The organism is Streptomyces tailanensis (assembly GCF_008386495.1).
GTDB lineage: Bacteria > Actinomycetota > Actinomycetes > Streptomycetales > Streptomycetaceae > Streptomyces > Streptomyces tailanensis.
In genome coordinates, this window is the sequence record NZ_VTHJ01000001.1 from 230305 (window position 1) to 345647 (window position 115343).

Consider the following 115343-nt stretch of genomic DNA (forward strand, 5'->3'; position numbering starts at 1 on the left):
CTCCGCCGGGCCAGAGGCGCGATCGTGATGATCGGCAGCGTCAGCGGCAGCCGCCCGTCGCCCGGCTCGGCGGCGTACGGCGCGGCCAAGGCCGGCCTGGAGCATCTCGCGCGCTCGATGGCCGTGGAATGGGCCCCGGAGATACGCGTCAACACCCTCGTCCTCGGCATGGTCCGCACGGAGCTCTCCCACCTCCACTACGGCGACGCGGACGGCATTGCGGCAGTCGCCCGCACGGTCCCCCTGGGCCGCCTCGCCGAACCGTCCGACGTGGGCGAGGCCGCCGTCTTCCTCGCCTCCGACGCGGCGGCCTACATCACCGGCGCCTCGCTCCACGTCCACGGCGGCGGAGAACGCCCGGCCTTCCTCGACGCGGCCACGGCCAACAAACAGAGAGGAGAAACCACGTGAACGCACCACGACTCTGCGAGGGGCGCGTCGTCGTGATCACCGGCGCGGGGCGCGGACTCGGACGCGCCCACGCGCTCGCCTACGCCGCCGAGGGCGCCCGAGTCGTCGTCAACGACCTCGGCGTAGGACTGGACGGCACACCGGACGACGCCCCGGCCCCCGACAGCCCGGCCGCCCGGGTCGCCGACGAGATCCGCACGGCAGGAGGGGAGGCGATCGCCCACGGCGGCGACATCGCGACCACCGAGGGCGCCACGTCTCTGATACGCACCGCACTGGACACGTACGGCCGCCTCGACACCCTCGTCAACAACGCCGGCTTCCTGCGCGACCGGATGCTCGTCAACCTCGACGAGGACGACTGGGACGCCGTCGTCCGGGTCCACCTCAAGGGCCACTTCCTCCCGCTGAAGCACGCCGCCGCACACTGGCGGGCCGAGGCCAAGGCGGGACGGACGCCGGTGGCACGAGTCGTCAACACCAGCAGCGGCGCCGGCCTGCTCGGCTCCGTCGGCCAGGGCAACTACAGCGCCGCCAAGGCGGGCATAGTCGCCCTGACCCTCGTCGCCGCCGCCGAACTCCAGCGCTACGGCATCCAGGTCAACGCCATCGCCCCCGCCGCGCGGACCAGGATGACGGAGAGCACCTTTGCCGAGACGATGGCCGCGCCCGGCGTCGGCTTCGACGCCATGGCTCCGGAGAACGTGTCTCCCCTGGTGGTGTGGCTGGGCTCAGCCGCGAGCACCGGCGTCACCGGCCGAGTCTTCGAAACGGAGGCCGGCCGCATCACCGTCATGCAGGGCTGGCACCCCGGCCCCACCACAGACAAGGGCACCCGCTGGACCCCAACAGAAGCAGGCGAGGCAGCCCTGAAACTCCTGGCAGAGGCAAAGGAGCCACGACCGGTGTACGGCACCTGAGGATTGGGGCCGCGCCCCGAACCGAACCCCCACCCCCTCGTGCGTCTACGTGTCACACTCCAAAACCGTCCGACACAACCCACACCGAGCCCGAACCCGCCCCCGAACCGGCACCCTGATTTTCTGATGACAGGTAGGACAAGGAAACGACACCCTCAACGGCCCCCGCCCATCCGGCGTGAACGCATACGACACCCCCCCCCCCCCCCCACCCCCCGGCCCAGCCGACCGCAGGTCAAGCGCATGGCGCCGATCCCGGGCGTACCGCCGCCGCCCCACCCACCCCGCCCCGGTCAACGGCGGCTGCTGCTCGTCCCGCCGAGCCCGCCCCCGCCCCTCCGCATACGCGGAATACGCCTGCGGACTCGTGAACCACACCGAAGGATCCTCCCCGAACACCTGCGCCCGCTTGGCCAGCACATATCCGAACTCCTCCGGCGTCAGATACCCGAGCTTCTGCGACGACGCGGCGTCCTCCCGAAACGCGTCGAGCAGCAGCCAGCCCGCCCCCAGATACGTCGCCGCCGTATCCGTGAGGATCTCGTTCTCCCGGGTGCCGGAGAACGACAGCCCGAGCCGGTGCAGATAGACGTGCATCACCTCGTGGGCGAGGGCCGCGCCGATGTCCCGGCGGTGGGTGCGGAAGCGGTCGTTGAGCTCGATGAAGTACTCGGGACCGGCGGCCAGTTCGACGCTCGCCGCGTGCGTCATCTCACGGAAGCTGATGACCATCCGAGCATCCGGTAGCCGATAGTGCCGGACCAGCTCGCGGGCCACCCGCTGGGCACCGAGATAAAGATCGTCGGTGTCGCAGAACGCCACGTCGACGGGGGCCACGCTGGTGTCGAAGGTGTGGATCGTGTCGTACGAGAGCCGCTTGTACAGCGCGGTGATCGACTCCCGCACGAGGTCCAGGTGCGGGTAGCCGTGCTCGACCGGTCCGCCGTTCGCCACGTCCGCACCCCCAGAGACGTCTCGATACGTTCCACTCTAAGCCGGTACGGACGCTCCACACCGGTGCGAACGGATGCTCGCCCGCCCGCAGCGACAGCGGCCGGAGCCATACGCCTCGCGCCCCGGCCACGGCCGCCCCGTAGGGTGACGACCATGACCACCAGCAACACCAACGAGGCGAACAGCGGGACGCCGGCCAAAGAGGTCGACGCGGACGTGCGCGAGGAGCTCACGCGCCTGCGGGACAGCATCGACAACATCGACGCCGCCGTCGTCCACATGCTCGCCGAGCGCTTCAAGTGCACCCAGCGGGTCGGCCACCTCAAGGCCGCGCACCAGCTGCCCCCCGCCGACCCGGCCCGCGAGGCGCAGCAGATCAACCGGCTGCGCGGACTCGCCGAAAGTGCCAAGCTGGACCCGGCGTTCGCCGAGAAGCTGCTGAACTTCATCATCGCCGAGGTCATCCGGCACCACGAACGCATCGCGGACGACGCACTGAACGGCGGCACAGGGGAGTGACATCGCGCCCTCCACAGGCCGCGTCCTGCGTGAACACTCTTTGTCAGACAACGACCCCACGCAGTGAGTGGCTACGGGACCGATAGACACCACAAGACCGGCGAAGCCACCGACACCAAGGACCGGGCACACACCGCATACGACCTGGCGCAGGCCGCACGCGACCGGGCGCAGGCCACACACGACCGGACATAGGTCGCCTACCCGGCCCGCCCCTGTCCCGTGCCAAGGGCATCAGGCAGCATGTCCCCCATGTCCGTACTGACGCGCGACGAAGCGCAGACCCGTGCCAAGCTCCTCGACGTCCACCGCTACGAGATCACCCTCGACCTCACGCGCGGCGACGAGACCTTCGACTCCCGTACCGTCATCCACTTCACCGTACGGGGGAAGAAAAAGGCCACGGACACCTTCGTCGAGCTCAAGCCCGCCGAACTGCTCTCCGTCACCCTCGACGGAGAGCCCCTCGACCCGAGCACCCTCGACGGCAACCGGCTGCCCCTCAAGGGCCTCACCGCGGGCAGCCACGAACTGCGCGTCGACGCCGCCATGCGCTACTCCCGCACCGGCGAGGGCATGCACCGCTTCACCGACCCCGCAGACGGCGAGACATACGTCTACTCCAACCTGTTCCTCGACGACGTCCAACGCGTCTTCACCGCCTTCGACCAGCCCGACCTCAAGGCCGTCTTCGACCTCACCGTCACCGCCCCCGAAGGCTGGACCGTCCTCGCCAACGGCATCACCGAACAGCACGACGACGGCAGCTGGCACGCCGCCACCACCCCGCTGATCTCCACCTACCTCGTCGCCGTCGCCGCCGGCCCCTGGCACTCCGTACGCACCGAACACCGCGGCCTGCCCTTCGGCATCCACTGCCGCCGCTCACTGGCCCCCCACCTGGACACCGACGCCGACGAGATCCTCGACGTCACCCGCGCCTGCTTCGACCGCTACCACGAGAAGTTCGAGGAGCCGTACCCCTTCGACTCCTACGACCAGGCCTTCGTCCCCGAGTTCAACGCCGGCGCCATGGAGAACCCCGGACTCGTCACCTTCCGAGACGAATTCGTCTACCGCTCCGCCGTCACCGAAACCGAACGCCAGACCCGCGCCATGGTCATCGCCCACGAAATGGCCCACATGTGGTTCGGCGACCTCGTCACCCTGCGCTGGTGGGACGACATCTGGCTCAACGAGTCCTTCGCCGAGTACATGGGCTACCAGACCCTCACCGAAGCCACCCGCTTCACCAACACCTGGGTCGACTTCGGCATCGCCCGCAAAGCCTGGGGATACGACGCCGACCAGCGCCCCTCCACCCACCCCGTCGCCCCCGAAGCCGTCGACGACACCGCCGCCGCCCTCCTCAACTTCGACGGCATCTCCTACGCCAAGGGCGCCTCCGCCCTACGCCAACTCGTCGCCTGGCTCGGCGAAAAGGACTTCCTCGCCGGCATCAACGCCCACTTCACCCGCCACCGCTTCGGCAACGCCACCCTCGCCGACTTCATCGACAACCTCGCCGGCGCCACCGAACGCGACGTCCACGCCTGGGCCGACGCCTGGCTGCGCACCACCGGCGTCGACACCTTCACCCCCAAGGTCACCCGCGGCGCCGACAGCACCTACACCCTCACCATCGACCACGCCGGCAGCCGCCCCCACCGCATCGCCGTCGGCCTCTACGACCAGGACCTCGGCGACGAACAGGGCCACCTCACCCTCCGCGACCGCATCGAACTCGACATCCCCCAGACCACCGAACAGCCCATCGGCAAACGCCCCGCCCTGCTCCTCCTCAACGACGGCGACCTCACCTACGCCAAGGTCCGCTTCGACCCCGACTCCTTCACCACCCTCACCGCCGGCCTCTCCGGACTCCCCGACCCCCTCACCCGCGCCGTCGTCTGGAACGCCCTGCGCGACGCCGTACGCGACGCCGAACTCCCGCCCACCGCCTACCTGGAAGCCGCCCGCACCCACCTCCCACGCGAAACCGACCTCGCCATCGTCCAAGGCGTCCTCGCCTTCGCCACCACCCAGGTCACCGACCGCTTCCTCACCCCCACCCAGCGCCCCGCCGGGCTCGCCACCCTCACCGCCCTGTGCCGCGACCTCATCCGCCGCACCGAGGACGGCGACAACCCCGGCCTGCGCCTGACCGCCGTACGCCACCACATCGACGTCGCCGCCCACCCCGACACCATCGCCGCCTGGCTCGCCGACGGCACGGTTCCCGGCGGCCCCGAACTCGACCCCGAACTGCGCTGGCGCCTCCTCGGCCGCCTCGCCGTCCTCGGCGCGGTCGACGCCGCCGCGATCGCCGAGGAACTGGAGCGGGACCCGAGCGCAACCGGCCAGGAGGGCGCCGCCCGCTGCCGGGCCGCCCTGCCCGACCCGGAGGCCAAGCGCGCCGCCTGGGAGGCCATGTTCGCCTCCGACGACCTCTCCAACTACCTCTTCACCGCCACGGCCCAGGGCTTCTGGCAGCCGGAACAAGCGGACATCCTCCAGGAATACGTGGAGCGCTACTGGACCGACGCGGTGTCACTCGCCGCTAGGCGAGGGCCGGCGATTGCGGATGCCGCTGGGCGGTGGGCGTTCCCGGTGTATGCGGTGGACGCCGAGACGCTTCGTTTGGGGGAGCGGTGCCTGAGGGAGGCCGAGCCGATTCCGGCTCTGCGGCGCAAGTTGGTGGATCAACTGGATGATCTGGGGCGGGCATTGAAGGTGCGGGAAGGGTAGACGTTTGCGGGGTGCGCCGTTGGGGCCAGGGGCGTCTGCGGGCTGAAGGCCGTATGTGGCTGGTCGCGCCCACGCGGCGGAGCCGCAAATTGACACAGCCCCGCGCCCCTCGAGGCCCGCTGCCGTTGAGCGGCGTCCTCTCGTACCCTCTTTTGGTTGTAATGAACGGCCTTTTCGGGCTCAGCACCCGATTGGCGTACAAGATGGGACTCCCCGTGCTCCGGAGGAGTCCATGCCCATCCCGCCCCTCGCCTCAGGCCCCCAAGGTCCAGGCGCGCTCCGCCCGTTGCTCGATACGGTGCTCGACGCCTTGCGCGAAGGGGCGGACGGGCGGGGCGGGCCCCTTCCCGCCGGGGGCCCGGAGGCGGTCGCGGCGATGGTGCGGGACGCGCTTGGTGAGGTGCTGCCTGCCGAAGGTGACCCGGACGCCCTCCACCGGCTGGTCCGCGCCCTCGCGGCCGGCACCGCCGACCCCGCCGACCCCCTCTGCGCGGCCCACCTCCACACCCCGCCCCTGGCCGTCGCCACCGCCGCCGACCTCGCCGCGTCCGCGCTGAACCCCTCGCTCGACTCCTGGGACCAGGCCCCGGCCGCCACCGCTCTCGAAGCCCTGGTGACGCGGGCCCTGGCCACCGAGGTGCACGCCGCCGACGCCCTGGTCACCACCGGCGGCACCGAGTCCAACCAACTCGCGCTCCTCCTGGCCCGAGAGGCACAACGAGAGGCACAAGGGGGCCACGGAGCGACGCGGCTGGTCTGCGGGGTCAACGCCCATCACTCCCTACCGCGCGCCGCCTGGCTGCTCGGGCTGCCCGAACCCGTCACCATCCCCACCCCGGCGGGCACCCTCGACCCCGCCGCCCTGGACGACGCGCTCACCCGGCTGCAAGGGCCCCTCCTGGTCGCCGCCACCGCCGGTACGACCGACGCCGGTCTCATCGACCCGCTCCCCGAGATCGCCGACCTGTGCGAGACCCACGGCGCCCGGCTCCACATCGACGCCGCGTACGGCGGAGGCCTCCTCTTCAGCGACCGGCACCGTGCCAAGCTCGAAGGCCTGACCCGCGCCCACACCATCACCCTCGACCTGCACAAACTCGGCTGGCAACCCGTCGCCGCAGGCCTCATCGCCGTACGCGACCGAGCCGACCTCGCCGCGCTGCGGCACCAGGCCGACTACCTCAACGCCGACGACGACACCGAAGCCGGCCTGCCCGACCTCCTCGGCCGCTCACTGCGAACGACCCGCCGCCCCGACATCCTCAAAATCGCCGCCACCCTGAAAACCCTGGGCCGAACGGGACTCGGCGCGCTCGTCGACCAAGTCTGCGACCTCGCCCAGGAGTTCGCCGCCCTCATCGAGACACACCCCGGCTTCGAGCTCTACGACCGGCCCACCCTCAGCACGGTCCTGTTCCGGCCGGCCGGGGCCTCCAACGACGCCGTCGCCGCCGTACGCCGAAAACTCCTCCACGACGGCCGGGCCGTCATAGGCCGCGCCGCCCTCGACGGCCGCCGCTGGCTCAAGGCCACCCTCCTCAACCCCCACACCCGACCGGCCGACCTCACCGCCCTGCTGAAACTCGTAGAACTCGCGCAGCACCCGCACCCGTAGACAGCGCCGCGCAGACCGCACCCGCACGCAGCACTCGTAGAAAGAAACACCCTCCTCCATGAGCACGCCCCCGGGCCAGGCGCCCGAAGCCCCCCGCGACCTCGTCGGCATCGGCATCGGGCCCGCCAACCTCTCCCTCGCCGCCCTCGCCCACCCGCTCGCCGAACTCGACACGGTCTTCTACGAGCAACGCCCCGGCTTCGACTGGCACCCCGGCCTGCTCATCGAGGGCGCCACGGTCCAGGTGCCGTTCCTGGCCGACCTGGTGACACTCGCCGACCCGGTCAGCCCCTGGTCGTTCCTCAACTACCTCCGCACCCGCGACCGGCTCTTCCCGTTCTACTTCGCCGAGCGCTTCCACATCCAGCGCACCGAGTACGACGCCTACTGCCGCTGGGTCAGCGAGAGCCTGCCCGGGCTGCGCTTCGGCCACCGGGTCGACTCCGTGCGCTGGAACCCCGAACGCGACCTGTTCGAAGTCGACTTCACCCGACCCGACACCGAAGGGGAAGAGGGCGAGCTGCTCGGTCGTACATACGCGCGGAACGTCGTCCTCGGCGTCGGCACCGAACCGTACGTACCCGAACCCCTCAAACCACTCGCCGAGGCACCCGGCGTACCCGTCATCCACGCCGCCGACTACCTCCACGAACGCGACCGCCTCCTCACCGCCGGACACGTCACCGTCATCGGCGTCGGACAGTCCGGCGCCGAAGTCTTCCTCGACCTGCTGCGCCACCGGCTCACCGGACACGAGCAGCTGCACTGGCTGGGCCGTACGGAGGCGTTCGCGCCCATGGAGTACTCCAAGCTGGGCCTGGAGCACTTCACACCCGACTACACCCACTACTTCCATGCCCTCGCCGAGCCCACCCGGGACAAGCTCGTCACCGCCCAGTGGCAGCTCCACAAGGGCATCGGCGCCCCCACCATCGCCGCCATCCACGACGAGCTCTACCGCCGCACCCAGGACGGCGGCTGGCCCGACACCGTCCTCACCCCCGGCGTCCTCGTCCGCACCGCGGGCCGCCTGGCCACCACCAAGATCGAACTCCACCTCGAACACCTCCAGCAGGGCACCCGCTCCCGCCTCACCACCGACGCCGTCGTCCTCGCCACCGGCTACCGCGAACGCCCCCTCGACCGCATCCTCGCCGGACTCGACCCCTACATCCGCCGCGACAACCGCGAACGCCCCCGCATCGACGAACGGTTCCGCATGATCCTCGACCCCTCGGTCACCGCCGCCGGCTGCCACGTCTACGTCCAGAACGCCGACCTCCACACCCACGGCGTCGGCACCCCCGACCTCGGCCTCACCGCCTGGCGCAGCGCCACCATCCTCAACACCCTCACCGGCAAGGAGCCCTACCCGCTCCCCACCCGCACCGCCTTCACCACCTTCGGCCTCCCACCACAGCCCACCCGCGCCAGGTAATCGAAGAGCAAAGAAGCGCGGCAGGAGTGATGACGGCTGTGAAAAAAGTGCCTACCTTTCGGCCATGACCAGCACCCGCGCAGGCACCGCAGGCACCACCTGGATCCCCGCTCACCGCTCCGCCGTGATCGACCCCCACGAAGCCTTCAAACTCTTCGAGGTCCGAAGCTTCACCGACCAGACCGTACGACAGCCCCTGCGCCCCGCCGGCAGCGGCGACGCCCTCCGCGTCCGGCTCGGCAACCGCTACGGCAAAGCCCCCCTCGACATCGGCGGCGCCCACCTCGCCTGCCGCACCGAAGGCAGCGGAATCGACCCCGAAACCGACACCACCTTGCTCTTCAACGGCGCCGAAACCGTCACCATCCCGGTCGGCGCCGACATCGTCAGCGACCCCGTCGAAGGCACCGTCACCGCAGGCGAGGAACTCACCCTCAGCCTCTACCTCCCCGGCGACACCGGCCTCACCACGTACTCCGCCACCCCGTACGACATCGGCCACACCGTCCCCGGCAACCAGCTCACCGCCGAAACCCTCGACGAATCAGAGGAACTGATCACCGGACACTTCATCACCGGCATCGACGTCCTCGCCCCCGCCGACACCCGCATCGCCGTCGCCTTCGGAGACTCCTGGATCGAAGGCATGGCCACCACCCCCGGCACCGGCAGCAGCTTCCCCGCCCAACTCGACCGCCGCCTCACCAGCGGCTGGATCGTCGCCCCCGGCATCTCCGGCAACCGACTCCTCACCGACGAGATCGGCGCCCACCTGCTCTCCCGCATCGAACGCGACGTCCTCGACATCCCCGGCGCCAGCCACGTCATCATCCACACCGGCCTCAACGACCTCGGCCTGCCCGGCGCCATCGCCTTCCCCGAACCCGGCAAACTCCCCACCGCCGCCGACCTCATCACCGGCCTGACCACCCTCGCCGACCGCCTCCACACCGCCGGACTCACCGTCATCGGCTCCACCATCGGCCCCTACGCCGGCACCGTCTACCCCGGCTACGACACCGAGGAAGGCCAAGCCATACGCGCCGAGGTCAACACCTGGCTCCTCGGCACCGACCACCCCTTCGACGCCATCATCGACATCGCCGCCGCCGTCGCGGACCCCGACCAACCCACCAGAATCCGCGACGACTACAACAGCGGCGACGGCCTCCACGTCAACGACGCCGGCGCGAAAGCCATCGCCGACGCCGTAGACCTGAGCCTGCTGGCTCTATGAGCGACTAGAAGACCGGCGTACCGTTCCGCGTCAACTTCCAGTCCACCGACGCGAACGCCGCCGGATCGATCGACCCCTTCGCCTTCACCCAGGCGATCATCGTGTTACGGATCTCGTCCGAGTTCGACCACAACAGCTGGGCCGCGGCGACATGCGGGAAGTTACCGCCGCCGTTGGCCCGGTAGTTGTTCACCGCGAACACGAACTGCTTGTCGTCCGCCAGCGGCGCACCCTCGAACCGCACATTCGTCACCCGCGACCCGACCGGCTTCGCGATGTCGATCTCGTACGTCAGACCGCTCACCGCGTCGTAGTTGTAGTCCGGCGTACCGTTCGCGTTCGTCAGCTTCGCCGGATCGATCACCGCGTCCGCCGCCGTCTGCACGAAGTAGTTCGCCGAATACTCCAGATACGCCTTCATCTGCGCACCCGTCATCAGACGCGCCTCCAGCGTGTTCTCGAAGACATACAGACCGGCCACATCCCGAATGGTGACGTTCCCCGCCGGAATCACCGCACTCCGCGAGAACGCCGCCGCCTGCGACAGCACCGGCAGCGACGCGTACTCCGTGGAGGAGAGGGCCTGCTTCACCGTGTCGGCCTGGATGTGGTTGATCAGGTCGATGATCGGAACGTCCTTGTACGGCCCCTCCACCGACGTCATCTCCGCGGCGTTCGTACCGATCACCTGGTTGACGTACGCCACGACCTTCTCGTGCTCGTCACCGAGCATCTTCACGATCTCCGGGTCCTCCTCCACCGTGTTGGAGTTGAGAACCTGCGCCGCCACCTTCTCGACCTTCCAGCAGCCCTTGCTCCACACCATCTCGAAGTCGAACAGCGTCAACCGCTGCCCCCACTTGAGCGGCTCGGACAGCACAACCTGCTTGCCCGTCTCCTTGTTGGTGACGAAGTACTCCGGAATCTCCGTGTGCGCGTGCCCCACCAGAATCGCGTCGATACCGGGAACCTGCTCGGCCACCAACCCCGCCGCGTTCTCGATGTACGGCAACTGATCACCGTACGACGACGTCCCCGACGAACCACTGTGCGCCGACACGATCACGACATCCGCACCCATCGACCGCAGCTTCGGCACCCACTTCGCCGCCTGCTCCTCCAACCCCGGGAACGTCATCTTCCCCTGCACATTCGCCTTGTCCCAGATCGCGATACCCGGGTTCGTCAGCCCCAGCACCGCCACCTTCACATCACGACCGTGCGGCGTACGCAGCCGGTGCATGCTGTACGGCGGGAAAGCCGGACGCAGCGTCTTCGCATCCAGCGCGTTCGCACCCAGCAGCGGGAAACGGCACTGCTCCTGGAACTTCCGCAGCACCGGAATGCCGTAGTTGAACTCGTGATTGCCCAGCGCCGCCGCGTCATAGTCGATCGCGTTCATCGCCTGCGCCATCGGGTGCACCGGACCACCCTTGGCCGTGATCGGGTCGACCTTCGCGTAGTAGTACGACAACTGCGTGCCCTGGATCGTGTCGCCCGCGTCGATCAGCAGCGTGTTCCGGCGACCCTTCTCCTTACGGACCTGGTTCACCAGCGTCGAGATCTTCGCCAGACCGACGTCGTTGTGCGCCCTGTCGTCGAACTCCTTGTCCGTGAAGTAGTCCCAGTTGAAGACATTGCCGTGCAGGTCCGTCGTCCCCATCACGGTGAACTTGTACCGCTTCGGAGCCTTCTTCCCGCCACCCTTCACCTCCACGGCCTGCGCACTCGGCGCCACCGCCGCACCGGCGATGGCCACCCCCGCACCGGTCACAGCGGACTTCTTCAGAAACTTCCGGCGGTTCAAGGGCATATCGGGGCACTCCTTGGGGAAATGGATCTCAACGCGCGTAGATAGAGAAAGCATGCGCGCTAACGCGCGTAGATTCTGACCCGTACATTCCCAACGGCAACAGACCCCCCAGGTTTCGATCTGATGACCTGCCACATCCCTAACCGGGCCACTGCTGACAGAGTGGGACGTATGACCACCAGCCCAGAGGAAGCCCAACCCCCCGCCGTCCCCTACGGCACCCCCGACGCACCCCGCATCGCCGTCCGCGGCGAAGCCCACCTCGAAGTCGACCCCGAAATCGCCCGCATCGCAGTCACCGTCCTCGCCCGAGGCAAAGACCGCCGGGCAGCACTGGACGACCTCACCCGCCGCAACACCACCGTCCTCGACCTCATCAAAACCTACGGCGAAGCAGTCGAACGCCTCGAAACCGGTGCCTTCTCCATCACCCCCCAACTCAAGGACAAAAGCCGCGGCGAACGCATCCACGCCTACCACGGCCGCGTCCACATCACCGCCGAACTCACCGACTTCACCGCCCTCGGCGAACTCACCACCCGCCTCGCCGACCTCGACCTCACCCGAGTCGACGGCCCCTGGTGGTCCCTCCGCCCCGACTCACCCGCCCACAAGCGGGCACGGCAGCAGGCGGTACGCGAAGCCGTACAGCGGGCGAGGGAGTACGCGGAGGCGCTGGGCACCACCCTGGCCGCCCTCGTCGAACTCGCCGACATCGGCGCCGAGGACAACAACCGATCCCGCTATGCCGCCGCCCCCGCAGGCCGCGCACGCACCATGGCCGCCGTCGAGGACACCCCCGCCCCCCTCGACCTCGAACCCCAACGCCAACGCGTCTACGCCCAGGTCAACGCCCGCTTCACCATGCTCCCGCCCCAACTCTGACCCACCACCGACCCACCACCGCACGGTGCTCCGATACGCTCATCGGAGCACCTGCGCGCACACTTCAATACTTGTCAACTACCCTTCACCAAAAGGCCGTTGAGTGGTCACGCACCACCAAACCCCTACCAGCGGGTAAGCCATAGGCTCGAAACATGCGCCGAGCAAAGATCGTCTGCACCCTCGGGCCCGCCACCGACTCGTACGACCAGATCAAAGCCCTGGTCGAAGCCGGAATGGACATCGCCCGCTTCAACCTCAGCCACGGCGACCACGCCGAACACGAGGAGCGCTACCACCACGTCCGCAAGGCCGCCGACGAAACCGGACGCAGCGTCGGCATACTGGCCGACCTTCAAGGCCCGAAGATCCGCCTCGGCCGATTCCTCGAAGGCCCCGTACTCCTTGAACGCGACGACACCTTCACCATCAGCGTGGAGGCCGGCGTCGAGGGCAACGGCGAAGTGTGCGGCACGACGCACCGGGGTCTGGCAGCCGATGTCACGACCGGGGAACGCATCCTCGTCGACGACGGCAAGGTCACGCTGGAAGTCACGGCGGTGGACGGACCCCGCGTCCACACGAAGGTGGTCGAAGGCGGCGTCATCTCCGACAACAAGGGCCTGAACCTGCCGGGCGTCGCCGTTTCCGTGCCGGCGCTGTCGGAGAAGGACGAAGAGGACCTCCGCTGGGCCCTGCGCACGGGCTTCGACGTCATCGCGTTGTCGTTCGTCCGGTCCGGCCGGGACATCGAGGACGTCCACCGGATCATGGGCGAGGAGGGGCGCCGACTGCCCGTCATCGCCAAGGTGGAGAAGCCGCAAGCGGTGGAGAACATCGACGAGATCGTCGCCGCCTTCGACGGCATCATGGTCGCGCGCGGCGACCTGGGCGTGGAGATGCCGTTGGAACAGGTCCCACTCGTCCAGAAGCGCGCCATCAAACTGGCCAAGCGCAACGCCAAGCCGGTCATCGTCGCCACGCAGATGCTCGAATCGATGATCAAGAACTCCCGCCCGACGAGGGCGGAGGCGAGCGACGTCGCCAACGCGGTGCTCGACGGCACGGACGCGGTGATGCTGTCGGGCGAGACGAGTGTGGGCAAGTACGCGGTGGAGACGGTCCGCACGATGTCGAAGATCGTCGCGGCGGCGGAAGAGGACATGCTGGCCAAGGGTCTGCCCCCTCTGACCGAACACAACAAGCCCCGCACCCAGGGCGGCGCGGTCGCCCGCGCGGCCGCGGAGATCGGCGACTTCCTGAGCGCGAAGTTCCTGGTCGCGTTCAGCCAGAGCGGCGACACGGCCCGCCGCCTCTCCCGCTACCGCTCACCCATCCCTTTGCTGGCCTTCACCCCCGACGCTGGGACCCGTTCCCAACTCAGCCTTACGTGGGGCGTGGAGACCTTCCTGGGGCCGCGTGTCGATTCGACGGACGCGATGGTCGACCAGGTGGATGAGCTGTTGTTGAAGTACGGCCGCTGCAAGAAGGGTGACGTCGTGGTGATCACGGCGGGCTCACCTCCGGGGGTGGCCGGCTCGACGAACATGGTGCGGGTGCATCACATCGGGGAGGACGACAGTCCCAAGTAGGGGGTGGGGGTCAGTACTTGGGGCCTACGTGGGCGTCCATGAGGGCGACTGAGGCTTTGCGGGCGACGGAAATGTTGAACGGGTTTCCGTTCCGGGCGCACTGGGTCCATTCGACACCGAGCTTGTCGAGGGTGTCCGTGTAAAGCAGTCGGATGTCGTCGGAGACGTTGGTGAAGAAGTAGCGCGGGTACTCGTACCGCTTGCGTTCGCCAGCGACGAGGCGGGTCGTCCAGTTGGTGATACGGCAGCCGTCGGAGTGGATGAGGCCCCGGATGAACTCCCAGGGGTGGGCGTCGACGATCTCCTGCTGCCAGGGTTCGAGGACGATCTGGCGGTTGTGCTTCACGCCGGGCCCGTGCTGAGGGAAGAGGCATGGCCAGCGCTTGCTGGAGCCAGTGACCGCGACACAACCCTGCTTCTTGACGCGGCACACACTGTTGTCTGGGCGCACAGAGCGCATCGTGGCTTCGCAAGCATCGATGATGCCCGGCCATGCAGTGTCGAGCACGATGCGCATGAAGTAGACGCCTCTTCGGTGAGCGTTGATGCAGCCGTCACCGAGGTAGAGGCCCAGCAGGTAGGCATACGCGGCCGGGTCCTCGGGTGGTCCAGGGGCATCTCGGCAGCGGGGGCAGGGGAGGCCAGAGCGCATCAGCGGTTCGATGCGCACTTGCCAGGAGCGGATTGCAGCCCGCGAGATGCCGGTCTCTTTGCTCACAGAGTTGAGGCTGCGCCCTTGGGCGACCAGCGCCAGTGCTCGCTTGCGTGTGCTGATGTCGTACATGCGGCCACTCTGCGCAACTGATCGCGACCGTGCGCAGCAAAAAGCGGAGATCCACGCGAACGTGGCACTCCGCTTTACTGGTGACCTTGGAATCTAAGGAAAAGTGCCCCGGGTGGGATTCGAACCCACGCTGTCGGTGGTTTGAGCACCGTGTCTCTCCCGCTGGACTACCGGGGCTTCCTCTAAAACGAAGGATGGCGGTCACCCGCCGTGCCCCCACCTTACCGCAGCTAGGTACCCTCTTGTCAGCAGTACCCCTGCCCTGCAACAAGGAGCCCCCGTGACCGCCCCCGAGTCGCCCCAGCCCGTAGACGCGCCCGACGACGACAAGTCGCACGTGCCTCCGCTGACGACCCGTGTCGTCATCGCCGAGGACGAGGCGTTGATCCGCCTCGACCTGAAGGAGATGCTCGAAGAGGAGGGCTACAGCGTCGTAGGCGAGGCCGGTGACGGCGAGCAGGCCGTCGAGCTGGCCCGGGAGCACCAGCCGGATCTCGTGATCCTCGATGTGAAGATGCCCAAGATGGATGGCATCTCCGCCGCCGAGAAGATCGCCGAGGAGCGGATCGCGCCCGTGCTGATGCTGACGGCGTTCTCGCAGCGCGACCTCGTCGAGCGGGCTCGCGACGCCGGTGCGATGGCGTACCTCGTGAAGCCGTTCAGCAAGAGTGATGTGGTGCCGGCGATCGAGATGGCGGTGTCTCGGTTCACGGAGTTGAAGGAGTTGGAGAAGGAGGTCGCCGACCTCACCCTCCGCCTGGAGACCCGCAAGCTGGTGGACCGGGCGAAGTCGATCCTTCAGACCGAGTACGGGCTGACCGAGCCGGCGGCGTTCCGGTGGATTCAGAAGACCTCCATGGACCGCCGTATGTCGATGCAGCAGGTCGCGGAGGCTGTCATTCAGGACGCCGAGGAGAAGAAGGCCGCGAAGGGCTGACCCGCCCGCGTACGTGTACATACGACGAGGCCCGCACCCCCAGTAGGGGGTGCGGGCCTCGTCGTATGTGGGCCGGAGGCTAGTCCTCGCCGAGGTACGCCTTGCGGACCGACTCGTCGACCAGCAGGTCGGAGCCCGTGCCGGACAGGACGATCTTGCCGATTTCCATGACGTGGCCCTGGTCGGCGAGCGACAGGGCGGCCTGGGCGTTCTGCTCGACGAGCAGGATGGTGGTGCCCTGGGACTTCAGTTCGGCGATGGTGGCCATGATCTTCTGCATCATGATCGGGGAGAGGCCCATGGAGGGCTCGTCGAGCATGAGGAGCTTCGGCTGGGACATGAGCGCGCGGCCCATGGCCAGCATCTGCTGCTCACCACCCGAGAGGGTTCCCGCGGCCTGCTTGCGGCGCTCTCCCAGGATGGGGAAGAGGTCGTAGGCGCGCTGGATGTCCTTCTCGATGCCGGGCTTGTCGCTGCGCAGGAAGGCGCCGAGGCGGAGGTTGTCCTCGATGGTCATGCGCGGGAAGATGTGCCGCCCCTCGGGGGAGTGGGCGAGTCCGAGCGAGACGATGTTGTGCGCGGGGATCTTCTTGAGCGACTTGCCGTTGAACTTGATCTGGCCGCCGGCGGCCTTCAGGAGGCCCGACAGGGTGCGCAGGGTTGTGGTCTTGCCGGCGCCGTTGGTGCCGATGAGGGTGACGACTTCGCCGGCGTTGACCTTGAAGGAGATGCCTTTGACGGCTTCGATCTTGCCGTAGGCGACCCGGAGGTCTTCGACTTCGAGCAGTGCGGTCATCGGTCGTTCTCCTTGCCGGGCGCGGCGTCGGTGGGGGCGTCGGCGTTGGCTTCGGCGGCTTCGACCTCCGCGATCTCCTCCTTGCCGGGTGCGTCTTCGAAGGGTTCGCCGAGGTAGGCGGCGACGACGCGTTCGTCGCCCTGGACGGTGGCGCTGTCGCCTTCGACGAGTTTTTCGCCCTGGACGAGGACGGCGACGCGGTCGCAGAGGTTGAAGATGAACCGCATGTCGTGCTCGATGACGAGGACGGCGATGCCCTTGTCGCGGATGGCGAAGACGAGTTCCTCGGTGGCTCGTGTCTCCTGGGGGTTCATGCCTGCCGTGGGCTCGTCGAGCAGGAGCAGGCCGGGCTCGCTCGCCAGCGCTCGTGCGATCTCCAGCTTGCGCTGTTCGCCGTAGGGCAGATTCCGCGCCAGGTGTTCGGCTTTGGCGTCGAGGCCGACGAACTCCAGGAGTTCCATGGCCCGTTCGCGGGAGGCTGCCTCGGCCTTGTGGAAGCCCGGTCCGCGCAGCAGCGCGGACCACAGGCCCTCCTTGGTCCTCGTGTGGCGTCCCACCAGCACGTTTTCCAGGACTGTCATGTTGGCGAACAGTCGGATGTTCTGGAACGTACGCGCGATGCCGGCGGCGGTGACCTTGAAGGACTTGGGTGGGAGGACCTGGTCCTTGTAGCGGACTTCGCCTTCGGTGGGGATGTAGAGGCCGGTGAGGCAGTTGAAGAAGGTCGTCTTGCCGGCGCCGTTGGGGCCGATGAGACCGACGATCTCGCCGCTGTTGACGGTGAGGTTGACGTTGCGTACGGCGGTGAGGCCACCGAAGCGCATGGTGACGCCGCGGGCGTCGAGCACGGTCTCACCGGTGGCGGTGGTGCCCTTGGTGGTGGTGTCGGTGGTCATGGGTCAGGCCCCTGCCTTGCTGAGGACTGTGGGTGCTTCGGCTTCTTCGTGGAATTCGAGCTGGCGGCGCCGGTTGGGGATGAGGCCCTCGGGGCGGAAGCGCATGAGGATCACGAGTGCCATGCCGAATGCGAAGAGCTGGTAGTCGCCGAGGAACTGGAGCTTGGCGGGGATGAGGTAGAGCAGTGCGGCGCCGACGAGGGGGCCGCTGATGGTGCCCATGCCGCCGAGGACGACCGCTGCCAGGAGGAACGCCGAGTTGGGCGGGACCACGTGGGCGAACTGGTACTGCTCGGGGGTGACCGTGTACGTCACGTGGGCCTGAACCGTGCCGGCGAGGCCGGCGAGCGCGGCACCCAGTGCGAACGCGATGAGTTTGACGCGGAAGCCGTTGATGCCCATGGCGAGTGCGGCTGTCTCGTCCTCGCGGATGGCGATCCAGGCGCGGCCGATGCGGGAGTCGCTGCTGCGTCGGAAGACCACCACGACGACGAGCGTGATGAGGAGCATCAGGAAGAAGTAGTTGGCGAATCGCGCGATGGTGAATCCGGCGATGGTGTGTTCCTGGCCGAAGTCGAATCCGAAGATGTTGAGGTTCGGGATCGACGAGATGCCGTTGGAGCCGTTGGTGATGTCGGGGCCGGAGGTGCCGTCCATGTTGAGGACGGAGATGCGGAAGATCTCACCGAATCCGAGGGTGACGATGGCGAGGTAGTCGCCGCGCAGTCGGAGGGTGGGGGCGCCGATGATGACGCCGAAGATCATGGCGACGACGGCGCCGAGGATGGCGGAGGCCCAGAACGGCAGGTGGATGTCGAAGGGGGAGGAGGGGGAGCCGGAGACCATGGCCGCGGTGTAGGCGCCGACGCCGAGGAAGGCGACGTATCCGAGGTCGAGGAGGCCGGCGAGGCCGACGACGATGTTGAGGCCGAGGGCGACGGTGGCGAAGATCAGGATGTAGACGCCGATGGTCGCGTACTGGTCGTCGGTCTGGGTGAAGGGGAACGCGGCGGCTGCGACGAAGGCGCCGATCATGGTGACGTTGCGGTGCTTGCCGGTGATGGCGGAGACGCGGCCGACGAGGCCTGCCTTGGCGAGTGCGGCGAAGCCGAAGCCGGCGGTGATGAGGAAGCCGACGAAGAGCTCGTCGTACTCGGTGCCGATGCCGTAGGTGAAGACGGTCAGGCCGAGGGCCATGGCCGCGACGATGACGAGGATCTCGGCGTAGGCGGGGATTGTGCGGGCCGGGGTCGCGGTGCCGCTGGCGAAGCAGGCCTTGACGAGGGAGCGTGAGTTGCGTCCGGCGAGGAGGAACTCTTCCCAGGGGGTGTCCTCGGGGTCGGCGATCTCGGGTACCGGTCGTTCGAACGGCAGGGCGAGTGCGCCGAGGAGGGCGACGAGGGTGGCGACGGCGACGATGTAGCCGCCGGGTTCGAGGTTGACGAGGCCGCCGAGCTGGATGCTGATCGCGAGGATCGTGTACCAGGCGGTGACGAAGGTGCCGAGTGCGGCGAGCTTGATGGCGCTGTCGGAGCCGGCGGGGGTGAGCCAGCCCAGGCCCTTGATGCCGTAGGAGGCGAGGCCGAAGAGGGTGGTGAGGGCGCCGCCGATGAGGACGAGGACCTGGAGGCCGCCGGGGTAGCCGTAGACGGTGAGGTTGCCGGGGAATGCGGCGGTCCAGGTCCAGGCGAGGAAGGTGGAGATGACGGCGAGGGCGCCGCCGCCGGTGGCGAGGGCGCGGCCGATGTTCTCGGGGATGTTGATGGCGCCGCGGGGGGTGGTGTCGTGCTTGGCGGCGGCGGCGGTGGAGGTGGTGGTCTGTGTGGTCATCGGTGTCACGCCCTGTCCGCCACGCGCTCGCCGAGCAGGCCTTGTGGTCTGACGAGGAGTACGAGGATGAGGAGTACGAACGCCCAGACGTTGGCCCAGGACTGGCTGCCGAACTGGTCCATGCCGGGGATGTCGGCGATGTAGGCGGTGGAGAGGGCTTCGGCGAGGCCGAGGGCGACGCCGCCGAGCATGGCGCCGTAGATGTTGCCGATGCCGCCGAGGACGGCTGCGGTGAAGGCCTTGAGGCCGAGGATGAAGCCCATGCGGAACTGGACCTGGCCGTACTTGAGGCCGTAGGCGACGGCTCCGACGGCGGCGAACGCGGCGCCGAGGGCGAAGGCGATCACGATGATGCGGTCGGTGTTGATGCCCATGAGTTTGGCGGTGTCGGGGTCCTGGGCGGTGGCCTGCATGCCGCGCCCGGTGCGGGTCTTCATGACGAAGTACGCGAGGATCGCCATGCTGATCGGGGCGGCGATCAGCAGGAAGATGTCACCGGTCTGGATGGTGACGTTGCCGATCTCGAAGGGGCCGCCGTCGATCTGCGGGAAGTTGATGGACTCCTTGGCGTCGGGGTACCAGGCCCACACTGCCTGCTGGAGGGCCAGGGAGAGGCCGATGGCGGTGATGAGGGGGGCCAGGCGTGGCGCGGTGCGCAGGGGGCGGTAGGCGAGCCGTTCGGCTCCTACGGCGGCGAGTACGGCGACGATGATGCCGCCGACGAGCATCAGCGGGAGTGCCATCCACAGGGATGTGCCGTCGGGCAGCACGTAGAGGTAGACCGTGATGGCGCCGAAGCCGCCCAGCATGAAGATCTCACCGTGGGCGAAGTTGATGAGCTGGACGATGCCATAGACCATCGTGTAGCCGATGGCGACCAGCCCGTACATGGATCCTAGTAGCAGGCCGTTGACCAGCTGCTGCGGCAGTTCGTTCACCGCATGTCCTCCGAGATTCGGATGTTCGACGAATGTGACCGGAATGCGAGTCCGCGCGGGGCGCTTTGGTGCAGCGCCCCGCGCGGCTCATGAATGTGCGGGTTGGGTCAGCCGGTGTAGGTGCCGGACTTGACCGCCTTCCACTCCCCGCCCTCGACCTTGTAGACGGTGAGCTGCTTGTTGGTCGTGTCGCCGTATTCGTCGAAGGAGACCTTGCCGGTCACGCCGTCGAAGGAGACGTTCTGCATGGCGGCGGTGATCTGGGCGCGGGCGTCGTCGGGAAGCTTGCCGTCGTTGTCCTCGACGACCTTCTTCACGGCCTCGATGATGGCCCAGGTGGAGTCGTAGGAGTAGCCGCCGTAGGCCGCGTAGGGCTCCTTGTAGCCTGCGGCCTCGTAGTTGGCGACGAAGTCCTTGGCGGAGGGGAGTTCCTCGACGGGGGCGCCGACGGAGGTGGAGAAGTCGCCGGTGGAGGCGCTGCCGCCGAGGTCCATGTAGGCCGGGTTGTTGATGCCGTCGCCGCCGGCGACGGGGATGTTGGCGCCGGCTGCCTTGATCTGCTTGGTCAGGGGGCCGGCCTGCGGGTATTCGCCGCCGTAGTAGACGACGTCGGCGCCGGAGGACTTGACCTTGGTGGCGACCGCGGAGAAGTCCTTGGTCTCGGGGTCGATGTGCTCGGTGCCGACGACCTCGCCGCCGAGCTTCTCGAACTCCTTGGTGAAGGTGCCGGCCAGGCCGGCGCCGTAGGTCTTCTTGTCGTCGATGACGAAGACCTTCTTCTTCTTGGCGTCGTTGTACAGGTACTGCGCGGCGAACGGGCCCTGGATGGCGTCCGTGGTCGCGGTGCGGAAGTACGACTTGTACGGGCGGACCTTCTCGGTCTCCCATTTGGCGCCCTGGGTCAGGGTGGGGCCGGTGTTGGCCGGGGAGACCTGGACGAGTTTGGCGTCGTCGAAGACCTTCTGCATCGACTCGGCGACCGAGGAGTTCAGGGGGCCGACGGCGCCGAGGACGTCCTTGTTGGCGACGAAGGTGACCGCGTTCTGCTGGCCGGAGGAGGGCTGGGCCTGGTCGTCGAGGGCTTCGATCTTGAAGGTTATGCCGTCGACGTACTTCTCCTTGTTGGCCGTCTTGGCGGCGAGGTCGGCGGAGTTCTTGATGCCGAGGCCCATGGCGGAGAGGTCACCGGTCAGCGGGGCGTCGACGCCGATGACGACGGTGGTGCCGCTGCCCGCGTCCGAGCTGCCGTTTCCCTCGTCGCGCGAGCCGCAGGCGGTGAGTGTGAGTGCTCCCGCCGCCAGCGCGGCGGTGATGGCGATGAGCGAACGTTGACGCACGATCAGTCCTTTCCCTGGCACGGCCCTCCCTGTTTGGAAGCGGCCGAGTCGAGCGCTGGGCCGAAGACGTGACTTCGATTCCGTTGGCGCGGTGACTGGGCGTGACTCTAAGCGTGTGTGGGGAACGTGGAGGAGAGTCTGACCAAGGCTGTGACGCTCTTGTTATGACACGAGGTAATGCAGAGCGGTACTCAGTGGGTGGATGCGCGGAATTCAGGCCGATTCGCCCTGTCCACATGTTGAGAACGCGCAGGACCCGCCCAGGTGGGTTCAGGAGTGTTCATGTTTTTGGTGATGACGCGGAGTCGTTGCTACAGGCGACCTGGAGAGCGTCGGAGAGGTCCCGCGCATAGCGCTCACCCAAGATGAAACTGTGCACTTGTATTGCGCGCACATTACGTAGAGTTACGTCCAGGAAAGGCAGTCCGGCGTTCTCCGGCACCTTCCCGCATTCTGTGACGCTCATGGTGATGACGATCTTGCGCGGGTGACCGCTCTCCGTCCGGAACGGAGGGCGCGGATCCGAGGTCAGGGCGAGGCCCGCGTACGGCTGGGTCATCCGCTCGACCGTGACCGGGGGACCGGACTCCACGACCAGTTCCATCTCAAAACCGAAACTCCCGCTCGGCGCGCCCGCGGACAGGCTCCCCGGGCCCAGATAGACGACCTCGACGACCTGGGAGGGGTACGGCTGGGCGGGTGGCGTCGGCGGCTCGGGCCGGGTGGCGTACAGGTAGCCGCCGCCCGCGAGGACGACGACGGCCGCCGTCGAGGCGAGGACGGTACGGCGGTGCCGCGCGTACAAGCCCGCGAGCGGGCCGGGAGGGGGTGGAGGCACGCTGCTGGCCTCCGGGGCGCTCGCTTCCGGGGTGTCCCACGCGCGCGTGCCCTCGCCGGGCTCGACGGGGCCGACCCCGCTCACTGCCAGGGCCCGTTGCTCGGACCGCCCTCGCGGTACCACTCCTCGCAGCCCGCGCGCGCCCGCCGGTCGATCAGCCGCTCGGCCGCCTCCGTGCCCGCCCGTTTCTGCTCGACCCGGGCGGCGTCGACGACCTTCCGCAGGATCTCGTACTGCCCGTTCGACAGCCCCATCGACTGGTAGTCCCCGTAGGTGTCGCCGTCCAGCGTCTTCCGCGACCAGTACGCGACGACCTTCGTACACAGTTCCTCGGGCGGGGTGGCGGCGGTCGACGGTGAAACGGTCGCGCCCGCGTTCCCCGACCCGTCCGTGGATCCAGCCCCGTCCGCCGATCCAGATCCGTCCGTCGAACCCGGTTGTCCGCATCCGGTGAGCAGAGCGCCGATCAGCAGAGCGCCGATCAGCAGAGCGCCGATCAGCAGCGCCGGCCCGAGCGCGGCCGCCGGTCCGCGCACTCCTCCCGTTCCCATGCCTCGACGCTAGAGCCTGCCCGCGGGGCGTGCCAGCCTGCGGTGGGCGGGCTCGGCGGTCCGGGCCCCGCGTCTTCCGCCTCGTGTCGGTGGAGGTGTCTCGTGTCAGTTGGCCTGACCGTTCGCCGCCGCCTGCTGTGCGTCGACCGGGGTGACGTCGCGCAGCAGACAGGTCAGCCGGGCCGTGCACACCCGCTTGCCGCTCTCGTCGCTGATGGCGATCTCGTACGTGGCCGTCGAGCGCCCCCGGTGCAGCGGTGTGGCGACGCCGGTCACCAGCCCGGAGCGGACGCCACGGTGGTGCGTGCAGTTCAGGTCGACGCCCACGGCGATCTTGGAGCTGCCCGCGTGCAGCATGGAGCCGACCGACCCCAGGGTCTCGGCGAGCACGGCGGACGCGCCGCCGTGCAGCAGCCCGTACGGCTGGGTGTTGCCCTCCACCGGCATCGTGCCGACGACGCGGTCGGACGAGGCCTCCACGATCTGCACGCCCATACGGGTGCCGAGGTGCCCCGCGGAGAACATCGCGACCAGGTCGATGCCCAGGGCCGCGTACTCGTCTATGACCTCTTGCGGGAACTTCACGTGGTGCTGCTCGCCCATGGGGCTCCGTTCTTCGTCGTTCAGTGGGCCGTCGGCGGCCTTCGTCGATCATCGGCCGCCGGCGGTCGCACACCGGCCCTGCTGAGCAAACGCTCAGTCGGTCGACGATTGTTCCAGACGGACCACCACGGACTTGCTGGCCGGGGTGTTGCTGGTGTCGGCGGTGGAGTCCAGCGGGACCAGGACGTTCGTCTCGGGGTAGTAGGCGGCCGCGCAGCCGCGGGCTGTCGGGTAGTGCACGACACGGAAGCCGGGGGCGCGGCGCTCCACGCCGTCCTTCCATTCGCCGACGAGGTCGACGTAGGAGCCGTCGGCGATGTTCAGCTCCTGGGCGTCCTCGGGGTTGACCAGCACGACCCGGCGGCCGTTCTTGATGCCCCGGTAGCGGTCGTCCAGGCCGTAGATCGTGGTGTTGTACTGGTCGTGCGAGCGCAGTGTCTGCAGCAGGAGCCGGCCTTCGGGCAGTCGCGGGTACTCCACGGGGGCGGCCGTGAAGTTGGCCTTGCCGGTGGCTGTGGGGAAGCGGCGTTCGTCGCGCGGGGCGTGGGGGAGCGCGAAGCCGGCCGGGTCGGCCACGCGCGCGTTGAAGTCCTCGAAACCGGGGACCACGCGCGCGATACGGTCGCGGATCGTCGCGTAGTCCTTCTCGAACTCCTCCCACGGTGTACGGCTGTTCTCGCCGAGGACGCGGCGGGCGAGCCGGCACACGATGGCCGGCTCGGACAGCAGCTGCCCGCTGGCGGGTTCCAGACGGCCGCGTGAGGCGTGCACCATGCCCATCGAGTCCTCGACGGTCACGAACTGCTCGCCGCTGCCCTGGAGGTCGCGCTCCGTGCGGCCCAGGGTGGGCAGGATCAGCGCCCGCGCGCCCGTGACGGCGTGCGAGCGGTTCAGCTTCGTCGACACGTGCACGGTGAGCCGGGCGCGGCGCATCGCCGCCTCTGTCACCTCCGTGTCGGGGGACGCCGACACGAAGTTGCCGCCCATGGCGAAGAACACCTTCGCCTTGTCGTCCCGCATGGCCTTGATGGCCCGTACGACGTCGTAGCCGTGCTCCCGGGGCGGCGCGAAGCCGAACTCCCTCTCCAGGGCGTCCAGGAAGGCCGGGGCGGGCCGCTCGAAGATGCCCATCGTGCGGTCGCCCTGCACGTTCGAGTGACCGCGCACCGGGCACACGCCCGCGCCCGGGCGGCCGATGTCGCCGCGCAGCAGCAGGAAGTTGACGACCTCGCGGATGGTCGGCACGGAGTGCTTGTGCTGGGTGAGGCCCATGGCCCAGCAGACGATGGTGCGCTTGGAGGCGACGACCATGCGCAGGGCCTCTTGGATCTGTTCCTGGGTGAGCCCGGTCGCGGTGAGCGTCTCGTCCCAGTCGGCGGCGCGGGCGGCTTCGGCGAACTCCTCGAAGCCGTAGGTGTGTTCGCGGACGAACGCCTCGTCGACGGCGCCTTCTGTGTCGAGGATCAGCTTGTTGAGGAGGCGGAACAGAGCCTGGTCGCCGCCGATCCGGATCTGCAGGAACAGGTCGGTGAGGGCGGCGCCCTTGAACATGCCCTGCGGGGTCTGCGGGTTCTTGAACCGCTCCAGACCGGCCTCGGGCAGCGGATTCACGGTGATGATCTTCGCCCCGTTGGCCTTGGCCTTCTCCAGGGCGGAGAGCATGCGGGGGTGATTGGTCCCCGGGTTCTGCCCGGCGACGACGATCAGATCCGCCTTGTACAGGTCCTCCAGCAGAACGCTGCCCTTGCCGATGCCGATCGTCTCGGAGAGCGCGGAGCCCGACGACTCGTGGCACATGTTGGAGCAGTCCGGCAGGTTGTTCGTACCGAACTCGCGGGCGAACAGCTGGTACAGGAACGCGGCCTCGTTGCTCGTCCGCCCGGAGGTGTAGAAGAGGGCCTCGTCGGGGCTCTTCAGGGCCGCGAGCTCCTCGGCGACGATGTCGAAGGCACGCTCCCAGGAGACGGGCTCGTACCGGTCGCCCCCTTCGGGGAGATACATGGGGTGCGTGAGCCGCCCCTGCTGACCCAGCCAGTAGCCACTTCGTGTAGCCAGATCGGCCACCGTATGGGCGGCGAAGAACTCCGGGGTGACCCGGCGCAGGGTGGCCTCCTCGGCGACCGCCTTCGCCCCGTTCTCACAGAACTCCGCGGTGTGCCGGTGCTCCGGCTCCGGCCAGGCGCACCCCGGGCAGTCGAACCCGTCCTTCTGATTGACCCGCAACAACGTCAGCGCGGTCCGCCTGACCCCCATCTGCTGCTGCGAGATCCGCAAGGTGTGCCCGATCGCCGGCAACCCCGCCGCCGCATGCTTCGGCCCCGCGACCTGCGGCGCATCCTGAACCGGATCACTCTTCGGCGCCTTCCCGGCCATCGCTGCTCCCCATTCGCGTGACGTGTGCTTCGAACATGAGGTACGCAACCGATCCTCGCACGGAGGAGGCGGTGGGTGCGGGGTGGGAAGCGCTCGGTCCGGCCCAGGATCCCTGCTCCGGCCGCCGGAGGCGATGGGCGTGGGTGGGCTGTCAGTGGTACGTGGCAGGATCGGGGTCGTGGCAGAGACAGCATCGAAGAAGACCGAAAGCACCCCCGGCGGCAGCCGTCCCCGGCTCATGCTCATGGACGGGCACTCGCTGGCCTACCGCGCGTTCTTCGCGCTGCCCGCGGAGAACTTCACGACCGCGACGGGCCAGCCGACGAACGCGATCTACGGCTTCGCGTCGATGCTGGCGAACACGCTGCGCGACGAGGCGCCCACCCACTTCGCGGTGGCGTTCGACGTCTCCCGCAAGACCTGGCGCTCGGAGGAGTTCACCGAGTACAAGGCGAACCGTTCGAAGACCCCGGACGAGTTCAAGGGCCAGGTCGAGCTGATCGGCGAGCTGCTGGACGCGATGCACGCGGTCCGCTTCGCGGTCGACGGCTACGAGGCGGACGACATCATCGCCACCCTCGCCACCCAGGCCGAGGCCGAGGGCTTCGAGGTCCTCATCGTCACCGGCGACCGCGACTCCTTCCAGCTGGTGTCCGAGCACACCACCGTGCTGTACCCGACGAAGGGTGTCTCGGAGCTGACCCGCTTCACCCCGGAGAAGGTGTTCGAGAAGTACGGCCTCACCCCGGCCCAGTACCCGGACTTCGCGGCGCTGCGCGGCGACCCGTCCGACAACCTGCCCGGCATCCCCGGCGTCGGCGAGAAGACCGCCGCGAAGTGGATCAACCAGTTCGGTTCGTTCGCGGAGCTGGTCGAGCGTGTCGAGGAGGTCAAGGGCAAGGTTGGGCAGAACCTCCGCGACCACCTGGAGGCGGTCAAGCTCAACCGCCGCCTCACGGAAATGGTGCGCACGGTCGAACTCCCCAAGGTTGTCGCCGACTTGGAGCGTGCCCCGTACGACCGCAAGTCCGTCGCGATGGTCCTGGACACCCTGGAGATCCGCAACCCGTCGCTGCGTGAGCGCCTGCTGGCCGTCGACCCGGGGGCCGAGGAGGCCGACGCCGGACAGCCGGTCGCCGCCGGCGTCGAGGTGGACGGCACGGTGCTCGGCTCCGGCGAGCTCGCCCCGTGGCTCACCGAGCACGGCACGGCGCCCCTCGGCGTCGCCACGGTCGACGCCTGGGCGCTCGGCACCGGCTCGGTCGCCGAGATCGCGCTCGCCGCCGCCGACGGAACGGCCGCCTGGTTCGATCCGACCCAGCTCGACGAGGCGGACGAGACCGCGTGGGCCGCCTGGCTCGCCGACACCGCCAGGCCGAAGGTGTTCCACAACGCCAAGGGCGCGATGAGGGTCTTCGCCGAGCACGGCTGGACCATAGAGGGCATCACCATGGACACCGCCCTCGCCGCCTACCTGGTCAAGCCGGGCCGCCGCTCCTTCGACCTGGACGCCCTGTCCCTGGAATACCTGGGCCGCGAGCTGGCCCCGGCCGCCACCGCCGACGGGCAGCTGGCCTTCGGCGCCGACGAGGGCGCCGAGGCCGACGCGCTGATGGTGCAGGCCCGCGCGATCCTCGACCTGGGCGAGGCCTTCGAGGCCCGCCTGACGGAGGTCGGCGCGGCGGACCTCCTGCGTGACGTGGAGCTGCCCACCTCCGCGCTGCTGGCCCGTATGGAGCGCCACGGCATCGCGGCGGACCGGGCCCATCTGGAGGCCATGGAGCAGATGTTCGCGGGCGCCGTGCAGCAGGCGGTGAAGGAGGCGCACGCGGCGGCCGGGCACGAGTTCAACCTGGGCTCGCCCAAGCAGCTCCAGGAGGTCCTCTTCGGCGAGCTGGCCCTGCCGAAGACGAAGCGCACGAAGACCGGATACACCACGGACGCCGACGCCCTGGCCTGGCTCGCCACCCAGACCGACAACGAACTGCCGGTCATCATGCTCCGCCACCGCGAGCAGGCGAAGCTCCGCGTCACCGTCGAGGGCCTGATCAAGACGATCGCCGCGGACGGCCGCATCCACACGAGCTTCAGCCAGACCGTCGCCGCCACGGGCCGTCTGTCGTCCACGGACCCCAACCTCCAGAACGTCCCGGTCCGCACCGACGAGGGCCGCGCCATCCGCCGCGGCTTCGTCGTCGGTGAGGGCTACGAGTCCCTGATGACGGCGGACTACAGCCAGATCGAGCTCCGCGTCATGGCCCACCTCTCCGAGGACGCGGGCCTGATCGAGGCGTTCACCTCGGGCGAGGACCTGCACACCACGGCCGCCGCCCAGGTGTTCGGGGTCGAGCCCGCCGCCGTGGACGCCGAGATGCGCCGCAAGATCAAGGCGATGTCGTACGGCCTGGCCTACGGCCTGTCGGCGTTCGGCCTCTCCCAGCAGTTGAACATCGACGCGGGCGAGGCCCGCACCCTGATCGACGCGTACTTCGAGCGCTACGGCGGCGTTCGCGACTATCTGCGCCGCGTCGTGGACGAGGCGAGGGCGACGGGCTACACGGCGACGCTCTTCGGCCGCCGCCGCTACCTCCCCGACCTCAACAGCGACAACCGTCAACGCCGCGAGGCCGCCGAGCGGATGGCCCTCAACGCGCCCATCCAGGGCACCGCCGCCGACATCGTCAAGATCGCCATGCTGAACGTCGGCCGCGCCCTGGACGAAGCGGGCCTCACGTCCCGCATGCTCCTCCAGGTCCATGACGAAATCGTCCTGGAAATCGCCCCCGGCGAACGCGCCCGCGCCGAGGAACTGGTCCGCCGAGAAATGGCCGACGCCGTACACCTCAGGGCCCCCCTCGACGTCTCCATCGGCGTCGGCCCGGACTGGGAATCAGCAGCGCACTAGCCTCCGGCGAACGGGCAAGGTGTCCTCCGGCATTCGGAAGACCCGGAGCACAGCGAAGGGGCCCGGCACAGCAAGACGCCGGGCCCCTTCGCACGGTCTCTGCCGGGCCGGCACGGCAGCTCGTGCGCTGGGCGGCGCCCGGCACCTACCAACACGGGCTGCACGGAGCCGACCCGGGAGGACCGCCCCACCCACAACAGCAGCGTTGATCTTGTCTGCCGCCCACAACAATCCGCCGTAACGGCGAGCACCCGGTACGGCGCTGTCCGGCGGTGCCGAACCGGCCTCGCCCCGGCGGTGGCAGACAGCCAAGGTCCACCACACGTCCCCGGCCCCCGCGGAGCGGCGCGTCACCCGCCTGGCCCTCATCAAGGCGCCCCCGGCGGAGGGACGGCGTAAGGATGCCCGCATGGGTATACGCACGCTCCGCCGCCGTACCGCGACAGGTGCCACCCGACTTCCCCGGGTGCGAACACGTCTTCCCTGGCGGCGCACCCGCCTCCCGTGGACGCCCTGTCTCCGCCGGGCGCGCACCCGGATCCCCTGGGCGCTCACCCACCCCCTACCGGCGCTGCTCGGCCACGTCCCGCCGTTCGCCCCGCGCGCCGCCAAGCCCCGCATCCCCAGCGGAGCGGGCCCGCGTCGCCGGGTGGTCAGCGGCGGACCGAGTTGTCCGCCTCCGCGTCGACTGCGGTCGCCGCGGCGGGAGCGGGGCGCCAGACCCTGACCCCCACGCCGTACAGCACCACCCCGACCACCAGCCCCGCGCCCGCCCCGAAGCACACGGTCGGGATCACCTCGTACGGCTTGGCGATCGAACCCCAGTACGCCCACCAGCGGCTCACCCGCTGCACCGCCGCCACCAGCGCGCACCCCCCGATGACCAGGCCCGCCACCCACCGGTCGGCCGAGGAGAGCACCGGCACCCCCACGGGCTCCACCTCCGGCTGCCGGCGCAGCGCGCGGACGACGAACACCACGATCACGACCGCCGCGACCGCCGAGCCGCCGTACTGCAGGTACCAGTACAGCGGCGAGCCCGCGATCTCCTCGCCCAGGACGGGAAACAGCCGCATCCCCCACCGGTCGAGATGCGTGAACGCGTCCCAGACGACATGCGTCAGCGCGCCGAGCGCGGCGGAGACGTACCACCACAGGGCTAGTGAGGGACTGAACGGTCGCGTTCCCGCCCCGCAGCGCACCAGCGAGGCCACCCGCGCCCGCCGCCCGCGCGGCAGCAACGCGACGAGCGGCTCACGGAGCATCAGCCACAACCCCACCAGCGCCCAGGTGATGAGGACGTCCACGGTGAAGACCCCGGTGAAGGAGTGCGTGACATCGCCGAATTCCATGGCCTCGGGCAGCACGCTCGCCGCGTAGTAGGTCAGGTCGGGCGCGAGCGAACCGGCGACGAGCACCGACGGCACCAGTGGTCCGAGCCCGGTCCCGTCCCCGCGCAGGGCGGGCAGCACGGCGGCCGCATGGCTGAGCGTGAAGGGCAAGTCGTCCCCCTGTGACGGATTTTGACCGGGCCGGCGGGCCCGGCGATCACCGGCCGTCAGTATGCGCGACCGGTTCCGCGTACGTGCGCGTACGTGAAGGACGCCCCACCGACAGGAAACCGATAAGGCCAATAGCCGAAAATCGGGCACGAACGGGTGCCCGGGCGACGGAAGTTGTCGTAGGGTCGCCTGGGTCGCCGCGCCGGTGAGGTGCGGGGGCCGCCGGACATCCGGAAAACGGAGAGCCGGATCGGGGCAACCAAAAGCGGAAGCCCGGAGTCGGTGTATCAGAGCAGGAAAGCGGTTCCGGACAAAACGGAAAAGCACCTGAGACGGCACCAAAAGGGAAGAACGCCAAGGCGATCGACCACCGGGGAGGGTTCACTCAATGGCGGCGCAGTTCGGTTTGAGGCTCCGCAAGGGGGCGGCGACCACCGCTCTGGCCGCGGCCACGGTCGCGGCACTGGCCGCCTCCCAGGCTCCGGGAGTGACCACCGACAGCGCAGGCAGACAGACCACCGGGTCGCCCTCGCCCGACGCGAGCCCTCAGGCCGAAGACACCGCGTCGGGCAACTCGCGCTACTACACGGACCTACCGCCCCTCGACAGCCCCACCTCGACGCCCGGCACGGGCGACTCCTCGGGCACGACCGGCGGCAACGAGAGCGGCATACCCGCGACCGTCCTCGACGCCTACAAGAAGGCGGAGGCGTCCCTGCGCGAGTCCAAGCCCGGCTGCAACCTGCCCTGGCAGCTCCTCGCCGCCATCGGCAAGGTCGAGTCCGGCCAGGCCAGTGGCGGCAAGGTGGACGCCGACGGCACAACGTACGACAAGATCCTCGGGCCGGTCCTCAACGGCAACGGGTTCGCCAACATCAGCGACACCGACAACGGCGCGTACGACGGCAACACCACGTACGACCAGGCGGTCGGCCCCATGCAGTTCATCCCCTCCACCTGGGAGTGGGCGGGCCGCGACGGCAACAGCGACGGCGCCGAGGACCCCAACAACATCTACGACGCCGCCCTCGCCGCCGGCCACTACCTGTGCCGTTTCGACTGGGACCTGTCCAACGACGGCAACCTCCGCAGCGCGATCCTCAGCTACAACAACTCGACGGCGTACTACAACACCGTCATCTCGTGGCTGGAGCACTACCGCAAGGGCACCCACGAGATCCCGGACGGCACCGGCTCGCTGCCCGAGACGCCGAGCGACAACGGCAACAACAGCGGCAATAACGGCAACAACAACGGCAACAACAACGGCAACAACAACGGCAACAACAACGGCAACAACAACGGCAACGGCAGTGACGACTCCACGCCCAGCCCTCGCCCGACGCCGCCGAAGACGGAGAAGCCGGAAACTGAAAAGCCGGGCGGCGGTTCCACCAATCCGCCGACGAACCCGCCCACCACGCCGCCCACGCCGCCCCCGACGCCGCCGGGCACGCCCACCGACACGGTGCACCACCTGGAGGGCGCCGGCACGGCGAACCTCACCGCGACGGCCGGCGACACCTTCACCGGGAAGATCACCGCCCGCACCGAGACCGAGGCGGGCAAGGCCGTCGCGAAGGTCCGGGTCCGCTTCACCATCGTCGGTGACACGGACACCACCTTCACCGGCGGCGAGAGCGTCGCCACCATGGTCACCAACAGCTCCGGCACGGCCACCGCCCCGGCGCTCGTGGCCGGCGAGAAGACCGGCGACGTCAAGATCCGCGTGACGGTCGTGGGCCGCTCGGTGGCCGCCCTCGACTACACGGCGACCGTCACCGCCCGCCAGGCCGACGCCCTCACCCGCACCACCACCACAGCGCTGACCTGCGTCCCGGGCGGCGAGTTCGCCGAACAGGTAGAGGTGAAGGCCACCCACAACGGCGAGGTCGCCGACAAGGTCGCGGTCAAGGCGACGCTCATCAAGTCGGTCCTCGACCCGACCGCCAACGACAAAGGCCCCTACTTCAAGGACGCCGACGGCAAGCCAGTACGCGCCCTCACGGCCCTCGAAACCGACGAGAACGGCCTGCTCAAGCTGCCGAAGCTGTACGCGGACGACACCGTCGGCACGTTCATGCTCCGCATCGAAGCCGAGGGTGGCGGGATCATCACGGTCGAACTGAAGGTGGAGGCGGCGGCCGAGTCGGCGTCGGCGAGCCCCAGCGCGTAGGCCTGCCTTCGCGGTCCTTCATGCATACGACCCCTGCGGCGCCCCTCTTTCGCAGAGGGGCGCCGCAGGTGTGTGCGACCTGTTCTCATCTCACCCGGCCGTTGCTACGGTGCCGGACCTGACGAAGTATCAGTTCCGGTCCGCCGGGAGACCGGGAGACCGAGGCCGTAGTCGGGAGGTCCTATGCGTGCCCTCATCGCCGCCGCGACCGGTCTCGCCCTGGCGTTCGCCCTGGCCTTCGCGATCACGCTGTTGGGCTCGACGACGGGCGAGACGTCACCGAAGCCGCTGCTGACGACCGTGCCCGCACATCCGTGACCACCCCGGGAGATCCGGGAGATCCGGGAGGGAGGCCGAGATGCGCCATAGGACAGGTCTGATCCTGCTCGCGCTCGCCGTGTTCTTCGCGGCGCTGTCCCCACTGCTGCGCTGGTACGTCTTCCCGAGCGTGGCGAAGATCCCCGCCGGTCAGTACCAGGACATGGTCCTGGAGGCGAAGGACGCGACCCTCCTCGACTACGGCACCTTCACCGAACGCAAGGTCTCCAAGGTCACCATCGTGCAGACCCTCAAAGGCAACGTGGAGGCCTCCGAGAAGATCGAGAAGACGGCCGGCCGGGACATCGTCGTCTGGGACGGCCTCTCCTACGTCCAGGGCCCCGACGGCGAGATGGTCTCCAAGATCCCCGAACGTTACATCTTCGACGCCCACACCCAGGAACCCGTCCACGCCACCGGCGAGATGGTCGACGGCGACCCCATCCGGCGTGAGGGCCTGGAATTCAAATGGCCCTTCCTGACGGAGAAGAGGGACTACGAGTACTTCGACGCCCAGGCAAGGGTGACCGCCCCGATCCACTACAAAGGCACCCAGGACTTCCGGGGCGTGGAGGTCTACTACTTCGAACAGACCATCCCCTGGACCGAGGTCCCCTTCCCCCGGACCATGCCCGTCGAGGGCATCACCCGGGAGACGGTCGCCGAGACGGGCACGACCCGCTGGTACACCACGGTCCGCAAGTTCTGGGTGGAGCCCGTCACCGGGGCTCCCGTGTACGGCGAGGAGATCCACAAGGAGGAACTGCGCGGCGGCACACTCCTCGGCGACCGCGAGAAGGTGACCGCCTTCGCCGGCCACGTGAAGATGCGCGAGGACTACATCGAGCACACCGTCGACATGGTCAAGTCCCAGCGCCTCCTCGTCCTCCTGATGACCTCGTACCTGCCCTGGGGCTTCCTGGGCCTGGGCGTCCTCCTCCTGGCCCTCGCCCTCTACGTCGAGGCCCGCGGCCGCAGGCCCGGCGACCCCGAGTCCAGCAGGGCGTCGGCGCCCGAGCCGGTCAGCGCCTGAGCCGGTCAGCGCCTGAGCCGCGCGTTCGTGTGCCGCGTCGGCTCGGCCGTGGCCGGATCCTCCGGCCACGGATGCTTGGGATACCGGCCGCGCAACTCCGCCCGTACGGCCCTGTACCCGTCCCGCCAGAACGAGGCCAGATCGGCGGTGACGGCGGCCGGCCGGCCCGCAGGGGACAGCAGGTGCACGAGCACGGGAACCCCCGCCAGCACGGGCGACTCCTGAAGCCCGAACATCTCCTGCAACTTCACCGCCAGTACGGGCTGCTCGGGCCGCGCGTAGTCGACCCGCACCCGTGACCCGCTCGGCACCTCGATCCGCTCGGGCGCCAGCTCGTCGAGCCGTACGGCATCCCCGGAGGCCCACGGCAACAACCGGTTCAGCGACTCCCCGGCGTCGATCCGCCCGAGATCGGCCCGCCGCCGGGCCCGGCTCAACTCCGGCTCCAACCAGTCGTCCACGCGCGCGTGCAGAGCATCGTCGGAAACATCGGGCCAGGGCTCGCCGAGACGCGCGTGGAGAAAGGCGAGCCTCTCCCGCAACCGCTCCGCATCCCGCGACCACCGCAACAGCCCGAGCCCTTCGACACGCAACCCCTCGACCAACGCCTCCCGTACGAGCCCGGCCGCGACGCCCGTCAACGGCCGCACCGCCAACTCCACGGCCCCGAGCCGCTCGACCTGCCGAGCCACGACATCCCCGTCACGCCACCGAACCTCGTCCCCCCGGCCGAGCAACCCCCCGGCAGCCTCCCGCGCGATCCCCTCGTCGATAACAGCCCCAAGCCGCACACGCGCGTGCCCAGCCCCCACAGGCCGATCAGCCACAGCCACGGCCAGCCACTGGACCCCCCGCAACCCGGACCCCTCCCCAACCTCGGCCCGCGTCCCGGAGGCCATCAGATACGACCCCTTGTCCCCTTTGGCCACCCGCTCAGGAAACGCGAGCGCGACAACAAGCCCCACAACCCGCTCGTCGCCGGCCCTTGCCCACCCGCCCGGCCCACTCTCGACCGAGGCGAGCGAGAACCCTCCGGCGTCCGCCGCCCCTGAGGCCCCCGCGACACTCCGACGGCCGGCCCCAACGCCCACAGCCCCAGCCGTGACCCCCGAATCCCTCCCGGTGTCGCCCTCGCCCCGCGGAGCGTCGGCGCTCGGTTCGCCCGGGAGAGAGTCATGGACGGGTTCTGGGCGGGAAAGGAGCCGCGCCGGAGGTGCGGGCGCCGACGCGGCCCGCAGGCGCCGTACCTCTGTACGCCAGCGACCCGCGTAGGCGTCACCCCCGCGCCGGACGCCCCGCAAGACCGCCGCAAGGTCGTCGCCGTACTCCCGCGGGGGCTCCTCGCTCAACAGTGCGACGATCTCCGCCGCCCGGTCCGCTCCCACCAGCGGCGCCGCGTCCAGGAGGGCGCGGGCCAGCCGGGGGTGCAGGCCCAGCCGCGACATGCGTACACCCCGCTCCGTGGCTCGCCCGGCAGGGCCCACCGCACCCACGGCCGACAGAACCTCCCGAGCCGTCGCCATCGCCCCGCTCGGCGGCGGGTCCAGCAGGGCGAGCCCCGAGGCCTCGGGATCGCCCCAGCAGGCCGCCTGAAGGGCGAACGCCGTCAGGTCGGCCACTTCGATCTCCGGCGCCGGGAAACGTGGCAGGCGGCCGTTCTCGGCCTCCGCCCAGCACCGGTACACCGCCCCGGGCGCCTCACGCCCGGCCCGCCCCGCCCTCTGCGACCCGGCCGCCTGCGAGGCCCGTACGGTCGTCAGGGCGCTCAACCCGCGCGCGTGGTCGACGCGCGGCTCCCGGGCCAGCCCGGAATCCACGACCACGCGAACCCCCGGCACCGTCAGCGACGACTCCGCCACCGAGGTCGCCAGCACCACCCGCCGCCGCTCCGCCCCGGTCAGCACCGCGTCCTGCACGGCCGCCGGCGCCCGCCCGTGCACCTGGAGCACCTCCACGTCACCGAGCCCCGACAACTGCCCGGCGACCCGCGCGATCTCACCCACCCCGGGCAGGAAACACAGCACGTCCCCCGACCGCTCGGCCAGCGCACGCCGCACCACCGACGCGACATGCGTCAGCAGCGCCGGATCCACCCGCATCCCGTGCGGCGGCCGTACGGGGCGGGCCGGCGGCGCCCACACCACCTCGACCGGGTACGACACCCCCTCCGCCGCGACCACCGGCGCCCCGCCCAGCAACCGCGCCCAGCCCTCCGCGTCCGTCGTCGCCGACGCCGCCACCAGCCGCAGCTCGGGCCGCAGCGCCTCGCGCACGTCGATCAGGAACGCCGCCACCGTGTCCGCGTCCAGATGCCGCTCATGGCACTCATCGAGCACGACCACGTCGACGCCCGGCAACTCCTGGTCCCGCTGCAACCGCTGCAGCAGCACACCGGTCGTGACGACCTCCACGCGCGCGTGCCGCCCGACGACCCGCTCCCCGCGCACCGTGTAGCCGACGCTCTCGCCGACCTTCTCGCCCAGCAGCCACGCCATCCGCCGGGCCGCCGCCCGAGCCGCGATCCGCCGCGGCTCGGCGACGACCACCCGCCGCGCCGGCCCACCGTCCAGCAGCCCCGCCAGCGCCAGCGGCACCAGCGTCGTTTTGCCGGTGCCGGGCGGGGCGACGAGGACGGCGGTGCCGTGCGTCTCCAGGGCGTCGTTCAGACCGGGCAGGGCGCCGCGTACGGGCAGCGCGTCCAGGGCGTCGTAACGGATCACGCCCTTCAGTGTCGTACGTGCGTGAGCTCGACCGACACGCGCGCGTGCCTCACTCCCGCTCGCACACGAAGATCGCCGTCCCCGGGATCAGCCCGCCGCGCAGCGGTGACCAGCCGCCCCACTGGGCGGAGTTCCAGGCGGGCCACTCCGGCTCGACCAGGTCGACGAGCCGGAAGTCCGCCGCGACGACGTCACGGACGCGGTCGCCGATCGTGCGGTGGTGCTCGACGTACACGGCCCGCCCCGCCTCGTCCTGCTCGACGTACGGCGTGCGGTCGAAGTAGGAACCGGACACGGACAGGCCCTCCGGGCCGGGCTCGTCGGGAAACGCCCAGCGGATCGGGTGGGTCACCGAGAAGACGAAGCGGCCCCCGGGACGCAGGACACGGCGCACCTCCCGCAGCACCCGCACCGGGTCGGCCACGAACGGCAGCGCCCCGTAGGCCGAGCACGCCAGGTCGAAGGAGGCGTCCGCGAAGGGCAGGTCGCCCGCGTCGGCGCACACCAGGGGGAACGATCCGCCGATCCGCAGGGCGTGCTGGAGCTGACGGTGGGAGAGGTCGAGGGCGACCGGACGGGCGCCCTGCGCGGCGAGCCAGCGCGAGCACTGCGCGGCACCGGCGCCGATCTCCAGGACGTCCTTGCCCTTCAGGTCCTCGGGCGGCCCCAGCAGCTCCGCCTCGATCTCGTCGAGCCCTTCCGGGCCCCACACGAAACGGTCGTCCCCGAGGAACGTGCCGTGCTCGATCTGGTACTCGTCCGCGTTGCGGTCCCACCAGCCCCGGTTGGCCCGGGAACTCTCCGTGACCCCGGCCTCGCGCCGGGTGGCCTCCGGTTCGGCGGACTCGACAGCAACGTCGGCCCCGGGGGCCTCGACGGCTTGGTGGACATCGGGCTCTTGGATGATCGGCTCCCTCGTCGTACTCTTCCGTAACCTGCGTGGCGTGACCCCGCTCCGGCGGTGTCACGGAAGAGGTGTCTCAGGTCTGCGTGGCCTCATGGGACAGGTTTTGTGCCGGGTATGCGGCGTTCCGCCCCGGGTGTGCGCCTTCGCGCATTGACCCTGCCTGGCTGCCCCCGTATGCTACAAGTTGCGCTGCGGGCCTGCGCACCTCAGACGTAGCAGGCTGCGCTCGCATCTGTTGTATGTCCCCTCGGTTTTCGAGGTGCCATTCGGAATGTCCTGGTGATTTTCCTGGTGTGGCGCTTCCTTGGCTGTCCGGCTTCTTCAGAGCGATACGGGCTCCCGGCGTAGCAGTACCTACGACTTCAATGTCCGTACCGGAGCCCTTTCCCACATGACGAGCAGCACCGAGACCACCGCCACCACCCCGCAGGTAGCGGTCAACGACATCGGTAACGAGGAAGCCTTCCTCGCCGCGATCGACGAGACGATCAAGTACTTCAACGACGGCGACATCGTCGACGGCGTCATCGTGAAGGTCGACCGGGACGAGGTCCTGCTCGACATCGGTTACAAGACCGAAGGCGTTATCCCGAGCCGCGAGCTCTCGATCAAGCACGACGTCGACCCCAACGAGGTCGTCGCCGTCGGTGACGAGATCGAAGCCCTTGTTCTCCAGAAGGAGGACAAGGAAGGCCGCCTGATCCTCTCGAAGAAGCGCGCCCAGTACGAGCGTGCCTGGGGCACCATCGAGAAGATCAAGGAAGAGGACGGAATCGTCACCGGTACCGTCATCGAGGTCGTCAAGGGTGGTCTCATCCTCGACATCGGCCTCCGTGGCTTCCTCCCGGCCTCCCTGGTCGAGATGCGCCGCGTTCGCGACCTCCAGCCCTACGTGGGCAAGGAGCTCGAGGCCAAGATCATCGAGCTGGACAAGAACCGCAACAACGTGGTTCTGTCCCGCCGTGCCTGGCTGGAGCAGACCCAGTCCGAGGTCCGCCAGACGTTCCTCACGACCCTCCAGAAGGGTCAGGTCCGTTCCGGTGTGGTCTCCTCGATCGTCAACTTCGGTGCCTTCGTGGACCTGGGTGGCGTCGACGGTCTGGTCCACGTCTCCGAGCTGTCCTGGAAGCACATCGACCACCCCTCCGAGGTCGTCGAGGTCGGCCAGGAGGTCACGGTCGAGGTCCTCGATGTCGACATGGACCGCGAGCGCGTCTCCCTGTCGCTGAAGGCGACCCAGGAAGACCCGTGGCAGCAGTTCGCCCGCACCCACCAGATCGGCCAGGTCGTGCCCGGCAAGGTCACGAAGCTGGTTCCGTTCGGTGCGTTCGTCCGCGTGGACGAGGGCATCGAGGGTCTGGTCCACATCTCCGAGCTGGCCGAGCGCCACGTGGAGATCCCGGAGCAGGTCGTCCAGGTCAACGACGAGATCTTCGTCAAGGTCATCGACATCGACCTCGAGCGCCGTCGCATCAGCCTCTCGCTGAAGCAGGCCAACGAGTCCTTCGGTGCCGACCCGGCTTCGGTCGAGTTCGACCCGACCCTGTACGGCATGGCCGCGTCCTACGACGACCAGGGCAACTACATCTACCCCGAGGGCTTCGACCCCGAGACCAACGACTGGCTCGAGGGCTACGAGAAGCAGCGCGAGGAGTGGGAGCGCCAGTACGCCGAGGCGCAGTCCCGCTTCGAGCAGCACCAGCAGCAGGTCATCAAGTCCCGCGAGGCCGACGCCGCTGCCGCGGCCGAGGGCGGCGACACCGCGGGTGCGGCTCCGGCCGCGGGCGGTGGCTCGTACTCCTCCGAGGGCGCGGACACCTCTGGTGCTCTCGCCTCGGACGAGGCGCTGGCCGCGCTCCGCGAGAAGCTGGCCGGCGGCCAGAGCTGAACGCTCACCGCTGAGGCTTAGCCGATAACACTTCGGGCCCGCATCTTTCTTGGATGCGGGCCCGAAGTGCGTGTGCGTGTGTACGAACTGGGCGTCTACATGCGTGTGTACGAACTGGGCGTCTATAGAGGTGTTCACCAACTGCGGCGCCACCGCCGACTCGTACGCGGGAATGCCGGGCCCCCGCGGCGCGTTGTGAAGTACGGACACGAGGAGGAGCGGTCACAGTGCTTGATCCGCAGGGTTTGTACGCATGGGAGCCGAAGGGCCTGGCAGTCGTCGACATGGCGCTCGCCCAGGAGTCGGCGGGACTTGTCATGCTCTACCACTTCGACGGATACATCGACGCGGGTGAGACGGGCGACCAGATCGTCGAACGGCTGCTCGGCTCGCTGCCCCACCAGGTCGTCGCCCGCTTCGACCACGACCGGCTGGTGGACTACCGGGCACGGCGCCCGCTGCTGACGTTCAAGCGCGACCGCTGGACCGAGTACGAGGAGCCGACGCTCGACGTGCGGCTCGTCCAGGACGCCACCGGGGCGCCCTTCCTGCTGCTGTCCGGGCCGGAGCCGGACGTGGAGTGGGAACGCTTCGCGGCGGCCGTCCAGCAGATCGTGGAGCGGCTCGGCGTCCGCCTCTCGGTGAACTTCCACGGCATCCCCATGGGCGTGCCGCACACCCGCCCGGTGGGCCTCACCCCGCACGGCAACCGCGCCGAGCTGGTCCCCGGCCACCGCAGCCCCTTCGAGGAGGCCCAGGTACCCGGCAGCGCCGAGTCCCTGCTCGAATACCGCCTCATGCAGGCCGGACACGACGTGCTGGGCGTCGCCGCGCACGTACCGCACTACATCGCCCGCTCGCCCTACCCGGACGCCGCGCTGACCGTGCTGGAGGCGGTCACGGGAGCCACCGGCCTGGTCCTGCCCGCCGCCGCGCACGCCCTGCGCACGGAGGCGCACCGCACGCAGACCGAGATCGACCGGCAGATCCGGGAGGGCGACGACGAACTCGTCGCCCTCGTACAGGGGCTCGAGCACCAGTACGACGCCGCCGCGGGCGCCGAGACGCGCGGCAACATGCTCGCCGAGCCCGTCGAGATCCCGTCCGCCGACGAGATCGGGCGCGAGTTCGAGAAGTTCCTGGCGGAGCGGGAGGGCGAGGGCTGAGCCCTTCGCGTTCCTCCTCCAGAGCCGTGGGAGGCCCTGATGTTCAGGGTCTCCCACGGCTCTGCCAGTGGCAGGGCATAGGCTTCCGGGCATGCTGAGAGTGGGTCTCACCGGCGGTATCGGCGCCGGCAAGAGCGAGGTGTCGCGGCTGCTCGTGGAGTGCGGCGCCGTGCTGATCGACGCGGACCGGATCGCCCGCGAGGTCGTCGAACCCGGCACCCCCGGGCTCGCGGCGGTCGTCGAGGCATTCGGCAAGGACGTACTCGCGCCGGACGGCAGCCTGGACCGGCCCAAGCTGGGCTCCATCGTGTTCGCGGACCCCGCCAAGCTCGCCACGCTGAACGCGATCGTGCACCCCCTGGTCGGCGCCCGCTCCAGAGAGCTGGAGAACGCCGCCGCACCGGACGCCGTCGTCGTCCACGACGTCCCCCTGCTCGCCGAGAACGGCCTCGCCCCGCTCTACGACCTCGTGGTCGTCGTCGACGCCGCCCCCGAGACCCAGCTCGACCGCCTCGTACGCCTGCGCGGTATGACGGAGGAGGACGCACGCGCGCGCATGGCCGCCCAGGCGACCCGCGAGAAGCGCCTGGAGATCGCGGACATCGTCATCGACAACGACGTACCCCTGGACGACCTGCGCCGACGCGTACGGGACGTATGGGCGGACCTCATACACCGGGCACAGTGGACCCAGGAGCCCCGGGAGCGGTCCGAACACTCACAGGAATAGCGGGCCCTCAGCGGGCGTTGAACCGTCGCAGCGAGGGAAGGACTCAGCCGTGCCCGAGATCAGCGGTTCCACCGGACGTACCCCGGAGACGCATGTCATCGACTTCCGCGCCGCCGAGCAACTCCTCGCCGCGAGCGACCCGCGAGGCGCGGTGAAACTGCTCGACCGAGTCATCGCCGAGCACCCCGAGAACACGGCTGCCCGGCTGCTGCGCGCGCGAGCCTTCTTCGCGGCCGCCCAACTGCGGCCCGCCGAGCTGGAGTTCACGATCGTCCTGGAGCGCGAGCCGGACAACGCGTTCGCGCACTTCGCCCTTGCCCGCACCTACCAGCGCCAGGCCCGCCCCGACCAGGCGAAGCGCCACTTCAGGCTCGCCGCCGCGCTCGACCCGAACCCGCAGTACCTGGAAGCGGCGCGGTTCGACTCCTGACAGGGGTCAAGGCCGCCAGGGCCTTACGGGTGGTGGGGTCCCGGTGGTGAGTACGGCGGGACGTCGCGGCCCGGCTGGTAATGCGGGCCCTGGCGGATGTGGCGGAGGATCATCACCAGATCCACAGTGACGATCACCGACAGCACACCACAGGCGACGGCCCAGCCGGTGCGGTCGGCGACGGCGAAGGCCGCCGTTCCGGCGATCGCCCAGATCAGACCCCATACGCTCAACCAGAGCCGCATCCGCAGGGCACTGCGTGCTGTCCTCGGTTCACTGCCGGTACGCATCAGGATCACTGCTCCGTCCTAAGGGAAACGTACTCTTCGGCTCGTGCGTTCTCCAGGAGACGGGGTGGGGTGACGGGGGAGGCGGCCGTGCTGCTGGATGCGCTGCGAACGGACGAGAGACTCGCCGAGTGGCTGAAGCGACTCGAGGAGAGCGGGGACGCCGCGACGGCGGAGGAGGCTCGGCTTCCGGGGCCCGACGAGCTGCCCGATGCCCTGGTGGACCTTGCCGTGCCGTACGAGGACGTCAACGACCTGGTCGCGCTGCGCCGCGCACTGGCGGACGACGAGGAGACGACCCGGCTCCTCGAGCGGTGCGTCGGCGGCCTCGCGCGGGACATGGGGAAGATCGGCAAAGGGCTGAGACTCCCGCCATTCCCGCTGGAATCGGGTCCGCTGGGCCGCTACTTCCCCGTGTACGTCTTCGTCGCCGCCCTGCCGTACGTACGCGCGTACCACCGCGAGCGCGGCATCCCCGACGACGTGTCCCGCCGAACCCTGGCCGACCTCGGCCGCGGGCTGGCGCTGCACCGCCGGCGGTACGGAGTGGGCGGGTTGGTCGCGCCGACCTGGTTCTCGCTGCACTTCCACGGGGAGTTGTTCCAGCTGGGGCGGCTGCAGTTCCAACGAGCGCGGCTCGGCGGTCGTGAAGGCGTCGCGCTCGCGGCCGCGGGACTGCAACTGCGGCCCGGGGAGCTGTGCCTGGACCTGCACATACCCGACTGCGCGGGACCCCTGACCCCGGAGACGTGCGACCGGTCCCTGGCACTGGCCCGGGAGTTCTTCGCGCTTCACTTCCCGGAGGAGCGGTACGAGGCGGCCTGTTGTCACTCCTGGCTCCTCGATCCGCAGCTGAAGCGATACCTGTCGGCGGGCTCCAACATCGTCTGCTTCCAGGAGCGGTTCCGGATCAGCTGCGGGAACCGCGAACCGGAGGACGACCTGCCCGTCCGGTTCGTGTTCGGAGACCCTGACCTGCCGGTGGAGGCACTGCAGCGCCGGACGAGCCTCGAACGGGCCGTCGGGGACCATCTGCGGGCGGGCGGCCACTGGTACAGCGGGCATGGGTGGTTCGTGTGGTGAGACGCCGGCGTGCCACGGCCGTGCACGTTCACCCCATCGGGTGGCGGATGGGTGGAACGCCCAAGCACCGGCGGGCCGTTGGACGGATATGAGCATTCAGATGCGTGAGGGCTACAAGGGGACCGGACCCGGTGCGATCACCCCGGACGGCTGCGCGGTCGAGCTGTACTCGCGGCTGCCGGTGGGGGACGAGCCGGAGGTGATCGCGGGCGTCGCGCCCGCGGGCGCGCGCATTCTCGAACTGGGGAGTGGGGTGGGGCGTATGACCCATCCACTGATCGAGCGGGGGTTCACCGTCACGGCCGTCGACGAGTCGGCGGAGATGCTGGAGCGGGTGCGCGGCGCCCGGACGATATGCAGCCCGATCGAAGGGCTCGCCCTGGACGAGAAGTTCGACGTCGTGCTCCTTGCGTCGTTCCTCGTCCATACCGGAGACCCCGAGGTACGCCGCGGGATGCTCGCCACCTGCCTGCGGCACGTCGCGGACGACGGCTTCGTACTGATCCAGCGGGAAGGGGAGGACTACCACACCAACGTGCCCCGCGAGCGGGTCGACCCCCGTGGCTTCACCGTCCGCATAGCCTCGACCGAACCGATCGGAGACGGGGTCGACTCCGTCTTCGTCGAGTACTTCTTCCCGGACGGGGAGTGGACCCAGACGTTCCGTTCACGGCCGCTCACCAGGGAACAGTTCGAGGAGGCGCTGGACGAGGCGGGGCTGAAGGTGGACCGGTACCTGACGGAGGACCGGATCTGGGTGAAGGCGGTGCCGGTGGGGTGAGGACGGCACGGTGAGGTGAGGACGGTACTGGTGAGGCGAGGTGCGGTACTGATGGGGTGACGGCGGCTGCCGGTGGGGGGAGAGGCGGGGAGGGGGAGGGCCCACCAAGTTCGGCGCGAATTTCCGGCGGGCACCGATGAGTTCGGCGCAGTGCCTCGGTCTACCTCTGTGACAGCAACACGGAACTGCTTCACACAGGAGAACGCCATGTCCGAGACCACCGCTCCCATCACCCGAGTCGCCGCCCCCTCCGCGACCGCTGCCTCCGCCACTGCTCCGGCCGCCGCCTCCGGCGCGAACGGCATCGCACGTAGCAGGCGTGCCCGGATCTCGTTGGGCGCTCTGCAGATCGTGCTCGCGCTCTTCTTCGCGATCGCGAGCGCGCTGCCCAAGCTGATCGCGCACCCGTCGGCCGCCGAGTCCTTCGAGACGCTGGGCTGGGGCAGCACGGGGATGTACACCATCGGCGCGCTCGAACTGGCCGGGGCGATCGGGCTGGTGATCCCCGTGCTGGCCCCCGTCGCGGCGGGGGCGTTGAGCGCGCTGATGGTGGGGGCGTTCATCACCCAGGTCGCCGTCTTCGACGGGGAGTACGCGGCGACTCCGCTCATCTTGATGGTCCCGCTCATCGTGATCGCGTGGGCGCGGCGCCAGGACGCGGCCGGGCTGGTGCGGCTGGTGCGACGGGAGGCGTGATCGCCGCTCATGTGACCGTCGCGGTGATGTCCGCGCGGAGGACAGCGCCGAGGGGCTTCCCGGTAGAGGACGGGAAGTCCCCCGGCGCTGTCCTGCGGCGGCGCGACACCTTCGCTCAGGAGCCGCCGGTTCCGCCCAAGCCATCGGTCCGGCCGAAGTCGCCGGGCGCTCCAGGACCCGCCAGGCCGCGGAGGCGCTCCAGGTCTCGGCGGTCGCGTTTGGTGGGGCGGCCGGTGCCTCGGTCGCGGATTCCTGCGGGGGCGGTGGCCTCGCGAGGCGGGGGCGGCGGCGAGTTGTCGACGTAGCACTCGGCGGCGACGGGCGCGCCCACCCGCTTACGGATCAGACGCTTGACGACGACGATCCGCTCGTGGCCCCCTGCCTGGCGCAGCCGTACCTCGTCGCCGACGCGAACCGAGTGCGCGGGCTTGACGCGTTCGCCGTTGACCTTGACGTGACCGCCCCGGCAGGCGGTGGCGCCCATCGAACGGGTCTTGACCAGACGGACCGACCAGATCCAGCTGTCGATGCGCACGGTCTCGCCGCCGACCGGGCGAGCGGCCTCGGCGGCGGCCGCCGCAGCGCCGGAGTCCCGGTTCGTGGTGCCCGGGCCGTTCGCCCGCGCGTCCGTACCTTCAGAAGCCATGCCTCGACCTTAGCTCGCCGCCGTGGCCCGGCGAGGCGAAGAAGCCGTCGGCGAATCCAGGCAGCGGGCGGCGGCCAGCGGGCAGCGATTGGCGGATTTGTCCCAGCGGTACGCCCCGAGACAGGCGTTTTGCCGAGACAAATCCGCCAATCGCCGAGCGCCCACGAGCCGCGTCCACCGCGTCGGGCGATCACCGTGCCCCCGGGAGGCGATCACCGGCCGTACCGTGGAGGCATGGGCAGCGGCGACGGCGGTGCGATCGTTCACCCTGGTCACGGTGGTGACAAGGGGCTGGCCGCGCTCGACGCCCGGATCATCGGGTGCCGTGCCTGTCCCCGGCTGGTCGGGTGGCGGGAGGAGGTGGCCCGGACCAGGCGGGCCGCGTTCGCCGACGAGGAGTACTGGGGGCGGCCGGTGCCGGGCTTCGGGCCGCCCGACGCGGCGCTGCTGATCATCGGGCTCGCTCCCGCCGCGCACGGGGCGAACCGGACCGGGCGGATGTTCACCGGCGACCGCTCGGGCGACGTGCTGTACGCGGCGCTGCACGACGTGGGCCTCGCCTCGCGCGGCACGGCGGTCGGCCTTGACGACGGCCTGGAACTGTACGGCGTACGGATCACCTCACCCGTGCACTGCGCACCGCCCGCCAACAAGCCGACCCCCGCGGAACGGGATACGTGCCGGCCGTGGCTGGTAGGTGAGCTGGAGTTGCTGCGGCCGTCGCTGCGGGCCGTGATCGTGCTCGGTGCCTTCGGCTGGCGGGCCGTGCTGCCCGCTCTCGCCGAGGCCGGCTGGGACGTGCCCCGGCCCCGGCCCGTCTTCGGCCACGGCATCCACGTACCGCTCGACGGGCTCGACCTCTTCGGCTGCTTCCATGTGAGCCAGCGCAACACCTTCACCGGCCGGCTGACCCCCGCCATGCTCCGCGAGGTTCTGCGTACGGCGGCCAGGGCGGCCGGGCTGAGCATCACGTCGTAGTCGGGCCCGGTCGGTCCTGGCCCGGACCGGCTCGGGCCCGGCGGAAAAGCGGCTGCCGACCGGGGCGTACGCCGGTTAAGGTCGCGCAATGCCTCTCTATCCCGAGATCGAACCGTACGACCACGGCATGCTCGACGTCGGTGACGGCAACCACGTGTACTGGGAGGTCAGCGGGAATCCGCGGGGCAAGCCGGCGGTCGTGCTGCACGGTGGGCCGGGTTCCCGGGCCAACGCCTGGTTCCCGTGCCTCTTCGACCCCGAGGCGTATCGGATCGTGCAGTTCGACCAGCGCGGGTGCGGGCGGTCCACGCCGCCGGCCGGCGCGTACGAGACCGACATGAGCGTCAATACGACCGCTCACCTCATCGCCGACCTGGAGTTGTTGCGGCGGCACCTGGGGATCGAGCGGTGGCTGGTGTGGGGCGTGTCGTGGGGGTCGGTGCTCGGGCTGCGGTACGCGCAGACGCATCCGGGTGCGGTGACCGAGTTGGTCCTCACCGGCGTCGCCTCCGGCAGCGACGCCGAAGTCGCCCTGCTGACCAGGGGACTTGGGCAGTTCTTCCCGGACGCCTTCGAACGGTTCCTGGCCGAACTGCCCGAGGACGAGCGCGACGGGAACCTCGCGGCCGCCTACAACCGGCTGCTCGAGTCGCCCGACGCCGACGTGCGGGCGCGGGCGGCGCGGGCCTGGACCGACTGGGAGACGGCCATCGCGGCGCAGCCGCCCCGTTCCGTGCCGCGCTACGAGGACCCGGTGTTCCGCTACTCCTTCGCCCGTACCGTCACCCACTACTGGGGCAACGACCACTTCCTCGACCAGACCGACCTCGACGGCGTCGTCCTGCGTGACGCGCCCCTGCTCAAGGGCATCCCCGGCACGCTCGTCCAGGGCAGTCTCGACCCCGGCAATCTCCTCGGTGTCGTCTGGCGCCTCCACCACGCCTGGCCCGGCAGTGAGTTGGTCCTCGTCGACGACGTGGGACACAACGCGGGCGCGCCGGACATGGCGCAGGCGTTGGTGGAGGCGACGGACAAGTACGCCAGGAGTTGAGCGTCGCGAGGACGCCGGGGGCTGAGCGTCAGACGACGCGGGCCGCCGAGATGGGCCGGTCGGCGACGGCGTACGTTTTCGCGGAGCTGGAGTTGACGCTCCAGCGGTAGCGGGAGAACTCCCCGGTGGTGTCGGAGGCGTAGAACATCATGTGGCCGATGCCGACGCCCTGGAAGTTCGTGCCGTCGACGTCGCTGACCATGCGGGTGTCCGGATACTGGGCGTAGCTGGACAGGCCGTACACGCCGTGCGGGTCGGATGTCATGTCGACGACCTCGATGGCGTACTGGGTCTCGCCGCTGAAGTTCACCGACCCGGTGAAGACGCCCTTGACCTGTCGGACCATCACGATGTGGCCGGTGTTGTCGGGGTCGCTGCCGTTGTAGTCGACGGCGATCAGGTCGCCGGGCTGCAGGTCGGTGACCTTGCGGATGCGCTTGAGGTGGGGGCCGCCGGTGCCGTCCGTGAAGGCCATGCGGTAGTCGGCGGCCTCGGGGATGCGGTCCTGGAAGTACTGCGTGAAGTAGGCGTCGGTCGCCCAGCCGTAGGTGTGCTTCAGCACCCAGGTGATGAAGGAGGAGCAGCGGGCCTTGGCGATCCAGCTGGTCAGGTCGTCGGGGGTGCCCCAGGTGACCGTGGACGCGGAGCCGACCAGGTACTGGTTGTTCAGGCCGGCGGTGCGGCCGCTGATCAGGGAGATCTCGTCGGCGCTCAGCACACGGCCGTAGGCCCGTACGTCGTCCACCGAGCCCTTGAAGCGGTTCACCGATGCGCCGTCCCACTTGGCCCGGCCTATGTTGAAGCCCTGCGTGGCGGCCCAGGACAGCGTGGTGGCGGCGCTGCCCTTCAGTTCGCCGTTCACGTACAGATGGATCTGCGTGCCGTCCCACACTCCGGTCAGATGTGTCCAGACACCGAGCGCGGCCGGGGTGGTGGCGACGGCGGAGACCTTGGTGCTCTGGTCCTCGCTGCGCACCTTGAACGCCCAGGTGCTGAAAGCGGGGTCGTACTGGAGGAGGAAGCGGCTGGCGGCGGTGCCGTCCTGGCTGACCGCGGTGTACATGTTCGCCAGGTCGGCGGGTGTGTCGCCGTCCGCCAGGCGCACCCAGGCCGACACCGTGAAGGGGGCCGTGGTGTCGAGGACGGAGGCCGTGGCCGCGTACGCGTTGGATGTGCCGTCGAAGGTCAGTTCGCCGCCGGCGCGCGAGGTCGACCAGGACGCGCCGGAGCCGAGGGTGACCGGCCGCTCGTGGCCGGACCGGTCGGCGCCCGTGCCGTCCAGAGGCCAGTGCCCGAGGAGGCCGCCCGGCAGATAACCGGAGGCCAGGAGACGCTGGTAGTGCACCATCCGGTCGGCCTCCGCCAGATGCGGGGCCGTGACGGGGGTGAACGGAGTGTTGAGCGGTGCGTCCGCCGCGGCGGTCCCCGAGCTCTGCACCACTCCCGTGAACGCGCCGACGCCCACGATCGCCGCTCCGCTCAACAACCCACGTCTGCTGACCATGCTGCCGTCCTCACTGCCTGAGTTGAAAGGTCGGCAGAGTGTAGGCAGACGGTTGGGTCGTCGGCCTCAGCATTTATCCGCTGGTGGGTGCTTACGAGTTCTGGTCCTCGCCGAACAGGTGCCGCACCGTGGAGCGGTAGTTGGTCCGGACGTGGGTGAGCGCGTGCTCCCGGGCGCGGTCGGGGTCGCCGGAGGCGATCGCCTCGTACATCTCGCGGTGTTCGGCGAGGAGTTGGGGCCACTCGGTGTTCTGGCGGGTGAGCCAGCGCAGTCGGCCGGCGACCGGTTCCATGACGGAGATGAGCAGGCTGTTGCCGGCCATGGCCAGGACGCCGTCGTGGAAACGGGTGTTGACGTCGGTGATCGTCTCGGCGTCACCGGCGTGGGTCGCGGCCGCCGCCTGGTCGAGCAGGGCCGACAGCTCCGCCAGGGTCCCCGGGGTGGCGCGGGCGGCGGCGAGCCCGGCGGCGTACACCTCCAGCGCCTCGCGCAGCTCGAAGAGTTCCGCGACGTCGGCCGGGGTGAGACGGCGGACGACGGTGCGGCGCGGGGTCTCGAAGAGGACGAAGCCCTCGGCGACCAGGGCGCGGATCGCCTCGCGGACCGGGACCCGGGAGACCCCGAAGCGGTCCGCCAGCTCGCGCTCGACGAGCCGGTCACCGGGGCGCAGGCGTCCCGCGATGATGTCCTGCCGCAGGGTCGCGAGGACGCGCTCGCGCACCGCGCCCAGGGGTTCGATCTTCGCTCCTTGCGGAGCCACGGAACTCATGGGCCAATTTTCACCGACGCCAGGGGTGTTTTACATGGCGTTAACAACAGCGACATCGGTCGGAACGGTTGACGGGAGCACCATGTCGGCAGTTTGGTATACCAAAGCCCCCCAGTGCTGGTCCGCTTTATCCTCTCCCCGTCTCCCCTCGCACCTGGAGGCCCCGTGTCTCTCGCCGACCATGCCGAAGCCACCGGCACCACAGCGTTCGTCCCCGACCCCCGCCTCACCAACGAAGACCTGGCGCCCGCCGAGAAGCGCAACTGGAAGGTCTTCGACCTCTTCGCCCTGTGGATGTCCGACGTCCACAACCTCGGCAACTACACCTTCGCCGCCGGCCTGCTCGTCCTCGGCATGAACGTCTGGCAGGTCTTCACGTCGCTGCTCGTCGGCTTCGTGATCATCTACATCGGCATGAACTGGATGGGGAAGATCGGCCAGCGCCACGGCGTGCCGTTCCCCGTGGTCAGCCGCATCAGCTTCGGCATCTGGGGCGCCAACATCCCGGCCATTATCCGGGCCGTGATCGCCATCATGTGGTACGGCATCCAGACCTATCTCGCGTCCGTCGCCGTCAACATCATGCTGCTGGCCGCCTGGCCGGGCCTGGAGTCCTGGACCCACGACTCCTTCCTCGGCCTGCACCACCTCGGCTGGATCACCTTCGTCGCCCTCTGGCTCGTCCAGGCGCTGATCATCAGTCAGGGCATGGAGTCGGTGCGCAAGTTCCAGGACTTCTGCGGCCCCGCGATCTGGATCGTCATGATCGCCCTCGCCGTGTGGATCCTCGCCGAGGCCGACTGGACGATCTCGCTCACCTCGACGCCGAACCCGGTCTCCGTGGGTGAGCAGTGGCGGCAGTGGTTCGGTGCGATCGGGCTGGTCCTCGCCACGTACGGCACGCTGATGCTCAACTTCTGCGACTTCTCGCGGTTCGCGCCCGACTACAAGACGGTCAAGCGGGGGAACTTCTGGGGGCTGCCCATCAACTCGACCGCGTTCGTCGTCGTGTCGGTCATCGTCACGGCCGGATCCATCGAGGTCTTCGGCAAGGCGATCACCGATCCGGCCTACCTCGTTGCCGAGATCGGCAATACCTGGATCCTGGTGCTCGGCGCTCTGACCTTCGCCATCGCCACCATGGGCGTCAACATCGTCGCCAACTTCGTCTCGCCGGCGTACGACCTCGCCAATGTCTGGCCGCAGAAGATCACCTTCAAGGTGGGCGGCATGATCAGCACGGTGGCGGCGCTGGTCGTGACGCCGTGGAACCTGTTCTCCAACCCCACTGTCGTGCAGTACTTCCTCGGCGGGCTCGGGGCGTTCCTCGGACCGCTGTTCGGTGTGATCATGCTCGACTACTTCTGGGTCAAGCGCGGGCGCATCGACGTCGATGAGCTCTTCAACGCCGAGCCCGGGTCCCGCTACTACTACCGGAAGGGCGTCAACCCCAAGGCCCTGTGGGCGTTCCTGCCCGCCGCGGCGGTCTCGGCGGTGCTCGCGCTGGTGTCGTACTTCAGTGCGGTCGCGCCGTATTCGTGGTTCATCGGTACGGCGCTGGCCGCCGGGCTGTACGCGGTGCTGTGCCGGGATGAGCGTGCGGGTTCGGGTTCGGCCTCGGGTGTGGGGTCGGACAAGGGTGTCGAGTCCACGGTTGTGGAGGGCTGAGCGTGCGAATCGTCGTCACCAACTGCAACACCACGCAGGAGATGACCGAGGAGATCGTGCGAGGTGCCCGGGCCGCCGCAGGCCCGGGCACCACCGTGACCGGGCTGACCCCCGCGTGGGGGCCCGAGTCGGCGGAGGGGTGGCTCGACAGTTACCTCTCGGCGGCCGCCGTCCTCGACACCCTGCGGACCTACGAGGAGCCGTACGACGCCGTCGTCATGGCCGGGTTCGGTGAGCACGGACGCGAAGGGGCGCGGGAGCTGGTGGACGTTCCCGTCGTCGACATCACCGAGGCCGCGGCCCATCTGGCGTGTCTGCTCGGGCGGCGCTACGGGGTCGTCACCACGTTGGAACGGTCGTGCGGGCAGATCGAGGACAGCCTGGAGGCGGCCGGGGTGGGGCGGAACTGCGCCGCCGTCGTCGGTACCGGGCTCGGTGTGCTCGACCTCGACGACTCCGATCGCACGACGCGGGCCTTCCTCGTTGCCGCGCAGCGGGCGCGGGATGCCGGGGCCGAGGTGCTGGTGCTCGGGTGCGCCGGGATGACCGGGCTGCAACGGGTGGTCGGGGAGAAGCTGGGGGTGCCTGTCGTCGATGGGGTGGCCGCGGCTGTGAAGCTCGCGGAGTCGTTGGTGTCGATGGGGCTGATGACCAGCCGGGCGGGGAGTTATGCGAAGCCGTTGGTGAAGAGGCGGGATTGGGGGCGGCCTGGGGTGGGCTGGGGGTCCTCTTCGTAGGGCGCGTGCTGCTTGTGGGTGGGGCGGGGCCGTGCCGGTACGTCTGCCCGTCGCTTGGTCCCCTACTTACTGCTCGGGGGTTGAGGGGCTGGGGTTCTCTGGCCGCTCTACGCGACGGGCATGACGTACCGGCACGGCTCCTTCCGCCGTCTTGCGGCTGACCCGCCGTTTCGGCTTACGCCGTCTCCCGCTGCCCGGCTACGGCTCCGGCACCACCGCCGTCGCCGTGATCTCCACCAACTGGTCTGTGTAGCCGAGGCAGGCCACGCCGAGCAGGGTGGATGAGTGCGGGCCGATGCTGAGCCCGGACGCCTCGACCACGTCCCAGACCGCGGAGAGGACCGCGGGCTCGCTGCTCACCACGTACACATCGGTCGACACGACGTGCGCGAAGTCGCTGCCCACCGCCCGCAACTGCTCCCCGAGGTTCGCCAGCACCTGCTCGGCCTGGCGTATCGGATCTCCCTCGCCGACCAGCTTTCCGTCGGCGTCCAAGGGAACGGAACCGGCGAGGAAGGCCAGCCTCGTTCCTGCCTCGACGACGGAGGCGTGGGAGTAGACGGGCGGCTGGAAGAGGGTGGAGACGGTGACGCGCTGGATCATGAGGGCTCCGGGGAATCGTCGTTCGGCAGGGTGATCTCTCGATAGTGCGCGCTCATCCCCGGACCCGCATCCGGATTTCGCGCCACCACCTGACGGTCACTCCGTGGGGACCGCGCCGCGGAGTCACGCCCGAGTCGGGTGAGTGCGGCGGCATCGATGTACGGGCTGTCCACCCGCCAGCCGTCCTCACGGGCGACGCACTCGAAGATCCCGATCTTGTACGCGAGACCCTCCGGCTCGCCGATGTCGCACCAGCGGTCGGCCCGGGCCGCCTCCGTCTCGCCTCGCACCAACGGCAGCCCCCGTACGGCGAGATACAGGGCCAACGTCGATCGAGCGTACAGACGTACGACGTCCCGCCGGTCCGGCATGCTCCGGTACTGCTCGGTCTCCCGCAGGCGCAGCCACTCGCCGTCGCGTCCGGCCAGGAGTGGGACCGACTCCGACGAGCCGGTCACCAGCAGCGTCAACTCCTCCCCATCCTCCCTGACTTCGTACCGTGGTAGATACGACAGCCGGGCCAGTCCCAGTGAGTGCTTCCACGAGGTGGTCCACAGGCCGCGGCCGAGGTAGTAACGCACGGAGCTCTGCCAGGTCCAGTGCGTGTCGAGACGGAACCCGTGCAACCCCTCGGCGCGGCAGGCACCGTAGACCGTGTCCAGCGCGGCCGAGGCGAGTCCCTGTCGCCGGGCGACGGGGTGGACGTAGAGCGAGGAGACGCGCAGGGCGCCGCCCATCGGCCAGGTGTCGACGGCGATCGTGCCGGCGGGGCCGTGACCGCTCGGTGTTCTGATCCAGTACCTCCGTCGGAATTCGTCGTCGTGCGTGCACTCCCGCCCGGTCGCACCCAGCCCGAGCCGCAACCGCTTCTCGCCGGACACCGTCAGCGAGTCCGGGTCGACGCAGCTGCCGAGGGCGCCCTCGGCGAGCGAGGCGAGATCCGGAGTCCGAACCGGCGGCCTTCACCGAAGGCGACCGGGCACAGCAGGGGAGAGGCCGCCAGGCGCTCATGCACGCGCAGGGCTTGATCGTCTTTCATGCGTCGGAACGTAGGGAGGTCACAGCCCCGATTGCCCTGCGCGGGAAGGGGATTCATAGTGCACTTCACTGACGAGATGGACCCGCTCATTGGTCGCACACTCGCTTCTCGCACTCATGCGCCAGGGCGGGATACGCCTCGGCGATGGCCGTGCAGATGCGCTGACGCAGTAGCGTGAGGGCTTCTGCGTGTCCGGAGTTCCGCCCGTGCCCGGGCAGGCCGTGGAGGAGCCGGTCGTGGTGGCTCAGCCGGTGGAGGAGGTAGTCGACCTTCCAGGGATCGAGCGACGAGCGGTCGACAGGGGTGCCGGGAGTGTCGGGAGTGTCGCCGGGAGGTCGGGCGAGCCTGTCACCGTCGCCGTAACGGCTCCATTCCGCTCCCCTCTCCTTGCGCGCCTTGTGCTCCATCGCTCGTAGTGCCAGCCTGCCCGGATCCAGGCGGGGCACCTCGATCGGCTCGCTTCTGATCCGTTCCATGGTCTCCTCCCTCCGCCGCCATACCGCGGCCCGTACCGCCTCCGACCTGCGCCCCGAGGAGTCCGCCGCCGCCCGGAACTCCGCGCTCCGCTCGGCTGCCTCGACCCGTTCCAGTCCGTACAGCCGAACCTGCGGCGCATCCCTGACCCGCGGATTCGCGCTGAGGCGGTCCGCCGCCCCGAGCAGCCGGTGCACCATCGCGCCGGTCCATCCCCGCATCCGCAGCCCGGACAACGACACGTACCGTCGGCCGTCCTCCTCGTAGCCACCCATCGCGTTGCCTCCCCCGTAGCCCCGAGCCCAGGGCGCGCCTCAGCGCATCCCGAGAGCACCTCCATCGTCACTCTCTGTGACGATGGATTCATTGAAGCGCACGCCACTGACAATCGAGACCGAGGCCGCCGGCGGCAGCGCCGCCGGTCAGCGGGCGGGGTTCAGCACGGTGGGCGGGCCCGCGAGGAGGCCGCCGTCCATGACGAACTCGCTGCCCGTCGAGAACGTGGCGTCGGTGATGATGAAGAGCACCATGCGGGCGACCTCTTCGGGCTCGCCGAATCGGGGGATGGGCTGTCCCGAGGCGTAGGAGTCGTCGAAGCCGGCCGTCATCGGGGTACGGATGGTGCCGGGATGGACGGAGCACACGCGGACCCCGTCGGGAGCCAGTTCCAGCGCGGCGGCCTTCGTCAGCCCGCGAAGCGCCCACTTGCTCGCCGCGTACGCGCCGATGCCCGCGTAGGCGGTCATTCCAGCGAGGGAGGAGATGTTCACGATCACGCCTCCACCGGCCCGGCGGAGCGAGGGAGCCACCGCCCGCATGCCCAGCCAGGCGCCCTGGAGGTTGACGTCGATGACCCGGCGGAACGATTCGAGACTCTGTTCCTCCATCGTGCCCCACGCGATCACTCCGGCGTTGTTCACCAGGACCGAGACCGGGCCCAGCTCCCGCTCCACCTCGGCCACCGCCTGCCGCCAGCCCTCCTCCTCACTGACATCCAGGCGCAGGTTCCGGGCCCGGCCGCTGAGTTCGGCCGCCAGTTCCGCCCCCTCGGCGTCACGGACATCGGCGATCACCACGGTGGCGCCCTCGGACGCGAGCAGGCGCGCCACCGCGGCGCCGATCGCGCCGGCCCCACCGGTGACGATCGCCACCCGCTCACTGAGACGTCCTGCCAGCACGGCCTCCTGGCTCCACTCCGGTGTCCCTGCCTCCCTCGCCACCAGCATCGGCTCCGGCGCGGCCGAGCGCAGTTCGGGATGACCCGGACGCGTTGTCCGGATCGAGAAGTCATGGGACGTCGTACTGAGCGCAGCGCGGGTCCGGTGAGGACCTTCGGCGGCTACGGTTGAGATCCGGTACGGCGACGAGAGTAAGGGGGCCTGATGGACGCGGAGTTGACGGCACTGGCGACGGCGGGTGCGACGGCGCTGGTTCAGCAGATGGTGGGCGACGGGTGGGCCGGGCTCCGTGACCGGGTGGTCGCGCTCTTCTCGCGAGGGCGGGACGAGGCGGACGTCCAGGAGGACTTGGAGGAGTCGCGCGCCGATCTGGTCGCCGCGCGGGACGCCGGTGACGACGAGGCCGTAGCCGACGTACGGGCCGAGTGGCGCAACCGGCTCAGGCGTACGCTCCGCGCGGACCCGGCGATGGCAGCCGAACTCCGCGCGCTGCTCGACGAGTTGGCGCCCGCGGCCGACCAGGCCAAGGGAGCCGCCTACAACACCTTCAGCGGCAGCGTCCAGCAAGGCATCGTCATCCAGGCCCACACGATCCGGGACATGACGACCGGCAAGCCGTGAGGACGAGCACGACCACGAATAACCCTTCGAGAAGATCCGCCTCGCGCTGTTACCGTCTCCCACGTGGCGAAACTCAATCAGATCATCGCAGTCGAGAAGGGCGTCAAGGCCAAGTCGCACCAGGACCTGACGGCTGCTCACCATGGGCTGCAGAAGCCGGCGTTGCTGGCCGGTATCGCGCGTACGTACCAGCCGAAGGACGAGGAGGGTGAGCAGTTGCCGCCCGAGTCGACCAGGGTGCAGGTGCGGGCCGAGGACGTGCTGCGGGAGACCGCCGGGATCCTCACACGGCTGTTCGATGTGACCGCCACCAAGGACTGGGCCAACTGCACGGCGCGGGCCGATGTGAAGGTCGAGGGGCGGGTGCTCGTCGCCGATGTGCCCGTGGCCTACCTGCTCTTCCTGGAGAAGCAGCTCGGGGAGATCAACACACTCATACGCAAGCTGCCCGTGCTCGACGCCTCCGAGGCGTGGTCGCAGGACCCTTCCACCGACGACTGGAAGACCGAGGCCGTACGGACGGTGCGTACGAAGAAAGTGCCCCGGAATCATGTGAAGGCCGAGGCCACCGACAAGCACCCCGCCCAGGTTGAGGTGTACTACGAGGACATACCGGTCGGTTACTGGACCACCGTGAAGTTCTCCGGCGCCCTGCCCGCCCGGCGCGTGAACGAAATCCTCGACCGCGTCGAGAAGTTGCAGCAAGCCGTGAAGTTCGCGCGGGAGGAAGCGAACGGCGTGGACGTCGTCGACCAGCGGGTCGGTGACGCGGTGTTCGGCTACCTGTTCGGGAAGTCTCACAGACTCCCCGGTCGGCCTGTGTGCCGAACGGGGTGCGCGAGGAGCGCAGGCTGAAGCTGAGGCTTGTCGTGACGGAGCGGTCCGTACCCGCCGAAGAAACCAGGGACGGGCCGTGATCAATCTCAGACTATTGCTCCAGACTCAGTATTCGCCGCCGATCGTCGCAACGACCGGGCCCGGGCCCCGGACGTCGAAGTGCTGGTTCAAGTCCAGCCCGCGCAGCTCGATGCGCGGTGGTCCAAAGGCAGGACGCGGCGACATGACGACTGACCTGGGTTCTCAACCGTGGCGACGTGCCGAATGGGCGGCATCTCAGGGCCCGGGGGCCGGCTACGCCCTCGGGCCCATCTCATTGCGCCCATCTCATTTCCGGCGCTTTCCCGCTGTTTCCGGGCCCGGGTCGGTTGCGTTCATTGCGGCTGCTTCCGGGTTGCGTTCATAAAGAACGTGGTCTTTCCACGCATCGTCACATCGCGGTAATACAGGCGTTCCACTTCCCCCGGACATGCGACCTACCGTGGAGGGCACCCGTACACCCCCCGGCCACCGTCGCCCGAGGACACACCCCGCCCTCGTCCGGACAGGAGCCCTGTGCCTCGCCGCGCCGCCCTCGCCCTTCCGCCCTGGCTCGCCCATGCTCTGCGTGCGCAAAGGGGGCCCGTGCCCTGGAATGCGATGCTGCGCGGGGCGCTGGCCGGTGGGCCGTTGCTGCTCGTGGCCGTGCTCGCCGGCCGGCCCACCGTCGGGGTCGTCGCCGCGCTCGGGGCCATGCTCGCCGGGATCAACGACCGGCCCGGGAGCCGACGGGTCTCCATCAAGCGACTCGGGGTGCCCGCGCTGGCCGGCGCCGTGGGACTGCTCGTCGGGACGTACGCCGGAGAGTACGCGGAGATCTACGCCGGACCGTACGAGGGGACCTACGCCGGACAGCACGTCGGAGCCGTCGCCCTCACCCTGCTGCTCACCTCGCTCGGGCTGCTCGCCGGCGGCATGAGCGCGGTCGGGCCGGTCGCCTCCGGGGCGGGTACACAGGTGCTCGTGGCCGCCGCGATCGGGGCCGGGATGCCGTTGCCGGAGACGGGGTGGGAGCGGGCGCTCGCCTATCTCGCCGGGGCCGGATGGCTGCTCCTCCTGCGTCTCCTCCTGCCCACTCCCGCGGCGTTCACCGCCGGTGACTACCGGTTCGACGGGGAACGGGACGCCGTCGCCGCCGTGTACGACGCGATCGCCACGCTCCTCGACGCCGTCGGCACCCCGCAGGCGACCGCTCGGCGGGCAGCTCTCACCGCCGCTCTCGACCACGCCCAGGACGCGCTCGCCGGGCCTCGGCTGCGCCGGTACGCCAGCTCGTCGGCCGAGCGGCGGCTGCACGCCCAGTACGCCGCCGCGCTACCGCTGGCCGAGGCGGCGACCGCGCTGGCGTGGGCCGGGGACGCCGTCGTCGGCCGGGCCTCCGAAGGACCCCGGCGGCTGGCCGCCGCCGTGCGCGACAACACGGTCACCAGGCCGCTGCCCGCGCCCTCCCGCTCCGCGCCCGCCCTGCGCGCCCTCGACGACGCGCTGCTGGCCGCGGCCGAGTCCTTCGACCGGGGCGGCGACGCCAACGACGACCTGCACACCCGGCGCCGCAGCGCCGCGTCCGTCGTACGGCTCGCCCTCGGCACCGGCGGACGCGAGTACGGGCTGCGGGTCGCCCTGTCCTTCGGGGCCAGCGCGGCCGTGGCGCAGGTACTGAACCACGAGCACTGGTACTGGCTCCCCGCGACCGCCGTGTTCCTGGTCAAGCCCGACCTCGGACCGCTCGTGTCCCGGGTGCTGTGCCGCGCCGCCGGGACCGTGCTGGGGGCCGTGGTCTTCGCCGGGCTCGCCGCCTTACTGCCCCGGCCGGAAGGGCTTGTCGCGCTCGTCGCGGTCAGCGGCGCGCTCATCCCCGTCGCCACACGGCACTTCGCCGCCCAGACCGCCGTCGTCACCGTCCTCGTCCTCGCCCTCGTCATGGTCGGCGGCGAGCCCCAGGCCTCCTGGAGCCGCATCGGCGAAACGCTGCTGGCCTGCGCCATCGTCCTGATCGTCGGACACCTGCCGATACCGAAGGGCCAGAGCGGCGGGGGCGTACGCGCCCGGCTCACCGAAGCGTGCGCGGCCGCGCACGCGTATCTGCTGCACATCCTGGACGAGGCCCACGAACCCGACCTGCCCGGAGACCGCGCGGCCCGCTGGACCCTGCGCCGCGAGGCCTACCGCACACTTGCCCAGGCCCGCACCACCATCGCCCTCTCCGGCGCCGAACTGCCCGCCCTGGCCCGGCACACCGAGGGCACCGACGAGGTCGCGGCCGTCCTCGAACGGCTTGTCGACACCACCACCGCCTGCGCCGTGGACCTCGACGACGCCGGATGCCTCACCCGCCGCCACACCGAGCAGCTCACCACACTCCTCGACGAACTCGCCCGACACCAGCGGCAGGCCGGCATCAGCCTTCCGGAGGTACCGGGCGTACGGCTGAGGACCGATCTCACGGCCTGAGGCCCGACCCCGAGGACCGCGTCCCCATGCCCGGGCCCCGCGATCGCGTCCCATATCCGGGCCCCGCGTCCTGTCCGGTTCGCCACCCCGTCCGGATGACTCCGTCGTACGGTGGCAGCGTGACCTCACCCGCCGCTGATCTCGTCATCACCGGATGCACCGCCCTCGTCCACGACGAACACGAGGGCATCGCCTTCGTCGAGGACGCCGCGATCGTCGTACGCGAGGGGGTGATCGAGAGCATCGGGCCGGCGGCGGAGACAGCCGTGGTCGCGACGGCGGAGCGCATCGACGCCCGAGGCCAGATCGCGATGCCGGGGCTGATCAACTGCCACACGCACTCCCCGATGGTCGCGCTGCGCGGCATCGCCGAGGACATGCCGGCCGAGGAGTGGTTCAACGACGTCATCTGGCCCGTCGAGTCCAACCTGACGGCGACGGACGTGGAGTTGGGGGCGCGGCTCGCCTGCGCGGAGATGATCCGGGGCGGGGTGACGTGCTTCGCCGACCACTACTTCTCGATGGAGAAGGTCGCCGACGTCGTCGCCGAGTGCGGAATGCGCGCGCACCTGGGGGAGGCCTTCTTCTCCTCCCAGGGCGCCGAAGGCCGGGAGAAATCCCTGGAGTTCGCGCTACGGCACCGGGGCGCGGCCGACGGTCGCATCACCACCGCGCTCGCCCCGCACGCCCCCTACACCGTCGAGGACGCCGACCTCGCCGCGACCGCCGAACTGGCCCGTGAGCACGGGCTTCCGGTGCATCTGCACGCCTCGGAGTCCCCCGACCAGACCGACAACAGCCTGGCCCGGCACGGTGTCACGCCCATCGAGGTCCTGGAGCGCACCGGGCTGCTCGGCCTCGAAGCGGGCGTCCTCATCGCGCACGGCACCGGCATCGTCGAGCGCGACCTGCCCGTCCTGGAGCGCGCGACGATGCCGGTGGCCGTGGCGACCGCGCCCCGCACCTACCTCAAGTTCGCCTGGCCCACCACCCCGGTGCGCGCCCTGCGCCGTATCGGCGTCCCCGTCGGGCTCGCCACGGACGGGGCCGCCTCCAACAACTCCCTCGACGTATGGGAGTCCATGGCCCTCACCGCCCTCGTGCAGAAGTCCACCGAGGGCGACCCGCGGTGGCTGACCTCCCGCCAGGCCCTGCACCACGCCACCCTGCAGAGCGCGCGGGCCGTCGGACTGGGGGAGCGGCTCGGCAGCCTCGCCCCCGGCCGGCGCGCCGACATCGTCCTCGTCGACCTCACCGGCCCGCACACCCAACCCGTGCACGACCTCGCCGCCACCCTCGTGCACAGCGCCCGCTCCGCCGACGTACGCACCACGATCGTCGACGGACGCGTCCTCATGCGCGACCGCGAGCTGCTCACCGTCGACGTGCCGGTGACCGTGCGCGCGCTGGAGGAGCGGCTGGCGGCACTCACCAACCGTAGCCACGGGGGACGCATCCATGACTACGACAAGCCACCCGAGTGACACGACTGGACACACAGAGTCACCGGAACGTGTGGTTTTAGAGAGGTATCTCACGGTCCGACGTTGACCACGTGTCAACTACGTCTCAGTACCGTCACTTCGCGAGCTGTTCACCGCATGATTGGCGTTTAACTCTATGAATCACGGGGTTATGAACGGCGTTGCATGGAGGTGCATGGTGAACGGGCGAATGGTGCTGGGGCGGTTCCCCGCCGGTGGGCCGCGCGGCTCGTGGCCGGCGGAGGAGTTCGCGCACGCGGCCCGGCTGGAGGGTCAGCAGGCCGAGGTCGTGATGGACATCGCGACGGACATGTTCCTGGTCATCGTGCGCGGCGCCGACACCGCGGCGGCCACCGCGGTCTGATCTCACCCCACCTCCGGGGCGGGCACCTTCGCCGCGAACTGTTCCGCCTGAAGGGAGTACAGCTCCGCGTACACCCCGCCCGTGGCCAGCAGCTCGTCCGGGGTGCCGGACTCCACGAGCCGGCCCTGGTCGAGGACGTGCACCAGGTCGGCGTGGCGGACCGACGCCAGCCGGTGCGTGATCAGGACGACCGTCTGGCCGGTCCCCGCCAGGGCGCGGATCTTCTCGAAGACCTCCACCTCGGCGCGGGCATCCAGCGCCGCGGTCGGCTCGTCCACGATGAGGATGCGACCCTTCCGGTACGCGGCACGCGCGATCCCCAGCCGCTGCCACTGGCCGCCCGACAGCTCGTGCCCGCCGCTGAAACCGCGGGCCAGCAGGGTGTCGAGGCCGCGCGGCAGCTCCTCGACCACGTCCTGCGCGCCGGCCTCGGCGACCGACGAGGCGAGGCGCTCCTCGGTCAGCGGCGCCGAGGGGCGGCCGATCGCCATGTTGACGCGGGCCGTGAACGGCCACCGCTTGAAGTCCTGCGCGACCATCGCGATGCGCTCGGCGAGCTGCTGCCGGTCGGCGCTCGCCACGTCGACGCCGTCCCACATGATCTTGCCCTGGTCGGGTGTGTACAGCCCGGCGAGCAGCTTGACCAGGGTCGTCTTGCCCGAGCCGTTCTCGCCGACGAGGGCCACGATCTTGCCCAGCGGCACGGTCAGCGTCACATCGCTCAGCGCGGGCCGGGCGGCTTTCCCCGGGTAGGTGAAGGTCACGTTCTCCACGCGGATCTCACGCGGGTCCTCGGGCAACGGGTCGCCGCCCACCGGGATCGCGCGCTTGGCCGCTTCCACGTACAGGCGCTGCATGTCGCCCACGAACAGGGCTTCCTCGTGCAGGGAGTTCACCTCCAGGACGAGCGTGTCGAGGCTGGCGGAGCCGGTGCGGATCGCGATGACCGCCGTACCCGCCACGGACAGCGCCATGGCGCCGGCGAGCAGCAGACCGCCCAGCGTCGCGTACGTCGCCACGGTGGCCAGCCCGGTCCACACGGCCGCGAACAGGCCCGTACGGGCGGCCAGCCCGGCCAGCCGTGCCTGCTCGGCCTCCGCCGTCTCCGACATGGAGCGGAAGTGACGCAGCAGGAACGGGCCGACGCCGTGCAGCCGGATTTCCGGGGCCGCCTCCGGCTCGATGAGCAGGGAGCTGATCAGGTACCCCGCGCGCGCGTGCTGCACCCAGGCGTGGAAGGACTCGTAGCGGCGGCGGGCGATCGTCAGGGCGCTCCAGGCGCTCGGCAGGGTCATCGTGATCAGGAGCGGCAGCAGGGCCGGGTGCAGCACGGTCAGGACGCCGGCCGCCGCGATCAGCGAGATCAGCGCGTTCACCACGCGCGCGGAGTAGCTGATCATGCGGCGGGCCGACTGGGCGCCGTACTTCGCGGTGTCCAGCAGCTTGTGGAAACCGTCGTCCTCGATCGCGGACAGCTCCACGGCCGCCGCCCGCTTCAGATACAGCTCGGTCGCCACCCGCTCCACCTTGGGCTCCAGTCGGCCGGTGGCGTACGTCGACGCGGCCCGCAGCAGCGTGGCCACCAGCGACACGGCGGCGATCGTGACCAGCGCGGGGACGGCGCCGCGTAACCGCTCCTCGACCGTGCCGTCCGTCATCAGCCGGGCCAGGACCGCGTTCACCGCGAGCAGCCCCACCGCCTGGGCGAGCCCGCGACCCGTCTCGGCGGCCAGTACGGTCCGGGCGGCCCGCCGGTCCGCCTGCCAGGCCAGCCGGAAACTCGACGCGAGCAGCGACGGCAGCCGCCGGATCATCGCGCGGAAGTTCAGCTCCAGGAACGCGTCGGAGTGCTGCGACCACCCCGTGTCGTACCGCAGCGGCCCCCCGAACAGCAGCAACTCCGACTCCGACGTCTCCGGCTTCCCCCTGTCCCGCGCCTTCCCCACCCGCGCCCTCCCCCGAGTCGTCGCCGACCGCCACTATCGCGGGGCGGGCCGACTGCTACCAGGGCGCGCGACGGGTCACATGGCCATGCACGCGGAGCACGCGGGGCGCGCGGTGACCTAAGAAAGCGCGCGTAGGCGCCTTTCAGGGGCGCGGGGAACTGCGCGACAAGCCCCCACGGCCCGGCAGCCGCAGACACGACCGTTCCACCCGAGCTATGTGGCGGGATCCAGGGGCGCAGCCCCTGGCACGAACCCCGCCCAACCGGCGGAGCCCTACGCGCTAAGGGGCCGCGACCACGCCGGCGTAGTCCCCGTGACCCGGCACAACGCGAGATACAACGGTATCGGCGGCGTATAAGGAATCGTGCCGTCCGGTCGAAGGATCAGCCCGGGAGCGGTCGAACCGTCGGAGACCAGCGCCCCCGTGGTGTAACGGGCCGGCTCGGGCCACTCCAGCGCGTAGTCGGAGTCGGCGGGCACGAGCCACCACCAGTGCGTTCGGTCGGCGTAGACACAGCCCACGCGGGGCAGCCGGGGCAGGACCAGTGGTCCGATGCGGGCCGGGGCCGCGACCGCGTCGCAGCCCATGGGGGTGGTCATGCCCTCGGGCAGAGGGAGGGGGCGGGGCGTCGCCGCGGACCGCTGGGCGCGGCGCAGACGGGTCAGGGTGTCGAGGCTCACCACGCGGGCCACTCTGCCCGCACCGGCCGCCTCGGCGAGACCGTTCGACGCGCTCACACCCTCCCCCATGGCAGGTGCGCGGCCTCGGCCTCGTCGCCGCGGTCGTCCGTGGTCGGCTTCTTCGCGCCCCAGCCCAGGTCGGACCAGGCCGCCGTGTCCGTGACCACGTTGGGGGAGGCGCCGTTTCGGGCGGCCTTACGGGGCACATCCGCCCACACCAGAAGCCCCAGCCCGGCCGGCTGTGCTCCCCAGGAGCGGCACATGGCCTCTATGAGGAGCAGTCCCCTCCCGTGCTCCTCCTCGGGGCGCTGCGGCGAGGGATGCGGCTCGCCCGGAGCGCAGCCCTCGTCCCGTACCGTTATGCGCACCAGGTCGTCGCCGTCGTGCAGCTCGCAGACGATCTGATTGCTCGCGGTGTGCACGATCGCGTTGGTCACCAGCTCGGAGACGACCAGGGCGGCCGTGTCGCAGGTGTCCTCGCAGACGGCCCAGCCGGTCAGCTGGGTACGCGTCACACGACGGGCCTGTGCCACGGCACCAGGGTGCGCGGCCAGCTCGAACCGGAACCGGCGCTCGGCTGCTGTTTCGGGGCGCGCCCCGGCGGCCGGACCGGGACCGACACGGTCTCCGGCGGCGTCTGTTCCTAACGGCGCAGGGGGCGGAATCACGTTTGCCACTATCTCCTCGCCGTGAACACTTGGCAAGTGTCACTCTGAAAATTGCAGAGTGCGTAGGACTCTCTGAACGGTCATGGCACACTGCACGCAACAGCACGTGTAGCGGCGCCAGTTGGAAATCCCTCGCACATCGTCCGTATGTACGCACAGTGGTCGTGCGTACACGCGGGACACGTACCAAACCGGGCGGGTAATCCGAAGGGCGCCGCCGGGCTGTCGGGGCCGGATGTACCGGGCTTCGTCGAAGTCAGGTGATTCAGGGTGATGTCAGGTCGGATGGAGGTGCGAGATGAGCGAACCGCGGTCAGCGCCGACGGTCGGCCAGGTCGTACTCGGCCGGCGTCTGCTGGACCTGCGTGAGCGCGCGGGCATCAAACGCGAGGAGGCCGCGCGCATCCTGCATGTCGCCCCCGCCACGGTCCGCCGTATGGAGACCGCCGAGGTCGCCCTCAAGATCCCCTACCTCCAGCTCCTGTTGCGGGCGTACGGCGTCGACGACGAGGAGGCCGAGACCTACGTCCGGCTCGCCGAGGAGGCCAACAAACCCGGCTGGTGGCAGCGCTACCACGACATCCTGCCGGGCTGGTTCTCCATGTACGTCAGCCTGGAGGGCGCGGCCTCCCTGATCCGCAGCTACGAGCCCCACTTCGTCCCCGGCCTGCTGCAGACCGAGGACTACGCGCGCCGCGTCATGTTCTCGGGCGCCCTCGGCCAGAGCAGACCCGAGGACATCGAGCGCCATGTCGCCCTGCGCATGCAACGCCAGGAACTGCTCACCCGTGAGGACGCGCCCCGGCTGTGGTTCGTGATGGACGAGACCGCCCTGCGCCGCCCCGTCGGTGGACCGGCGGTCATGCGCGCCCAGCTCGACCGACTGCTGGAGGTCGTGGCGCTGTCCCATGTGACGCTCCAGGTCACCACGTTCGACACAGGACCGCACCCTGGCACGTACGGGCCGTTCGTCCTGTTCCGATTCGCCATGCCCGAACTTCCGGACATGGTCTACAGCGAGTACCTGACCGGCGCCGTCTACCTGGACGACCGCTCCGAGGTGGCGACCCACCTCGAGGTCATGGACCGCATGGCGGCGCAGGCCGCCACGGCACAACGCACGAAGGAGATCCTCCGGGATCTCCGCAAGGAGCTCTGAAGACACCGAATGGATCGCATCAAGTCGCAGTCGCGCACGCACACGCAGTCGCACGGACATGGACTCGGACAGGGGCACGGACACGTACACGCGCGCGTGTACAACGGTATGCCCGCCCACGAGCTGGGCAGTGAGGGCTGGCACAAGCCCTGGAGCGGTGGCAACGGCGGCAACTGCCTGGAGGCGATGAAGCTCGCCGACGGCCGTATCGCCGTACGGCAGTCCACCGACCCCGACGGGCCGGCGCTGATCTACACACCCGACGAGATGAACGCGTTCATCCAGGGAGCGAAGGAGGGGGCGGCGGACTTCTTGTTGTCCTGAGACCTTGTTGTCCTGAGACCTGTTACGCACCCCTGTTGTTCTCAATCTCCCTATGCTGGCCCTGAGTTGATCACCTACTGCTGCAGAACCTTATGGAATTCGTCATGAACGGGCGTCCCCCCGTCGAGATCGACACGAGTAGACCCCATCCCGCGCGGATGTACGACTGGTACCTCGGCGGCAGGGACAACTACCCCGTCGACGAGGCGATGGGCAAGCAGATGCTGGCCCTCGACCCCCGGGTGCCGGTGATGGCGCGGGTCAACCGTGCCTTCATGCACCGGACCACGCGGTGGCTGGCCGAGAACGGGGTACGGCAGTTCCTCGACGTCGGCACCGGCATACCCACCGAGCCGAACCTCCACCAGATCGCCCAGCGGGTCGCCCCCGACGCGGCCGTCGTCTACTGCGATAACGACCCCATCGTGCTGGCCCACGCGGCGGCCCTGCTGCTTGGCACGCCCGAGGGGCGGACCGAGTATCTGCAGGCCGATGTGCGCAGCCAGGACGCGGTCATCGAGGGCGCCAGGAAGGTGCTGGACTTCGACCGGCCCGTGGCGCTCTCCTTGATCGCGCTGCTGCACTTCGTCCCCGACGAGGACGGCGCGAACGCCCTGGTCCAGCGGCTGATGTCCGAGCTGCCCTCCGGGAGCCACCTGGTCGTCAGCCACGCCACCGCCGACTTCACCCCGGAGGAGTCGAAGGCGGCGACGGAGAAGCTCAAGGCCGCGGGCGTCACCCTGGCGCTGCGCTCCCGCGACGAGTTCGCCCGCTTCTTCGACGGCCTGGAACTCGGCGAGCCCGGCGTCGAGGTGCCCCACAAGTGGCATCCCGAGCTGGGCGAGCCCGTTCCCGGCCAGGACGACGGGGTCATTCCCGGGTACGGGGCGGTGGGGCGCAAGCCGTAGGGTCGCGCCGACTCACGGTCATGGATGCGGCCCGCAGGTGAACCTGCGGGCCGCATCCATGACTTTGGTCTACAGGTACGACCAGATACGGCGGGGCGCGTCGACGAAGCGGCTCACCGCCACCACCGGGAGCGGCGGCTTCGCGCTCGCCCGCTCCTCCTCCAGGTTCAGTCCGTAGTAGATCTGCTCGATCGACGGCGGCCCGACCGAGAGGTTGCGCCAGACCGCCGCTCCCGGCTCCGCCTGTCCGGTCATTACGAGGTACGCCGCCGCCATCGTCCCCGTACGGCCGACGCCGGCGCCGCAGTGCACGAACACCGGCCTGGAGGCCTCGGCGACGGTGTCGAGCAGGCGCTGCACCTGCTCCGGCGTCGGGGTCTGCCCGTCACGGATCGGCAGTCGTACGACGTCGAGGCCCGCCTTGCGGGGCTCGGCGAGCTGGGCTTCGGACAGGTCCTCGGCGCGCAGGTCGACGACTGTGGTGAAGCCGAGGTCGGCGAGCTCCTGGTATCCGGCGGGGGAGGGTGCGGCCCCGCGCCACAGCTCGCCGGCGGTGCCGACGGGCTGGAAGTTGTGGATGCCCCGCATCGAGTGGGTTCCCGCGGGCGGCGGGTTCTCCTCACGCGCCCAGTACGACAGGGCCAGGATGCCGAGCGTCCCGGTGGCCCGCAGGGCCTCGCGCGGCGGGAGGGTGCCGACGGAGGCGCCTCGGCGGAGGGGGCTGGGGAGGGTGGCTGTGTCCGTGGGGGCGGTCGCGTTCGTCGGGGCGCGTGCCGCGTCCGTCGGGGTGGTGGAGGGTCGGGGCAGGCGTATGCCGTCCCACAGACTGGGGGCCGTCAGCGCGAGGACCACGGGTTCGGCGGCGACCAGCCGGTGATCGGGCAGGTCCTGGACCCCCGTCTCCGTGAGCATCGCGCGGGCGGTGCTCGCCGCCGTGACGCGGGGCTCCGGGAGGAGGGCGCCGGCCAGGGCCTCCTGGGCGTGGAGCGAGACGAGGGTGGCGCGGGTCCAGCGGAGGGCCGGGACCAGCTCGGCGGTCGGCAGTTCGGTGGGCGGCGGGGTCTCGATGAGCCGCCGGTCGACGTCCGCCACCAGGTCCGTCGCCAGTCCCGGCAGCGTCGAGGTCAGCCGCCCCACCCGCCAGGCCGCGCCGAGCCGCCGGGCGCCCGGCGCCGGGTTGAGCAGCGCGAGCCATCGGTTCCTCGGCGGAACGGCGCCGAGCAGCCGCAGGTCCACCGCTGCCCGGCCGCCGACCGCCGTGACGACCGGGACCGTCCGCAACAGCCGCCGGGGCGCGGTACCGCCGATGTCCAGCGCGACCGCGAGCCCCCGGGCCATCGGCGTAAGCCACAGGTCCTTCTCCAGCGGCTCCAAGTGACCCGGCAGGGTCTCCGCCACCGGCCCCGGACCCAGCAACCGGGCCCCACGCGGCGGCCGGGCCGTCATCGCCGTGATCGGCCGGCTCTGGAACAGCCACAGCCGCCCGTCCTCGTCGAAGCCGAACTCGATGTCCTGGGGCCCGCCGAAAACCCGCGCGGCGCGCCGCGCGAGACGGGCGAGACGACGCAGCTCGGAGGGGACGGCTCAACGTCGGCCGATTCCGTCTCCGACTCCGACTCTGTCTCCCTCTCCGTCGCCTCCGTCCGCAGCAATCGCCCCCACCTGCTCAGCCAGTAGCTCGTCCCCGGCTGTTCGCCGCCGACCAGTGTGTCGGGCCCGCCCCGCACCGCGCTGACCAGCAGCCGATCGGTCCGGCCCGCCACGGGGTCCGCGCCGAACAGCACCCCGCCGACCCGGGCCCTGAGCATCGGCTGGACGAGCACCGCCATGGGCGCGGTGAACCCGTCGGGCTGCCGCGCCGAGCCGACCACGGTGCCTACCGCCGCCCGGAACTCCTCCCACCCCCGCACATCGAGCACGGACTCGAACCGACCCGCCAGCGAGGACTCCTGCGTGTCCTCGTGCGGCGAGGAGGACCGTACGACGAGGGGGCGCGTGCCGTGGCACGACAGCTCGTCCCAGGCGCGCAGCACGGAGGGCTCGTCGACGCTCTCGTACGGGTCGCTCTCGTACGGGTCCGGCGAGCCGCGTGGGCTTTGCGAGCGCGTGGGCTTGGGGTGTGCGGGATCACGAAGCCGGGCAGTACCGGCAGCCCCGCGCGAGCCGCCTGCGCGAGATGGGCGGCCTTGGAGCCGGTCAGCGGGAGGAGCGAGGCCGTCGGCCGGGTCAGGGAGACGATGTGAGAGCCGAGTTTGCCGCCGCCCCGGAGCGGTTCCCCGTCGGGGGCATCTTCTCCGTGCTCTCTGTGACGTCCGTGTTCTCCGTGACGTTCGTCGAGCGTCGTCATCGCGCACCCTCCAGGACCGGCCGCCAACAGGGGGGAACGCGCCGGGAATGGCCCTACGCCTGACGACGGAACGAAGGATGGGGGCAGATCACCGCCAAGTTGTCGGTCCGCCTGGATGGCGGCGGTGACGCACCTCTTGGGCCAATGATCCCACTCAGGTTGATTTTCTGTCGACTGGGTTTTATGTCCCCATACCCAATCCCCATCCCCATCCCCCTCCGCCTCCCCGCCATGGCCATGGTCATGGCCGAGCCGTCCCTTCGGCGGCCTCCGCGGCCTTCGGCGGCAGCACCCCGCACAGTGCCTCCACGGCCGCGCCGTACGCGTGCTCCGGGGGCGTCGCGTACCCGACGACGAGCCCGTCCGGCGCCTCGGTGTCCGTCGCCTCCGGGTGCCGGAACGTGGCCAGCCCGTCGAGCGCGATGCCCTGCCATGCCGCCGCCTTCACCGCGGACCGCTCGGTTCCGGGCGGCAGCCGCAGCACCGCGTGCAGCCCGGCCGCGATCCCGGTGACCTCGATGTGCGGCGCGTGCGTGGCGAGCGCGGAGACCAGCCGGTCGCGCCGCGCCCGGTACCGCTGCCGCATCCGCCGCACATGGCGGTCGTACGACCCCGAGACGAGGAAGTCCGCGAGCGCCAGCTGATCCAGGACGCTCACCCAGCCCTCCCGTTCACCCTTCGCCTCCAGTACGGCGTCGACGTACCGCTCCGGAAGGACCATCCACCCCAGCCGTAGCGCCGGCGACAGGCTCTTGCTGACCGACCCGATGTGCACGACCCGCTCGGGATCCAGACCCTGCACGGCGCCGACGGGCTTGCGGTCGTAGCGGAACTCCCCGTCGTAGTCGTCTTCCAGAATCACTCCGCCACGCGCGCGTGCCCAGTCGACGACAGCGGCCCGCCGCGAGGGATGCAACGGACCGCCGGTGGGGAACTGGTGCGCGGGAGTGAGCAGCACGGCGTTCTCGCGCCCCAGACCGTCCACGCGCGCGCCGTCCTCGTCCAACGGCAGCGGAACGGTCCGTACGGACGCGGCGGCCAGCAGTTCACGGTGGAACCCCAGGCCGTACGACTCCACGGCCAGCGGCCCCCGCAGCACCCGGCCGTGGAAGAGCAGGCGCAGGGCGTGCGCGAAGCCGGAGCAGATCACGATCCGCGAAGGCTTGGTGCGCACTCCACGCGCGCGTGCCAGATACTCGGCGAGCGCCTCACGGAGTTCGCCCCAGCCCGCCGGATCGCCCGGCCCGAAGGCATCGTTGGGCGCCTGCGCCAAGGCCCTGCGATACGACGTCGCCCACGCCGCACGCGGGAACGACGACGAGTCCGGAGTGCCCTGCCGCAGATCGTGCCGCGGCCCACGCGAGCGCGGAGGCCCTTTTCGGGGTACGCGCGCCGAGCCGCCCAATGGTTCCGCCCGCTCGGCGACCCTGGTGCCCGACCCCTGCCGCGCGGTCAGCCACCCCTCCGCGACCAGCTCCGCGTACGCGTCGGCGACCGTGTTCCGGGCCACGCCGAGGTCCGCGGCCAGCGAGCGATACGGCGGCAGCCGCGTACCGGGAGCCAGCCGACCGCCGCGCAACGCGTCCCGCAGCGCCCGGATGAGCGCGGCGCGGCGCCCGCCGGTACCGGACAACTCAAGATGCAGATCGGCACCGATCCGCTCCGCCGAATTGACCCACGAATCCACCATAGAAATGCACCCTACGGCAGGTCTTTCCGCCCCATAGATTCATGGTCATGACGACGAACACGACGACGAACGCGACGGCCAGCATGGCGAACACGACGAACGAAATGACCCGACGGCTCGACTTCGCTAAGTCCGCGCCGAAGGTCTTCCGTGCCCTCATCGGCTTCGACGCGGCCGCCCGTGAGGGTCTCGATCCGGCACTGGTCGAACTGATCCAGATCCGCGCCTCCCACCTCAACCACTGCGCCTACTGCCTCCACATGCACACCAACGACGCCCGCAAGGCCGGCGAGAGCGAGGACCGCCTCCACATGATCCCGGTGTGGCGCGAGGCCCGGCACTTCTTCACCCCACGCGAACAAGCGGCCCTCGCCCTCACCGAGGCCGTCACCCTCGTAGCCGACAACAGCGTCCCGGACGCCGTCTACGCCGAGGCCGCCACCCACTTCGACGACACCGAACTCGCCCACGTCCTCGCCCTGATCCTCACGATCAACACCTGGAACCGCATCGCCCTGTCCACGGGCAAGCGCGCAGGCTCCGACGACCGCTGAGCGGCCCTACGCCGTCATCGGCCGGTCGTACGGGCCGATCGGCGCCGGTAGGCGCTCCGCGCCGGTCAGTTCGCGGTCGACCGCGGCGGCCACCGCCCGTCCCTCGGCGATCGCCCAGACGATGAGGGACTGCCCGCGGGCGGCGTCCCCGGCCGCGTACACGCCGAGGACGTTGGTCGCGAAGTCCGGCCCCCGGGTGATCGTCCCGCGCGGATCGAGGGCCAGCCCCAGCTGGTCGATGAGCCCGTCGTGGCGGTCCGGCCCCGTGAAGCCGAGGGCGAGCAGGACGAGGTCGACGGGGAGCGTCCGCCCGGTGCCGGGCCGGGGCTGCCGTCGCTCGTCGACCTCGACCAGGTGCAACCCCCGCACATGGCCGTCGGCGTCCCCTGTGAAGCGGAGCGTGGACGCCGCGAACAACCGCACGTCCGCGTCCGCCGCCGGCGCCGTCTCCAGGTCGCGCGCCTCCTCGTGCGCCGCCGACAGCCGGTACACCTTCGGATACGTCGGCCAGGGATCGACGTCCTCGTCGCGCTCCGCCATCGGCAGCGGATAGATGTCCAACTGCGTCACGGACGCGGCCCCTTCCCGTACCGCCGTCCCCAGACAGTCCGCCCCCGTGTCACCACCCCCGACGATCACGACATGCTTCCCGGCGGCCGACAGCGGCGAGACCTCCAGATCCCCCTCGCACACCCGGTCGGCCAGCGGCAGATACTCCATCGCCTGGTGGATGCCGTCCAACTTCCGCCCCGGCACGTCCAGTTCCCGCCAGGCCGTCGCCCCCGTCGCGATCACCACGGCGTCGTACCGGGACCGCAGCTCAGCCGCTCCGATGTCCTTCCCTATGGCGGTCGACGTACGGAACTTCGTGCCCTCCGCCCGCATCTGCTCCAACCGCCGCTCCAGATGCCGCTTCTCCATCTTGAACGCGGGTATCCCGTACCGCAGCAACCCCCCGATCCGGTCCGCCCGCTCGTACACCGCGACCGTGTGCCCGGCCCGGGTCAGCTGCTGTGCCGCCGCGAGCCCCGTGGGCCCGGAGCCGATCACGGCGACCGTCTTCCCGGTCAACCGATCCGGCGGCCGCGGCGGAGTGAAACCGTCCTCCCAGGCCCGGTCCGCGATGGCCACCTCGACGTTCTTGATGGTCACCGCGGGCTGATTGATCGCCAGGACGCACCCGGCCTCGCAGGGCGCGGGACACAACCGCCCTGTGAACTCGGGGAAGTTGTTCGTGGCGTGCAACCGATCGCTCGCCGCTCGCCAGTCCTCCCGCGACACGAGGTCGTTCCACTCGGGGATCAGATTCCCGAGCGGACACGCCTCGTGGCAGAACGGGATCCCGCAGTCCATGCAACGATCGGCCTGCTTGCTGATGATCGGCAACAGCGCTCCGGGAACGTACACCTCGTCCCAGTCCCGCACCCGCTCCTCCACGGGACGTCGGGGCCATTCCTCGCGTCGCGTGGTCAGGAAACCCTTGGGATCGGCCATTGCCGTCTCCCTCACGTATTGCGTGCGCGTACGGCGTGGCCGTACACCGGCGGACTCGGATCGGGTCGGAATCGACATGAGACGTGAGGCCGTACCCCCTCGGGCGGCACTCTCCTCCCGCCACGATACGACGCGCCCACCGCGCCCGCCTCAGGCGAGTGCCAGCAGATACGACAGCGCCGCCGCGGCCGCCGCGACCATCCGTATGTGGTTCCACGTCGTCCACTCGCTCACATACGTCCTCCAGTACGCGGCGGCCTCCGGCGTGCCCGCGTCCAGCCTGGCGAGCGCGTCGTTGCGCGGCACGTTCGCCACCATCGTGACCCCGAAGCAGCCGAACAGATACAGCACGCTGCCGAGCAGCAACTCCACCGTGCCCTCGTCCGGCCACAGCACGAACGTGACGACGGCGAGCACGGCGCACAGCACCGCCGTACCGACGAACACGAGCATGAAGGCCGGAGTCAGGGCGCTGACATTGATCGCCTGCATCGCGGCGACGCCCTGCGCGGGCGGCAGCGAGGCCAGCCCCTTCATCACGAACGTCGAGAACGCGCAGAACACCCCCGCCACCATCGCGGTCCCGAGCAAGCCCAACACCGTCAGTACGAAGTACGGCCCGTCGATCATGTCCGCTCCCACCTGCTTTCCCCCGATTCAAAGGATCCTGTACGGCGTCCACCGTCACCAACCCCACTCATCCCGTCGCCCGCCACTCCCGCAGCCGCGCCTCCACCACCCCCGCGATCCGTCGCCGTGCCTCGTACCGTCCCAAGCCGCTCATGAGGAACTGGTCGTACGGCGTGTCCACATGGCGTATGGACGCGATGACCGCCGAGGTCACCGCGAACTCCGACAGGGCGCGCCCCGCCGCGCTCCGTCCCACCCGCCCACTGCCGCGGAGGGAGGCGTGAGCGGCGATCTCCCGTGCTCGCTCGGCCGGGCAGGCGGGGAACAGCCGCCGGATCTCCGTCGCGAACGCGTCCGTGAACCGCACGTCCTCCACGGCCCGCCGCCGCGCGTCCCGGGCCCGCCGCCGCCGTCGGACCTCCGCGTCCCCCAGGCAGCGCTCCTCGGCCCGGGCGAGGGCCGCCTCCTCGACCAGGACGCCCTGTCGCTCGTACCGGCTCTTGCGCCGGTTGAACCGCACGACCACGGCCGACAGCGAGCTCTCCTCCCTGGCTCTGCGTGTGAGCGCGGTGTCGCCGCGCGGCAGGAACACCAGATGCCCGAGGTCCGCGCAGTCGAGACAGCGCGGCGCCCCCTCCGCCAGCATGAGCAGCCCCACCGGCCCGCCCCGGCACTCGGCGCAGTGCTTCTTCCTGAGTGCCTGCACGACGACAAGTCCGGTACGGGGCGGGGGAGTAGCGAGCGCGGCCATACGCGGTTCATTCCCCCTGGTGGCCGCGTGGTCACGTGGCTTTCGCGTCGGTCTCCCGACCGGCTCGGGCCCGTTTCGCCGCGCGCGGCATCATGGGCCGTGTGCGATTCGAAGCGATCACCTGGGAACGGCTCGGCGATCTCCTCGCCGACCGCCTCCTCGACCTGAAGCCGGCCGACGGCGGCCCCTGGCCGCGCATCGCCTTCGACGGCGCCCCGGCTGCCCACCCCGGCGACCTCGCCGCACGCGTGTCGGAGGCACTGCGCATACGCGGCCGCTCCTCTCTGGTCGTGGGCACCGAGGGCTTCCTCCGGCCGGCGTCGCTCCGCTTCGAGTACGGTCACGAGGACGTGGAGGCGTACTACGACGGCTGGTTCGACACCCCCGCCCTCTGGCGCGAGGTCTTCGGCCCGCTCGAACCCGGCGGCACCGGCCGAGTCCTGCCCGACCTCTGGGACCCCACCACCGACCGCGCCACCCGCAGCCCCTACGTCCAACTTCAGCCCGGTGCCATCCTGTTGATGCACGGCCCCCTCCTCCTCAAGAACTGGTTCCCCTTCGACCTGACCGTCCATGTCCTCCTCTCCCCGAACGCCCTGCGCCGCCGCACCCCCGAGAACGAGCACTGGACCCTCCCCGCCTACGAGCGCTACGAGACCGACACCGCCCCGGCCACCACAGCCGACGTCCTGGTACGCGCCGACGACCCCCGGCACCCGGCCTGGAGCGGCTGACGGCGAGGGCCCGCAAACGCCTCCTGGGCCGCGCCCCCTTGGGTCGGGACAGTCTTCCCCCGCCTGCTCCGGGTGCGGTTCCTTCCGGGCGCGGCAAGAATGTAGGGCGCCGGGACTTAGCGGTGCGTCCTGCGCCGCGCCGGCCGTCCGGCATCGGGAGGTACTACATGACCACCGCAGGAGACATCATGCACCGCGGTGCCCAGTGGATTCCCGCCCACGAGACCCTGGACCGCGCCGCCCAGCTGATGCGCCAGCTGAACGTCGGGGCGCTCCCCATCAGCGACCGGAACGAACGGCTCTGCGGCATCCTCACCGACCGCGACATCGTCGTCGGCTGCGTCGCCCTGGGCCGCGACCCGTCCAAAGTCACGGCCGGCGACCTGGCCAAGGGGACACCGCGCTGGATTGACGCCAACGCCGACATCAGCGAGGTGCTCCAGGAGATGAAGGGGCACCAGATCCGTCGGCTTCCGGTGATCGAGAACAAGCGCCTCGTCGGCATGATCAGCGAGGCCGACCTGGCCCGGAACCTGCCGGAGGACCAGATCGCCGACTGGGCCGAGAGCGTCTACGCGAAGACCGCGACGCCCTGACCCCGCCGCTGCCCCGACCGATCCCGACCGATCCCGACCGATTCTGCCGGCCCTGGGGTCAGAGCCAGCCGTTGCGCTTGAAGCCCCGGTACAGGGTGGCGCAGGCGGTGGCTATGACCCCCAGGACCAGCGGATAGCCGAGCTTCCAGTGCAGCTCGGGCATGTGCTCGAAGTTCATGCCGTAGACCCCGCACACCATGGTCGGTACGGCGATGAGCGCCGCCCATGCCGTGATCTTCCGCATGTCCTCGTTCTGCGCGACGCTGACCTGCGCGAGGTGCGCCTGCAGGATCGAGTTCAGCAGTTCGTCGAACGCGGCTATCTGCTCGGTGGCCCGCAGCAAGTGGTCGGAGACGTCCCGGAAGTAGGCCTGTATCTCCGGATCGACCACCCGGATCGGCCGTGAGGTGAGCTCGAGGAGCGGGCGGGCGAGCGGGGCCACCGCCCGCTTCAGTTCGAGCAGTTCACGCTTGAGCTGGTAGATGCGCCCGGGGTCGACGCGTGCGCCGTTCGCGGCGAACACATCCGTCTCGACCTGGTCGATGTCCGCCTGCACCTGGTCCGTGACGGTCAGATAGTCGTCCACCACGTGGTCCGCGATCGCGTGCAGCACCGCGGCCGGGCCCTTGGCGAGCTGCTCCGGGTTCGACTCCAACTCCTCGCGCAGCGGGCCGAGTGAGCCGTGCCGCCCGTGCCGTACCGTGATCACGAAGTAGGGGCCGACGAAGACCATGATCTCGCCGGTGTTCACCACTTCGCTGGTCGCGGTCAGCTCCGTGTGCTCGACGTAGCAGACTGTCTTGAACACCGCGAACAGCGTGTCGCCGTACCGCTCCAGCTTCGGGCGCTGGTGGGCCTCGACCGCGTCCTCGACCGCCAGCGGGTGCAGGTCGAAGAGCTCGGCGATGCCGGCGAACTCCCGCTCCGTCGGCTCGTGCAACCCGAGCCAGACGAAGCCGTGGTCGGTCCTGCGAACCTGCCGGACCGCCTCGATGACATCGCGGCCGCCGGGGATCCGTACCCCCTTCTGGTACGTCACGCAGTTCACCACCGCGGTGCCCAGCGGGGACCGGGCCGGATGGCTGAGGTCGACGCGGGCGCGACGCCGGGCCAGCCGTGCCACCTTGCGGAGGCCGCCGACCTTGTCGAGGCCGGTGACCTTCCGCAGATTCCCTGCCATGGACATCTGGATCTCCTTGCGTGGATCTCCTCGCACCGCACTTCGTGCCTTCTCGCGTCAGTTTGCCAGGACCGCATGAGCGGCGGGTAAGGCTGTGGGAACGGAACGCTCCGCTTCGTTTTCTTGCAGGTCCAGTGCTGTTGGCCCCCACCGGAGCGGACCTCGCGGACTGCGGGAGCGTCGTTATAAGTGATAAGTCGGTCAAGTGGGATGATCGTGGCATGACGCGCACCGATGGATATCTCTTCGACCAGCAGCAGACCGGGACAGGACAAGCCGAGACGGGGCAAGCCGAGATGGGGCAAGCCGAGACGGGGCAGCGCTCCGAGGCCTTCGCCACGCTCTTCGATCCCACGACGTTCCGGCACATGGAGGGCTTCGGACTCGGGTCCGGCTGGCGCTGCTGGGAGGTCGGAGCGGGCTGCTCCTCCGTGGTCTCCTGGCTGGCCAAGAAGGTCGGACCGACCGGGAAGGTCATGGCGACCGACACCGATCTCTCGTGGGCCGTCCCCTCGGTCACCCGCCCACCGGTCGAGGTCCGCGTCCACCATGTCGGCATCGACCAGCCGCCGGATGAGGGCTTCGACTTTGTCCACGCCCGGCTGGCCCTCGGTCAGGCACCGGACCGCGAGCGGGCGTTGCTGTCGATGATCCATGCCCTGCGTCCGGGCGGACGGATCCTGATCGAGGACGCCGATCCCGCCCTCCAGCCCCTGGCCTGCCCGGAGGAAACCGGCCCCGAGCACCAACTGGCCAACCGGCTCCGCCAAGTCGTCCGTACGCTGCTCGCCGAACGCGGTGTCGACCCGGCGCACGGCCGCAGACTCCCACGTCTGCTACGGGCGGCGGGCCTGCGAGGGGTGGGGGCCGACGCGTACTTCCCCGTCGCCTCACCCGACTGTGCCGCCCTGGAGTTGACGACGATCCAGCAGCTCCGCGCCGCCCTGGTCGCGGCGAACCTCGCCACGGACGAGGAGATCGACCGTCACCTCGCCGACGTGGCCTCCGGCACGATGGACGTCGCCGCCCCACCACTGATCTCGGCGTGGGGACGGAAGGCGTAGGGGACACACCGAGTCTCAGCCGACCCCCGGCGGCCTTCCGCCCACCTTCTCCACCGCCAGCGCCCCCGCCCGGCACCCCTCGACCGCAGCGTCCTCGGCCTCCGCGCCCGCGAGCAGGCCGGCCAGGAACGCCCCGGTGAAGGCGTCGCCCGCGCCGGTCGTGTCGCGGGGCACGGCGGGAATCGCCGGAATCCTCGACAGCACGCTGCCGCCACGGGCGACCAGGGCGCCGTCGGCCCCCTGCTTGGCGACGACAAGGGGAACGTGGCGGCTCAACTTGGCCGCGGCGTCGGCCGGATCGGGCAGCCCGGTCAGCAGACACGCCTCGTCCCGGCTGGGCAGCAACACATCGACGCCCTCGACGAGTTCGAGGAAACGGTCCACGCCCAGCCTCGTGAGGAACCCCGACGAAGCCGGATCCACGCTCACCGGCACGCCACGCGCGCGTGCCGACTCCAGCGCCGCCGCGACCAGCGCCCGGCTCGGCTCGGAGAAGAACAGATAGCCCGACAGATGCAGCCGTGCGACCCCGTCGAGCAGGGACGGCGACCAGTCGCCCGGGTCCAGCCGCAGCGAGGCGCCGCTGTCCGTGAGGAACGTACGCTCGGCCGCGTCGCCCGTGTCCACCAGACAGATCACCGTCCCCGTCGCCGCCTCCGGATCGACGACCAGGTGGGGCCGTACCCCCGAAGCCCGCAGCTCCCGCTCGTGCCAGGCGACCGCGTCCGTGCCCACCCGCCCGAGCAGCCGTACGTCCGCACAGCCCCAATGAGCCGCCCAACATGCCACGTTGGCGCCCGCCCCGCCCGGCAGCGTCCGGATCGCGGAGGCCGTGTCCGTGCCCGGCGCGAGCGGTCCGCGATGCCGGGCGACGACATCCGTGACGACGTCACCCACGACGAGCAGAGCCCCGCTCACCTCTCCGCCGGGCCCGATCACACCGCCCCCGGGCCCGTTCACGCCCCGCCGCGCCACCTCACGCCCCGGCCCAGGCCGCCGCGATCCGCGAAGCGAGCCGTACGTTCCCTCGTACCGCCGCCAGATTGGCCTTCAGGGAGGCGCCGTCGGTGTGCCGCACCAGATAGCTCAGCAGGAACGGTGTGACCGCCTGCCCGGTCACGCCCTCGGCCTCGCACGCCTCCAGCGCCTCGGCGAGCACGCGCGCGTGAAGCTCGGGATCGAGCTGCTCCTCCGCGGGTACGGGGTTGGCGACGATCAGCGCCGACTCCGGGCCACCGAGCGCGTCCTGCGCGCGCATGACCTTCGCGACCTCGCCCGGCGACCCGAGCGTCCACTCCACCGGATGACCCGAGTCGGACAGATAGAAGCCGGGGAAACGGTCCGTGCCGTAACCGGCGACGGCGACACCCAGCGTCTCCAGGCGCTGCAAGGTCGCCGGCACATCCAGGATCGACTTCACACCCGCGCACACCACCGTGATCCGGGCGCGCGCCAGCAGCCCCAGGTCGGCGGACTCGTCCTGGGTCACCGTCCATTCCCGGTGCACACCCCCGAGCCCGCCCGTCGCGAACACCCGGACGCCCGCCAGGGCCGCAAGCAGGGCGGTCGCCGACACCGTGGTCGCGCCGCACACCCCGGAGGCCACCGCGAGCGGCAGGTCCCGGTGCCCGAGCTTGCGGATGCCGTCCTCGTTGGCGACCCGCTCCAACTGCCCCTTGTCGAGGCCGATGTGCGGCCGCCCGTCGAGCACGGCGATCGTCGCCGGTACGGCGCCCTCCTGCCGTACGACGTCCTCCAGCTCCAGCGCCACCCGCAGATTGCGCGGGCGGGGCAGCCCGTGCGCGATGATCGTGGACTCCAGCGCCACCACGGGTCGACACGCGTCAACCGCTTCCCGCACCTCTTCGGACACCACCAGCACGCGCTTGCCTCCTGTCTGTCGTTCTCCCTCATCTCTGGCGGACGGCACGCCCGGCCAAACCCTTGCGAGCTGTGGTGCGGGACACCAGCCGTGTATGACGGACAACACGCACGTCTCGTATGAACGCAGAGGGCACCGCCCGCGCGAGCGGTTTCCTGCCGGCCTCAGAACAACGGCTCCGGAAGCACCCCTTCCAGTGCCAGCAGCTTCCGCTTGGCCTCCAGACCGCCGCCGAACCCTCCGATGCCACCGTCGCTCTCGACGACCCGATGGCACGGCACCACCACCGGCAGCGGATTCGACCCCATGGCCATGCCCACCGCCTGGGCGGCGCCCGGCTGCCCCACCCGCCGGGCCAGATCGCCGTAGCCCACGACCGAGCCGTACGGGACACCGGACGACAACTCGCCAAGCACCTGACGGTTGAACCCCGAGATCAGCGACCAGTCCAGCGGCAGCTCGAAGTCGTGCCGCTCGCCCGCGAAGTACGCCTCGACCTGACGTATCGCCTCGGCCAGCAGAGGGGAGTCGGGCGCCTCGACGGGCGCGGTGCCGAGGCGGGACGCGAGCCGGTCGAGCGCCTTGTCGCGCACCGCGTCCGTGGCGTGGAACACGACGTTCACCAGGCCGTCGTCCGTCGCGGCCAGCAGCAACGGACCGATGTCCGTACCGACGACGGCCCACACGACCCGCTGCTCGTACTGCCCATGGCTGTTCATGCGACCACCGTACGACCCGCCACTGACAACGCCTGTGGCGTGCGCCCCGCCCCGGAACGCACGCCACGGAAGAAGACCGCGTCAGCCCTGAATAGTCCACTCGGCCCTGAGCAGCCTCCTCAGCCCTGAGTGGCCTCCTTGATCACGTCCGGCTTGTTCGTGATGATGCCGTCCACTCCGTAACCCGCCACCCGGCGGGCGTTGGCCGCGTCGTTCACGGTCCAGGTGAGGATCTCCAAGGGCTTTCCGTGCGGCCCCTCGAACGCGTGGATCGTGGAGACGTACGCCTGGGAGATGGTCGTGTAGGAGGAGTTGATCTGGTCGGCGAAGGTCGCATACTCGGGCAGGTCGGCGATGGCCGGGGTGCCGAGGAAGCCGGTCTTCACAGCGGGGCGCAGCTCGTGCACCTTCCGTACCGTGTCCGCGCTGAAACTCTGGATCACCAGCCGTTTCCTGAGGTGCCACGGGGTGAGCCAGCCCTCGTTGCTGAGCACCTTCAGGGTCTGCCGCTCGATGCCCGGGTAGAGCTGGGGGTTCTTGATCTCCAGGACGAGCTTCTGGTGGTTGCGTGACACACGCCTCATGTACTGCTCAAGTGTCGGCACGCGCGCGCCCGCGTAGCGGCTGCCGAACCAGCTGCCCGCGTCCAGCCGGGCGATCTCCGCGGCTGTGAAGTCCCGCACGTTCCAGGGCGCGCGCCCGGGGTAGAGCTCCTCGACATTGGTGGTCCGGGCCAGCGTGGCGTCGTGAAGGACGACGAGCCTGCCGTCCTTGGTGCGCTGGACGTCGTTCTCGACCCAGGCGAAGCCCATGTCGTCGGCCTTGTCGACGGCGGCCAAAGTGTTCTCGGGCGCGTAGGCGGATGCTCCGCGGTGCGCGACGACCAGCGGATTGTCGGCGTCAGGGGCCGCATGGGCGGCGGAAGTGGGGAGCAGGAGAACTGCGGCCCCCATGAACGCGGTGGTCGAAGCGGCAACTGCGCGCACGTGCATGCGTACTCCTCGCGTCGATCGATCACGGTCAGCTCAAGCGTGACAGCAGAGGGTCAACGGAAGGAGGGTGCAGGATGGCCACGAATTGAATGGAGTTGCCCAAGTCCGCTCACGGGCACCGCACAAGTGAGGCAAGGGCGTGTTTCTTTGCCGGAAAAGCGTTCGACCATTCCGGTGGGGGTCATACTCTCTGCGACAACCCTGACCGTTGTGGCGGTCCCGGGGGCGGGGGCATGGCAGTACATCCAGGGACGCGACAGGGCGGGAAAGGCAGCCGCGAATGCAGGGCACGGTCGACGGCTTCAGCTACGGACTCGTCACACCGGTGGTGGCCTATCTCATGGCCTGCCTCGGCGGTGCGCTCGGCCTGCGCTGTACGACGAGATCGATGTTGGTCGACGGCCGCTGGCGCCTCGGCTGGCTCGCGCTGGGCTCGGCCGCCATCGGGTCCGGCATCTGGACGATGCACTTCGTCGCGATGATGGGGTTCAAGGTCGTCGAGACCCCGATCCACTACGACGCGCTCACCACCTTCGCGAGTCTCGCCGTGGCGATCGTCATGGTCGGCATCGGGATCTTCATGGTCGGCTCCAAGGGGGCGACCGGGGCCGCGCTCTTCACGGGCGGCACGATCACCGGCTTGGGCATCGCCTCCATGCATTACCTCGGCATGGCCGGAATGCGCCTCAACGGCAAGCTGGAGTACAACACGGTCACCGTGGCCGCGTCGGTCGTCATCGCCGTGGTGGCCGCGATCGCCGCGCTGTGGGCCGCCGCACAGGTCCGCGGATTCCTGTGGAGCGTGGGCGCGAGCCTCGTCATGGGAGTCGCGGTCAGCGGCATGCACTACACGGGCATGGCCGCCCTCAAAGTCCACCTGCACAGTGCCGCGAGCGCCGCCCCGGCCGGGGACTCCTCGTCCGCCGAGCTGCTCGCCCCGCTGATGATCGGCCCCCTGATCTTCCTGCTCCTCGCGGGCGTCGTGGTGATGTTCGACCCGTTCATGATCATGGGCAGGTTCCACGGGAACCCCGTCGAGCGCCGGCCCGGCATCCCCGCCCAGGCCGCCGCGCACGACTGCCGGCACCCGGAGTCCCGGGCCGGTCACGAGCACGGCGAACGTCGCTTCCGCACCCCGCAGAACCGCTGACCGGAGCCCGTTGTCAGTGCGGGGTCGTACGGTGGATTCCATGCGGCCCGTTTCCCAGATCGAACGCACGGTGGCGCCCTTCGAGGTCGTCAGCCCCTACCAGCCGAGCGGCGACCAGCCCACGGCCATCGCCGAGCTCGCCCAGCGCATCGGAGCAGGTGAGAAGGACGTCGTCCTGCTCGGCGCGACCGGCACCGGCAAATCCGCCACCACCGCGTGGATGATCGAGAAGCTCCAGCGCCCCACCCTGGTGATGGCGCCGAACAAGACGCTGGCCGCCCAGCTGGCCAACGAGTTCCGCGAGCTCCTTCCGAACAACGCGGTCGAATACTTCGTCTCGTACTACGACTACTACCAGCCAGAGGCCTACGTCCCGCAGTCGGACACCTACATCGAGAAGGACTCCTCGATCAACGAGGAGGTCGAGCGCCTGCGCCACTCCGCGACCAACTCGCTGCTCACCCGCCGCGACGTCATCGTGGTCGCCTCCGTCTCCTGCATCTACGGCCTCGGTACGCCACAGGAGTACGTGGACCGCATGGTCCCCCTCAGGGTCGGCGAGGAGACCGACCGGGACGAGCTGCTGCGCCGCTTCGTGGACATCCAGTACACGCGCAACGACCTGGCGTTCAGCCGAGGCACCTTCCGGGTGCGCGGCGACACCATCGAGATCTTCCCGGTCTACGAGGAACTCGCCGTCCGCATCGAGATGTTCGGCGACGAGATCGAGGCCCTGTCCACGCTCCACCCGCTCACCGGCGAGATCATCAGCGACGACCAGCAGCTGTACGTCTTCCCGGCCTCCCACTACGTCGCCGGCCCCGAGCGCATGGAGCGGGCCGTCAACGACATCGAGAAGGAGCTCGGGGAGCGCCTGGCGGAGCTGGAGAAGCAGGGCAAGCTCCTGGAGGCCCAGCGCCTGCGGATGCGTACTACGTACGACATCGAGATGCTCCGCCAGATCGGCTCCTGCTCCGGCGTGGAGAACTACTCGATGCACTTCGACGGCCGCGAGCCCGGCTCCCCGCCGAACACCCTCCTCGACTACTTCCCGGACGACTTCCTCCTCGTCATCGACGAGTCCCATGTCACCGTCCCCCAGATCGGGGCCATGTACGAGGGCGACGCCTCCCGCAAGCGCACCCTCGTCGACCACGGCTTCCGACTGCCGTCCGCCCTGGACAACCGGCCGCTGAAGTGGGAGGAGTTCCAGGAGCGCATCGGCCAGACGGTCTACCTCTCGGCCACCCCGGGGCAGTACGAGCTGTCCCGCTCCGACGGTCATGTCGAACAGATCATCCGCCCCACCGGCCTGGTCGACCCCGAGGTCGTCGTCAAGCCCACCGAGGGTCAGATCGACGACCTGGTGCACGAGATCCGCAAGCGCACCGAGAAGGACGAGCGCGTCCTGGTCACCACACTCACCAAGAAGATGGCCGAGGACCTCACCGACTACTTCCTGGAACTGGGCATCCAGGTCCGCTACCTCCACAGCGACGTCGACACCCTGCGCCGCGTCGAGTTGCTGCGCGAGCTGCGCGCCGGCGACTACGACGTCCTGGTCGGCATCAACCTCCTCAGGGAGGGCCTCGACCTCCCCGAGGTGTCCCTGGTGGCGATTCTGGACGCCGACAAGGAGGGTTTCCTGCGCTCCGGGACCTCACTGATCCAGACCATCGGCCGGGCGGCGCGCAATGTCTCCGGTCAGGTCCACATGTACGCAGACAAGATCACCCCGGCGATGGCGAAGGCCATCGACGAGACCAACCGCCGCCGGGAGAAGCAGGTCGCGTACAACAAGGCCAACGGCATCGACCCGCAGCCGCTCCGCAAGAAGATCAACGACATCGTCGCGCAGATCGCCCGCGAGGACGTCGACACCGAGCAGTTGCTCGGCACGGGCTACCGCAAGGGCAAGGACGGCAAGGGCGCCAAGGCCCCCGTTCCCTCCCTCGGGAGCAAGGCGGCCAAGTCCGCCAAGGGCAAGGCCAAGGAGACCGTCCCGACCGACCGGCCCGCGGCCGACCTGGCCGAGCAGATCGAGGAGATGACCGAGCGGATGCGCGCGGCCGCCGCCGACCTGCAGTTCGAGATCGCCGCCCGGCTGCGCGACGAGGTCTCCGAGATGAAGAAGGAACTGCGGCAGATGAAGGAGGCGGGCCTCGCCTGACGGCCGCCGAGGGCGCCCGGGGGAGGGGACCAGAGGGGACCTGGCCCCCGGCGCGGGCGCGCTGTGTTGCAAGACCGACACAAAGTGCGACACAGGCTGCGGCATTGTCAGTGCCGCTGCGTAAGGTGCTGCACATCCGTGGACTCCGCGGCAACAGGGGACCGCTCGAGAGGGGAATCAGCGCGTGACCGTCAACATGACCAAGGGTCAGGCCATCAGTCTGCAGAAGAACGACGGAGGCACTCTGACCGCGGTGCGTATGGGTCTCGGCTGGCAGGCTGCCCCCAGGCGCGGCCTGTTCGGGTCCCGCACCCGGGAGATCGACCTCGACGCCTCAGCCGTCCTGTTCGCCGACAAGCAGCCGGTCGACGTCGTCTTCTTCCGTCACCTGGTGAGCGACGACGGCTCGGTCCGCCACACCGGCGACAACCTGGTCGGCGGTGTCGGTCAGGGCGGCGACGACGAGGCGATCCTCGTCGACCTAGCGCGCGTCCCGGTCCACATCGACCAGATCATCTTCACCGTGAACTCCTTCACGGGCCAGACCTTCCAGGAAGTGCAGAACGCGTTCTGCCGCCTGGTCGACGAGACGAACGGCCAGGAGCTCGCCCGCTACACCCTCGCGGGCGGCGGCAACTACACGGCCCAGATCATGGCGAAGGTCCACCGCTCCGGCGCGAACTGGACCATGACCGCCATCGGCACACCGGCCAACGGCCGAACCTTCCAGGACCTGATGCCCGCGATCCTGCCGGTCCTGTAGGCAGCCGAGGCACCACGCACCGAGCGACACAGGGGGACGAAGTCGATGACGGCCGAGCTGGTCCGGGGGCAGAACCATCCGCTGCCCGAGGTCCGACTGGAGATCCGCGTCTCGGCCGGTACGCCGGTCGTGGCCGGGGCCACCCTCGGCGACGAGCAGGGCCGGGTGCGCGGAGTGGAGTGGGTGGCTCATCCGGGCGCGCCCACCCTGCCGGGCCTCGAGGTCTCCAAGCAGGCGGCCGCCGACCACCGCCTCGCCGTGGACCTGGAGGCCCTGTCGCCGTCCGTGCACCGGGTGATCGTGCTGCTCGCGCTGCCGCCCGGGACCGGCGGCCCGGTGCGCTTCGGTGCCGTCGCCGCCCCCTTCGTCGCGGTCACCGGCCTCGACGGCACCGAGGTCGCCAGTTACACGATCACCGGTCTGGACGCCGAGTCGGCCGTCGTCGCCCTGGTGTTGTACCGCAGGCAGGGCGTCTGGAAGGTCCGCGCGGTCGGCCAGGGGTACGCGGGCGGTCTCGCGGAGCTGCTCACCGACCAAGGCCTGCCCGAGGCCCGGCAGTTGGCGGGCAGCATCCATGAGGCGGTGGCCCAGGGCCTCGCCCGCTCGGTGGCCGCACCTCCGCCCCGCCTGCCGGACGCGGGCCGACCCCGGCAGACCGCATCCCCGACGCCGGGCCCGGACCAGACCCACGGCACCACACCCCAGGGCGTCTCTGGTAACACCTCGCCGACGCAGGGCCCTCAGACCACATCGCCGTACGGCACGTCCCCGTACGGGGATTCCGGGGCGCGGGACGCCTCACGGCCCGACCACGCCTCCGCCCAGCACGGCGGCCCGGCACCGGCGGACCCGCCCACCGGCACACCGCCCGCCCCGCCCACGGCCGGCGGCCCCGTCGACTACACGCACCCCGGGCGACAGACGACAGCGCCGCCACCGCCCCCGCCGACCGCGCCTCCCGCCCAGCCCGGGCAGCCCAGCCAGCCCGTCGCGGGGGACGCGACCGGCTGGTCCATGGACGAGCGGCTCTACAACCAGGTGTGGGGCATGTTCGAGGACCTGGCCCGCACCACGGCCGCGTACCGCAGTGCCGTCGACTTCGCCGAGTCGCGTATGGAACAGGAGCTGGACAAGGTCCTTTCCGACCCGCGCAGCCGCATAGGCGGGCAGGGCGACGCCGCGCGCGAGGCCGCCCGCGCCAAGCACGCCGAACTCGTCGACCAGGCCAGGGTCGCCCTCGACCGGGATCTCGCCCAGCTCCGGGCCGAGGTCGACGTCGTCGAACCCGCGCTGCCCGCGGCGTTCGCGAGCTGGGACAACCCGGTGTGGCACGGCTACCGGGTGCCGATGGAGATACCGATGGCCCTGCGCCTGGGCGACCTGCATCTGCCCGAGAGCGAGGACGTCCGCATCCCGATGCTGGTCCGGCTGCCGCTGGAGCGCGGCCTGTGGATCGACAGCGGTCCCTCCGGCTCCCACGACTCGCTCGCCGACTCCGACGAACTGCGCGGCCTCGCGCTGGACACGGCGGTGGCGCTCGCCGCGCGGCTGCTCGCGGTCTACCCGCCGGGCGACTTCGGGGTGCACGTCATCGACCCGGCCGGAGCCGGGGCCTCCGCGCTCGCGCCGCTCGTCCAGGCCGGTGTCCTCGCCGGACCGCCCGCCGCCGGAGCCGCAGGAGTCGCGGACGTCCTGGGACGGCTCACCCAGCGGGTCGACCTCGTCCACATGGCGGTGCGCGGTGGTGCGGCCGACTCCTTGCCCCCGGGCTTCGACACGGCCGAGCAGTTGCTGATCGTCAATGACTTCCCGCACGGGTTCGACGACCGTGCCGTGACCCAGCTGCGCTACCTCGCGGACGAGGGCCCGGCCGTCGGCGTCCACCTGATGATGGTCGCCGACCGGCAGGACGCCGCCGCCTACGGGCCGTTGCTCGACCCGCTGTGGCGTTCGCTGATGCGACTCACGCCCACCCCCGACGACCACCTGGCCGACCCCTGGGTCGGGCACGCGTGGACGTACGAGCCCTCGCGTGTCCCGCCCGGCAGCCGGGTCCTCCAGCAGGTGCTGACCCAGGTCGCGGAGGCCCGCCGCTCCTGGAACCGGTGACCGCCGTACCCTTCCCCAAGTCCTCGTAAAGCCGCCTGACCAGTGGTTTTGATACTTCCTTTGCCTTACCCTTTACCTTTTCTTGGTGAATGGGTATGCTCTTTTGAGCGGAGGGGAGTACTCCCTACTTGCTGCGGCGTACCCGTCAATACGGATCAGGACAGATCCCGGGGCGTCGGCCCGGCGGCACCAGGCGTTGTGGAACGCCCTGGAGGACCGGGTGGAAGAGACCTCCGGTAGCGACGACGCTGACATTTGCCGTTACGTACTGCCGGAGGCGCAGTGGATGTTTCCACGACCCTATGGGTCCTGACTGTTGTGGGCCTTGCCGCCCTCATCGCGGTCGACTTCTTCATCGGCCGCAAGCCCCATGACGTGTCCATCAAGGAAGCCGGAATCTGGACGGTCGTCTGGATCGTCCTGGCTGCCCTCTTCGGACTCGGGCTGCTCGTCTTCGCCGGCGGCCAGCCGGCCGGAGAGTTCTTCGCGGGCTTCATCACCGAGAAGTCCCTGAGCGTCGACAACCTCTTCGTCTTCGTCCTGATCATGGCGAAGTTCTCGGTGCCCTCGAAGTACCAGCAGAGGGTGCTGCTCGTCGGTGTGCTGATAGCCCTGGTGCTCCGCGCGATATTCATCGCCGCGGGCGCGGCGATCATCGCCAGCTTCTCCTGGGTCTTCTACATCTTCGGCGCGTTCCTGATCTACACCGCCTGGAAGCTGATCCAGGAGGCCAAGGCCGACGAGCCGGAAGAGGAGTACGAGGAGAACAAGCTGCTCAAGGCCGCCGAGAAGCGCTTCGGCGTGGCCGACAGGTACCACGGCACCAAGCTGTGGATCGAGCAGAACGGTAAGCGCGTCATGACGCCGATGCTGGTCGTCATGCTCGCCATCGGCACCACGGACGTGCTCTTTGCCCTGGACTCGATCCCGGCGATCTTCGGCCTGACCCAGGACCCGTACATCGTGTTCACGGCCAACGCGTTCGCGCTGATGGGCCTCAGGCAGCTGTACTTCCTGATCGGCGGCCTGCTGAAGAAGCTGGTCCACCTGTCCTACGGCCTGTCGGTCATCCTCGGCTTCATCGGCGTGAAGCTTGTGCTGCACGCGCTGCACGAGTCCGGTGTCCACGTGCCCGAGATCTCCATCCCGGTCTCGCTCGGCGTGATCTGCGCCGTCCTGATCGTCACCACGATCACCAGCCTGATCGCCTCCAAGAAGCAGGCGCAGGCCGAGGCCGAGCAGGAGAAGGCCGAAGGCGCCGAGAAGGACAGCATCGAGGCCTGACAGCGGCCGACACCACACTCCGGGTCCACCTCGTGCTGTTCGAGGCGGACCCGGAGTCGGCGGTGCATCCGTAGCAGCCGTCGCTCACCCCGCGGTGGCCTCCGCCGCCCCGGCTGTCGCCGCCGGTACCGGACGTGTCTCCGGCAGCAGCGCGAAGCAGCCCAGGCTCAGCAGCGCGATCCCGGTCAGATAGGCGCCCACGCCCCAGGGCACCCGACCGCCCTGCGCCACCGCGGTGGCCACGATCGGGGTGAGGGCGCCGCCGAGCACCCCGCCGAGGTTGTAGCCCACCGCGGCGCCCGTGCAGCGCACTCGGGGCTCGTACAGCTCCGGAAGGTACGCGGCGATGACGGCGAACATCGTGATGAAAGCGAGCATCGCCACCAGGAAGCCGAGGAACATCAGCAGGGGCTCACCGGTCGACAGCAACGCGACCATGGGGAACATCCACAGCACAGTGGCGGTACAGCCCACCAGGCACATCGGGCGCCGCCCGTAGCGGTCGCCGAGCACCGCCGCCAGCGGTGTGACGGCGCCCTTCACCACCACGGCGCCCATGATGCAGATCAGCATGACGGTACGGCTCACCCCGAGCCGCTCGGTCGCGTACGAGAGGGACCAGGTCGTCACCGTGTAGAACACCGCGTACCCGATCGAGAGCGCCCCGGCGGTCAGCAGGACGAGTCGCCAGTGGTCGCGCACCACCTCGGCGAGCGGCACGCGCGCATGGTCGTCGATCTCGAGGAACCGCGGGCTCTCCGTGAGTGACGACCGCGGCCACAGCCCCGCCACGGCCAGCACCCCCGCCGCCCAGAACGGCACTCGCCACCCCCATGTGACGAACTGTGCCTCCGTCAGGCCCGCCGACAGCGCCAGCATCACGCCGTTGGCCAACAGGAACCCCACCGCGGGCCCGACCTGCGGGAAGCTCGACCACAAGCCGCGCCGCTCGGCCGGCGCGTGCTCCGCCGTCAGCAGCACGGCGCCGCCCCACTCCCCGCCGAGTCCGAGCCCCTGCAGGAAACGCAAGCCGAGGAGGAGGAAGGGAGCGGTCACGCCGATCGAGTCGAACGTGGGGACGCAGCCCACGGCCACGGTCGCGCCGCCGGTCAGCAGCAGTGAGGCGACGAGGACCGGCCGCCGCCCGTGCCGGTCCCCGATGTGCCCGAACAGCACCGAGCCCAACGGTCTCGCCACGAACCCGACCCCGAAGGTCGCGAACGCCGCGAGGGTTCCCGCCAGCGGCGAGAACGTCGGAAAGAACAGCGGCCCCAGGACGAGGGCCGCCGCCGTCCCGTAGACGAAGAAGTCGTAGAACTCGATGGCCGTCCCCGCGAGCGAGGCGGCCGCGAGGCGCGGCATAGAGGGCGGTTTGACGGTGCGTGCGGGGTGCATGCCGCGTCAACTACCCACGGTGACCAAGGGTTACGGGGGCGTGCGGAGGCGCGTTCGACGTCAATATGTCTCAGGAGGCATCAATGTGTCTCGGGAGGCATCCGTGCGGCTCAGTAGGTCATGGTGATGCGCCGGGCGGGACCGTCCACACGGATCACACCCCCATAGGGGATGACGACTTGGGGATCGGTGTGGCCGAGATCCACATCGAAGACGATCGTGGTGTCGGGGGCGTACGCCCGCATGGCGCGCAGTACGGCCTCGCGCTGTTCCTCCGCGTAACGCGCCGCTTCCTCGGGCGTATTGCGCTGCTCGAAGGACCACGTCTTGGGGCGGCCCATCAGCAAGGCGGAGAAGCGCCGGAGCAGCCCGCGCTCACCCATGTTCCGCAGGGTGCGGAAGACCTCCTCGGCGCGCGGCAGTTCCTCCGAGGTCTCCAGGAAGAGCACCCCTCCGTCGAAGACGGACAGGTCACGCGGTATCTCGCGGTCGGCCATCAGCAGCCAGCCCAGGATCTCCAGACAACCGCCCCAACCGCGTCCCTCCACCACGCGGTCGGCGTTCACCCAGGTCCATCCGGTGCCGGGCCGGGACTCCGGCTCCGCGTCGAAGGTCGCCGGGTCGGCCCAGTCGCGCTCGATGTCGTTGAAGCGCTCGGCGGGCCGCAACTCGTACGGCCCCGAGGCGAACAGCGCCGCGCGCAGGGACTGGGCGGACACCGGGTTCATGGCCCCAGGCCTGCCCAGCGTGGTCATCACCGTCCCGCCGTGGTAGCCGACGACGCCGGCGTTGTACAGGAACGCCAGCAGGTTGGTGTTGTCGCTCACGCCGAAGAACGGCTTGGGGTTGGCTCGCAGCAACTCTCGGTCGAGCAGCGGCAGTACGGTGATCTGGTCGTCGCCGCCGATCGTGGAGAACACGGCCTTGACGTCCGGGTCGGCGAAGGCCGCGTGGACGTCGTCGGCCCGCTCCTGGGGCGTCGTGCCCATCTTCCGCGTCGTCGGGTACTCGACCGGTTCGAGGCCGTACTCCGCACCCAGCCGCTCCAGGCCCAGTTCATAGGGCCGCGGGAACAGTTCGGGCAGACCGGCCGAGGGGGAGATGACGGCTACGCGGTGGCCGGGTGAGGGCTTCGGAGGGTACGAGGGCATGGTCATGCGGGGAGGTTATGGCTTCTCGCACTGCCGTTTCACCGTGATAAACCGGGTGCGAGCAGCGGTCCCGATGGGCCGCCCACCCCGAACGGACCGGAGGAACCGTGCCCCGCACCCTCGCCAACGCCCCGATCATGATCCTCAACGGGCCCAACCTGAACCTCCTGGGCCAGCGGCAGCCCGAGATCTACGGCTCCGACACGCTCGCCGACGTCGAGGCCATGTGCGCCAAGGCGGCGGCCGCGCACGGCGGCACGGTGGACTTCCGGCAGTCCAACCACGAGGGCGAACTGGTCGACTGGATCCACGAGGCACGCCTGGGCCACTGCGGGATCGTCATCAACCCCGGTGCCTACTCGCACACCTCCGTCGCGATCCTGGACGCCCTAAACACCTGCGACGACCTGCCCGTGCTGGAGGTCCACATCTCCAACATCCACAAGCGCGAGACCTTCCGGCACCACTCCTACGTCTCGCTGCGCGCCGACGGTGTCATCGCCGGGTGCGGGGTGCAGGGTTATGTGTTCGGCGTGGAGCGGGTCGCGGCGCTGGCGGGGACGGGGAAGACGGAGGCGTAAGCCCCGTTGTCGAGGAGCGTGCCCCTTACCGGCGGCCTGCCTCTGAGTTCCCGTTCCTCACAGTCGGCCCGCCTCCACGATCCGCCGCAGGAACCGCTGTGTGCGCTCCTGCTGCGGATCGCCGAAGATCTCCTCGGCGGTCCCGCGCTCCAGCACCACCCCACCGTCCAGAAAGCACACCTGGTCGGCGACGTCACGCGCGAAGCCCATCTCGTGCGTGGCGAGCACCATGGTCATGCCCTCGTCCTTCAGATCCCGGACGACGGTGAGGACCTCGCCCACGAGCTCCGGGTCCAGCGCGGCGGTGATCTCGTCGAGGAGCAGCAGCCGGGGCCGTACGGCCAACGCGCGGACGATCGCGACCCGTTGCTGCTGGCCGCCGCTCAGCCGGTCCGGGTACGCGTCCGCCTTGGCGGCGAGCCCCAGCCGGTCGAGCAGCTCACGGGCCCGCTGCTCCGCCTCCGCGCGGCCCACCCCGTGCACGCGGCGCGGGGCGAGGGTGATGTTGTCCAGGACCGTCATGTGCGGGAAGAGGTTGTACGCCTGGAACACCACGCCGATACGGCGCCGTACCGCGTCCTGGTCGACGCGCGGATCGGTGATCTCCTCGCCGTCCAGCCAGATCGCCCCGTCGTCGATGTCCTCCAGGAGGTTGGCGCAGCGCAGCAGCGTCGACTTGCCGGACCCGGAGGCTCCGATCAGCGCCGTCACGGTGTGCGGGGCGACCTCCAGGTCGACGTCCCGCAGGACGACCGACCCGCCGAAGGTCTTGCGGACGGACTCCATCCGCAGCACCGGTGCGTCGCTCATATGGTCCCTCCCTGGGCCCGCTGACGGTCCATCCGTGCCGTCACCCAGTCCGTGAGGCGGGTCATCGGAATGGTCAGCGCCACGAACACCAGTCCCGCGACGATGTACGGCGTGTAGTTGAGGCTGCGGCCGACGATGATGTCGGCGGCCCTCACGGCGTCGATCGCGCCGCCGATCGACACGAGCCCGGTGTCCTTCTGGAGGGACACCAGGTCGTTCAACAGCGGCGGCACCTGACGGCGTACCGCCTGGGGGAGCACGACGTGCCGCAGCGCCTGTCGGTTGGTGAGGCCCAGCGAGCGTGCCGCCGCGCGCTGCGAGGGGTGCACGGACTCGATGCCGGCGCGGAACACCTCGGCGACGTACGCGGAGTACGTCAGCGTCAGCGCGGTGCCGCCGAGCAGTACCGGGTCGACGGTCACGCCCTGGAGCCTGAGCGCCGGGACACCCAGTACCACGATCATCAAGTTGATGATCAGCGGCAGCCCGCGGAAGAAGTCGGTGTACGCGGCGGCCAGCGCCCGCAGCGGGAAGAAGACCGGGCCGCGCAGGGTCCGTGCGACGGCGATCAGCATGCCGAGGACGAGCACGGCGACGCCGCACACCAGCAGCAGCCGGACGTTGAGCCAGAGCCCTTCGAGGACCTTGGGGAACGCCTCGCGCGCGTACTCCGCGCTGAAGAACGTCTCCTTGGTGCGCGGCCAGCCGGGCGCGTTGACGACGACGAGATAGAGAACGGCAGCGGTGACCAGGGTCGACAGGGCGGCGATACCGGTGGCGCGGCGGGCCCGGGCACGCTTGTAGAGCTCCCGGTCGAGGCGCCGCTGGGAGGGGACGTAACCGTCGTCCGCGCGGGGCATGTCGCCCTTGTCGTCCGCGTCCTCCGGGCCCGACTCCTGCTTCACGACCTTCACTTGAGCACCGGGGCGTCGACGGCGTCGGAGAGCCACTCCTGCTCGATCTTCGCCAGCGTGCCGTCCTCGCGCAGAGCGTCGACGGCGGCCGTCACACAGGACGTCAGGGCGCTGCCCTTGTCGAGGACGAGACCGAACTGCTCCGGCGTACCGCCCTGGTTCTCGAACTGCCCGACGATCTTCGCGTCCGTCACCTCGGCCGAGGCGATGTAGAAGGCGGTCGGCAGGTCGACGACGATCGCGTCGATCTGGCCGTTCTGGAGCGCGGACTTGGCCTGGTCGTTCTTCGCGTACGCGGCGGCCTCCTGGGTCGGCTTCACCACGTCATTGATGTAGTTCAGGCTCGTGGTGCCGACCTGGGCGCCCAGGTGCAGGCTCTTGAGGTCCGCGATGCTAGTCGCCTTCGCGGCCTTGGAGTCCTTCAGCGCGATGACGGCCTGGCGCACGTCGTAGTAGCCCGACGAGAAGTCCACGGCCTTCTTGCGCTCGTTGCTGATCGACACCTGGTTGATGTCGAAGTCGAAGGTCTTCGCACCCGGCGCGAAGGCCTTGTTGAAGGGCACGGTCTGCCAGACGACGTCCGCCTTGTCGTAGCCGAGCTCATCGGCCACGGCGTACGCGACCGCCGACTCGAAGCCCTCGCCGTTCTTGGGGTCGTCGTCCTTGAACCACGGCTCGTACGCCGGGGAGTCGGTGGCTATCGTCAGCTTCCCGGCGGCCTCCGTGCTCAACTCGCCCTTGGCGCAGGATGCCCCGGACGCGGAGCCGGAGGCAGAGCCGGAAGCGTCCCCCTCCGGCTGCGGAGCGCAGCCCACCGCGACGGAGGCGAGCAGGGCGACGGTGGCGGCGGACGCGGCACGGCGCGGACGACGTGGGGCTCGGAGGGCAAGACGCATGGCGTGAGATTGACAGCGCGACATCCCGTTTGTCGAGGTCACGTCGGCAACTGTCCGCATATTGGGAACACGTGTTGCAGTTACGTGAACGCTCGACAGGAGACCCGGAGAACGCGTGCGGCAGCAGGTGCGCAGAGTGGGCTCGCAGCGGAACACGGGCGGGGCCGCCGGCCGAGGGCGGGGATTGGGAGGCCGGCGGCCCATCCACACAGGAGCCGTCATCCCGTGCGGACCTACCACCAGTGGACTACGCCAGGGCGCACGCCGGGAGCGCGTGCGTGACACCGGCGCGTGTGTTCGATTCACACGGGGCGCGTGCGGACGACCCGCACGCCCCTCCCGTAGGCCGCACCAACTGCCGTACGAGACCGGGGAGTTCACCAGCCCCGCGCGTGCCACTCCGGCAGCTGCGGGCGCTCCGCGCCGAGTGTCGTGTCGTTGCCGTGGCCCGGGTAGACCCACGTCTCGTCGGGGAGCACGTCGAAGATCTTCGTCTCCACGTCGTGGATCAGACTCGCGAAGGCCTTCGGATCCTTACGGGTGTTGCCCACGCCGCCGGGGAAGAGGCAGTCACCGGTGAACACATGGGGATGGCCGTGCGGGTCGTCGTAGACCAGGGCGATCGAACCCGGCGTGTGTCCCACCAGATGGCGCGCGGTGAGCTCCACGCGACCCACCCGGATCGTGTCCCCGTCGTCGACCAGTACGTCGGTCGCCACCGGGATGCCCTCGGCGTCGTCCCGGCCCGCGTACGTACGGGCGCCCGTGGCCGCCACCACCTCGGCGAGCGCCTGCCAGTGGTCGCCGTGCTGATGCGTGGTGACGACGGACGCGATCCCGTCGTCCCCGATCAGCGTGAGCAGCGTGCCGGCGTCGTTCGCCGCGTCGATCAGCAGCTGCTCGTCGGTGGCCCGGCAGCGCAGCAGATAGGCGTTGTTGTCCATCGGGCCGACCGCGACCTTGGAGATCATCAGGTCCCGCAGCTCGTGCACATCCGCAGGGCCGCCGACCTTCACTGCTCCGCTGTACGTCATGGCTATCAGCCTATAGCGGGGGTAGTGCCGGGAGTGTGCCTCCGTCGACCCGCAGGGCGGAGCCGTCGCGTCGGCCGGCGAGCCAGCCGAGGAGGTCGGCCCGGCTGCCGCTGACCGTGAGGTGATGGCCGCTTTCGATCTGTTCCGGGGGGACGGACCTGACGGCTCCGGTGGGGATCAGGCGCCCGTCGTCCTGCTTGATCACCAGTGTGGGGACACCTGGGTGGTCGCGGAACCGCTCGGTCAGGAAGTTGATCTCGCGCTGCATGAACTCCTCCGGCAAATCCTCCAGCTCGTACCCGATCCCGAGGTCCACGTGATGGATCTCCACCTCGATCCAGCGCCGGAACGGCACTCGGGACGCGGAATCCGTGACCCCGTTGCGCAGCTCGACGACGCGGGACCAGTCCGCCGAGACGGACGCGGCGTCCTGGAAGCGGTTCGCGCTCTGGCGTACGTCGGCGAGCTGCACCTCCAGGGGCCTTGGCGCGTCGCGCTCGATGTCGGCGTCCCGGGCCCCCTCGGAGACGTACATGGGGCGCCCTTCGAGGACGTTCACGAGGGCGTCCGCGTTGCGGGCGAGGTGGGCGAGGACGTGGCCACGAGTCCAGCCGGGCAGCCGTGACGGCTCGGCGACGGCGGCGTTGTCCAGCTTGGCGGCTGCGGTGAGGAGCCGGTCGGTCGCTTCGCGTACAGAGGCCAGGTCACGTGCGTGATCCATCATGACGCCGACCCTAGCCCCGCCACCCCTTCGGGTGAAGGTGGCGGACCGCGGCCCAAAATCGAATGCACGTGCTATATGGTCGAGTCCTGCGTCGGGCATGCTGGAAGGCCCGGGATTGTTGTGGAACGGGGAAACAGGACCGGCGCTGTCAGTGGCTCCCCCTAGTCTGTGAAGGACCGGGGGCTCCGCTCCTGCTCACTTCACTCAAGAAAGGTGCGGACCGGCGTGGCCGACCGTCTCATCGTCCGTGGCGCGCGCGAGCACAACCTGAAGAACGTCTCGCTCGACCTGCCGCGTGATTCGCTCATCGTCTTCACGGGCCTGTCGGGGTCGGGCAAGTCCTCGCTGGCCTTCGACACCATCTTCGCCGAAGGGCAGCGCCGGTACGTCGAGTCGCTCTCCTCCTACGCCCGGCAGTTCCTCGGGCAGATGGACAAGCCGGACGTCGACTTCATCGAGGGACTGTCCCCGGCGGTCTCCATCGACCAGAAGTCGACCTCGCGCAACCCGCGCTCCACGGTCGGCACGATCACCGAGGTCTACGACTACCTGCGGCTGCTCTTCGCGCGCATCGGCAAGCCGCACTGTCCCGAGTGCTCCCGCCCGATCTCGCGCCAGTCGCCGCAGGCCATCGTCGACCGGGTGCTGGAGCTGCCGGAGGGCAGCCGCTTCCAGGTGCTCTCCCCGCTGGTGCGCGAGCGCAAGGGCGAGTTCGTCGACCTCTTCGCCGACCTCCAGACCAAGGGTTACAGCCGTGCGCGGGTCGACGGCGAGACCGTTCAGCTTTCCAATCCGCCCACGCTGAAGAAGCAGGAGAAGCACACCATCGAGGTGGTCGTCGACCGCCTCACGGTGAAGGACTCCGCGAAGCGCCGCCTGACCGACTCCGTGGAGACCGCCCTCGGCCTCTCCGGCGGCATGGTCGTGCTCGACTTCGTCGACCTCCCTGAGGACGACCCCGAGCGCGAGCGCATGTACTCGGAGCACCTGTACTGCCCGTACGACGACCTGTCCTTCGAGGAGCTGGAGCCCCGCTCCTTCTCGTTCAACTCACCCTTCGGCGCCTGCCCCGAGTGCACGGGCATCGGTACGCGCATGGAGGTCGACCCCGAGCTGATCGTCCCGGACGAGGACAAGTCGCTCGACGAGGGCGCCATCCACCCCTGGTCGCACGGACACACCAAGGACTACTTCGGCCGCCTCATCGGTGCTCTGGCCGACGCGTTGGGATTCCGGACCGACATCCCCTTCGCCGGTCTGCCGCAGCGCGCGAAGAAGGCCCTGCTGTACGGCCACAAGACGCAGATCGAGGTCCGGTACCGCAACCGGTACGGGCGCGAGCGCGTGTACACCACGGGCTTCGAGGGCGCGGTGACCTTCGTGAAGCGGAGGCACAGCGAGGCCGAGAGCGACGCCAGCCGTGAGCGCTTCGAGGGCTATATGCGCGAGGTGCCCTGTCCCACCTGCCAGGGCACGCGTCTGAAGCCGATCGTCCTCGCGGTCACGATCATGGAGAAGTCGATCGCCGAGGTCTCCGCCATGTCCATCAGCGACTGCGCGGATTTCCTGGGCGAGCTGAAACTCAACGCCCGCGACAAGAAGATCGCCGAGCGCGTCCTGAAGGAGGTCAACGAGCGGCTGCGGTTCCTCGTCGACGTCGGCCTGGACTACCTCTCGCTCAACCGCGCGGCCGGCACGCTCTCCGGCGGCGAGGCGCAGCGCATCCGCCTGGCCACCCAGATCGGCTCCGGCCTCGTCGGCGTCCTGTACGTGCTGGACGAGCCCTCCATCGGTCTGCACCAGCGCGACAACCACCGGCTCATCGAGACCCTGGTGCGGCTGCGCGACATGGGCAACACGCTCATCGTCGTCGAGCACGACGAGGACACCATCAAGATGGCCGACTGGATCGTCGACATCGGCCCCGGCGCGGGCGAGCACGGCGGCAAGGTCGTGCACAGCGGCTCCCTGAAGGAGCTGCTCGACAACGCCGAGTCACAGACCGGGCAGTACCTGTCGGGCAAGAAGGCCATCCCGCTGCCGGACATCCGCCGCCCGCTCGACCCGACCCGGCAGCTCACGGTGCACGGCGCCCGGGAGAACAACCTCCAGGACATCGACGTGTCCTTCCCGCTGGGCATCTTCACGGCCGTCACCGGCGTGTCCGGCTCTGGCAAGTCCACGCTGGTCAACGACATCCTGTACACGCACCTGGCCCGCGAGCTGAACGGCGCGAGGAACGTACCCGGGCGGCACACGCGCGTGGACGGCGACGACCTCGTCGACAAGGTCGTCCACGTCGACCAGTCGCCCATCGGCCGCACCCCCCGGTCCAACCCGGCGACGTACACCGGCGTCTTCGACCACGTCCGCAAGCTGTTCGCCGAGACCACCGAGGCGAAGGTCCGCGGCTATCTGCCCGGCCGTTTCTCCTTCAACGTCAAGGGCGGCCGCTGCGAGAACTGCGCGGGCGACGGCACCATCAAGATCGAGATGAACTTCCTCCCGGACGTCTACGTCCCGTGCGAGGTCTGCCACGGTGCCCGGTACAACCGGGAGACCCTGGAGGTCCACTACAAGGGCAAGTCCATCGCCGATGTGCTGAACATGCCGATCGAGGAGGCCACGGAGTTCTTCGAGGCCGTTCCCGCGATCGCCCGTCACCTCAACACGCTCAAGGACGTCGGTCTCGGCTACGTCCGGCTGGGCCAGGCCGCGACCACCCTGTCCGGCGGCGAGGCCCAGCGCGTGAAGCTCGCCAGCGAACTGCAGAAGCGCTCCACCGGCCGCACGGTCTACGTCCTGGACGAGCCGACCACCGGCCTGCACTTCGAGGACATCAGCAAGCTCCTCAAGGTCCTGTCCGGCCTCGTCGACAAGGGCAACACGGTCATCGTCATCGAGCACAACCTCGACGTCATCAAGACCGCCGACTGGGTCGTCGACATGGGCCCCGAGGGCGGCGCCGGCGGCGGCCTCGTCATCGCGGAGGGCACGCCGGAGCAGGTCGCCGGGGTTCCGGCCAGCCACACCGGTAAGTTCTTGCGGGAGATTCTCGCTGCCGAGCGCATCAGCGACGCGGCCCCGATGAAGGCCCCGGCCAAGAGGACGGTCGCCGCCAAGTCGACGGCCAAGAAGACGGCGACGGCCCGTACGAACAAGGCTGTCAACAACACGGCGACCAAGAAGGCGGCCACGGTCACGAAGAAGACGACCACGCGGGCTCGCAAAGCCTGACGAGGACGGAACGGTGCCCTGCGGGAACGGTGTGGGCGCATCCCGCAGGCGCTCGGCACTCGTTCGGCAATTGGCAGCTCAGTCTCACGGACCCGCCTCGTTTACGGCGTGTCGTTGCGGGACCGTGGGACGGAGCCGCCAATTGTTGCTGCGGCCCGACGCGCGGTCCCCTGGACCCGCACTTCGCAGGTCGCCGGAAAGGTTCTCCGCAGCGGCCCCACCGCGTCCAATCTCGACCGGGCCGGACCGGGACAGTTATCGCCGCTGCGGTTCCGATCGGCTGGCGATCAGCTACGACCGCTTGATCTTCACGATCGGGTGACCTGCGAAGTCCGGGCCTAGACCTCGCCCACCTCCGACGCGTACGGCGGTTCCGCGCCCGCGCGGGAGCAGGTGACCGCGGCGGCGCGGGCGGCGAAGCGCAGGAGGCGGGTCCAGTCGGCCGGGGTCAGGGCGGCGAGTGCGGTCGGGGAGAGGGCGTCGCGGGTGGAGAGGCCGTGGAGGAGGGCCGCGTTCACCGTGTCGCCGGCGCCGATGGTGTCCACGACGTCGATCTTCTCGCCCGGCACGGAGTGTTCCGCGCCGTCGCGGGTGTGGGCGGTCAGGCCGTCTGCGCCGTGGGTGATCACCACGGCCGAAGGGCCGGAGGACAGCCACTGGCTCGGGGTGCCGCCCAGCCACTCCGCGTCCTCCTCGGAGAGCTTGAGCAACGACACCGAGGGCAGCCAGCTCTTGAACCGGGCCCGGTAGGCGTCCGCGTCGGGGATCAACCCCGGCCGGATGTTCGGGTCGAGGGCGGTGAACACGCCCTGGGCGGCGGTGCGGTGCATCAGCTCCTCGTAGGCGCTCGCGCCCGGTTCCAGGACGAGCGAGCAGGTGCCGAACGACACGGCCCGGGTGCCGTCGGGGAGCCGGTCGGGGGCCTCGAACAGCCGGTCGGCGCTGCCCTCGACGTAGAAGGAGTACCGGGCCGAGCCGTCCTCGCCGATCGAGGCCAGGGCGAGGGTCGTCGGCTCGGGGCCGCGCTGCACGGACGCCACGTCGACGTTCGCCTCGCGCAACGCGTCCAGTAGGGCCTCGCCATAGACGTCGTACGACACCCGGGAGCAGAAGGCGGTGGGGGAGCCGAGGCGGCCGAGCGCGATCGCGGTGTTGTAGGGGCCGCCACCGCGGGCCGGCCGCAGGTCCACGAGCGCGCCCGCGCCCCGGGGGACCAGATCGATCAGGGCTTCACCGGCGACGACGATCACGGCACGGATCCTTTCTCAAGACTCTCGGCCGGAAGGTATCCCAAACGCTTGCGCACCGCGAGGGCCGGCCTCCACCGAGGCAGCCGCCCCGCTCCCCGGGGCCCCACCCTCAGCTGCCCCAACCCCTCACTCCCAGTCCCACCCGATCCCCACGATCCCCGTCCGTACCCGTGGCTCGACGAGGTGTACCGAGCGGTGCAGTCGGCTCAGGGTGAGGGACTGGCGGCCGCTGCGGGGGGCCGCGGGCGAGTGCTGGGTGAAGCGGTGGCAGCGGACCGGCAGGGCCCGTTCGTCGAAGCGCACCTGGAGGGCGTACTGGCCGCCGGCGGTGCGGAAGCCGCGGACGTACTCGGTGCAGACGCCGGCGGTGCCGTCGTCGAAGCCGTAGCGGAAGAGGAACGTGTCGCCGCTGTGCAGCCGTGTGTCGAAGAGGAGTTCGGCGACGAGGACCCCGGTGTCGTGGTCCCAGCGCACCCGCCCCCTGCGGCAGTTCTCCAGGGCGCGGACCGCCATCCGCTCCGGTGCGCAGCCCGGATCGCCGTGGTGGACGGCCACATAGCGGTCCACGCCGTCCTTGTGGGCGCGCACGATGTGCTGGGACTCGCGGCCCAGCAGCTCCCGGCACGCGCCGACCCGTACCCGCTCGTGATGGCCGACGGTGTGCACCCCGCTGTCGAGCGGCACCTCCAACTCGCCGAGGAGCCGTTCCAGGACACCGGAGGCCTCCACCACGGCCCGGTACGAGCGGCCGGCGGGGCGTTCCGGCCCGGCGTGCTCGTCGGCCTGGGCGAGCAGTCGGATCAGCGACTCGTCCGGGAGCTGGAGGATCTCCTCCAGGGCTCGCACCGCGCGCAGCGACTCGGGGCGCTGTGGACGCCGGGCGCCCTGCTGCCAGTAACTCAGGCTGGTGACACCGACCTTGACCCCGTAGCGCGACAAGTGGTGCTGCACGCGCTGCAGCGGCAGCCCGCGCGCGGCGATCGCGGCGCGCAGCGCGACATGGAAGGGGCCGCCCCGCAGGACCGACTCCAACTCGGCGGTCGCGACTCCTGCCGTGGCCACCTCCGCCGTGGCGACTCCCGCCGTGGCGACGTCCGTGACATCCGGGACGTCGGCGACCGCCGCGACGTCCGTGTGCTCTATGACGTGCCGCATGCAGGGGCCTTTCTGTGAGATGTGCGCGACGGCTGGTCGGACCGCGCGGGCCGATCGGGGCGTCCGGTGGACGCGCGGGGCTCCCGGGCCTCCCGGACCTGCCGGATGTCTTCACATCCGTACGACGGCGTTCCTGTCCCCGAGTTCCCCCGCATTGAAGCGTGTTGACCAAGTCCCGACAACACCTGGCGCGTGACATGGCCGGACACCACCCTCAAGATCCTCAAGTCGCCGGGGACCCGGAATCGGGCCCCAGCAGGTCGCGCAGGGCCTGTCCGGAGAGCTTCGACTTGTGGAGGAAGCCGCGGGCGGGGCTGGCGGCGACGAGTTCCTGGATGTCGTCCAGCGGGTGTGTGGAGGTCAGGATGATGACGGAGGAGGCGGTACGCGCGAGCCGCGGCGCGAGCTCCAGTCCGCTCTCGCCGCCCAGATCGATGTCCAGCAGGACGAGGTCCGGGGCCAGTTCCACGGTCCGCGCGAGCGCCTGCGCGCCCGTGGAGGCCACGCCCACGACACGGATCCCGTCGCGTTCGAGCAGCGTGCGGGCGACCTCCAGGAACCGGGCACTGTCATCGACGATGAGACAGCGCATGGACATGCTGACAGCCTCCCAACGCGCTGGTGGGCACACATTCCGGCTAGCGGGAAAGTGTCGCCCGGGCAGGATTCCCGCCAGCCGGGATGTGCTGAATGTGCTGAAGTCCTTTGCCGAATCGATCGGTTCGTGTTCACCCAGGGAATCGAATGCGCCACGAGCAGTAGCATGTCGCTGCTCTGGGGGCCGGGTCGTCCGGTCGAGTGGGGGTGCGCGATGAAGACACCGCGTGGGGGCGCCGGCAGACGCCGGTTCCGCCGTGCCCTGCTGTCGGGGATGTCGGCGGCCGCCTTGCTGCTGGCGGGGTGCAGCGCCGGTGACGAGGACGGGCGGGGCGAGGGGGAGAAGGCGGCGGGTGACACGACCTGCGACGGCCGGATCGAGGGCACCGCCCACATCACGATGTGGTTCCACGCGGGCCAGAGCGGTGAGCAGAGCACCCTGCGCGGCCAGGTCGAGGAGTTCAACAAGGCCCAGCGGCAGGTACGGGTCGAACTGGTCACCCTGCCCGAGCAGCGCCCGTACACCGAACTCGTCCTCTCCGCGGCGGCCAGCGGCGACCTGCCGGACCTCCTCGACTTCGACGGCCCGAACCTCTACAGCTACGCCTGGTCCGGCAAGCTCAGGCCGATCGACTCCTGCGTACCCGCGAAGGTCCGCGACGATCTGCTCCCCTCGATCAGGGAGCAGGGCACGTACGACCGGCGGTTGTGGGGCGTCGGCACCTTCGACTCCGGGCTCGGCCTGTACGTACGGCCGTCGGTGCTCAGGGAGGCGGGTGTCCGTATCCCCGAGGGCATCGAGGACGCCTGGACCGCCGACGAGCTGACGGACATCCTGCGCGAGCTCCGCGCCGAGGGCTACGAGGCGCCGCTGGACCTGAACTTCCACGACTCGAAGCTCGCCGACGAGTGGAACACCTACGCCTTCGCCCCGGCCGTCTGGTCGGCGGGCGGCGACCTCATCGACCCCGAGGAGTTCCGCACGGCCGACGGCTTCCTCAACGGCCCGAAGACAGTCGGCGCGCTCACCACCATGCAGAGCTGGGTGGAGGAGGGGTACGTCGACCGGGGCAAGGACGAGAGCGCGTTCGTGAAGGGCCGCAGCCCCATCTCCTGGATGGGCCACTGGAAGTACGTCGAGTACAGCGAAGCACACCGGGGCGACATCGTGCTCGTGCCGCTGCCCGACTTCGGCACCGGCACCGTCACCGGCATGGGGTCCTGGCAGTGGGGCATCCCCTCGGGCGCGGCCGACGGCGACGCGGTGTGGCGCTTCCTGGAGTACCTGTTGCAGCCGGAGCAGGTGCTCAGGATGAGCGAGGCGAACGGCGCGATCCCGGCGACCGAGAGGGCCGTGAAGAGGTCGGCACCGTACGACGAGGACGGCCCGGAGCGGTTGTTCATCGAGCAGTTGCGCGGCGTCGCCCGGCCCCGGCCGCAGACCCCCGCGTACCCGGCGGTCACCCAGGCCTTCGCCCGCGCGGTCGCCGAGGTCGTCTTCGCCGGGGCCCCCGCGAAGAAGACCCTGGACCAGGCCGTCGAGGACATCGACAAGGACCTGGCCGCCCACGACGGCTACCCGCAGAGCGAGCCGTGAACCGAGGCGCCGCCGGCGAAGACCCGCAGCGAAAACGCCTGTACTGAGGCCGCCGCGGCGAAGACGCCTTCACTGAAGACGCCTGGACCGTCCGCGAGTTCGACGGCATGCTGAAGAGGCTGCGCACACCGGTCCACGAGGGGCCGTCGGCCCTCCCGATACCGTGGGCCGACACCGCAGAGTCGGGCAAGGGCGGGACACGTGGACGCGAACGACGACCCCTCGGGAAGCCGCCTCCCGGGCCCGCGCCCCCGAAGACAGGGCACCATGCCGTTCGTGTCCCGCCTCCGCGTCGGCCCCAAGCTGATGCTGCTCGTCCTGCTGCCGGTCACCTGCCTGCTGGTGTTCACGGCCCTCGCCGCCGTGACCCAGTGGGAGGAGGCGCGGACCCTGCGCGACTTCGACGACGCGATCGAGGTGTCGTTCGCGACCGGAGAGGTCTCCGACGCCGTCGCACACGAGCGGATCGCGGCCGTACGGGCCCGGCTGCGCCCCGGACCGGGCACGTCACGCGAGCGCTCCGAAGCCCAGCAGGCCACCGACAGCGCGCTGCGACGGGCCTTCGGGCACGCCGTCGACCGGCCGGTGGCCGACGTCGCCGGTGTCCTCGACGCCAAGCGCCGACAACTGCACGCGCTGCGCGTCGAGACGGGCACCACCTCGCTGGAGGCGCCGGACGTGGCCAGGAGGTACAAGGGCATCGAGACCGATCTGATCGACACCGTCGCCACCCTGGAGTCCGGGCGCCCGACCAGGGCCGCGGGCCGTGCGGCCGACGCCCACGTCGTGCTGCTGCGGGCCATCGCCGCCGCCGAACGGGAACAGGCCGAACTCGCCATTCTGTTCGATGCCCCAGCCGGTGAACGCCCCACCGCCGCCGGCCGCTGGACCGAAGTGGAGGACTCCCAGCTGCAGGCCTTCCGGCAGACCACGTCCCCGGAGCTGCGGGCCACGCTGGATCGCGTCGTCTTCCAGGGCCCCGGACGCGCCGTACGCAAGGTCCGCGACATGCTCGCCGCCGCCGACCCCCGGCCCGCCGACTGGCCCTCGTACGACCGCTGGCTGGCCGACTCCGAGAACTACGTCGACGATCTGCGCGGCATCCAGGAGCGGGCCGAGCGTGAACTCGCCGTCACCGCCGACCGCGAGCTGAGCGCCACCCGGACGCGGGCCTCCACCGAACTGGGCGTCTCCCTGGCCGTCCTGTTCCTCGTCACCCTCCTCGCGCTCGCCCTGCGCCGCTCGATCACCCGCCCCCTCGGGCAGGTCGCCGCCGGCGCCCGGGCCCTGTCGGACGGCGACCTCTCCTACGACATCCGCTACACGGGACGCGACGAACTCGGGGACGTCGCCGACACCTTCCGTGAGCTGCGGGTGACCACCGAACGGCTGGCCGAGCAGATCCGGGCCATGAACACGGCGATCGACGCCAACCAGCTCGAACACCGGGCCGACGTCGACTCCTTCGACGGCACCTGGGCCCAGCTGCTGGGCGGCATGAACGGCACCATGGACTCCTTCGCCGCCGCCCACGGGCGCCGCAGACGGGCCGAACAGGAGCTGGAGGGCATCTTCAACCTCTCCCTGGACCTGCTGTGCATCAGCGGCCTCGACGGCTACTTCAAGCGCGTCAACCCGGCCTTCGAACGCACCCTGGGGTATGCGAGCGAGACGCTGATCGCCCGGCCGTTCATCGAGTTCGTCCACGACGACGACCGGGACCGCACCCGGGAGTCCATAGAGCGGCTGGCGGGCGGCGCCGAGGTCGCCGAGTTCGTGAACCGGTACATCCGCGCGGACGGCACGGAGTGCTGGTTGCAGTGGAGCGCACGGCCGGTCCCCGAGGAAGGCCTCATCTACGCCGCCGCCCGCGACGTCACCGAGAGCCGCCGGGCCGCCCTCGAACAGACCGCGCTGCGCCGGGTCGCCACCGCGGTCGCGCGCGGGGTGCCGCCGTCCGAGGTGTTCGCCAAGGTGGCGGAGGAAGTGGGGTCCCTGCTGAGCACGGCCGCGGCCGTACTGCGCTACGAAACCGACGGCGCCAACAAGCTCCTCGGTATCGCACACGCCGACGTCGACCCGAGCGCGGAGGACGCCCGCCTGGTACGGCGTGAAGCGGCGGCTCAGGTGATCCACGAAGTGGCCCGCACCCGGTCCGCGGCACGGCTCGGCACCGCCGTGGGCGCGCCCATCGTCGTCGAGGGCCGACTGTGGGGAGTCGTCGTCGCGGCCTCGCTCCTGGACCCGCTGCCCGAGGGCACCGAATCCCGGCTCGCCGACTTCACCGAACTGATCGCCACCGCCATCGCCAACGCCGACAGCCGCGATCAACTGAGAGCCTCACGCGCGCGTGTCGTGGCCGCCGGGGACGCCTCCCGGCGCCGTATCGAACGCGACCTGCACGACGGTGTCCAGCAGCGCCTGGTCTCCCTCCAACTGGAGCTGCGGATGGCGGAGTCCCTGGTCGAGGACCCCTCGTCGGAACTGGCCCGGCAACTGGCCCACCTGGGAAAGGGCCTCGACGACACCTTCCAGGACCTCCTCCAGGTGGCCCGGGGCATCCACCCGGCCGTGCTCTCCAAGGGCGGCCTCGGCCCCGCCCTGCGCGCCCTCGCCCGCCGCTGCGCCATACTCGTCGAACTCGACCTGCGGCTCTCCACCGCCCGCTTCCCGGAACAGGTCGAGGTGGCCGCGTACTACGTCATCTCGGAGTGCCTGACCAACGCCGTCAAGCACGCGCGCGCGAGCGTGGTGACCGTGGCGGCCGAGGACCAGCGGGGTGTCCTGGAGCTGATCGTCCGCGACGACGGCGTCGGGGGAGCGGAGCCGGACAAAGGCTCGGGGCTGATCGGGCTCATCGACCGCGTCGAGGCGATCGGTGGCCGGCTGACCGTAGCCAGCCCACCGGACAGCGGTACGACGATGACGGTACGGCTCCCGGTGACACCGCCGCCGGATGCGGAGAGTCACGCGTGACCGCCCGGCGCGTACGCGGCGAAGTCCCCTTCAAGGGGGGAGTCGGGGACTCGGCACGCGTACGGTCCGGGCGGTCGGGTCGGACGGCGGAGACTGCCGTCCGGCTTCGAGCATGGCGCTCAAACGTTCCGGTGTCCTCCCGGCCCTCCCCCAACTAGGCTTCCGGCTAGCCGTAAGTCCCCAGTCCGGGCAGGCTGTTGGGACGAACCGGACAGGCCGGGCAAGGGGGAAGGCCGAGACCATGGACGCCGATCAGCATCCAGAGCGCGGACGGGTGGTGCTCGCCGATGACGACGTGCTCCTTCGGGAGGGACTGGCGAGCCTCTGCGAGCGCGTCGGCTACGAGGTGGTGGGCCAGGCCGGGGACGCCGACGGGCTCATGGACCTGGTCGAGGCGGAGCACCCGGACATCGCGATCATCGACATCCGGATGCCGCCGACCCAGTCGACCGAGGGGCTGAAGGCGGCCTGCGAGATCCGGGAGCGGTATCCGGAGGTCGGGATCCTGGTGCTGTCGGCGTTCGTCGAGGTCGAGGACGCGTTGGAGCTGCTGGCCGGTGGGCGCAGCATCGGGTATCTGCTCAAGAGCCGGATCACTGTCGTGGACGAGTTCCTGGAGACATTGGACCGGATTCGGCGGGGTGGGTCGGTGGTCGATCCGTCGCTGGTGCAGGAGCTGGTCGCGGCGCAGCGGCGGGATGACCCGCTGTCCATGCTGAGCAATCGAGAGCGTGAGGTTCTCGGCCTCATGGCCGAGGGTCGGTCCAACGCCGGGATCGGGAAGCGGTTGTGGGTGACCGAGGGCACGGTCGAGAAGCATGTGCGGAACATTCTGGGGAAGCTGCGGTTGCCCGAGGAGCCGGATGATCATCGGCGGGTGCTTGCGGTACTGACGTTTTTGGAGACGCGCTAGGTTTCCGGGGCGCGCGCTGCCCCTCGGCTCTGTCCACAGGGCGCCCGTGTTGTCACTCCCCGCCAGTAGGGTGTGAAGCATGGCCGACCCCTCCAGCTATCGCCCCAGTCCGGGGCAGATCCCGGACTCTCCCGGGGTGTACAAGTTCCGTGACGAGCACCGTCGGGTGATCTACGTCGGGAAGGCGAAGAGCCTGCGTCAGCGCCTGGCGAACTACTTCCAGGACCTGGCCGGCCTCCACCCGCGCACCCGGACGATGGTCACCACGGCCGCCTCCGTGGAGTGGACCGTGGTGTCCACGGAGGTCGAGGCGCTGCAGCTGGAGTACTCCTGGATCAAGGAGTTCGACCCCCGGTTCAACGTCAAGTACCGCGACGACAAGAGCTACCCGTACCTCGCGGTCACCATGAACGAGCAGTACCCGCGCGTGCAGGTGATGCGCGGTCACAAGAAGAAGGGCGTGCGCTACTTCGGCCCGTACGCGCACGCGTGGGCGATCCGCGACACCGTCGACCTCCTGCTGCGCGTATTCCCCGTCCGCACTTGCTCGGCCGGTGTCTTCAAGAACGCGGCCCGCACCGGCCGCCCCTGTCTGCTCGGTTACATCGGCAAGTGCTCGGCGCCGTGCGTGGAGCGGATCTCCGCCGAGGACCACCGTGAACTGGCCGAGGAGTTCAGCGACTTCATGGCCGGGCGCACGGGCACGTACCTCCGGCGTCTCGAGAAGCAGATGATGGACGCGGCCGAGGAGATGGAGTACGAGCGGGCCGCCCGGCTGCGAGACGACATCGAGGCCCTGAAGAAGGCCATGGAGAAGAACGCGGTCGTGCTCGCCGACGCGACCGACGCCGACCTGATGGCCGTCGCCGAGGACGAGCTGGAGGCGGCCGTGCAGATCTTCCACGTACGCGGCGGACGCGTGCGCGGCCAGCGCGGCTGGGTCACCGACAAGGTCGAGGCCGTCACCACCGGTGACCTCGTCGAGCACGCGCTCCAGCAGCTCTACGGCGAGGAGACGGGCGACTCCGTGCCCAAGGAGGTCCTCGTCCCGGCGCTGCCCGACCCCGTCGGACCGGTCCAGGAGTGGCTCACCGGGCGCCGTGGGTCCAACGTCTCCCTGCGCATCCCGCAGCGGGGCGACAAGAAGGCCCTCATGGAAACCGTCGCGCGCAACGCCCAGCAGTCGCTCGTCCTGCACAAGACCAAGCGCGCCTCCGACCTCACCACCCGCTCCCGCGCCCTGGAGGAGATCGCCGAGGCCCTCGACCTGGACAGCGCCCCGCTGCGGATCGAGTGCTACGACATCTCCCACCTCCAGGGCGAGGACGTCGTGGCCTCCATGGTCGTCTTCGAGGACGGGCTGGCCCGCAAGAGCGAGTACCGGCGCTTCCAGATCAAGGGGTTCGAGGGGCAGGACGACGTCCGGTCCATGCACGAGGTCATCACCCGCCGCTTCAAGCGGTACCTCGCCGAGAAGGAGAGGACCGGCGAGTGGGTGGACGGCGACGGCCTCAAGAACGACGGCCTCAAAGACGACGGCCTCAAGGACGAGCTCAAGGACGAGCTCAAGGACGACGACGGCCGCCCCAAGCGCTTCGCCTACCCGCCCCAGCTGGTCGTCGTCGACGGCGGGCAGCCGCAGGTGGCCGCCGCCCGGCGGGCCCTCGACGAACTGGGCATCGACGACATCGCCGTGTGCGGCCTCGCCAAGCGCCTGGAGGAGGTCTGGGTGCCCGGCGAGGACGACCCGGTGGTCCTGCCCCGCACCAGCGAGGGGCTGTATCTGCTCCAGCGCGTCCGCGACGAGGCCCACCGCTTCGCCATCACCTACCAGCGCACCAAGCGGGCCAAGCGCTTCCGGGCCAGCCCCCTGGACGACGTAGCGGGGCTCGGCGACACCCGCAAGCAGGCCCTGCTCAAGCACTTCGGCTCGCTCAAGAGGCTGCGTGCCGCGACGATCGACCAGATCTGCGAGGTCCCCGGCATAGGCCGCAAGACGGCCGAGACGATCGCCGCGGCCCTGGCCCAGGCGGCGCCGGCCGCACCCGCCGTGAACACGGCCACTGGAGAGATCATGGAGGAAGAGGAGCCCGGTACGACGACGGCGGACCCCTCTGGGGAGCCCGTGGCCGCGGGCGCCCCGGACCGGCGGCGAGGGCAGGAGACATGACCCAGCACAGCGAGCGCCCAGACATCCCGGAGCGCCCGGAGGCCCCGGAGCGTCCGGAAGAACAGCACCAAGAGCACACAGCGGAGCGCGGGGAAGCCCACAGCGCGGCGGGCGACCATGCCTCCGAGCACCCAGCGCCACAGGAAGACGGAGCACACGTGAGTACGGGCATCGAAACAGCCGGGGTCCCCGAGGCGGCCATCCCCGAGCTGGTCATCATCTCCGGCATGTCCGGCGCCGGGCGGTCGACGGCCGCCAAGTGTCTGGAGGACCTCGGCTGGTTCGTCGTCGACAACCTGCCGCCCGCGCTGATCCCCACCATGGTGGAGCTCGGCGCCCGCTCCCAGGGCAACGTGGCGCGGATCGCGGTCGTCGTCGACGTACGGGGCCGCCGTTTCTTCGACAACCTCCGCGACTCCCTCGCCGACCTGGAGACCAAGCACGTCACCCGGCGGATCGTCTTCCTGGAGTCCTCCGACGACGCCCTCGTACGCCGCTTCGAGTCGGTGCGCCGCCCGCACCCCCTCCAGGGCGACGGTCGCATCACCGACGGCATCGCCGCCGAGCGGGAGCTGCTGCGCGAGCTGCGCGGCGACGCCGACCTGGTGATCGACACCTCCAGCCTCAACGTGCACGAGTTGCGCGCCAAGATGGACGCCCAGTTCGCCGGCGAGGAGGAGCCCGAGCTGCGGGCCACCGTCATGTCCTTCGGCTTCAAGTACGGCCTCCCGGTCGACGCCGACCTGGTCGTGGACATGCGCTTCCTGCCCAACCCGCACTGGGTCCCGGAGCTGCGCCCGTACACCGGCCTCAACGAGGAGGTCTCCGCGTACGTCTTCAACCAGCCCGGCGCCAAGGAGTTCCTCGACCGCTACACCGAGCTGCTCCAGATGATCGCCGCCGGATACCGCCGCGAGGGCAAGCGGTACGTGACCATCGCGGTCGGCTGCACCGGGGGCAAGCACCGCTCGGTCGCCACCTCCGAGAAACTCGCCGCCCGCCTCGCCTCCCAGGGCGTCGAGACCGTGGTCGTGCACCGGGACATGGGGCGCGAGTGACCGGACGTGCTGCGCTGCGGCTGAGCAGGCTGCGCCGGGCGACCGCGGAGGACCGCGGGGGCAGGCCCGCCGAGGCGAGGGGGGCGAGACCCCGCCGCCGGGGCACCCAGCCCAAGGTCGTCGCGCTCGGCGGCGGCATGGGCCTGTCCGCCTCGCTCGCCGCCCTGCGCCGGATCACCGGCGACCTCACCGCCGTCGTCACCGTGGCCGACGACGGCGGCTCCAGTGGACGCCTGCGCGACGAGCTGGGCGTGCTGCCACCCGGCGACCTGCGCAAGGCGCTGGCCGCGCTGTGCGGCGACGACGACTGGGGCCAGACCTGGGCACGCGTCATCCAGCACCGCTTCCAGTCCCAGGGCGACCTGCACGAACACGCGGTCGGCAATCTGCTGATCGTCGCCCTGTGGGAGCAGCTCGGCGACCACGTCCAGGCCCTCGACCTGGTCGGCAGGCTGCTCGGCGCCCAGGGCCGCGTGCTGCCCATGTCGGCCGTACCGCTGGAGCTCCAGGCCCTGGTCAAGGGCCACGACCCGGACCGCCCCGACGAGGTCGACACCGTACGGGGGCAGGCGACCGTCGCGCTCACGCCCGGCGAGGTGCAGTCCGTGCACGTCGTGCCGCACGACCCGCCCGCCGTGCCCGAGGCCGTGGCGGCGGTCCTGGACGCGGACTGGGTGGTGCTCGGCCCCGGTTCCTGGTTCTCCTCGGTGATCCCGCACCTGCTCGTGCCCGACCTGCTCGACGCCCTCACCGAGACCAAGGCCCGGCTCGTGCTGTCGCTGAACCTCGCCCCGCAGCCGGGAGAAACCGATGGCTTCTCCCCGCAGCGTCATTTGGAGGTTTTGGCACGACACGCCCCTAAACTCGCCCTGGACGTGGTGCTGGCCGACGAGGCCGCCGTGCCCGACCGCGATTCCCTGACCGATGCCGCCAAACGGTTCGGTGCCGCGGTCGAGCTGGCGCCGGTGGCCCGGCCCGATGGATCTCCGCGGCACGATCCGGAGCTGTTGGCCGCCGCGTACGACCGTATTTTTCGGATGCATGGAAGGATCGGCCCATGGCGATGACGGCAGCGGTGAAGGACGAGATCTCCCGGCTTCCCGTCACCCGGACCTGCTGCAGAAAGGCGGAGGTCTCGGCGATCCTGCGGTTCGCGGGCGGGCTGCACCTGGTGAGCGGCCGCATCGTGATCGAGGCGGAGCTGGACACCGCGATGGCGGCCCGCCGTCTGAAGCGGGACATCCTGGAGATCTTCGGCCACAGCTCCGAACTGATCGTGATGGCCCCCGGTGGACTGCGCCGGGGCTCGCGCTATGTCGTGCGCGTGGTCGCGGGCGGCGACCAGCTGGCCCGCCAGACGGGTCTGGTGGACGGCCGGGGCCGGCCCATCCGGGGCCTGCCCCCGCAGGTCGTCTCCGGTGCCACCTGTGACGCCGAGGCGGCCTGGCGTGGCGCGTTCCTGGCGCACGGCTCCCTCACAGAGCCCGGACGCTCGTCCTCCCTGGAGGTGACCTGCCCGGGCCCGGAGGCGGCCCTCGCGCTGGTCGGCGCGGCCCGGCGGCTGTCGATCGCCGCGAAGGCCCGCGAGGTACGGAGCGTGGACCGGGTCGTCGTACGGGACGGGGACGCGATCGGCGCGCTCCTCACCCGCCTCGGCGCCCACGAGTCCGTGCTGGCCTGGGAGGAGCGGCGGATGCGCCGCGAGGTCCGCGCCACCGCCAACCGGCTCGCCAACTTCGACGACGCCAACCTGCGCCGCTCGGCCCGCGCCGCCGTCGCCGCCGGTGCCCGCGTGGGCCGCGCCCTGGAGATCCTCGGCGACGACGTCCCCGAGCACCTCGCGGCCGCCGGCCGACTGCGCATGGAGCACAAGCAGGCCTCCCTGGAGGAGCTGGGCGCGCTCGCCGACCCGCCGCTCACCAAGGACGCCGTCGCGGGCCGGATCCGCCGGCTGCTGGCCATGGCCGACAAGCGCGCCTCGGACCTCGGTATCCCGGGGACCGAGGCCAGCCTCACCGAGGACATGGCCGAGAACCTCGTCGGGTGACCACCCGTCAGTAGGCCGACGAGCGGTTCGACTCGCCGGTGTCGACGCCCAGTTGGCGCGGTCGGCACCGGCTTTTCGCATACGGCGTGAAATCCTTGTGTGGCCTGTGTGACACCCTTGACTTGATCCAGAACTGACATGAGCCTGGCGTCAGTTCGCCACTGTGGCGAACCTATGCAAGGGGGGGGCTCATGAGACCAAGAGCTGGAACGATCCTTGCCGCGGGCGTGCTCCTGCTCGGCGGCGGCGCAGGACTCGCACCGCTGGCGCAGGCGGCCGACAGCGACACTTCCACCGACGCGGACGAACTCAAGGTCTTCCGCGCCGAGGTGACGAAAAAGCAGGTACCGCTGCTGCTCGCGGCCGGGCAGGACGGCCATGAACTCAGCGAGACGGTACCGGAGAAGGGCACCGCGTCGGTCGAGGTCTACCTCACCGACAAGCAGGCGGAGGCCTTGGAGGAGCAGGGCGTCGACCTCGACGAGCACCAGCTCACCAAGAAGGCCCAGGCGCGGGTGGCCGCCGCCGGTGACGGCGTCTACCGCCCGTACAGCGGCGCGGGCAACATCAAGGAGGAGATCATCCGGACGGGCCGGGAGAACCCGTCCCTGACCAAGGTGGTCTCCATCGGCAAGTCCCTCCAGGGACAGGACATCCTCGCGGTCAAGCTCACCAAGAACGCGAAGAAGACCAAGGACGGCGCCAAGCCCTCCGTCCTGTACCTGTCCAACCAGCACGCGCGTGAGTGGATCACGCCGGAGATGACCCGGCGGCTGATGCACCATTACCTGGACAACTACAAGACGGACAAGCGGATCAAGAAGATCGTCGACACCACCGAGCTGTGGTTCGTGATCACCGCCAACCCGGACGGCTACGACTTCACGCATCAGCCCGACGGCAACCGCCAGTGGCGCAAGAACCTGCGGGACATCAACGGGGACGGCTCCATAGCGATCGGCGACGGCGTCGACCTCAACCGCAACTTCGCCTACAAGTGGGGCTACGACGACGAGGGTTCGTCCCCGTTCCCCACCAACGAGACCTACCGCGGCGGCGGCCCCAACTCCGAGCCCGAGACGAAGGCCCTGGACGCCTTCGAGAAGCGCATCGGCTTCGAGTACGGCATCAACTACCACTCGGCCGCCGAGCTCATCCTCTACGGGGTCGGCTGGCAGGTGGCGAGCCCCACTCCGGACGACGTGCTCTACGAGTCGCTGGCCGGTACCCCGGAGAAGCCCGCCATCCCCGGCTACCGCCCCCAGCTCTCCTCCGAGCTGTACACCACCAACGGTGAGGCGAACGGCCACGCGTCCAACGTCAACGGCGCGGCGTTCTTCACCCCCGAGATGTCGACGTGCCAGACCGCGTCGAACATCGACCCGGACGACGCCTGGAAGCCCGAGGACTGCGCCTCGGTCTTCACGTTCCCGGACGACGAGAAGCTGATCCAGCAGGAGTTCGAGAAGAACATCCCCTTCGCGCTCTCCGTCGCCGAGTCCGCCGTCCGGCCCGACCAGCCGAAGTCCTCGGTCGGCATCGACGCCCCCGACTTCACCACGTCGCCCTTCACCACGTCGTACGCGCGCGGCGCCGACCAGGAGGTCTCCGTCGTCGTACGCAAGTCCGTGCGCGACAAGGAGATGAAGTACCGGATCAACGGCCGCGGCCGTACGTACGACCGGACGCTCAAGTCCTGGAAGGGCGGCGAGACGTTCGGCGGTGAGGACAACCTCTACTTCGACGAGTACCGGGCCAAGGTGCGGCACGGTGAACCAGGCGACAAGGTCGAGGTCTGGTTCACCGGCGAGACGAAGAGCGGCAAGCCCACCCGCAGCGAGCGCTTCACGTACACGATCGCCGAGCGGCCGGGGGCCGACACGCTCGTCGTCGCCGAGGAGGGCGCGACCGCGACCCAGGCGCAGACCTACGTGGACGCGCTGAAGGCCAACGGGAAGAAGGC

General features: G+C 70.0%; 97 protein-coding genes, 1 tRNA gene and 3 pseudogenes (2 of these 101 only partly in view). 52 read left to right on the plus strand and 49 right to left on the minus strand.

All coding sequences use genetic code 11. The features are described from left to right. A protein-coding gene (locus F3T56_RS01030; RefSeq protein ID WP_149822714.1) for an SDR family oxidoreductase crosses the window boundary here: on the plus strand, positions 1 to 411 show its 3' portion. The gene continues 342 nt to the left of window position 1, outside the view; only the last 411 of its 753 coding nucleotides appear in the window; its start codon lies off the left edge, out of view; the stop codon is at positions 409 to 411. After that, positions 408 to 1331: an SDR family oxidoreductase gene (locus F3T56_RS01035; RefSeq protein ID WP_149822715.1), complete on the plus strand. Its 924-nt coding sequence runs from the start codon at positions 408 to 410 to the stop codon at positions 1329 to 1331. The genes F3T56_RS01030 and F3T56_RS01035 overlap by 4 nt, the downstream gene beginning before the upstream one ends. Positions 1332 to 1376: 45 nt before the next feature. Here F3T56_RS01035 and F3T56_RS01040 read toward each other — a convergent pair whose 3' ends face one another. Continuing rightward, positions 1377 to 2285, minus strand: coding sequence for a hypothetical protein (locus F3T56_RS01040; RefSeq protein WP_149822716.1), 909 nt, complete (start codon positions 2283 to 2285; stop codon positions 1377 to 1379). Between the two features lie 153 nt (positions 2286 to 2438). On the opposite strand from F3T56_RS01040, the gene F3T56_RS01045 reads away from it, so the two are divergent. The 5 genes from F3T56_RS01045 (at position 2439) to F3T56_RS01065 (ending at position 9842) form a co-directional block, all read left to right on the plus strand. Continuing rightward, positions 2439 to 2804 (plus strand): chorismate mutase, encoded by a 366-nt coding sequence (locus F3T56_RS01045; protein WP_149822717.1) that lies wholly within the window; start codon positions 2439 to 2441, stop codon positions 2802 to 2804. Between the two features lie 243 nt (positions 2805 to 3047). Further along, positions 3048 to 5552, plus strand: a complete 2505-nt coding sequence (pepN, locus tag F3T56_RS01050; RefSeq protein WP_149822718.1) for an aminopeptidase N — start codon at positions 3048 to 3050, stop codon at positions 5550 to 5552. Positions 5553 to 5784: 232 nt separating this feature from the next. Next, on the plus strand, positions 5785 to 7167 hold the full coding sequence (locus tag F3T56_RS01055; protein ID WP_149822719.1) for a pyridoxal phosphate-dependent decarboxylase family protein: 1383 nt from the start codon (positions 5785 to 5787) through the stop codon (positions 7165 to 7167). A 58-nt stretch (positions 7168 to 7225) separates the two neighbouring features. Continuing rightward, on the plus strand, positions 7226 to 8605 hold the full coding sequence (locus tag F3T56_RS01060; protein WP_149822720.1) for a lysine N(6)-hydroxylase/L-ornithine N(5)-oxygenase family protein: 1380 nt from the start codon (positions 7226 to 7228) through the stop codon (positions 8603 to 8605). 64 nt (positions 8606 to 8669) lie between these two features. Then, complete coding sequence (locus F3T56_RS01065; RefSeq protein ID WP_149822721.1) at positions 8670 to 9842, plus strand: GDSL-type esterase/lipase family protein; 1173 nt, start codon at positions 8670 to 8672, stop codon at positions 9840 to 9842. Positions 9843 to 9846: 4 nt separating this feature from the next. On the opposite strand, the gene F3T56_RS01070 is transcribed toward F3T56_RS01065, so the two are convergent. Next, complete coding sequence (locus tag F3T56_RS01070; RefSeq protein ID WP_149822722.1) at positions 9847 to 11655, minus strand: bifunctional metallophosphatase/5'-nucleotidase; 1809 nt, start codon at positions 11653 to 11655, stop codon at positions 9847 to 9849. 171 nt (positions 11656 to 11826) lie between these two features. Between F3T56_RS01070 and F3T56_RS01075 the strand changes: the two genes are divergently transcribed. Both F3T56_RS01075 and pyk read left to right on the plus strand, forming a co-directional pair. Then, positions 11827 to 12540, plus strand: coding sequence for an SIMPL domain-containing protein (locus F3T56_RS01075; protein ID WP_149822723.1), 714 nt, complete (start codon positions 11827 to 11829; stop codon positions 12538 to 12540). A 155-nt stretch (positions 12541 to 12695) separates the two neighbouring features. Continuing rightward, a complete protein-coding gene (gene pyk, locus F3T56_RS01080) occupies positions 12696 to 14132 on the plus strand; it encodes a pyruvate kinase (RefSeq protein ID WP_149822724.1) in 1437 nt (478 codons plus the stop codon). A 10-nt stretch (positions 14133 to 14142) separates the two neighbouring features. On the opposite strand, the gene F3T56_RS01085 is transcribed toward pyk, so the two are convergent. Beyond that, entirely contained in the window at positions 14143 to 14916 is a 774-nt protein-coding gene (locus F3T56_RS01085) for a helix-turn-helix domain-containing protein (protein WP_149822725.1), read from the minus strand. Between the two features lie 104 nt (positions 14917 to 15020). Continuing rightward, positions 15021 to 15093, minus strand: a tRNA-Leu gene (locus tag F3T56_RS01090). A gap of 103 nt (positions 15094 to 15196) precedes the next feature. Between F3T56_RS01090 and F3T56_RS01095 the strand changes: the two genes are divergently transcribed. Further along, entirely contained in the window at positions 15197 to 15853 is a 657-nt protein-coding gene (locus tag F3T56_RS01095) for an ANTAR domain-containing response regulator (RefSeq protein ID WP_149822726.1), read from the plus strand. Positions 15854 to 15932: 79 nt separating this feature from the next. Here F3T56_RS01095 and F3T56_RS01100 read toward each other — a convergent pair whose 3' ends face one another. The 9 genes from F3T56_RS01100 to F3T56_RS01140 form a co-directional block, all read right to left on the minus strand. Continuing rightward, complete coding sequence (locus F3T56_RS01100) at positions 15933 to 16649, minus strand: ABC transporter ATP-binding protein (protein ID WP_149822727.1); 717 nt, start codon at positions 16647 to 16649, stop codon at positions 15933 to 15935. Beyond that, positions 16646 to 17545 carry an ABC transporter ATP-binding protein gene (locus F3T56_RS49205; protein ID WP_149822728.1) on the minus strand — a complete coding sequence of 300 codons (900 nt, stop codon included), beginning with the start codon at positions 17543 to 17545 and terminating at the stop codon, positions 16646 to 16648. The genes F3T56_RS01100 and F3T56_RS49205 overlap by 4 nt, the downstream gene beginning before the upstream one ends. Positions 17546 to 17548: 3 nt before the next feature. Beyond that, the gene (locus F3T56_RS01110) at positions 17549 to 19375 is read right to left on the minus strand and encodes a branched-chain amino acid ABC transporter permease (protein ID WP_172638752.1); all 1827 of its coding nucleotides are present in this window, start codon (positions 19373 to 19375) and stop codon (positions 17549 to 17551) included. 5 nt (positions 19376 to 19380) lie between these two features. Further along, a complete protein-coding gene (locus F3T56_RS01115; RefSeq protein ID WP_149822730.1) occupies positions 19381 to 20313 on the minus strand; it encodes a branched-chain amino acid ABC transporter permease in 933 nt (310 codons plus the stop codon). Between the two features lie 107 nt (positions 20314 to 20420). Next, a complete protein-coding gene (locus F3T56_RS01120; RefSeq protein ID WP_172638753.1) occupies positions 20421 to 21650 on the minus strand; it encodes a branched-chain amino acid ABC transporter substrate-binding protein in 1230 nt (409 codons plus the stop codon). 280 nt (positions 21651 to 21930) lie between these two features. Continuing rightward, a complete protein-coding gene (locus F3T56_RS01125; RefSeq protein ID WP_149822732.1) occupies positions 21931 to 22572 on the minus strand; it encodes a Tat pathway signal sequence domain protein in 642 nt (213 codons plus the stop codon). Then, positions 22569 to 23039: a hypothetical protein gene (locus F3T56_RS01130; RefSeq protein ID WP_425473530.1), complete on the minus strand. Its 471-nt coding sequence runs from the start codon at positions 23037 to 23039 to the stop codon at positions 22569 to 22571. The genes F3T56_RS01125 and F3T56_RS01130 overlap by 4 nt, the downstream gene beginning before the upstream one ends. A gap of 105 nt (positions 23040 to 23144) precedes the next feature. Then, on the minus strand, positions 23145 to 23642 hold the full coding sequence (locus F3T56_RS01135; protein ID WP_149822733.1) for a hotdog fold thioesterase: 498 nt from the start codon (positions 23640 to 23642) through the stop codon (positions 23145 to 23147). 93 nt (positions 23643 to 23735) lie between these two features. Further along, entirely contained in the window at positions 23736 to 26015 is a 2280-nt protein-coding gene (locus F3T56_RS01140) for an FdhF/YdeP family oxidoreductase (RefSeq protein ID WP_149822734.1), read from the minus strand. Between the two features lie 178 nt (positions 26016 to 26193). Here F3T56_RS01140 and polA point away from each other — a divergent pair, with 178 nt between their 5' ends. Further along, positions 26194 to 28920: a DNA polymerase I gene (polA, locus tag F3T56_RS01145; protein ID WP_149822735.1), complete on the plus strand. Its 2727-nt coding sequence runs from the start codon at positions 26194 to 26196 to the stop codon at positions 28918 to 28920. A 653-nt stretch (positions 28921 to 29573) separates the two neighbouring features. Here polA and F3T56_RS01150 read toward each other — a convergent pair. Further along, positions 29574 to 30422, minus strand: a complete 849-nt coding sequence (locus tag F3T56_RS01150) for a DUF4184 family protein (RefSeq protein ID WP_149822736.1) — start codon at positions 30420 to 30422, stop codon at positions 29574 to 29576. A 388-nt stretch (positions 30423 to 30810) separates the two neighbouring features. Between F3T56_RS01150 and F3T56_RS01155 the strand changes: the two genes are divergently transcribed. The 3 genes from F3T56_RS01155 to pgfA all read left to right on the plus strand — a co-directional run bounded on the left by F3T56_RS01155 (position 30811) and on the right by pgfA (position 33949). Then, positions 30811 to 32598, plus strand: coding sequence for a lytic murein transglycosylase (locus tag F3T56_RS01155; protein WP_149822737.1), 1788 nt, complete (start codon positions 30811 to 30813; stop codon positions 32596 to 32598). 183 nt (positions 32599 to 32781) lie between these two features. After that, a complete protein-coding gene (locus F3T56_RS01160) occupies positions 32782 to 32916 on the plus strand; it encodes an SPW_0924 family protein (protein ID WP_149822738.1) in 135 nt (44 codons plus the stop codon). A 40-nt stretch (positions 32917 to 32956) separates the two neighbouring features. After that, positions 32957 to 33949, plus strand: a complete 993-nt coding sequence (pgfA, locus tag F3T56_RS01165; protein ID WP_149822739.1) for a cell envelope lipid trafficking protein PgfA — start codon at positions 32957 to 32959, stop codon at positions 33947 to 33949. Between the two features lie 5 nt (positions 33950 to 33954). Here the strand turns inward: pgfA and F3T56_RS01170 are convergent, their stop codons facing one another. Both F3T56_RS01170 and F3T56_RS01175 read right to left on the minus strand, forming a co-directional pair. Further along, positions 33955 to 36669 carry an ATP-dependent RNA helicase gene (locus F3T56_RS01170; protein WP_149822740.1) on the minus strand — a complete coding sequence of 905 codons (2715 nt, stop codon included), beginning with the start codon at positions 36667 to 36669 and terminating at the stop codon, positions 33955 to 33957. Positions 36670 to 36718: 49 nt separating this feature from the next. Then, complete coding sequence (locus tag F3T56_RS01175) at positions 36719 to 37576, minus strand: class I SAM-dependent methyltransferase (protein WP_149822741.1); 858 nt, start codon at positions 37574 to 37576, stop codon at positions 36719 to 36721. Positions 37577 to 37967: 391 nt separating this feature from the next. Between F3T56_RS01175 and rpsA the strand changes: the two genes are divergently transcribed. From rpsA to F3T56_RS01195, 4 genes are all read left to right on the plus strand, one after another. Further along, positions 37968 to 39464: a 30S ribosomal protein S1 gene (gene rpsA / locus F3T56_RS01180; protein WP_149822742.1), complete on the plus strand. Its 1497-nt coding sequence runs from the start codon at positions 37968 to 37970 to the stop codon at positions 39462 to 39464. Positions 39465 to 39691: 227 nt separating this feature from the next. Next, positions 39692 to 40630 (plus strand): PAC2 family protein, encoded by a 939-nt coding sequence (locus tag F3T56_RS01185; protein WP_149822743.1) that lies wholly within the window; start codon positions 39692 to 39694, stop codon positions 40628 to 40630. Positions 40631 to 40721: 91 nt separating this feature from the next. Beyond that, positions 40722 to 41360 (plus strand): dephospho-CoA kinase, encoded by a 639-nt coding sequence (gene coaE / locus F3T56_RS01190; RefSeq protein ID WP_149822744.1) that lies wholly within the window; start codon positions 40722 to 40724, stop codon positions 41358 to 41360. 49 nt (positions 41361 to 41409) lie between these two features. Beyond that, positions 41410 to 41790: a tetratricopeptide repeat protein gene (locus F3T56_RS01195; protein WP_149822745.1), complete on the plus strand. Its 381-nt coding sequence runs from the start codon at positions 41410 to 41412 to the stop codon at positions 41788 to 41790. A 23-nt stretch (positions 41791 to 41813) separates the two neighbouring features. Here the strand turns inward: F3T56_RS01195 and F3T56_RS01200 are convergent, their stop codons facing one another. Continuing rightward, positions 41814 to 42080, minus strand: a complete 267-nt coding sequence (locus tag F3T56_RS01200) for a DUF6343 family protein (RefSeq protein ID WP_149822746.1) — start codon at positions 42078 to 42080, stop codon at positions 41814 to 41816. 87 nt (positions 42081 to 42167) lie between these two features. Here F3T56_RS01200 and F3T56_RS01205 point away from each other — a divergent pair, with 87 nt between their 5' ends. The 3 genes from F3T56_RS01205 (at position 42168) to F3T56_RS01215 (ending at position 44637) form a co-directional block, all read left to right on the plus strand. Next, positions 42168 to 43160: an acyltransferase domain-containing protein gene (locus F3T56_RS01205; RefSeq protein ID WP_149822878.1), complete on the plus strand. Its 993-nt coding sequence runs from the start codon at positions 42168 to 42170 to the stop codon at positions 43158 to 43160. 88 nt (positions 43161 to 43248) lie between these two features. Continuing rightward, positions 43249 to 43941, plus strand: a complete 693-nt coding sequence (locus F3T56_RS01210; RefSeq protein ID WP_172638754.1) for a class I SAM-dependent methyltransferase — start codon at positions 43249 to 43251, stop codon at positions 43939 to 43941. 207 nt (positions 43942 to 44148) lie between these two features. After that, positions 44149 to 44637, plus strand: coding sequence for a DoxX family protein (locus tag F3T56_RS01215; protein WP_149822747.1), 489 nt, complete (start codon positions 44149 to 44151; stop codon positions 44635 to 44637). A gap of 115 nt (positions 44638 to 44752) precedes the next feature. On the opposite strand, the gene F3T56_RS01220 is transcribed toward F3T56_RS01215, so the two are convergent. Then, on the minus strand, positions 44753 to 45283 hold the full coding sequence (locus F3T56_RS01220; protein WP_149822748.1) for an RNA-binding S4 domain-containing protein: 531 nt from the start codon (positions 45281 to 45283) through the stop codon (positions 44753 to 44755). Positions 45284 to 45517: 234 nt separating this feature from the next. On the opposite strand from F3T56_RS01220, the gene F3T56_RS01225 reads away from it, so the two are divergent. Continuing rightward, positions 45518 to 46261 carry a uracil-DNA glycosylase gene (locus F3T56_RS01225; RefSeq protein ID WP_149822749.1) on the plus strand — a complete coding sequence of 248 codons (744 nt, stop codon included), beginning with the start codon at positions 45518 to 45520 and terminating at the stop codon, positions 46259 to 46261. 88 nt (positions 46262 to 46349) lie between these two features. Beyond that, positions 46350 to 47312 (plus strand): prolyl aminopeptidase, encoded by a 963-nt coding sequence (gene pip, locus F3T56_RS01230; protein ID WP_149822750.1) that lies wholly within the window; start codon positions 46350 to 46352, stop codon positions 47310 to 47312. A gap of 28 nt (positions 47313 to 47340) precedes the next feature. Here the strand turns inward: pip and F3T56_RS01235 are convergent, their stop codons facing one another. Beyond that, positions 47341 to 48816, minus strand: coding sequence for a LamG domain-containing protein (locus tag F3T56_RS01235; protein WP_149822751.1), 1476 nt, complete (start codon positions 48814 to 48816; stop codon positions 47341 to 47343). Positions 48817 to 48907: 91 nt separating this feature from the next. Continuing rightward, a complete protein-coding gene (locus F3T56_RS01240) occupies positions 48908 to 49585 on the minus strand; it encodes a GntR family transcriptional regulator (RefSeq protein WP_149822752.1) in 678 nt (225 codons plus the stop codon). 165 nt (positions 49586 to 49750) lie between these two features. Here F3T56_RS01240 and F3T56_RS01245 point away from each other — a divergent pair, with 165 nt between their 5' ends. Next, on the plus strand, positions 49751 to 51253 hold the full coding sequence (locus F3T56_RS01245) for an NCS1 family nucleobase:cation symporter-1 (protein WP_149822753.1): 1503 nt from the start codon (positions 49751 to 49753) through the stop codon (positions 51251 to 51253). Between the two features lie 2 nt (positions 51254 to 51255). Continuing rightward, positions 51256 to 51990, plus strand: coding sequence for an aspartate/glutamate racemase family protein (locus F3T56_RS01250; RefSeq protein WP_149822754.1), 735 nt, complete (start codon positions 51256 to 51258; stop codon positions 51988 to 51990). Between the two features lie 198 nt (positions 51991 to 52188). Here the strand turns inward: F3T56_RS01250 and F3T56_RS01255 are convergent, their stop codons facing one another. The 4 genes from F3T56_RS01255 to F3T56_RS01270 form a co-directional block, all read right to left on the minus strand. Continuing rightward, positions 52189 to 52593 (minus strand): RidA family protein, encoded by a 405-nt coding sequence (locus tag F3T56_RS01255; protein ID WP_149822755.1) that lies wholly within the window; start codon positions 52591 to 52593, stop codon positions 52189 to 52191. Continuing rightward, entirely contained in the window at positions 52590 to 53474 is an 885-nt protein-coding gene (locus tag F3T56_RS01260) for a GNAT family N-acetyltransferase (protein WP_149822756.1), read from the minus strand. Before F3T56_RS01260 ends, F3T56_RS01255 begins: the two co-directional genes overlap by 4 nt. 244 nt (positions 53475 to 53718) lie before the next feature. After that, positions 53719 to 54381 carry a hypothetical protein gene (locus tag F3T56_RS01265; protein WP_246203312.1) on the minus strand — a complete coding sequence of 221 codons (663 nt, stop codon included), beginning with the start codon at positions 54379 to 54381 and terminating at the stop codon, positions 53719 to 53721. Positions 54382 to 54528: 147 nt separating this feature from the next. Beyond that, positions 54529 to 55284, minus strand: a complete 756-nt coding sequence (locus F3T56_RS01270) for an SDR family oxidoreductase (RefSeq protein ID WP_246203313.1) — start codon at positions 55282 to 55284, stop codon at positions 54529 to 54531. 204 nt (positions 55285 to 55488) lie between these two features. On the opposite strand from F3T56_RS01270, the gene F3T56_RS01275 reads away from it, so the two are divergent. From F3T56_RS01275 to F3T56_RS01295, 5 genes and pseudogenes are all read left to right on the plus strand, one after another. Beyond that, positions 55489 to 55905 (plus strand): hypothetical protein, encoded by a 417-nt coding sequence (locus F3T56_RS01275; RefSeq protein ID WP_149822758.1) that lies wholly within the window; start codon positions 55489 to 55491, stop codon positions 55903 to 55905. Between the two features lie 63 nt (positions 55906 to 55968). Then, a pseudogene (locus tag F3T56_RS01280) lies at positions 55969 to 56697 on the plus strand (DUF7873 family protein); the annotation flags it as partial. 600 nt (positions 56698 to 57297) lie between these two features. Beyond that, on the plus strand, positions 57298 to 59232 hold the full coding sequence (locus F3T56_RS01285) for an FUSC family protein (RefSeq protein ID WP_149822759.1): 1935 nt from the start codon (positions 57298 to 57300) through the stop codon (positions 59230 to 59232). Between the two features lie 95 nt (positions 59233 to 59327). Further along, positions 59328 to 60716: an amidohydrolase gene (locus F3T56_RS01290; protein WP_149822760.1), complete on the plus strand. Its 1389-nt coding sequence runs from the start codon at positions 59328 to 59330 to the stop codon at positions 60714 to 60716. A gap of 175 nt (positions 60717 to 60891) precedes the next feature. Next, complete coding sequence (locus F3T56_RS01295; protein WP_172638755.1) at positions 60892 to 61080, plus strand: hypothetical protein; 189 nt, start codon at positions 60892 to 60894, stop codon at positions 61078 to 61080. A gap of 2 nt (positions 61081 to 61082) precedes the next feature. On the opposite strand, the gene F3T56_RS01300 is transcribed toward F3T56_RS01295, so the two are convergent. From F3T56_RS01300 to F3T56_RS01310, 3 genes are all read right to left on the minus strand, one after another. Next, positions 61083 to 63026 (minus strand): ABC transporter ATP-binding protein, encoded by a 1944-nt coding sequence (locus F3T56_RS01300; RefSeq protein ID WP_149822761.1) that lies wholly within the window; start codon positions 63024 to 63026, stop codon positions 61083 to 61085. 273 nt (positions 63027 to 63299) lie between these two features. Continuing rightward, positions 63300 to 63710, minus strand: a complete 411-nt coding sequence (locus F3T56_RS01305) for a hypothetical protein (protein WP_149822882.1) — start codon at positions 63708 to 63710, stop codon at positions 63300 to 63302. Positions 63711 to 63760: 50 nt separating this feature from the next. Further along, positions 63761 to 64240, minus strand: coding sequence for an ATP-binding protein (locus F3T56_RS01310; RefSeq protein ID WP_425473531.1), 480 nt, complete (start codon positions 64238 to 64240; stop codon positions 63761 to 63763). A gap of 433 nt (positions 64241 to 64673) precedes the next feature. Between F3T56_RS01310 and F3T56_RS01315 the strand changes: the two genes are divergently transcribed. The 3 genes from F3T56_RS01315 to F3T56_RS01325 all read left to right on the plus strand — a co-directional run bounded on the left by F3T56_RS01315 (position 64674) and on the right by F3T56_RS01325 (position 66766). Next, positions 64674 to 65534: a helix-turn-helix domain-containing protein gene (locus F3T56_RS01315; protein ID WP_149822763.1), complete on the plus strand. Its 861-nt coding sequence runs from the start codon at positions 64674 to 64676 to the stop codon at positions 65532 to 65534. Positions 65535 to 65642: 108 nt separating this feature from the next. Beyond that, the gene (locus F3T56_RS01320) at positions 65643 to 65858 is read left to right on the plus strand and encodes a DUF397 domain-containing protein (protein WP_149822883.1); all 216 of its coding nucleotides are present in this window, start codon (positions 65643 to 65645) and stop codon (positions 65856 to 65858) included. A 92-nt stretch (positions 65859 to 65950) separates the two neighbouring features. Then, the gene (locus tag F3T56_RS01325) at positions 65951 to 66766 is read left to right on the plus strand and encodes an SAM-dependent methyltransferase (protein WP_149822764.1); all 816 of its coding nucleotides are present in this window, start codon (positions 65951 to 65953) and stop codon (positions 66764 to 66766) included. Positions 66767 to 66835: 69 nt separating this feature from the next. Here the strand turns inward: F3T56_RS01325 and F3T56_RS49615 are convergent, their stop codons facing one another. The 4 genes and pseudogenes from F3T56_RS49615 to pdxR all read right to left on the minus strand — a co-directional run bounded on the left by F3T56_RS49615 (position 66836) and on the right by pdxR (position 70803). Then, positions 66836 to 68212, minus strand: coding sequence for a fused DSP-PTPase phosphatase/NAD kinase-like protein (locus tag F3T56_RS49615; protein WP_342786890.1), 1377 nt, complete (start codon positions 68210 to 68212; stop codon positions 66836 to 66838). Between the two features lie 51 nt (positions 68213 to 68263). After that, positions 68264 to 68335: pseudogene (locus F3T56_RS49210) on the minus strand (hypothetical protein); the annotation flags it as partial. 101 nt (positions 68336 to 68436) lie between these two features. Further along, positions 68437 to 69120: pseudogene (locus tag F3T56_RS49620) on the minus strand (PEP/pyruvate-binding domain-containing protein); the annotation flags it as partial. A 234-nt stretch (positions 69121 to 69354) separates the two neighbouring features. Then, positions 69355 to 70803, minus strand: coding sequence for a MocR-like pyridoxine biosynthesis transcription factor PdxR (pdxR, locus tag F3T56_RS01340; RefSeq protein WP_149822765.1), 1449 nt, complete (start codon positions 70801 to 70803; stop codon positions 69355 to 69357). 47 nt (positions 70804 to 70850) lie between these two features. On the opposite strand from pdxR, the gene F3T56_RS01345 reads away from it, so the two are divergent. Beyond that, entirely contained in the window at positions 70851 to 71357 is a 507-nt protein-coding gene (locus F3T56_RS01345) for a carboxymuconolactone decarboxylase family protein (protein ID WP_149822766.1), read from the plus strand. Between the two features lie 6 nt (positions 71358 to 71363). Here F3T56_RS01345 and F3T56_RS01350 read toward each other — a convergent pair whose 3' ends face one another. The 3 genes from F3T56_RS01350 to F3T56_RS01360 form a co-directional block, all read right to left on the minus strand. Beyond that, positions 71364 to 72851, minus strand: a complete 1488-nt coding sequence (locus F3T56_RS01350) for a glutamate synthase subunit beta (RefSeq protein WP_149822767.1) — start codon at positions 72849 to 72851, stop codon at positions 71364 to 71366. Between the two features lie 150 nt (positions 72852 to 73001). After that, positions 73002 to 73481: an anthrone oxygenase family protein gene (locus F3T56_RS01355; RefSeq protein WP_149822768.1), complete on the minus strand. Its 480-nt coding sequence runs from the start codon at positions 73479 to 73481 to the stop codon at positions 73002 to 73004. A gap of 67 nt (positions 73482 to 73548) precedes the next feature. Next, positions 73549 to 74232: a DUF2293 domain-containing protein gene (locus F3T56_RS01360; RefSeq protein WP_149822769.1), complete on the minus strand. Its 684-nt coding sequence runs from the start codon at positions 74230 to 74232 to the stop codon at positions 73549 to 73551. Positions 74233 to 74324: 92 nt separating this feature from the next. Here F3T56_RS01360 and F3T56_RS01365 point away from each other — a divergent pair, with 92 nt between their 5' ends. Together F3T56_RS01365 and F3T56_RS01370 are read left to right on the plus strand one after the other, a co-directional pair. Next, positions 74325 to 74966: a nucleoside/nucleotide kinase family protein gene (locus F3T56_RS01365; RefSeq protein WP_172638763.1), complete on the plus strand. Its 642-nt coding sequence runs from the start codon at positions 74325 to 74327 to the stop codon at positions 74964 to 74966. Positions 74967 to 75133: 167 nt separating this feature from the next. Next, positions 75134 to 75562, plus strand: coding sequence for a CBS domain-containing protein (locus F3T56_RS01370; protein WP_149822771.1), 429 nt, complete (start codon positions 75134 to 75136; stop codon positions 75560 to 75562). Between the two features lie 58 nt (positions 75563 to 75620). On the opposite strand, the gene F3T56_RS01375 is transcribed toward F3T56_RS01370, so the two are convergent. After that, the gene (locus F3T56_RS01375) at positions 75621 to 76748 is read right to left on the minus strand and encodes a magnesium and cobalt transport protein CorA (protein ID WP_149822772.1); all 1128 of its coding nucleotides are present in this window, start codon (positions 76746 to 76748) and stop codon (positions 75621 to 75623) included. Between the two features lie 215 nt (positions 76749 to 76963). On the opposite strand from F3T56_RS01375, the gene F3T56_RS01380 reads away from it, so the two are divergent. Continuing rightward, positions 76964 to 77806: a methyltransferase domain-containing protein gene (locus F3T56_RS01380; RefSeq protein ID WP_149822773.1), complete on the plus strand. Its 843-nt coding sequence runs from the start codon at positions 76964 to 76966 to the stop codon at positions 77804 to 77806. Positions 77807 to 77821: 15 nt separating this feature from the next. Here F3T56_RS01380 and F3T56_RS01385 read toward each other — a convergent pair whose 3' ends face one another. The 4 genes from F3T56_RS01385 to F3T56_RS01400 all read right to left on the minus strand — a co-directional run bounded on the left by F3T56_RS01385 (position 77822) and on the right by F3T56_RS01400 (position 81399). Next, positions 77822 to 78724: a PfkB family carbohydrate kinase gene (locus F3T56_RS01385; protein WP_149822885.1), complete on the minus strand. Its 903-nt coding sequence runs from the start codon at positions 78722 to 78724 to the stop codon at positions 77822 to 77824. A 58-nt stretch (positions 78725 to 78782) separates the two neighbouring features. Beyond that, complete coding sequence (locus tag F3T56_RS01390) at positions 78783 to 79688, minus strand: pseudouridine-5'-phosphate glycosidase (RefSeq protein WP_149822774.1); 906 nt, start codon at positions 79686 to 79688, stop codon at positions 78783 to 78785. A 164-nt stretch (positions 79689 to 79852) separates the two neighbouring features. Further along, positions 79853 to 80407, minus strand: coding sequence for a methylated-DNA--[protein]-cysteine S-methyltransferase (locus F3T56_RS01395; RefSeq protein WP_149822775.1), 555 nt, complete (start codon positions 80405 to 80407; stop codon positions 79853 to 79855). A 119-nt stretch (positions 80408 to 80526) separates the two neighbouring features. Next, a complete protein-coding gene (locus F3T56_RS01400; RefSeq protein ID WP_149822776.1) occupies positions 80527 to 81399 on the minus strand; it encodes a glycerophosphodiester phosphodiesterase family protein in 873 nt (290 codons plus the stop codon). 280 nt (positions 81400 to 81679) lie between these two features. On the opposite strand from F3T56_RS01400, the gene F3T56_RS01405 reads away from it, so the two are divergent. From F3T56_RS01405 to F3T56_RS01425, 5 genes are all read left to right on the plus strand, one after another. Then, positions 81680 to 82549 carry an MHYT domain-containing protein gene (locus F3T56_RS01405; RefSeq protein ID WP_149822777.1) on the plus strand — a complete coding sequence of 290 codons (870 nt, stop codon included), beginning with the start codon at positions 81680 to 81682 and terminating at the stop codon, positions 82547 to 82549. Positions 82550 to 82589: 40 nt separating this feature from the next. Continuing rightward, positions 82590 to 84719 carry an excinuclease ABC subunit UvrB gene (gene uvrB / locus F3T56_RS01410; RefSeq protein ID WP_149822778.1) on the plus strand — a complete coding sequence of 710 codons (2130 nt, stop codon included), beginning with the start codon at positions 82590 to 82592 and terminating at the stop codon, positions 84717 to 84719. Between the two features lie 184 nt (positions 84720 to 84903). Then, positions 84904 to 85482, plus strand: coding sequence for a TerD family protein (locus F3T56_RS01415; RefSeq protein ID WP_149822779.1), 579 nt, complete (start codon positions 84904 to 84906; stop codon positions 85480 to 85482). Between the two features lie 45 nt (positions 85483 to 85527). Beyond that, on the plus strand, positions 85528 to 87591 hold the full coding sequence (locus F3T56_RS01420) for a TerD family protein (protein ID WP_149822780.1): 2064 nt from the start codon (positions 85528 to 85530) through the stop codon (positions 87589 to 87591). Between the two features lie 282 nt (positions 87592 to 87873). After that, complete coding sequence (locus F3T56_RS01425) at positions 87874 to 88875, plus strand: TerC family protein (protein ID WP_149822781.1); 1002 nt, start codon at positions 87874 to 87876, stop codon at positions 88873 to 88875. A gap of 84 nt (positions 88876 to 88959) precedes the next feature. Here the strand turns inward: F3T56_RS01425 and F3T56_RS01430 are convergent, their stop codons facing one another. Then, on the minus strand, positions 88960 to 90237 hold the full coding sequence (locus F3T56_RS01430) for an MFS transporter (RefSeq protein WP_149822782.1): 1278 nt from the start codon (positions 90235 to 90237) through the stop codon (positions 88960 to 88962). 143 nt (positions 90238 to 90380) lie between these two features. Next, a complete protein-coding gene (locus F3T56_RS01435; RefSeq protein WP_149822783.1) occupies positions 90381 to 91427 on the minus strand; it encodes a S66 family peptidase in 1047 nt (348 codons plus the stop codon). Between the two features lie 101 nt (positions 91428 to 91528). Between F3T56_RS01435 and aroQ the strand changes: the two genes are divergently transcribed. Continuing rightward, positions 91529 to 92002: a type II 3-dehydroquinate dehydratase gene (gene aroQ / locus F3T56_RS01440; RefSeq protein ID WP_149822784.1), complete on the plus strand. Its 474-nt coding sequence runs from the start codon at positions 91529 to 91531 to the stop codon at positions 92000 to 92002. A gap of 57 nt (positions 92003 to 92059) precedes the next feature. On the opposite strand, the gene F3T56_RS01445 is transcribed toward aroQ, so the two are convergent. From F3T56_RS01445 to F3T56_RS01465, 5 genes are all read right to left on the minus strand, one after another. Then, the gene (locus F3T56_RS01445; protein ID WP_149822785.1) at positions 92060 to 92812 is read right to left on the minus strand and encodes an amino acid ABC transporter ATP-binding protein; all 753 of its coding nucleotides are present in this window, start codon (positions 92810 to 92812) and stop codon (positions 92060 to 92062) included. Continuing rightward, positions 92809 to 93726, minus strand: a complete 918-nt coding sequence (locus F3T56_RS01450) for an amino acid ABC transporter permease (RefSeq protein ID WP_149822786.1) — start codon at positions 93724 to 93726, stop codon at positions 92809 to 92811. Before F3T56_RS01450 ends, F3T56_RS01445 begins: the two co-directional genes overlap by 4 nt. Beyond that, entirely contained in the window at positions 93723 to 94622 is a 900-nt protein-coding gene (locus F3T56_RS01455; protein WP_149822787.1) for an ABC transporter substrate-binding protein, read from the minus strand. Before F3T56_RS01455 ends, F3T56_RS01450 begins: the two co-directional genes overlap by 4 nt. Before the next feature lie 377 nt (positions 94623 to 94999). After that, positions 95000 to 95656 carry an MBL fold metallo-hydrolase gene (locus tag F3T56_RS01460; RefSeq protein ID WP_149822788.1) on the minus strand — a complete coding sequence of 219 codons (657 nt, stop codon included), beginning with the start codon at positions 95654 to 95656 and terminating at the stop codon, positions 95000 to 95002. 10 nt (positions 95657 to 95666) lie between these two features. Then, the gene (locus F3T56_RS01465) at positions 95667 to 96380 is read right to left on the minus strand and encodes a maleylpyruvate isomerase family mycothiol-dependent enzyme (RefSeq protein ID WP_149822789.1); all 714 of its coding nucleotides are present in this window, start codon (positions 96378 to 96380) and stop codon (positions 95667 to 95669) included. Positions 96381 to 96605: 225 nt separating this feature from the next. Here F3T56_RS01465 and uvrA point away from each other — a divergent pair, with 225 nt between their 5' ends. Next, complete coding sequence (gene uvrA / locus F3T56_RS01470; RefSeq protein ID WP_149822790.1) at positions 96606 to 99617, plus strand: excinuclease ABC subunit UvrA; 3012 nt, start codon at positions 96606 to 96608, stop codon at positions 99615 to 99617. A gap of 338 nt (positions 99618 to 99955) precedes the next feature. Here uvrA and F3T56_RS01475 read toward each other — a convergent pair whose 3' ends face one another. From F3T56_RS01475 to F3T56_RS01485, 3 genes are all read right to left on the minus strand, one after another. Continuing rightward, on the minus strand, positions 99956 to 100867 hold the full coding sequence (locus F3T56_RS01475) for a carbohydrate kinase family protein (protein ID WP_149822791.1): 912 nt from the start codon (positions 100865 to 100867) through the stop codon (positions 99956 to 99958). Between the two features lie 126 nt (positions 100868 to 100993). Then, entirely contained in the window at positions 100994 to 102022 is a 1029-nt protein-coding gene (locus F3T56_RS01480) for a hypothetical protein (protein WP_149822792.1), read from the minus strand. Positions 102023 to 102245: 223 nt separating this feature from the next. Beyond that, the gene (locus F3T56_RS01485) at positions 102246 to 102620 is read right to left on the minus strand and encodes a response regulator (protein WP_149822793.1); all 375 of its coding nucleotides are present in this window, start codon (positions 102618 to 102620) and stop codon (positions 102246 to 102248) included. Between the two features lie 165 nt (positions 102621 to 102785). Between F3T56_RS01485 and F3T56_RS01490 the strand changes: the two genes are divergently transcribed. The 8 genes from F3T56_RS01490 to F3T56_RS01525 form a co-directional block, all read left to right on the plus strand. Beyond that, on the plus strand, positions 102786 to 104216 hold the full coding sequence (locus tag F3T56_RS01490; protein WP_149822794.1) for a sugar ABC transporter substrate-binding protein: 1431 nt from the start codon (positions 102786 to 102788) through the stop codon (positions 104214 to 104216). A 267-nt stretch (positions 104217 to 104483) separates the two neighbouring features. After that, the gene (locus F3T56_RS01495; RefSeq protein ID WP_149822795.1) at positions 104484 to 107192 is read left to right on the plus strand and encodes a PAS domain S-box protein; all 2709 of its coding nucleotides are present in this window, start codon (positions 104484 to 104486) and stop codon (positions 107190 to 107192) included. Between the two features lie 241 nt (positions 107193 to 107433). After that, positions 107434 to 108105 (plus strand): response regulator transcription factor, encoded by a 672-nt coding sequence (locus F3T56_RS01500; RefSeq protein WP_149822796.1) that lies wholly within the window; start codon positions 107434 to 107436, stop codon positions 108103 to 108105. 79 nt (positions 108106 to 108184) lie between these two features. Next, positions 108185 to 110275, plus strand: coding sequence for an excinuclease ABC subunit UvrC (gene uvrC / locus F3T56_RS01505; protein WP_149822797.1), 2091 nt, complete (start codon positions 108185 to 108187; stop codon positions 110273 to 110275). Then, on the plus strand, positions 110272 to 111333 hold the full coding sequence (gene rapZ, locus F3T56_RS01510; protein WP_149822798.1) for an RNase adapter RapZ: 1062 nt from the start codon (positions 110272 to 110274) through the stop codon (positions 111331 to 111333). The genes uvrC and rapZ overlap by 4 nt, the downstream gene beginning before the upstream one ends. Continuing rightward, complete coding sequence (locus tag F3T56_RS01515; protein WP_149822799.1) at positions 111330 to 112400, plus strand: gluconeogenesis factor YvcK family protein; 1071 nt, start codon at positions 111330 to 111332, stop codon at positions 112398 to 112400. Before rapZ ends, F3T56_RS01515 begins: the two co-directional genes overlap by 4 nt. Further along, complete coding sequence (whiA, locus tag F3T56_RS01520; RefSeq protein WP_149822800.1) at positions 112391 to 113380, plus strand: DNA-binding protein WhiA; 990 nt, start codon at positions 112391 to 112393, stop codon at positions 113378 to 113380. Before F3T56_RS01515 ends, whiA begins: the two co-directional genes overlap by 10 nt. Before the next feature lie 191 nt (positions 113381 to 113571). Beyond that, positions 113572 to 115343, plus strand: the 5' portion of a protein-coding gene (locus F3T56_RS01525; protein ID WP_149822801.1) for a M14 family metallopeptidase. 1186 nt of this gene lie beyond the right edge of the window; only the first 1772 of its 2958 coding nucleotides appear in the window; the start codon lies at positions 113572 to 113574; its stop codon lies off the right edge, out of view.

Excerpts from the sequence above, each read along its gene's own strand:
- F3T56_RS01135 (WP_149822733.1), bottom strand. The coding sequence starts at position 23,642 with ATGGGCGAGCAGCACCACGTGAAGTTCCCGCAAGAGGTCATAGACGAG.
- F3T56_RS01405 (WP_149822777.1), top strand. The coding sequence starts at position 81,680 with ATGCAGGGCACGGTCGACGGCTTCAGCTACGGACTCGTCACACCGGTG.
- F3T56_RS01220 (WP_149822748.1), bottom strand. The coding sequence starts at position 45,283 with ATGGCTTCTGAAGGTACGGACGCGCGGGCGAACGGCCCGGGCACCACG.
- F3T56_RS01490 (WP_149822794.1), top strand. The coding sequence starts at position 102,786 with ATGTCGCTGCTCTGGGGGCCGGGTCGTCCGGTCGAGTGGGGGTGCGCG.
- pyk (WP_149822724.1), top strand. The coding sequence starts at position 12,696 with ATGCGCCGAGCAAAGATCGTCTGCACCCTCGGGCCCGCCACCGACTCG.
- F3T56_RS01500 (WP_149822796.1), top strand. The coding sequence starts at position 107,434 with ATGGACGCCGATCAGCATCCAGAGCGCGGACGGGTGGTGCTCGCCGAT.
- F3T56_RS01240 (WP_149822752.1), bottom strand. The coding sequence starts at position 49,585 with ATGAGTTCCGTGGCTCCGCAAGGAGCGAAGATCGAACCCCTGGGCGCG.
- F3T56_RS01360 (WP_149822769.1), bottom strand. The coding sequence starts at position 74,232 with ATGGCCGCGCTCGCTACTCCCCCGCCCCGTACCGGACTTGTCGTCGTG.
- F3T56_RS01350 (WP_149822767.1), bottom strand. The coding sequence starts at position 72,851 with ATGGCCGATCCCAAGGGTTTCCTGACCACGCGACGCGAGGAATGGCCC.
- pgfA (WP_149822739.1), top strand. The coding sequence starts at position 32,957 with ATGCGCCATAGGACAGGTCTGATCCTGCTCGCGCTCGCCGTGTTCTTC.
- F3T56_RS01375 (WP_149822772.1), bottom strand. The coding sequence starts at position 76,748 with ATGTCCATGGCAGGGAATCTGCGGAAGGTCACCGGCCTCGACAAGGTC.
- F3T56_RS01435 (WP_149822783.1), bottom strand. The coding sequence starts at position 91,427 with ATGACCATGCCCTCGTACCCTCCGAAGCCCTCACCCGGCCACCGCGTA.
- F3T56_RS01065 (WP_149822721.1), top strand. The coding sequence starts at position 8,670 with ATGACCAGCACCCGCGCAGGCACCGCAGGCACCACCTGGATCCCCGCT.
- rpsA (WP_149822742.1), top strand. The coding sequence starts at position 37,968 with ATGACGAGCAGCACCGAGACCACCGCCACCACCCCGCAGGTAGCGGTC.
- F3T56_RS01200 (WP_149822746.1), bottom strand. The coding sequence starts at position 42,080 with ATGCGTACCGGCAGTGAACCGAGGACAGCACGCAGTGCCCTGCGGATG.
- F3T56_RS01320 (WP_149822883.1), top strand. The coding sequence starts at position 65,643 with ATGCCCGCCCACGAGCTGGGCAGTGAGGGCTGGCACAAGCCCTGGAGC.
- F3T56_RS01460 (WP_149822788.1), bottom strand. The coding sequence starts at position 95,656 with ATGACGTACAGCGGAGCAGTGAAGGTCGGCGGCCCTGCGGATGTGCAC.
- F3T56_RS01255 (WP_149822755.1), bottom strand. The coding sequence starts at position 52,593 with ATGATCCAGCGCGTCACCGTCTCCACCCTCTTCCAGCCGCCCGTCTAC.
- F3T56_RS01225 (WP_149822749.1), top strand. The coding sequence starts at position 45,518 with ATGGGCAGCGGCGACGGCGGTGCGATCGTTCACCCTGGTCACGGTGGT.
- F3T56_RS01045 (WP_149822717.1), top strand. The coding sequence starts at position 2,439 with ATGACCACCAGCAACACCAACGAGGCGAACAGCGGGACGCCGGCCAAA.
- F3T56_RS01235 (WP_149822751.1), bottom strand. The coding sequence starts at position 48,816 with ATGGTCAGCAGACGTGGGTTGTTGAGCGGAGCGGCGATCGTGGGCGTC.
- F3T56_RS01210 (WP_172638754.1), top strand. The coding sequence starts at position 43,249 with ATGAGCATTCAGATGCGTGAGGGCTACAAGGGGACCGGACCCGGTGCG.
- F3T56_RS01455 (WP_149822787.1), bottom strand. The coding sequence starts at position 94,622 with ATGCGTCTTGCCCTCCGAGCCCCACGTCGTCCGCGCCGTGCCGCGTCC.
- F3T56_RS01315 (WP_149822763.1), top strand. The coding sequence starts at position 64,674 with ATGAGCGAACCGCGGTCAGCGCCGACGGTCGGCCAGGTCGTACTCGGC.
- F3T56_RS01155 (WP_149822737.1), top strand. The coding sequence starts at position 30,811 with ATGGCGGCGCAGTTCGGTTTGAGGCTCCGCAAGGGGGCGGCGACCACC.
- F3T56_RS01060 (WP_149822720.1), top strand. The coding sequence starts at position 7,226 with ATGAGCACGCCCCCGGGCCAGGCGCCCGAAGCCCCCCGCGACCTCGTC.
- F3T56_RS01485 (WP_149822793.1), bottom strand. The coding sequence starts at position 102,620 with ATGTCCATGCGCTGTCTCATCGTCGATGACAGTGCCCGGTTCCTGGAG.
- uvrB (WP_149822778.1), top strand. The coding sequence starts at position 82,590 with ATGCGGCCCGTTTCCCAGATCGAACGCACGGTGGCGCCCTTCGAGGTC.
- F3T56_RS01355 (WP_149822768.1), bottom strand. The coding sequence starts at position 73,481 with ATGATCGACGGGCCGTACTTCGTACTGACGGTGTTGGGCTTGCTCGGG.
- F3T56_RS01290 (WP_149822760.1), top strand. The coding sequence starts at position 59,328 with ATGACTCCGTCGTACGGTGGCAGCGTGACCTCACCCGCCGCTGATCTC.
- F3T56_RS01370 (WP_149822771.1), top strand. The coding sequence starts at position 75,134 with ATGACCACCGCAGGAGACATCATGCACCGCGGTGCCCAGTGGATTCCC.
- F3T56_RS01070 (WP_149822722.1), bottom strand. The coding sequence starts at position 11,655 with ATGCCCTTGAACCGCCGGAAGTTTCTGAAGAAGTCCGCTGTGACCGGT.
- F3T56_RS01215 (WP_149822747.1), top strand. The coding sequence starts at position 44,149 with ATGTCCGAGACCACCGCTCCCATCACCCGAGTCGCCGCCCCCTCCGCG.
- F3T56_RS01055 (WP_149822719.1), top strand. The coding sequence starts at position 5,785 with ATGCCCATCCCGCCCCTCGCCTCAGGCCCCCAAGGTCCAGGCGCGCTC.
- F3T56_RS01365 (WP_172638763.1), top strand. The coding sequence starts at position 74,325 with ATGGGCCGTGTGCGATTCGAAGCGATCACCTGGGAACGGCTCGGCGAT.
- F3T56_RS01275 (WP_149822758.1), top strand. The coding sequence starts at position 55,489 with ATGGACGCGGAGTTGACGGCACTGGCGACGGCGGGTGCGACGGCGCTG.
- F3T56_RS01160 (WP_149822738.1), top strand. The coding sequence starts at position 32,782 with ATGCGTGCCCTCATCGCCGCCGCGACCGGTCTCGCCCTGGCGTTCGCC.
- pdxR (WP_149822765.1), bottom strand. The coding sequence starts at position 70,803 with ATGGTGGATTCGTGGGTCAATTCGGCGGAGCGGATCGGTGCCGATCTG.
- whiA (WP_149822800.1), top strand. The coding sequence starts at position 112,391 with ATGGCGATGACGGCAGCGGTGAAGGACGAGATCTCCCGGCTTCCCGTC.
- F3T56_RS01140 (WP_149822734.1), bottom strand. The coding sequence starts at position 26,015 with ATGGCCGGGAAGGCGCCGAAGAGTGATCCGGTTCAGGATGCGCCGCAG.
- F3T56_RS01345 (WP_149822766.1), top strand. The coding sequence starts at position 70,851 with ATGACGACGAACACGACGACGAACGCGACGGCCAGCATGGCGAACACG.
- F3T56_RS49205 (WP_149822728.1), bottom strand. The coding sequence starts at position 17,545 with ATGACCACCGACACCACCACCAAGGGCACCACCGCCACCGGTGAGACC.
- rapZ (WP_149822798.1), top strand. The coding sequence starts at position 110,272 with ATGACCCAGCACAGCGAGCGCCCAGACATCCCGGAGCGCCCGGAGGCC.
- F3T56_RS01480 (WP_149822792.1), bottom strand. The coding sequence starts at position 102,022 with ATGCGGCACGTCATAGAGCACACGGACGTCGCGGCGGTCGCCGACGTC.
- F3T56_RS49615 (WP_342786890.1), bottom strand. The coding sequence starts at position 68,212 with ATGACGGCCCGGCCGCCGCGTGGGGCCCGGTTGCTGGGTCCGGGGCCG.
- F3T56_RS01265 (WP_246203312.1), bottom strand. The coding sequence starts at position 54,381 with ATGGGTGGCTACGAGGAGGACGGCCGACGGTACGTGTCGTTGTCCGGG.
- F3T56_RS01085 (WP_149822725.1), bottom strand. The coding sequence starts at position 14,916 with ATGTACGACATCAGCACACGCAAGCGAGCACTGGCGCTGGTCGCCCAA.
- F3T56_RS01495 (WP_149822795.1), top strand. The coding sequence starts at position 104,484 with ATGCCGTTCGTGTCCCGCCTCCGCGTCGGCCCCAAGCTGATGCTGCTC.
- F3T56_RS01130 (WP_425473530.1), bottom strand. The coding sequence starts at position 23,039 with ATGGGAACGGGAGGAGTGCGCGGACCGGCGGCCGCGCTCGGGCCGGCG.
- F3T56_RS01295 (WP_172638755.1), top strand. The coding sequence starts at position 60,892 with ATGGTGAACGGGCGAATGGTGCTGGGGCGGTTCCCCGCCGGTGGGCCG.
- F3T56_RS01380 (WP_149822773.1), top strand. The coding sequence starts at position 76,964 with ATGACGCGCACCGATGGATATCTCTTCGACCAGCAGCAGACCGGGACA.
- F3T56_RS01430 (WP_149822782.1), bottom strand. The coding sequence starts at position 90,237 with ATGCCGCGCCTCGCGGCCGCCTCGCTCGCGGGGACGGCCATCGAGTTC.
- F3T56_RS01110 (WP_172638752.1), bottom strand. The coding sequence starts at position 19,375 with ATGACCACACAGACCACCACCTCCACCGCCGCCGCCGCCAAGCACGAC.
- F3T56_RS01100 (WP_149822727.1), bottom strand. The coding sequence starts at position 16,649 with ATGACCGCACTGCTCGAAGTCGAAGACCTCCGGGTCGCCTACGGCAAG.
- coaE (WP_149822744.1), top strand. The coding sequence starts at position 40,722 with ATGCTGAGAGTGGGTCTCACCGGCGGTATCGGCGCCGGCAAGAGCGAG.
- F3T56_RS01465 (WP_149822789.1), bottom strand. The coding sequence starts at position 96,380 with ATGATGGATCACGCACGTGACCTGGCCTCTGTACGCGAAGCGACCGAC.
- F3T56_RS01400 (WP_149822776.1), bottom strand. The coding sequence starts at position 81,399 with ATGCACGTGCGCGCAGTTGCCGCTTCGACCACCGCGTTCATGGGGGCC.
- F3T56_RS01075 (WP_149822723.1), top strand. The coding sequence starts at position 11,827 with ATGACCACCAGCCCAGAGGAAGCCCAACCCCCCGCCGTCCCCTACGGC.
- uvrC (WP_149822797.1), top strand. The coding sequence starts at position 108,185 with ATGGCCGACCCCTCCAGCTATCGCCCCAGTCCGGGGCAGATCCCGGAC.
- pip (WP_149822750.1), top strand. The coding sequence starts at position 46,350 with ATGCCTCTCTATCCCGAGATCGAACCGTACGACCACGGCATGCTCGAC.
- F3T56_RS01395 (WP_149822775.1), bottom strand. The coding sequence starts at position 80,407 with ATGAACAGCCATGGGCAGTACGAGCAGCGGGTCGTGTGGGCCGTCGTC.
- F3T56_RS01445 (WP_149822785.1), bottom strand. The coding sequence starts at position 92,812 with ATGAGCGACGCACCGGTGCTGCGGATGGAGTCCGTCCGCAAGACCTTC.
- F3T56_RS01325 (WP_149822764.1), top strand. The coding sequence starts at position 65,951 with ATGGAATTCGTCATGAACGGGCGTCCCCCCGTCGAGATCGACACGAGT.
- pepN (WP_149822718.1), top strand. The coding sequence starts at position 3,048 with ATGTCCCCCATGTCCGTACTGACGCGCGACGAAGCGCAGACCCGTGCC.
- F3T56_RS01420 (WP_149822780.1), top strand. The coding sequence starts at position 85,528 with ATGACGGCCGAGCTGGTCCGGGGGCAGAACCATCCGCTGCCCGAGGTC.